The 115,343-nt window shown below is 40.5% G+C and carries 88 protein-coding genes and 2 tRNA genes (1 of these 90 running past the window's edge); 49 read left to right on the top strand and 41 right to left on the bottom strand.

The window, feature by feature from the left end; genetic code table 11:
- Positions 1-329: the end of a cobaltochelatase subunit CobN gene (locus tag MSMAS_RS16330; protein WP_048046830.1), read on the top strand. 4,021 nt of this gene lie to the left of the window's left edge; the window shows 329 of its 4,350 coding nt (coding positions 4,022-4,350); the start codon falls outside the window, past its left edge; it ends in the stop codon at positions 327-329.
- 359 nt (positions 330-688) lie between these two features.
- Here MSMAS_RS16330 and MSMAS_RS19085 read toward each other — a convergent pair whose 3' ends face one another.
- Complete coding sequence (locus MSMAS_RS19085) at positions 689-835, bottom strand: hypothetical protein (protein ID WP_015411945.1); 147 nt, start codon at positions 833-835, stop codon at positions 689-691.
- A gap of 16 nt (positions 836-851) precedes the next feature.
- Between MSMAS_RS19085 and cobN the strand changes: the two genes are divergently transcribed.
- Positions 852-5,405 carry a cobaltochelatase subunit CobN gene (cobN, locus tag MSMAS_RS16325; protein ID WP_048046827.1) on the top strand — a complete coding sequence of 1,518 codons (4,554 nt, stop codon included), beginning with the start codon at positions 852-854 and terminating at the stop codon, positions 5,403-5,405.
- Positions 5,406-5,504: 99 nt separating this feature from the next.
- Here the strand turns inward: cobN and tsaA are convergent, their stop codons facing one another.
- Together tsaA and MSMAS_RS16315 are read right to left on the bottom strand one after the other, a co-directional pair.
- Positions 5,505-5,942: a tRNA (N6-threonylcarbamoyladenosine(37)-N6)-methyltransferase TrmO gene (gene tsaA / locus MSMAS_RS16320; RefSeq protein WP_048046825.1), complete on the bottom strand. Its 438-nt coding sequence runs from the start codon at positions 5,940-5,942 to the stop codon at positions 5,505-5,507.
- The gene (locus MSMAS_RS16315; RefSeq protein ID WP_048046822.1) at positions 5,935-6,534 is read right to left on the bottom strand and encodes an FmdE family protein; all 600 of its coding nucleotides are present in this window, start codon (positions 6,532-6,534) and stop codon (positions 5,935-5,937) included. The genes tsaA and MSMAS_RS16315 overlap by 8 nt, the downstream gene beginning before the upstream one ends.
- Before the next feature lie 1,476 nt (positions 6,535-8,010).
- Between MSMAS_RS16315 and MSMAS_RS16310 the strand changes: the two genes are divergently transcribed.
- The 3 genes from MSMAS_RS16310 to MSMAS_RS16300 all read left to right on the top strand — a co-directional run bounded on the left by MSMAS_RS16310 (position 8,011) and on the right by MSMAS_RS16300 (position 10,344).
- Entirely contained in the window at positions 8,011-8,799 is a 789-nt protein-coding gene (locus MSMAS_RS16310) for a helix-turn-helix transcriptional regulator (RefSeq protein ID WP_011033550.1), read from the top strand.
- Between the two features lie 97 nt (positions 8,800-8,896).
- Positions 8,897-9,820, top strand: coding sequence for a ribose 1,5-bisphosphate isomerase (locus MSMAS_RS16305; protein WP_048041184.1), 924 nt, complete (start codon positions 8,897-8,899; stop codon positions 9,818-9,820).
- Positions 9,821-9,879: 59 nt separating this feature from the next.
- A complete protein-coding gene (locus tag MSMAS_RS16300; protein WP_048046820.1) occupies positions 9,880-10,344 on the top strand; it encodes a GNAT family N-acetyltransferase in 465 nt (154 codons plus the stop codon).
- Positions 10,345-10,412: 68 nt separating this feature from the next.
- Here MSMAS_RS16300 and MSMAS_RS16295 read toward each other — a convergent pair whose 3' ends face one another.
- From MSMAS_RS16295 to pyrH, 4 genes are all read right to left on the bottom strand, one after another.
- Positions 10,413-11,123, bottom strand: a complete 711-nt coding sequence (locus tag MSMAS_RS16295) for an ABC transporter ATP-binding protein (protein ID WP_011033553.1) — start codon at positions 11,121-11,123, stop codon at positions 10,413-10,415.
- Positions 11,116-12,231: an ABC transporter permease gene (locus tag MSMAS_RS16290; protein ID WP_011033554.1), complete on the bottom strand. Its 1,116-nt coding sequence runs from the start codon at positions 12,229-12,231 to the stop codon at positions 11,116-11,118. Before MSMAS_RS16290 ends, MSMAS_RS16295 begins: the two co-directional genes overlap by 8 nt.
- 55 nt (positions 12,232-12,286) lie before the next feature.
- Positions 12,287-13,474, bottom strand: a complete 1,188-nt coding sequence (locus MSMAS_RS16285; protein WP_011033555.1) for a hypothetical protein — start codon at positions 13,472-13,474, stop codon at positions 12,287-12,289.
- A gap of 173 nt (positions 13,475-13,647) precedes the next feature.
- Positions 13,648-14,349 carry a UMP kinase gene (gene pyrH / locus MSMAS_RS16280; RefSeq protein ID WP_011033556.1) on the bottom strand — a complete coding sequence of 234 codons (702 nt, stop codon included), beginning with the start codon at positions 14,347-14,349 and terminating at the stop codon, positions 13,648-13,650.
- Between the two features lie 300 nt (positions 14,350-14,649).
- On the opposite strand from pyrH, the gene MSMAS_RS16275 reads away from it, so the two are divergent.
- From MSMAS_RS16275 to larC, 6 genes are all read left to right on the top strand, one after another.
- Positions 14,650-16,440, top strand: a complete 1,791-nt coding sequence (locus MSMAS_RS16275) for a hypothetical protein (protein WP_011033557.1) — start codon at positions 14,650-14,652, stop codon at positions 16,438-16,440.
- 155 nt (positions 16,441-16,595) lie between these two features.
- A complete protein-coding gene (larC2, locus tag MSMAS_RS16270; protein WP_226987745.1) occupies positions 16,596-17,177 on the top strand; it encodes a nickel pincer cofactor biosynthesis protein LarC2 in 582 nt (193 codons plus the stop codon).
- 303 nt (positions 17,178-17,480) lie between these two features.
- Positions 17,481-18,023, top strand: a complete 543-nt coding sequence (locus tag MSMAS_RS16265) for a TetR/AcrR family transcriptional regulator (RefSeq protein ID WP_230633301.1) — start codon at positions 17,481-17,483, stop codon at positions 18,021-18,023.
- Between the two features lie 76 nt (positions 18,024-18,099).
- On the top strand, positions 18,100-19,296 hold the full coding sequence (locus MSMAS_RS16260; RefSeq protein WP_011033560.1) for an aldo/keto reductase: 1,197 nt from the start codon (positions 18,100-18,102) through the stop codon (positions 19,294-19,296).
- A gap of 326 nt (positions 19,297-19,622) precedes the next feature.
- Complete coding sequence (larB, locus tag MSMAS_RS16255; protein WP_011033561.1) at positions 19,623-20,435, top strand: nickel pincer cofactor biosynthesis protein LarB; 813 nt, start codon at positions 19,623-19,625, stop codon at positions 20,433-20,435.
- 60 nt (positions 20,436-20,495) lie between these two features.
- The gene (gene larC / locus MSMAS_RS16250; protein WP_011033562.1) at positions 20,496-21,686 is read left to right on the top strand and encodes a nickel pincer cofactor biosynthesis protein LarC; all 1,191 of its coding nucleotides are present in this window, start codon (positions 20,496-20,498) and stop codon (positions 21,684-21,686) included.
- A 214-nt stretch (positions 21,687-21,900) separates the two neighbouring features.
- Here larC and asd read toward each other — a convergent pair whose 3' ends face one another.
- Both asd and MSMAS_RS16240 read right to left on the bottom strand, forming a co-directional pair.
- Complete coding sequence (asd, locus tag MSMAS_RS16245) at positions 21,901-22,929, bottom strand: aspartate-semialdehyde dehydrogenase (RefSeq protein ID WP_011033563.1); 1,029 nt, start codon at positions 22,927-22,929, stop codon at positions 21,901-21,903.
- Positions 22,930-23,025: 96 nt separating this feature from the next.
- A complete protein-coding gene (locus MSMAS_RS16240; RefSeq protein ID WP_015411957.1) occupies positions 23,026-23,208 on the bottom strand; it encodes an indolepyruvate ferredoxin oxidoreductase subunit alpha in 183 nt (60 codons plus the stop codon).
- Positions 23,209-23,563: 355 nt separating this feature from the next.
- Here MSMAS_RS16240 and MSMAS_RS16235 point away from each other — a divergent pair, with 355 nt between their 5' ends.
- Positions 23,564-23,755: a hypothetical protein gene (locus tag MSMAS_RS16235; protein WP_048046818.1), complete on the top strand. Its 192-nt coding sequence runs from the start codon at positions 23,564-23,566 to the stop codon at positions 23,753-23,755.
- Between the two features lie 489 nt (positions 23,756-24,244).
- Here MSMAS_RS16235 and MSMAS_RS16230 read toward each other — a convergent pair whose 3' ends face one another.
- The 4 genes from MSMAS_RS16230 to MSMAS_RS16215 form a co-directional block, all read right to left on the bottom strand.
- Complete coding sequence (locus MSMAS_RS16230; protein WP_011033565.1) at positions 24,245-24,553, bottom strand: hypothetical protein; 309 nt, start codon at positions 24,551-24,553, stop codon at positions 24,245-24,247.
- Between the two features lie 140 nt (positions 24,554-24,693).
- The gene (locus tag MSMAS_RS16225; protein ID WP_048041181.1) at positions 24,694-25,761 is read right to left on the bottom strand and encodes a CobW family GTP-binding protein; all 1,068 of its coding nucleotides are present in this window, start codon (positions 25,759-25,761) and stop codon (positions 24,694-24,696) included.
- A 257-nt stretch (positions 25,762-26,018) separates the two neighbouring features.
- Entirely contained in the window at positions 26,019-26,324 is a 306-nt protein-coding gene (locus MSMAS_RS16220; protein WP_011033567.1) for a hypothetical protein, read from the bottom strand.
- A 1,000-nt stretch (positions 26,325-27,324) separates the two neighbouring features.
- On the bottom strand, positions 27,325-27,783 hold the full coding sequence (locus MSMAS_RS16215) for a hypothetical protein (protein WP_048041180.1): 459 nt from the start codon (positions 27,781-27,783) through the stop codon (positions 27,325-27,327).
- A 298-nt stretch (positions 27,784-28,081) separates the two neighbouring features.
- On the opposite strand from MSMAS_RS16215, the gene MSMAS_RS16210 reads away from it, so the two are divergent.
- Entirely contained in the window at positions 28,082-29,077 is a 996-nt protein-coding gene (locus tag MSMAS_RS16210; RefSeq protein ID WP_048046816.1) for a radical SAM protein, read from the top strand.
- 1,057 nt (positions 29,078-30,134) lie between these two features.
- Here MSMAS_RS16210 and MSMAS_RS16205 read toward each other — a convergent pair.
- Both MSMAS_RS16205 and MSMAS_RS16200 read right to left on the bottom strand, forming a co-directional pair.
- Complete coding sequence (locus tag MSMAS_RS16205; protein WP_048046813.1) at positions 30,135-30,938, bottom strand: 2-amino-3,7-dideoxy-D-threo-hept-6-ulosonate synthase; 804 nt, start codon at positions 30,936-30,938, stop codon at positions 30,135-30,137.
- Between the two features lie 377 nt (positions 30,939-31,315).
- The gene (locus MSMAS_RS16200; protein ID WP_011033571.1) at positions 31,316-31,831 is read right to left on the bottom strand and encodes a deoxyuridine 5'-triphosphate nucleotidohydrolase; all 516 of its coding nucleotides are present in this window, start codon (positions 31,829-31,831) and stop codon (positions 31,316-31,318) included.
- A 395-nt stretch (positions 31,832-32,226) separates the two neighbouring features.
- On the opposite strand from MSMAS_RS16200, the gene MSMAS_RS16195 reads away from it, so the two are divergent.
- Positions 32,227-34,341: a DUF2341 domain-containing protein gene (locus MSMAS_RS16195; protein ID WP_048045880.1), complete on the top strand. Its 2,115-nt coding sequence runs from the start codon at positions 32,227-32,229 to the stop codon at positions 34,339-34,341.
- Positions 34,342-34,384: 43 nt separating this feature from the next.
- Here MSMAS_RS16195 and MSMAS_RS19640 read toward each other — a convergent pair whose 3' ends face one another.
- Entirely contained in the window at positions 34,385-34,564 is a 180-nt protein-coding gene (locus tag MSMAS_RS19640; protein WP_054869790.1) for a hypothetical protein, read from the bottom strand.
- Between the two features lie 483 nt (positions 34,565-35,047).
- Here MSMAS_RS19640 and MSMAS_RS16185 point away from each other — a divergent pair, with 483 nt between their 5' ends.
- The 7 genes from MSMAS_RS16185 (at position 35,048) to MSMAS_RS16150 (ending at position 40,585) form a co-directional block, all read left to right on the top strand.
- On the top strand, positions 35,048-35,779 hold the full coding sequence (locus MSMAS_RS16185; protein WP_011033573.1) for a hypothetical protein: 732 nt from the start codon (positions 35,048-35,050) through the stop codon (positions 35,777-35,779).
- Positions 35,780-35,975: 196 nt separating this feature from the next.
- Positions 35,976-36,599: a flavodoxin family protein gene (locus tag MSMAS_RS16180; protein WP_011033574.1), complete on the top strand. Its 624-nt coding sequence runs from the start codon at positions 35,976-35,978 to the stop codon at positions 36,597-36,599.
- 138 nt (positions 36,600-36,737) lie between these two features.
- A complete protein-coding gene (locus MSMAS_RS16175; protein WP_011033575.1) occupies positions 36,738-37,304 on the top strand; it encodes a flavodoxin family protein in 567 nt (188 codons plus the stop codon).
- Positions 37,305-37,758: 454 nt separating this feature from the next.
- Positions 37,759-38,970, top strand: coding sequence for an ABC transporter permease (locus MSMAS_RS16165; RefSeq protein WP_048046811.1), 1,212 nt, complete (start codon positions 37,759-37,761; stop codon positions 38,968-38,970).
- A gap of 165 nt (positions 38,971-39,135) precedes the next feature.
- The gene (msrB, locus tag MSMAS_RS16160; protein ID WP_011033577.1) at positions 39,136-39,558 is read left to right on the top strand and encodes a peptide-methionine (R)-S-oxide reductase MsrB; all 423 of its coding nucleotides are present in this window, start codon (positions 39,136-39,138) and stop codon (positions 39,556-39,558) included.
- Between the two features lie 87 nt (positions 39,559-39,645).
- Positions 39,646-39,834, top strand: a complete 189-nt coding sequence (locus tag MSMAS_RS16155) for a hypothetical protein (RefSeq protein ID WP_015411972.1) — start codon at positions 39,646-39,648, stop codon at positions 39,832-39,834.
- Positions 39,835-39,928: 94 nt separating this feature from the next.
- Positions 39,929-40,585, top strand: coding sequence for an HAD family hydrolase (locus MSMAS_RS16150; protein ID WP_011033578.1), 657 nt, complete (start codon positions 39,929-39,931; stop codon positions 40,583-40,585).
- Positions 40,586-40,675: 90 nt separating this feature from the next.
- On the opposite strand, the gene MSMAS_RS16145 is transcribed toward MSMAS_RS16150, so the two are convergent.
- Complete coding sequence (locus tag MSMAS_RS16145) at positions 40,676-41,815, bottom strand: UDP-N-acetylglucosamine--N-acetylmuramyl-(pentapeptide) pyrophosphoryl-undecaprenol N-acetylglucosamine transferase (protein ID WP_011033579.1); 1,140 nt, start codon at positions 41,813-41,815, stop codon at positions 40,676-40,678.
- Between the two features lie 512 nt (positions 41,816-42,327).
- Positions 42,328-42,912, bottom strand: coding sequence for a metal-dependent hydrolase (locus MSMAS_RS16140; protein WP_011033580.1), 585 nt, complete (start codon positions 42,910-42,912; stop codon positions 42,328-42,330).
- A 763-nt stretch (positions 42,913-43,675) separates the two neighbouring features.
- Here MSMAS_RS16140 and MSMAS_RS16135 point away from each other — a divergent pair.
- The 10 genes from MSMAS_RS16135 to MSMAS_RS16095 all read left to right on the top strand — a co-directional run bounded on the left by MSMAS_RS16135 (position 43,676) and on the right by MSMAS_RS16095 (position 55,655).
- The gene (locus tag MSMAS_RS16135) at positions 43,676-44,590 is read left to right on the top strand and encodes a glycosyltransferase family 2 protein (RefSeq protein ID WP_048036846.1); all 915 of its coding nucleotides are present in this window, start codon (positions 43,676-43,678) and stop codon (positions 44,588-44,590) included.
- A 99-nt stretch (positions 44,591-44,689) separates the two neighbouring features.
- Positions 44,690-45,241: an acyltransferase gene (locus MSMAS_RS16130; protein ID WP_052716892.1), complete on the top strand. Its 552-nt coding sequence runs from the start codon at positions 44,690-44,692 to the stop codon at positions 45,239-45,241.
- 39 nt (positions 45,242-45,280) lie between these two features.
- Positions 45,281-45,817 carry a polysaccharide deacetylase family protein gene (locus tag MSMAS_RS19635; RefSeq protein WP_230633298.1) on the top strand — a complete coding sequence of 179 codons (537 nt, stop codon included), beginning with the start codon at positions 45,281-45,283 and terminating at the stop codon, positions 45,815-45,817.
- Positions 45,818-45,832: 15 nt separating this feature from the next.
- A complete protein-coding gene (locus MSMAS_RS19630; RefSeq protein ID WP_268988873.1) occupies positions 45,833-46,108 on the top strand; it encodes a DUF3473 domain-containing protein in 276 nt (91 codons plus the stop codon).
- Between the two features lie 237 nt (positions 46,109-46,345).
- Positions 46,346-47,413 carry a glycosyltransferase family 4 protein gene (locus tag MSMAS_RS16120; RefSeq protein ID WP_048046810.1) on the top strand — a complete coding sequence of 356 codons (1,068 nt, stop codon included), beginning with the start codon at positions 46,346-46,348 and terminating at the stop codon, positions 47,411-47,413.
- A 96-nt stretch (positions 47,414-47,509) separates the two neighbouring features.
- On the top strand, positions 47,510-49,735 hold the full coding sequence (locus tag MSMAS_RS16115; RefSeq protein ID WP_011033585.1) for a DUF2206 domain-containing protein: 2,226 nt from the start codon (positions 47,510-47,512) through the stop codon (positions 49,733-49,735).
- Between the two features lie 76 nt (positions 49,736-49,811).
- Positions 49,812-51,083 (top strand): oligosaccharide flippase family protein, encoded by a 1,272-nt coding sequence (locus MSMAS_RS16110; RefSeq protein WP_011033586.1) that lies wholly within the window; start codon positions 49,812-49,814, stop codon positions 51,081-51,083.
- An 806-nt stretch (positions 51,084-51,889) separates the two neighbouring features.
- A complete protein-coding gene (locus tag MSMAS_RS16105) occupies positions 51,890-52,906 on the top strand; it encodes a class I SAM-dependent methyltransferase (protein ID WP_048040678.1) in 1,017 nt (338 codons plus the stop codon).
- Between the two features lie 455 nt (positions 52,907-53,361).
- The gene (locus tag MSMAS_RS16100; protein WP_080503042.1) at positions 53,362-54,921 is read left to right on the top strand and encodes a DUF362 domain-containing protein; all 1,560 of its coding nucleotides are present in this window, start codon (positions 53,362-53,364) and stop codon (positions 54,919-54,921) included.
- A gap of 503 nt (positions 54,922-55,424) precedes the next feature.
- Positions 55,425-55,655: a hypothetical protein gene (locus MSMAS_RS16095; RefSeq protein WP_226987722.1), complete on the top strand. Its 231-nt coding sequence runs from the start codon at positions 55,425-55,427 to the stop codon at positions 55,653-55,655.
- 677 nt (positions 55,656-56,332) lie between these two features.
- Here MSMAS_RS16095 and mtaB read toward each other — a convergent pair.
- Both mtaB and mtaC read right to left on the bottom strand, forming a co-directional pair.
- The gene (gene mtaB, locus MSMAS_RS16090; protein WP_011033590.1) at positions 56,333-57,718 is read right to left on the bottom strand and encodes a methanol--corrinoid protein co-methyltransferase MtaB; all 1,386 of its coding nucleotides are present in this window, start codon (positions 57,716-57,718) and stop codon (positions 56,333-56,335) included.
- Between the two features lie 10 nt (positions 57,719-57,728).
- Positions 57,729-58,505: a methanol--corrinoid protein MtaC gene (gene mtaC, locus MSMAS_RS16085; RefSeq protein WP_015411985.1), complete on the bottom strand. Its 777-nt coding sequence runs from the start codon at positions 58,503-58,505 to the stop codon at positions 57,729-57,731.
- A gap of 891 nt (positions 58,506-59,396) precedes the next feature.
- Here mtaC and MSMAS_RS16075 point away from each other — a divergent pair.
- The 3 genes from MSMAS_RS16075 (at position 59,397) to MSMAS_RS16065 (ending at position 61,950) form a co-directional block, all read left to right on the top strand.
- Positions 59,397-60,251, top strand: a complete 855-nt coding sequence (locus MSMAS_RS16075) for a helix-turn-helix transcriptional regulator (RefSeq protein WP_445928350.1) — start codon at positions 59,397-59,399, stop codon at positions 60,249-60,251.
- Between the two features lie 283 nt (positions 60,252-60,534).
- Positions 60,535-61,326, top strand: a complete 792-nt coding sequence (locus tag MSMAS_RS16070; RefSeq protein ID WP_011033593.1) for a helix-turn-helix transcriptional regulator — start codon at positions 60,535-60,537, stop codon at positions 61,324-61,326.
- A gap of 147 nt (positions 61,327-61,473) precedes the next feature.
- Positions 61,474-61,950, top strand: a complete 477-nt coding sequence (locus MSMAS_RS16065; RefSeq protein ID WP_011033594.1) for a DNA-deoxyinosine glycosylase — start codon at positions 61,474-61,476, stop codon at positions 61,948-61,950.
- A 91-nt stretch (positions 61,951-62,041) separates the two neighbouring features.
- Here the strand turns inward: MSMAS_RS16065 and MSMAS_RS16060 are convergent, their stop codons facing one another.
- The 6 genes from MSMAS_RS16060 to MSMAS_RS16040 form a co-directional block, all read right to left on the bottom strand.
- Positions 62,042-62,221, bottom strand: a complete 180-nt coding sequence (locus MSMAS_RS16060; RefSeq protein ID WP_011033595.1) for an indolepyruvate ferredoxin oxidoreductase subunit alpha — start codon at positions 62,219-62,221, stop codon at positions 62,042-62,044.
- Between the two features lie 243 nt (positions 62,222-62,464).
- Positions 62,465-63,253 (bottom strand): hypothetical protein, encoded by a 789-nt coding sequence (locus MSMAS_RS16055; protein WP_080925798.1) that lies wholly within the window; start codon positions 63,251-63,253, stop codon positions 62,465-62,467.
- Entirely contained in the window at positions 63,253-63,918 is a 666-nt protein-coding gene (locus MSMAS_RS19625; protein WP_230626446.1) for a glycosyltransferase, read from the bottom strand. Before MSMAS_RS19625 ends, MSMAS_RS16055 begins: the two co-directional genes overlap by 1 nt.
- Positions 63,915-65,342 (bottom strand): glycosyltransferase, encoded by a 1,428-nt coding sequence (locus MSMAS_RS16050; RefSeq protein ID WP_230626445.1) that lies wholly within the window; start codon positions 65,340-65,342, stop codon positions 63,915-63,917. Before MSMAS_RS16050 ends, MSMAS_RS19625 begins: the two co-directional genes overlap by 4 nt.
- Positions 65,343-66,421: 1,079 nt before the next feature.
- Positions 66,422-68,344, bottom strand: a complete 1,923-nt coding sequence (locus tag MSMAS_RS16045) for an SWIM zinc finger family protein (protein ID WP_011033598.1) — start codon at positions 68,342-68,344, stop codon at positions 66,422-66,424.
- Positions 68,345-68,395: 51 nt separating this feature from the next.
- Positions 68,396-69,964 (bottom strand): FAD-dependent oxidoreductase, encoded by a 1,569-nt coding sequence (locus tag MSMAS_RS16040; protein WP_048046808.1) that lies wholly within the window; start codon positions 69,962-69,964, stop codon positions 68,396-68,398.
- Between the two features lie 352 nt (positions 69,965-70,316).
- Here MSMAS_RS16040 and MSMAS_RS16035 point away from each other — a divergent pair, with 352 nt between their 5' ends.
- Together MSMAS_RS16035 and MSMAS_RS16030 are read left to right on the top strand one after the other, a co-directional pair.
- Entirely contained in the window at positions 70,317-71,516 is a 1,200-nt protein-coding gene (locus tag MSMAS_RS16035) for an AAA family ATPase (protein WP_048046806.1), read from the top strand.
- Between the two features lie 271 nt (positions 71,517-71,787).
- The gene (locus MSMAS_RS16030) at positions 71,788-73,785 is read left to right on the top strand and encodes a methyl-accepting chemotaxis protein (RefSeq protein WP_048040684.1); all 1,998 of its coding nucleotides are present in this window, start codon (positions 71,788-71,790) and stop codon (positions 73,783-73,785) included.
- A 441-nt stretch (positions 73,786-74,226) separates the two neighbouring features.
- Here the strand turns inward: MSMAS_RS16030 and mgtE are convergent, their stop codons facing one another.
- On the bottom strand, positions 74,227-75,558 hold the full coding sequence (gene mgtE, locus MSMAS_RS16025; RefSeq protein WP_011033603.1) for a magnesium transporter: 1,332 nt from the start codon (positions 75,556-75,558) through the stop codon (positions 74,227-74,229).
- A 506-nt stretch (positions 75,559-76,064) separates the two neighbouring features.
- Between mgtE and MSMAS_RS16020 the strand changes: the two genes are divergently transcribed.
- Together MSMAS_RS16020 and MSMAS_RS16015 are read left to right on the top strand one after the other, a co-directional pair.
- Positions 76,065-78,818 carry a type I restriction endonuclease subunit R gene (locus MSMAS_RS16020; RefSeq protein WP_048046804.1) on the top strand — a complete coding sequence of 918 codons (2,754 nt, stop codon included), beginning with the start codon at positions 76,065-76,067 and terminating at the stop codon, positions 78,816-78,818.
- A 1,053-nt stretch (positions 78,819-79,871) separates the two neighbouring features.
- Entirely contained in the window at positions 79,872-80,183 is a 312-nt protein-coding gene (locus MSMAS_RS16015) for a winged helix-turn-helix transcriptional regulator (protein ID WP_052716891.1), read from the top strand.
- 72 nt (positions 80,184-80,255) lie between these two features.
- Here MSMAS_RS16015 and MSMAS_RS16010 read toward each other — a convergent pair whose 3' ends face one another.
- From MSMAS_RS16010 to MSMAS_RS16000, 3 genes are read right to left on the bottom strand one after another with little or no spacing between them, the layout of a single operon-like run.
- The gene (locus tag MSMAS_RS16010; protein ID WP_155395390.1) at positions 80,256-81,467 is read right to left on the bottom strand and encodes a hypothetical protein; all 1,212 of its coding nucleotides are present in this window, start codon (positions 81,465-81,467) and stop codon (positions 80,256-80,258) included.
- Positions 81,416-81,913 carry a hypothetical protein gene (locus MSMAS_RS16005; RefSeq protein ID WP_011033607.1) on the bottom strand — a complete coding sequence of 166 codons (498 nt, stop codon included), beginning with the start codon at positions 81,911-81,913 and terminating at the stop codon, positions 81,416-81,418. Before MSMAS_RS16005 ends, MSMAS_RS16010 begins: the two co-directional genes overlap by 52 nt.
- Positions 81,914-81,918: 5 nt before the next feature.
- Positions 81,919-82,491, bottom strand: coding sequence for a hypothetical protein (locus MSMAS_RS16000; RefSeq protein WP_011033608.1), 573 nt, complete (start codon positions 82,489-82,491; stop codon positions 81,919-81,921).
- 266 nt (positions 82,492-82,757) lie between these two features.
- On the opposite strand from MSMAS_RS16000, the gene MSMAS_RS15995 reads away from it, so the two are divergent.
- The 4 genes from MSMAS_RS15995 (at position 82,758) to MSMAS_RS15980 (ending at position 90,216) form a co-directional block, all read left to right on the top strand.
- Positions 82,758-85,562: a TrlF family AAA-like ATPase gene (locus MSMAS_RS15995; RefSeq protein ID WP_011033609.1), complete on the top strand. Its 2,805-nt coding sequence runs from the start codon at positions 82,758-82,760 to the stop codon at positions 85,560-85,562.
- 47 nt (positions 85,563-85,609) lie between these two features.
- Positions 85,610-87,034, top strand: a complete 1,425-nt coding sequence (locus tag MSMAS_RS15990; protein WP_080503043.1) for a restriction endonuclease subunit S — start codon at positions 85,610-85,612, stop codon at positions 87,032-87,034.
- A 5-nt stretch (positions 87,035-87,039) separates the two neighbouring features.
- The gene (locus MSMAS_RS15985) at positions 87,040-88,518 is read left to right on the top strand and encodes an RNA-binding domain-containing protein (protein ID WP_048046802.1); all 1,479 of its coding nucleotides are present in this window, start codon (positions 87,040-87,042) and stop codon (positions 88,516-88,518) included.
- 201 nt (positions 88,519-88,719) lie between these two features.
- Positions 88,720-90,216 (top strand): type I restriction-modification system subunit M, encoded by a 1,497-nt coding sequence (locus MSMAS_RS15980; protein ID WP_011033612.1) that lies wholly within the window; start codon positions 88,720-88,722, stop codon positions 90,214-90,216.
- Between the two features lie 183 nt (positions 90,217-90,399).
- Here the strand turns inward: MSMAS_RS15980 and MSMAS_RS15975 are convergent, their stop codons facing one another.
- Positions 90,400-91,410, bottom strand: coding sequence for a hypothetical protein (locus tag MSMAS_RS15975; RefSeq protein WP_011033613.1), 1,011 nt, complete (start codon positions 91,408-91,410; stop codon positions 90,400-90,402).
- Between the two features lie 675 nt (positions 91,411-92,085).
- Here MSMAS_RS15975 and MSMAS_RS15970 point away from each other — a divergent pair.
- Positions 92,086-94,632 (top strand): PocR ligand-binding domain-containing protein, encoded by a 2,547-nt coding sequence (locus MSMAS_RS15970; RefSeq protein WP_048046800.1) that lies wholly within the window; start codon positions 92,086-92,088, stop codon positions 94,630-94,632.
- Between the two features lie 405 nt (positions 94,633-95,037).
- Entirely contained in the window at positions 95,038-95,820 is a 783-nt protein-coding gene (locus tag MSMAS_RS15965) for a class I SAM-dependent methyltransferase (protein WP_155395389.1), read from the top strand.
- A 240-nt stretch (positions 95,821-96,060) separates the two neighbouring features.
- Here the strand turns inward: MSMAS_RS15965 and MSMAS_RS15960 are convergent, their stop codons facing one another.
- Both MSMAS_RS15960 and MSMAS_RS15955 read right to left on the bottom strand, forming a co-directional pair.
- Positions 96,061-96,645 carry a sugar O-acetyltransferase gene (locus MSMAS_RS15960; RefSeq protein WP_214023877.1) on the bottom strand — a complete coding sequence of 195 codons (585 nt, stop codon included), beginning with the start codon at positions 96,643-96,645 and terminating at the stop codon, positions 96,061-96,063.
- A 605-nt stretch (positions 96,646-97,250) separates the two neighbouring features.
- Positions 97,251-97,457, bottom strand: coding sequence for a hypothetical protein (locus tag MSMAS_RS15955; RefSeq protein ID WP_015412002.1), 207 nt, complete (start codon positions 97,455-97,457; stop codon positions 97,251-97,253).
- 837 nt (positions 97,458-98,294) lie between these two features.
- Between MSMAS_RS15955 and MSMAS_RS15945 the strand changes: the two genes are divergently transcribed.
- The 3 genes from MSMAS_RS15945 to MSMAS_RS15935 all read left to right on the top strand — a co-directional run bounded on the left by MSMAS_RS15945 (position 98,295) and on the right by MSMAS_RS15935 (position 100,704).
- Positions 98,295-98,945, top strand: a complete 651-nt coding sequence (locus MSMAS_RS15945) for a YggS family pyridoxal phosphate-dependent enzyme (protein ID WP_050035164.1) — start codon at positions 98,295-98,297, stop codon at positions 98,943-98,945.
- 664 nt (positions 98,946-99,609) lie between these two features.
- Positions 99,610-100,116 (top strand): matrixin family metalloprotease, encoded by a 507-nt coding sequence (locus MSMAS_RS17940; protein ID WP_050035172.1) that lies wholly within the window; start codon positions 99,610-99,612, stop codon positions 100,114-100,116.
- Positions 100,117-100,131: 15 nt separating this feature from the next.
- Entirely contained in the window at positions 100,132-100,704 is a 573-nt protein-coding gene (locus MSMAS_RS15935) for a hypothetical protein (RefSeq protein ID WP_048036781.1), read from the top strand.
- Between the two features lie 752 nt (positions 100,705-101,456).
- Here MSMAS_RS15935 and MSMAS_RS15930 read toward each other — a convergent pair.
- A tRNA-Val gene (locus MSMAS_RS15930) sits at positions 101,457-101,530 on the bottom strand.
- 260 nt (positions 101,531-101,790) lie between these two features.
- Here MSMAS_RS15930 and MSMAS_RS15925 point away from each other — a divergent pair.
- A complete protein-coding gene (locus MSMAS_RS15925) occupies positions 101,791-102,555 on the top strand; it encodes an A24 family peptidase C-terminal domain-containing protein (RefSeq protein ID WP_048036783.1) in 765 nt (254 codons plus the stop codon).
- 107 nt (positions 102,556-102,662) lie between these two features.
- Here MSMAS_RS15925 and MSMAS_RS15920 read toward each other — a convergent pair whose 3' ends face one another.
- From MSMAS_RS15920 to MSMAS_RS15885, 7 genes are all read right to left on the bottom strand, one after another.
- The gene (locus MSMAS_RS15920) at positions 102,663-103,250 is read right to left on the bottom strand and encodes a cobalt-precorrin-7 (C(5))-methyltransferase (RefSeq protein ID WP_011033622.1); all 588 of its coding nucleotides are present in this window, start codon (positions 103,248-103,250) and stop codon (positions 102,663-102,665) included.
- A gap of 42 nt (positions 103,251-103,292) precedes the next feature.
- On the bottom strand, positions 103,293-104,312 hold the full coding sequence (locus tag MSMAS_RS15915) for a cobalt-precorrin-5B (C(1))-methyltransferase (RefSeq protein ID WP_011033623.1): 1,020 nt from the start codon (positions 104,310-104,312) through the stop codon (positions 103,293-103,295).
- Positions 104,313-104,987: 675 nt separating this feature from the next.
- Positions 104,988-107,057: a DNA mismatch repair endonuclease MutL gene (gene mutL / locus MSMAS_RS15910; protein ID WP_048047029.1), complete on the bottom strand. Its 2,070-nt coding sequence runs from the start codon at positions 107,055-107,057 to the stop codon at positions 104,988-104,990.
- Positions 107,058-107,276: 219 nt separating this feature from the next.
- Complete coding sequence (gene mutS, locus MSMAS_RS15905; protein ID WP_048046799.1) at positions 107,277-109,979, bottom strand: DNA mismatch repair protein MutS; 2,703 nt, start codon at positions 109,977-109,979, stop codon at positions 107,277-107,279.
- Between the two features lie 758 nt (positions 109,980-110,737).
- On the bottom strand, positions 110,738-111,910 hold the full coding sequence (locus MSMAS_RS15895) for an acyltransferase family protein (protein WP_011033626.1): 1,173 nt from the start codon (positions 111,908-111,910) through the stop codon (positions 110,738-110,740).
- Positions 111,911-112,269: 359 nt separating this feature from the next.
- Positions 112,270-112,347: transfer RNA gene (locus tag MSMAS_RS15890), tRNA-Pro, on the bottom strand.
- Positions 112,348-112,525: 178 nt separating this feature from the next.
- Positions 112,526-113,086: a CDP-alcohol phosphatidyltransferase family protein gene (locus MSMAS_RS15885; RefSeq protein ID WP_080503045.1), complete on the bottom strand. Its 561-nt coding sequence runs from the start codon at positions 113,084-113,086 to the stop codon at positions 112,526-112,528.
- Positions 113,087-113,375: 289 nt separating this feature from the next.
- Here MSMAS_RS15885 and MSMAS_RS15880 point away from each other — a divergent pair, with 289 nt between their 5' ends.
- Positions 113,376-114,524, top strand: coding sequence for a (Fe-S)-binding protein (locus tag MSMAS_RS15880; protein ID WP_011033628.1), 1,149 nt, complete (start codon positions 113,376-113,378; stop codon positions 114,522-114,524).
- Positions 114,525-115,343: the final 819 nt, after the last annotated feature.

Here is a 115,343-nt window from a genome sequence, read left to right as displayed (position 1 = left end):
GCAGCAGCAGTAGCAGCAAAGGGCATCAGACAAGTGTTGCTGAAAAACTTAACCAGACATCCAGATCAGGTTCGGAATCACAGGAAAGCAACCAGACTGTTCAGGACTCCAGCACGGGTTATGGAATGGATTCTCCAGAACCTGCTCCTGAAGTCCGCCAGAATTCGGAATCCGATTACGTGGAAGGCTATGAGATGCAGAAAGAAACTCCTGTAACGGAAGAAGAAAGTGGAGGTCCGTCTTTCTCCGGCTCTGACATATTCGGAATTCTTTTCGTCCTGGCAGCAGTTGGAGGAATTTATCTGGGATTCCGTAAAAAGAAGGTTTAAATGCTTTTTGGAAGAAAAGGGCTTTTTTATGCTCTTTTCTCTTCATTTTCCTCTCTCTAATTCTCTCCTTTTTTTAGCCCTGACTTAAATTTTTCCTGATATTTTTTTCTTATCTTCCGTATCCTTTTCTGTTCTTTTTATCGCTTTTCCGTTCTTGTTATCTTCAAGGCTAATAATTGTTACCAATAATCGCAGGTTTTTATGCAAATAAAGTAAAATTGCGTTCAAATTATCCGGTATTATTTATGTTTTGAGGTGAGGTACTGATATTTTATTGGGCTATATCTATCAAAAACAGCTTTTGACAACCAATATTTGAGTGATGTTTTTCCCTGAATGACAGGTAAAGTTTACTTTTGTTATTTCTTTGCTGTGTAGTCCGGGTTTTCTACCAGAATGTACTGGTATCTCTGGCGGCGATATCCTGTAAATAAAATTATAAAGTATTTTGCAGGCATCCGAACAATTCCGCGATAAGTGGCTCTCACAGCGATAAGCTTAATCATATTCTGGAGCAGGATTATGAAAGAACAGGTTAATGTTGATAAAAATACTTTTAACAAAAAAATTAAGGCTTCCGGATTGACAATTTTAATCCTTTTAATGCTATTTTCTTCTTCTCCGGCGGCGGGCAGTACAGGCACGGAATACGAACTTGTTGCTAACACTACAAGTGACGCTGAGGGAAACTATCTGCTTTCCGGTATTCCCAATGGAAACTATACTCTTGTTGCTATTTCCAGTGAGGACAAATGGCGTCGTGCCGATGAACAGATCCAGGTTCAGGGTACAGATCTTTCTGTAAACCTCGATACTTCAAGCAGGGATATTGATGAAACCGAATCCCAGGCAATTCTTGACCTGAAGGGCAGTGGAGTTCCCCTGGAAGGAGCCTCTTCAATCCGCGGGCTCACCCGACAAAAACAGATGGGAGGAGACCCTATTTCTCTGGGGTTCACAGAAGTTCTTCTGCTGAGAGAGCAGGTAAAGGAAACCCCTGTAGACTCAAGCCCCGGTCAGCACCTTGATATTGCTATTGTTACCGGGTACCGGAGCCATGAACTTCCCCTCAAAAACCTGATGGAGGAGATCAACGGCAACAGCAGCCTGAACCTTTCCCTTAGCTGTTTTATGGCTGATTATGTTATGGAAAACGATGTTGACCTGAGCGGTATGGATATCATCTACATCAACATGCTCAGCCCTTCAACTGCCCGGAAGCTTACACCCACAGTAGACAGCGCAATTTCTAACGGGTGTGTGGTTATCGACGACGATACCCTGCTGAACGAGAGCATCCCTCTTCCTGCAGACCTGATAGAGAGCTACAGGGAAAAACTCAACAATTACTGGCTCAACGGGGCTTACGACCAGAGTAACCTGAAAAATCTTTTATTCTGCATAGCCAGTGACTGCTGCGGCAGAACTGACCTCCTGTACGAGGACCCACACACACTTCCTGAAAGGGCTATCTACCATACAAACATGACAGGTTACTTCACCGATTCCCTTGATACATACCTTACCTGGTACTCTAACAGGAGTGACGGAGGACATGTTTACGATCCGGCAAAGCCCACGGTTGCTATTACCATGTACCAGAGTTATTTCCCCTTCCAGATTGAGCCCATTGACGCTCTGATTTCGGAACTGGAAGCCAGAGAATACAATGTTATTGCTACTTACGGGTCTGATAACCTTTCCTCGGGAGATTTCTTCAAGCAGGGTGACGAGGTACTTGTAGACGCTATCATCTCTTTTACGTACTTTGGAAACAAGTTTGATGCCGAGGGGCTTGATGTGCCTGTAATCAACGGCATAGTTAACAATTACATGAACAGGACCGGGTATGAAGCTAGCAGCAGGCCGCTTCCCGCGGATAAAATGATGAAACTCGATTTGCAGGAACTTTGGGGAGCTATTGACCCGGTAATAATGGCTGCCACTGAAATAGATCCCGAAACCGGGACCGAGACTTCGGTTTCTATAGACTACCAGGTAGACTGGCTCATTGACCGGGTTGAAAGCTGGGTAAACCTTGGGGAAATTCCTGACTCCGACAAGAAAGTTGCTATCATTTATTATAACCACGGAGGAGGAAAGGACAACATAGGGGCTTCTTACCTCGATGTCGTCCCAAGTTTGTCAAGCCTGCTTGATGCTATGGCTGCCGGAGGATATGCCATTAATGAAAACCAGTCCCTGAATGAAACCGAGCTACTTAATCTGATGCTTACCCAGGGCATCAATATAGGTACCTGGGCTCCCGGAGAACTCGAGAAGATGGTTGCTACAGGCAAGGTAGTTCTCGTCCCTGAAAGCACATATGAAGTATGGTTCTCTGAACTTCCTGAAGAGAAACAGCAGGAGGTTATTGAACAGTGGGGCCCTGCTCCTGGAGAGATCATGGTCTGGGAAAACGAGAGTGGAAGATATCTTGTAATCCCCAGAATTGAGGTAGGGGATAACGTGCTTCTGGCTCCTCAGCCTTCGAGAGGCTGGCTTGATGACAGTGAAGCCCTTTATCACGATTCTGAACTTCCTCCTCACCACCAGTACATTGCGTTCTATCTCTGGCTCCAGCACTCCGAAGAAGAAGGCGGGTTTGGCAGTGATGCCCTTGTGCACTTTGGCAGGCACGGGACTCAGGAATGGCTTCCCGGAAAAGAGTTCGGGCTTTCGAGGTACGACTGGCCTTCCTTGATGATCGGGGACGTACCCGTTATTTATCCTTACGTCATGGACGGGCTTGGGGAAGGAAATGAGGCAAAACGCAGAGGAGGGGCAGTAATAGTCGACCATCTTGTTCCTCCGATTGTTTCTGCGGGAAGCTATGGGGATTATGCAAACCTGAGCGAAGCTATCCATAACTATGGACAGGCAGAGGCAGATGCTTCCCTTAAAACAGCTCACAGGTCTGAAGTTTTAAACCTGACCTTATCCCTCTCCCTGGATGAAGAATTCAATATGACAGAGGCGGAAAATAACGAGACTTACTTTAATGCCGTTTTCCTTGAAGGGCTTGAAGAGCTGCTGGATGAATATAAGAGCCAGTCCATGCCTTATGGGCTGCACATCCTTGGGACCAGTCCGAAAGGGGAACAGCTTGTGGGTATGGTGAATTCCATGCTTGGGACTGACTTTGCCGATTCTGTCAGTGAATTTAACGAGACCGAAAGTGCCCAGCTCTACCTTCTTGACCTTGTCCTTAACCAGGGAGTCAATTCCACTGAGGCTCAGGTCCAGGTACTTGGGACAGGCAATGAAACTGTCAGCACCTTCCTTGCCAGTGCCGAAGAATATGCTGCAAACCTGGCTCTCGGGGAAGAGGAAATCCAGCAGGTCCTAAATGCCCTTGACGGCAGGTTCATCCCCGGAAACCAGGGAGGAGACCCTGTTAGAAACCCTGAAGCACTGCCTTCGGGAAGAAACTTTTATGCTTTTGACCAGAGGATAGTGCCGACGGAAGCCGCCTGGACTCTCGGGCAGGAGATGGCTGACCAGATGCTTGAAGCATATCTCGCCGAGCACGGGAATTACCCGAGAAAAGTGGCTTATGTCCTATGGGCAGGAGAGACTACCAGGCACGAAGGGGTCATGGAAGCAGAGATCCTCTACCTGCTCGGCGTCAAACCTGTATGGAACAGCGGCAGGGTGGTTGATGTGGAAGCTATTCCCATGGAGACTCTGGGAAGGCCCAGGATTGATGTGGTAATCCAGATCTCAGGGCTTTACAGGGATATGTATCCTGACAAGGTGCGCCTGCTGGATAAAGCTGTAAAACTTGCTTATGCCCAGGAGGATTCCCCTAACTATGTCAGGGAAAATGCTGATGCTCTGAAGACCTCTTTGATGAGTAAGGGTTCACTTAATGAAAGTGAGGCACTGGACCTTTCCCTGCTCAGGATTTTCGGGTCTGAGGACGGCGCCTACGGCACAGGGCTTCCGAACGCTGTTTCAGCAAGTGATACCTGGGAGAGCAATGATGCTCTTGCAGATCTTTACATCAACAGGATGTGCAATGCTTACGGAGAAAACGTCTGGGGCGAAAACCTTAAGGACCTTTTCAAAAAGAGCCTTGAAGGGGTTGAAGCCACAGTTCACAGCCGGAGCACAAACCTTTACGGGACCCTTGACAACGATGACTTTTTCCAGTATCTGGGAGGGCTGAATCTTGCTGTCAGTTCCGTTTCCGGAGGGGAGTATCCTGATTCATTTATTACGAATATGCTGACCGGAGGGGATGAGAAAACCGAAACCCTGGAAGAATTCCTCAAAAGGGAAACTTATTCCCGATATTTCAATCCCAGATGGATTGACGGCATGCAGGGAAACGGCTATGCAGGAGCAAGGGAAATGTCGGATTTCGTTGAAAACCTCTGGGGCTGGGAAGCCACAAACCCGGATTTGATCAGCGATGATATGTGGAATAAGGTATACCAGACCTATATGGCAGACCAGGAACTCAGCGACTGGGTAAAGCAGAACAACCCCTACGCATACCAGTCCATGACTGCCCGGATGCTGGAGACTGCCCGCAAGGGGAGCTGGGACGCATCGGATGATGTCCTCAAAAGCCTGGCTGAGGAATATGCAGAGTCCGTGGTCAAAGACGGGGTTACCTGCTGCCACCACACCTGCGGGAATTCTCTCCTCAACAACTACGTATCGGGCCTTGTATCAGTACCCGGTTTTGTCGAAGCGATTGAAGAGGCTACGCAGGAATCTCTTAAGCAGGAAAGGACTGAAGAGCATAGGAGCAGCAATGGGCACCAGACGAGTGTTGCCGAAAAACTTAACCAGACTGCCAAATCAAACACCGAAGAACCGGTCAGCAACCAGACCGTTCAGAATTCTGATGCAGGATATGGTGTGGATTCCCCTGAACCTGCCCCTGAGGTCAGACAATCTGCAGATCCTGACTACGTGGAAGGTTATGAGATGCAGAAAGAAGAATCGTCTGAAGAAGCGGAAAGTGGTGGTATGTCCTTCTCAGGAGCTGATATCATTGGAACTCTCTTTGTGGTAGCAGTGGTGGGTGGAATTTATCTGGGATTCCGGAAAAAGAAAATGTAAATGAAACTTAGAAAAGGGTAATTCCCCTTTTCTTTTTTATTTGAAAAAAGGCTTTATTTTTTGATTTATCGGTTTTAGATACTGTTTTTTTGCGATTTTTCACTTCGCTTTTTCTTTCGCTTTTTCTTCAAGGTCTTTCATGTATGGCTTAATGTCCAGTACAGGCGTCCCGTTGATGGCATCAATGCCTTTTACATAGAGCACGTTGCCCTCTACTTTCAAGAGCTCCACAAGGGTAAGACCTATCCCATTGGGCCGGTATGGGCTCCTGCTTGCGAAGACTCCTGACATCTCTCCGTCATAACGGCGGCGGTGGATCAGCTTATAACCTTCCGATTTGCTGAAATAAAAGAGGATATAGAGTTTTTCAAGCTCTTCTACCCTGTAAAGGCCGTCTACCAGATCTTCTCTCAGGACAATTTTTGAAACCTTCTCGTAGACCTCTTCTTTATACTCCGGTTTAAAGTAGTCATTTTCCACGTAGCCTATGGGGGTAAACTCAACTTTTTCGGGAGCATTTTCTGAATTTTCACTCATTTTTTGCCTCAAAACAGGAGATGCAGACAATTTCTCCATTTTTAACCCTTCCCAGGGGTTCCATAAATCCTTCTCCGCATTTGCTGCATATGACTGTGGGGTAGATTATGGCTTTCTCCGGGGGCTCAATATTCACTTCACTGACACGGAAAAGCTCCTCTTCCGGCATTTCCAGGATTCTCTGGCTTTTCGCATCATGTGAAGCCTGAAACTCTTTTTCTTCTTCCGGGCTTGCAGTGCCTGCCCTCAGTTTTGCGAAAAGAGCAGTATGTCTACTATCCTGGGGTAAGGCATCGGGTTTAAGGGAAATTCTCAGGGCTTTTTCGCTTCCTCTTTTGTAAAATGTATATACGTGCTTTCCATGTTCTTTGAAGATGAGGTTTCCTTTCCCGCAGGTACAGCCGTTGATTGCCTGAATCGCATCTACTGCACAGGACCTGTTTTCCACAACTGCAACGAGTTCTTCATCTTCGCTCCTGTCTTTAAAACGCTCGGTAGCCAGCATAGCCACTCTGTATCCTATCGATATGCCAGGGCAGACATGTCCGTGGAACTTTACAGCGGTATCGAAATTAGCATCATTGAAATCCAGGTTCTCAACTCCTACTTCAATTACTTTTCATTATCTGTCGGGTTAATTTAATTAACCTGTTTCATATTCTCTGAATACTATTTATAAATTCTGTATTTAATTGATAATACAAAAAAAATCCAGAGTATTAATCCGCTCTCGATTTTTATCGGTCTCTTTAAAGATGTGTAGCTTCGATGAACAGATTAACTAATAACAAAAAATCACAGTTTCAGTTGATTATCCTGATAATCAATTTGATCAATCTTCATTTATAAAGAGGTAAATTCATTTATAAAGAGGTAAATTCATTTATAAAGAGGTAAATTCATTTATAAAGAGGTAAATTCATTTATAAAGAGGTAAATTCATTTATAAAGAGGTAAATTCATTTATAAAGAGGTAAATTCATTTATAAAGAGGTAAATTCATTTATAAAGAGGTAAATTCATTCATAAAGAAGTAAATTCATTCATAAAGAGGTAAATTCATTAGCAAAATATAAATTAATTTAAAAATCAGGTCCTCAGGAAGAATTTGCTCTGGAAAAAAGTTTGATTTTATTTCTGTAAGAAGGAAATAGGGACCGAATTTTCCTTTCCTAGGTCCCTACTGATGATCCAACCCCATTGGACTGAGAGGAAACCCATTAACTCTCAATCTCTATCAAATTCTTATGATTTCTAGTTATATAACATAAACGTCATAAAATATTTGCTAATACTCAAATTATAGATGACTGTATTTTTTTATCTGAGTTTAAAATATCTTATTTTATTAAATTATTTGTTAGCATTAAAAATTTCAAGCCAGTCAAAATTACCTCTTAATTTATTTCTTTTCTCTTATGAAATAAATCTTAAAAAATCCAAAATGAACAGTTTTTCTTTTTTTAAACAATATGTCCTGAACACTTTTTATTTATCTCCTACTATATTCAAAAAAATTCTTAGTCCGTAAATTCTCATAAGTTCTATAATCTTTACTGAACTATGTAAATATATTGGGCTATATTTTCACCATTTCTTATATTTTTTATGATTGGATGATAGAAAAATGATGAATACTGGAAGATAAAAGTTCTCCAAGATCGGTGGTGTTATAATTGGGAGCCGCTTGCCACCTCTGATATGGCTCCCAATTGTGTGATTCAACCCCTACGATTAAGAGAAAAACCCCTTAACTCTTAACCGTCAACTTCCTCTTTATGTTATAGAGGTATATAACCTATACGACCTTAAAATTTACTTCCCATTGAATTATTTCACTGCCTCAAAATCCACTTACTCTGGCTCAAATAACTTCTTGCATTTTCAGTTTTGGTTAATTTTTGCTCTGCAATATCTCTCATTCTTTATTCTTTTCTGTCCTGATAGTCTACCACTTTTTTACCTTCACATCCCAAAAAAATTTTCATATCTGGTTTCACGCTTTTGAATAAAAATAGTTGAATAATACGAAAGATACTTATCAAGTCTTTACTTATCTCTTATAGACATGAGTAACTCGCTTCTAGAATTGATTTTCCTCTCCGAAAAAAGGAAAAATCTTCTTTTATTTTTAAAAGAGGGGCCAAAAAATATAGAAGAAATAAAAACAAATCTGGATACGAGCGCTGTAGCCATTCTTCCCCAGATTAAAAAATTAAGGGATGATTCTCTGGTATTCAGGACAGAAGACTCTTACTTTCTGTCTCCTCTTGGCATAGCGGTAGCTGAGAGAATGCACGCGATGATGCGTGTATTAAATGTCTTTTCCAGGAACTACGATTACTGGGCAGACCATGCAGTTGAGTGTTTGCCTTCTCCTTTAAAGAGCAGGATTGGAGATCTGGAGAACTGTATCTTTTCCGAACCTCCTGACTGGACACACCTCTTTGAACCTCACAGGGAATTCGTGGAAAAACTTACAGTATCGAGAAAGATAAAAGGAATTTCCGCCATCTTTTTTCCTCTTTACCCTTCCCTTTTCCTTTCTTTTGCGAAAAATGGAGCAGATGTAACTCTTCTTGTGACCCTTCCGGTTTATGAGAGAATAAAAGGAGAATACAGGTCTGAATTAAGGGAATTTCTCAGCCTCGATAACACCTGTTTATATGTATGCGAGGAAAAAATAGAATTTTCTCATGTTGTCACTGATAAATTTCTCTCTTTGAGTCTTCCTTTTTCTAACGGCGCTTTTGACCATACGCGCGATGTCCTGTGTTTTGACCCTGTTGCACTTAAATGGGGAGAAGACCTTTTTGCTTACTACAGGGATAGATCAGAAAAAATAAAGAAAGTATAACCAGATCAATTCCGGTCTTTGTCCTCCTCCGGTCTTTCAATGAGAGAAGGAGAGCTGAAAGATAGCTATAAATCAGGCGCTGACTATCCCTTATATTATGAAAGAAGTTCAGGAAACCGCAGAAAAGATCCGGACAATGGAAATCCGGGGTGCAGGCAGGATTGCAAAAGCTGCAGCTGAAGTAATCAGGGACTATGCTGCAGGGCTCGAGGCTGCTTCTATTGAGGAATTTGCAGCCGGGATCACGGAAGTCTCCAATTACCTTATCAGCACACGCCCTACAGCCGTATCCCTCCCTAACGCCGTAAAGCTCTCTTCCAGATATTCTTCTGATAATGTAGAGAACGCCAGGAAGGAGGTCATCAATAACGCCAACCTCTTTATCGAGAGGGCAGATAAAGCTCTTGGAAGAATTGGAAAAATTGGAGCAGGGAGAGTTCAGGACGGGGACGTAATAATGACTCACTGCAATTCCCATGCCGCCCTTTCCATAATTACAACGGCTTTTGAAGACGGAAAAAATATTTCAGTTATCGCAACTGAAAGCCGCCCCAGGCGCCAGGGGTTGCTGACAGTCAGGCACCTTAACGGCTTTGGAATCCCCACAACCCTTATTGTGGACTCTGCTGTGCGCTACTATATGAAAGATGTGGATAAAGTGATAGTCGGAGCTGATGCGATTGCAGCAAACGGAGCCCTTGTAAACAAAATAGGGACTTCCCAGCTCGCCCTTGCTGCCCACGAAGCCAGAAAAAGTTTCATGGTAGCTGCCGAGACCTTCAAATTCAGCCCGAGCACTATCCTGGGAATACCTATAGAAATCGAAGAAAGGTCCACAGATGAAGTTGTCGACCCTTCGGTTCTGGCAGAACTCCCTCATGTGCAGGTGAAAAATCCGGCTTTTGACTTTACTCCCTCTGAATACATCGATATGATAGTAACTGATATAGGAATTATTCCGCCTGCAATGGCGTATATAGTAATAAAAGAACACCTTGGATGGGAGTTTGAAGAGATCTAGGGTGTATAAAGAGATTATAAGCATATAGAGACTTCACTAAATAACAGGAAGGAAAAAACATGATTAATGTTGAGTATACCGATGGTGCTCAGGAATCACTATATTTAATAGAATCTTTATGGCAGGGTTCCAGAACCCATCATAAAAATAAATCAAAATATTTTGCAGATACTTATGCGAATAAAAGATTTCAAGATAGAGTTAACGAATTAACAGATGATTCAAAAGCGGCTATGAGAGTCAACTTAGTAAAAGATAAAGATACAGGACAATATATTGGATATTGCATTAGCACAATTGATAAAGAAATGATAGGGGAAATAGATTCACTGTATGTGGAAAAAGAATATCGCAAACATGGGATTGGAAGCCAATTAATGGAAAAAGCCCTGGAATGGCTGGATAAAAATAAGGTAAAATCAAAAATAGTTGCTGTAGGGGATGGAAATGAAAAAGTAATTGATTTTTATAATCATTATGGTTTCTATATACGAAAAATAATTCTGGAACAGGTTTCAAATTGAGTTATTTTGAACCCTGATCAACCCTTAGGGACGAACTCTTTACTATAACTGTTTTAATTCCCTGTAGCCTAATGATCTTTAATCATCCCATCCGTAATCCTGAGCACCCTCGAACACTCCTTTGCAACCTCGGGGTCGTGAGTTACAACAAGAATTGTCTGTCCCTTCTGGCTCAATTCCTTAAAAATCTGCACAACGGAGTCCCTTGTTTTGCTATCGACCTCACCTGTAGGCTCGTCAGCCAGAATCAGGGCAGGTTTATTTGCCAGAGCCCTTGCAATAGAAACCCTTTGCTGTTCTCCACCTGAGAGCTCCGTAGGTTTATGATTGAGCCGGTCTTCCAGCCCCAGGTCTTCAAGAAGGGATTTTGCCCTTTCTTTTCTCTCTTTTTTTTGCATTCTTGAAAAGCGCATGGCAAGTTCAACGTTTTCAAGGGCTGAAAGTGTAGGAATCAGGTTGTAGTGCTGAAAAATAAAGCCTATTTTTTCTCTTCTCACGCCCGGGAGCAGCTTTTCAGGTACTGATGTAAGGTCTGTCCCGTCAAGAATTATTTTTCCGTCAGTGGCTTTTTCAAGTGTGCCTATGAGAGCCAGAAGGGTTGATTTCCCTGAACCCGAAGGTCCCATTATAGCGAGGAGCTCTCCTTTTCTTACGGTTATGCAGGCACAGCGGAGGGCATGGACAGGAATTTTACCCTGCATATAGGTCTTGGAGAGGTTTTCTATCTGCATGATAACTTTTCTTCCGGCACCAGTTTCTCCCTCTTTTTCTTCACGCATGCTTCAAAGCCTCCATAGGGCTCATCTTCGAAGCCCTGTAAGCCGGATAAAGCCCTGAAAGAGCACCTATCAGTAAAGCAAAAAGCATTGCAATTATAAGGAGCCTCGGGGTTATCAGGAAAAGGACAATCCTGGTTGTTGCGAGCCATGCGTTCATAATCTGGACAGCCCCGATACCAACAATAATCCCAAGGATTCCTCCTAAAAGACCCATCAAGGAGGCTTCTCCAAGTGTCAGGAGCAGGATATCTTTAGTTTCTGCGCCAATGGCTTTCAAAATTCCAAACTCTCTTGTCCTTTCTGCAACTGACATGAGCATCGTATTCATTACACAGAGCCCGCCTATGATTGCTGCAAGGAGACCGGAACTGATGGTTATTACGCTGAAAATCATGAAGGACTGTCTTGCCTGCACCTCAAGTTCTCCCGGAGAAAGGGTGCTTGTGCCTTTTACACTTAACTCGATCCTTTTGGAGAGCATCTCTGCATCCACCCTATCATCAGGCACGGCAAAGATATAGGATACTGAATTTCCCACGCTGTAAAGGTCCTGGGCAGTTTCAAGAGGAATAATCACAGCATTGTCAAAAATAGAGCCGGTATAATCAAGGATCCCAACAACGGTAAAATATTTGTCGTGGATCTCGAACTTGCTGCCGATCTCAAGGTTGTACTCTCTCTTGATATTGTTTCCTACGACCACGCTGTAAGAATCTCCCGGGTCCAGAAAGCGGCCTGCTTTTAGTTGCACAGGGTTAAGGGCAACACTGGATTTTTCAGGAGGGACACCAAGTATCTGTTTTCCTGTCATGCCCATTTTATCTTCGTCAAAAGTGGTCATTAAAAGCCCGTAGGCATCTTCTACGCCGGCCACGCGGAGGACATCGCTGACCTTATCTTCCGTGAGTCCCCCTCCAAAGACTCCGCTTTCGGCAAAGACCCGGATTTTGTCACTGGTCACACTCATGGAACGCTCAAAAGTCTGATGGAAATTCTCAGACATGGCACCCATAACTATGACTGCAAAAATCCCCAGGGCTATCCCGCAGATAGTCAGTGCGCTCCGGATTTTCCGGTTCGTTATGTTTCGGATGATCAGGTCAAGCATAGTGATCCCGCATACAGATTCGTTTTAACTCCAGATAATTCAAAAGTTACCTGGTTCAGTCCTTTTTTCCTCTCTTTTTTCTTCCCAGAAAAACAGCAACACAGAGTAAAATTCCAGTTGCTGCCTGAGAGCTAAGTGCTGGAGTCTCTTCAGGAGGATTTAGTTCAGCTACGGGCTCAAAAACACGCAAAACCGTTTCATGGCTGTCAAGTATTTCACCGTCGAGGTTTACCACATCTATTTTTACATTGTAGTCTCCTCTGGGAACCCCCTGCCAGATGATTCCTACTGTATCTTCTTTTCCCGCAGTAAGGATATCCGCAGTTTCTTCAAACACCCGGACATCTCCTTCTTCAGGAGTTAGAACAACCCTGACAATTCCATTAAAAGGAACCTGTGACCTTCCTGTTACAGTCACGCTTGCCCCGTACTCGTCCACGTTGATGTCAGAATCAAGGATTTCTACCTTTTCTTCCGCCCAGAATTCTGACATATATGCGGTGGTAAGCTCGGGGGAATGTGAATGGACTTTCAGGAGAGCGGTGTAGCTCCTGTCTTTTTCCAGCAGCAAGGGCCAGTTAATTGTTTTATAATAAGCATCAGTTACAGGGACATTTTTCAGGCTTTCGCTGTATATTATGTCCTTGCCGGAAAGGAGTTTAAGGTCAAAATCTACAATGCCGGGCTCAGGCATCTGCACGAGTCTGAGGTTTGCGGAACTTACAAGATCTATCAGGAATGAAGCTTTTTCGGAATCTGCAGAAAAATCCACAACTTTCAGGTTTGAAAGATGAGGGTTACGGTAAGAAAATGAGGTTTTCTGGGTTTCAAGGATTTGATTGCCTTCTTTTACAAAAAGCTGTGCTGTATAAGAGTCCCTATCCTTCCCAAAGTCTTCTTCAAGCTCCCAGAAAAAGACTTTTGAAATCTCCTGGTCTTTCTTTACGGAAACCAGGTGGAAAGTTTCTGATTTCAGAGTTTCTTTTCCCGAACTCAGGGTAAAAACAAGAGAAACGTTTTCATGGGGTTCTTCAAACCTGACTGTTGCATCACTGAGGTCATGGTCTGAAAAAAAGCCAATAATAATTCTGTTTTCATTCTCTTCTTCAATAGCTGCCCCGTTTACAGCTCCGTAAACAGGATTTATCTGTGTGCAGAAGAAAATCAGGAATAGGGTTAGAGAAAATAAACTTAAAGTAAACTCTCTCAGTTTCAAACAGTTCTTTTTTTCTGGCAGGCTCAAGCCCGGGTCCTCCTTCTTTCCAAAAGCTGCAGAGAAGCAGAGCCATCAGCCCAATCAGGATCTCTGCAATATGGATGTATGTCGGAACCTCTATGTTTAAGTTTTTGATTTTTTTCTTTTCCGGTTTTAATATGCCAGAAAAGAACTGTTTTTACTTCTATTGTTTCGATTTTTTATTTTTTTGCTGTAATCCAGGTTCCGCAGGAGACCGGGGATTTTTTGGCAGCCTCTCCGCATATGACTTCTACAAGAAGATCAGGGTTTCTGGCGTCCATTACAAGAGCGTCGAGCTTGCAGCGCTCTATAATCTTTGCAGCTACAGGGTCAACAGGGGATTTTGAGCCTGCTTTCATCTCGATAGCCATAACAATGTTTATGAGTTTTTCAGGGGAGATTTTCTCGTATTTGACTGCACAGGGGTCGCAGTTAGGGTCTGAGGAATAAACCCCGTCAATTGACGTTGCAATTGTCAGCAGGTCTGCCCTCAGGTATTCTGCGAGGATTGAAGCAACAGCGTCAGTTGTCTGACCAGGTGTAACTCCCCCCATTACCACGACTTTTCCTGAAGTCATGGCTTTTGAAGCTTCAGGGTAGTTTGAAGGGATTTCAGGATAAGCATCGTGTCCGAGAGCTGAAATAAGCAGCCTTGCGTTCAGGCGAGTGATTTCTATGCCTATGTAGTCGCAGGTTACTTCATCTGCCCCCATAGCCCGTGCAGCACCTATATAGTCCCTTGCTGCTTCTCCTCCTCCAGTTACTACAAGCAGTGTATGTTTTTTGGATATGTCGCGCAGAGCATTTGCATATTTTAAAAAACGATCCGGATCAAGGTTTTTTGCGAGAATTGAACCGCCTAATGAGAGTACTATGAGCATGATGATCTCTACACATTAACAATGCGGATTTTTAAATTTATCGCTGGTATTTTTTATTCAGAGTTTTTACACTTCTCTATTTTGCAGGCTGCTGCATGGATCAAGAAGGCTTTTTTCTTTTTAATTTTTCTGTATTAATAATAACGCTAAACTCCATTTAACTTGACTTGTAACTTTTCGATTTGACTTTTTCTTTTTTTAATATAGTCACAGTGTTAATGAATAACTATTTACATGACGAATTTTAAACTATTGAGAAAAAATCATCTCGAATTATTTTTTTAAAGGAGGCAAATTTTTTTGAATAACGAAGTTTATGCTGCAGTAATGGCTTCAATTTCAGGTATCCAGAATCTTACAAATGACAGGATTGAAGCTCTTACCAAAGGTCATGGAATGACAAACATCGGCGCGATGTGTGCTGCAAATGCTATTGCTACAGAGCTTTTCCGGGGTGCCAATATCACGCTTACAGATGAAGACAGCGGCAGCCTGGAAATTGATCATGTACTCAAAAAAGGCATTGAAGCCGCAGAAGAAGCCGGAGCAAGCCCGGCAAACGCAGCCCTTTTTGCAGCTACAATCTGCTACTTTGCAGGTTCAAATGCCCAGGCCGGAGTCCCTGCAGGGAACCGGAAAATAGGAGCTCTTGCTCGCATGATCGCAGGAGCCGACAGGACAGGGGTTATAGCCATTCCCACTCCAAAGTCAAATAACAAGGTCTCAGGCTTTGCAGCCGTACAGGCTATTTACAGTGCCATGGCAGAAGGCAAACTCACAAAAATTGACGGGCGGAAACTTCCTCTTGGGGTTGCAGGCGGCCCCCTTTATGGGCACAACACCCTTGGTGAAGACATAGGATTTCCGGAAGTATCCATGAACGCTGCAAAGATAGGGACAGAAGCTATGATGCAGGCTTACTGGGGAGCAGGCATTTCCGCAAGTCCTATTATTTCTGCAGTACTCGGAGCTGCAGCAGCTCTTGAAATCGTGCACCCTGATGCTTTTGTTGGTGAGGAGTACGGCGGCTTTTTTGATGTGAACAGTGCCTATCTTGCAGGAAAAGCTGCCTGTCAGGCTGCAGGCATTCCGGAAAAACTCCATATGCGCGGTACAGACGAAGAGTACGATTCTTTCAGGCTCGTAGGAGACCTTGGAGTTATCCTGAAAGATATAGGTGCTCCCACTGTAGTGGGGATGATGTCTTTTGGCGAGATGCTGTGCGCATTTAAGGAATCGGTTGAAATCGGAGCCGGATTTTCCGGAGGACCTATAATGCCTCCTCTCGGACATATGACTGCGGACACAATAATTACCCTCAGGTCCCTGATAAAGTTTGAAGGCGATATTGAGCAGGCTGCAGATGTCATTGCAGAGGTGAAAAAGAATGAATGGCTTGACCCGGAAATTGCCGCGGTTGCCCTTAATACAATTGCCCGAAAAACCGAACAGGTCAGGAGAGGCCCCATTACGCGTACCATGATACTTGGGACTGACGGGGTCCGCTCAGCTGCTATCGTCAGAAGGGCAAAAAAGGCATATGAGGATATAAAATCCGGAAAGTCCGTTGAGGATGTCGTGAAAGAACTCGACCTGGAAAGGAAGAAAACTGTCGAAACAAGGGCTGCTGCGATGCTTGGAGCCATGACAGGACACGAAGTCAGGATTGAGATTACGAAAATGGTTGGAGGTGCCCGCCGTAGCCATCCCTTTACTACTTCATATTACGGGTTTGATACAGATGCCGATGTTAAACTGACTGTAGACGGCAGGACTTTTGAACTTCTGGGGCTTGGGCAGAATGTGATCCCTGATGCTATTTTCAACGATCGAAAGGAGCTTCTGGAAATTATCCCCCTGGCAGCCATACCGGTCTGTGAACTCCAGCTTTCTGGGCACTCGATTATTAACATTACGGTGCCTGCAGCCGTTGCAGCTGCGATGAAAGTTGCCGATCCAAAAGAAGCTGCAAAACTTGCGGAAAAAGGAGGAAAGTCCTGTTCAGCTGCAATTCCGGGAGCCCGGGAAAAAGCAACGGATGTTGCAAAACTGGCTGTCAGGATAATGAAATCCATGGAATGCATTGAGTAAATCCCGATGAACACACACCAATCCAAAAAATCCACCAAACCACAAAAACGGCCTGAATTCCGGGCAAAGGTAAAAGGGTCCGACTTACAGGTTTAACCTTTTTACCTTTGCCTTATTTTTTTCTGTAAAACGCCGGAGGTCTACTTTTGCTTTTGATGACAAATGTTGACAATATCACATGTGAGCAGGTCCCCTATCTGATTGAAGAATTGATGAAGCTCGGAGCTAAAAATGTACATGTAGTGCCAGCCATTACTAAAAAGGGAAGACCTGAGCACATCTTCCTGATTGACAGTGAGGAAGAAACTCTTGATTCCCTTGCAGAGTTCATGGCACTGGAGACCGGTGCTCTTGGTGTCAGGGTTCTAACTACAGAGCATTATCCATTCGATTATGAAATAAAAAAGCTTTTTATATCTTTTCTTGATGGGTCTGAAACGCCGTTATGGGAAGGGAACATAAGCCTGAAAATTGTTAAAGGGAAAAACCAGAAGCCGCTTTCTGCCAGGGTGGAGTACGAAGAACTTAAGGAACTGTCAGGCAGGGTAAAAGAAGCTGGCCTGAAGCTTTCCATGTACGAAATTAAGGAATTGATTGAAGAAAGAGCTCTGAAAGGCATAAAGGACTTTACTATCAATTTCAACGGCTGCGGTTCGGAACCGGACAGCGAGTCTCTGTTCCCTGTTTCAAAAAAACTGTGCTGTAAAGATGAGACGAAAATCTGTTTCGGCAATTGAATCTCGCTTTTACTTTTTTAGGTTTAAGGCGTCTTTTTTCAAAGATCTTTATTATCCTGAAATTTTTTTCCGTGAAAGGTATTTTTACCGTGAAGATATTTTTACTGTAAAGATATTTCTACTGTAATGATATTTTTTATTGAGTGTCATTCTCTCATAGTTTTCAAATATATAAAGAACAAAATTAAGAGTAAGTTCCATTAATTATTTATATTGTGATATAACTCAGTTCTATAACTGACTAATCAGTCAATTTAGAGATAGTATATGAAAGAACATGTCAAAGACAAAAAAACAGCAATTATGGGAGCTGCCCTGAAGCTCTTCACTGAAAGAGGCTTCCACGGTACGTCCACTGCTCAAATTTCAAAAAACGCAGGTGTAGCCACAGGCACCCTTTTCAATTACTTTCCCACAAAGGAAGATCTTATAAACAGCCTTTATTTTGAGGTTAAAGGAAACTTGGGCCACTCTATGGGGGTAGGTCTCGAAGCTGAGACTACCTTTCAGGATAAATTAAAAAGAATATGGTCAAATTTAGTCAATTGGGGTGTAAACAATCAGGAAGAATTCCTTTTTGTTGGACAATTCTGCTCTTCTCCTTACATAACAAAATTTACGCGTGATGAAGTGATGAAAGAATATGTCTTCCTCCATAATTTTGTGGATGAAGGGATAAAAACGGGAGAGGTTAGAGATTTTCCTGCGGAGCTGGTTATTGCAATGTTTTATCAGGGCAGCAGGGAGGTAGTAAACCTTATTCTTGATTCAGATTCTTCACTGGATAAAAACAAAATCATAGCAGATGGATTCCAGATTCTCTGGAGAGGTCTGGCTAAAGTGTAATTTTTTTCATTTCATGTGTGAGTGATCAGTCAATCAAAAACGGGCAAAACAATTTAAAAATTCAGGAGAACTAAAAATGCTTTACAGAAAAATGCCCAAGAACGGAGATGAACTTTCTATACTTGGATTCGGGTGCATGCGCCTTCCGATGAAAGAAGACGGTAGTATAGATGAAGACAGAGCCACCAGGCAGGTACGTTATGCAATCGACCACGGAGTAAACTATGTCGATACGGCCTGGCCCTATCATATGGAACAGAGCGAGCCTTTCCTGGGCCGTGCTCTTGCTGACGGATATCGAGAAAAGGTTAAACTTGCCACAAAGCTTCCTTCCTGGCTTATAAAGAGCCGGGAGGATATGGATAAGTTTCTGGACGCTCAGCTGAAGAAACTTAATATTGACCACATCGACTATTACCTCATCCACGCTCTCGTTGGTGACCTGTGGGATTATATTGAAAAACTGGGTATAGCCGATTTTCTTGACAAAGCTAGAGCTGACGGCCGTATAATTAACGCAGGTTTTTCCTTCCACGGCTCGGGAGATGAGTTCAAAAGGATAGTGGATGCCTATGACTGGGACTTTTGTCAGATCCAGTACAACTTCCTGGATGAAAAGAACCAGGCAGGCACTGAAGGTCTGGAATATGCAGCTTCAAAAGGCCTTGGAGTAATCATTATGGAACCCCTCCGTGGAGGGTACCTTGCAAACCCTGTCCCTCCTGCTGTCCAGGAGATCTGGGATGAAGCTTCTACAAAAAGGACCGCTGCAGAATGGGCTCTTCTCTGGGTATGGAACCACCCAGAGGTCACGGTTGTTCTCTCCGGGATGAATGAAGAAACACATATTGAAGAGAATCTCGCAGTAGCAGACAAAGCATACCCGAATTCTCTTACTGAAGCTGAAATACAGCTCGTAAAGAAAGTAGAGCGGAAATATCGTGAACTTATGAAAGCAGGATGTACAGGGTGCAGATATTGTATGCCCTGTCCGGAAGGGGTGAATATTCCATTATGTTTCGAAACGTACAATACTCTATATATGTCCGGCAATGCAGACGAGACTAAGTTCATGTATGCTGCAAGGTTGGGCGGGGTACTATCCGGTGGAGAGCCTGAATTTGCATCCCTGTGCGTACAATGTGGAGAATGTCTTGAGAAATGCCCCCAGCACCTTGATATCCCAACGATTCTTGAATCCGTTGTAGAAGAGCTTGAAGGGTCCGACCTGGAGGAGAGAGTTGCCATAGCAAAACAGATATTCAAGAAGTAGACTTAAAGTAGAAGCAATCCGAAGTGCTGAAAAGAGAAAATGAAGGTATTGTTTAAGCTGACTTTTATCAAACAATTAAACAATATCCCCATTTTTCCGCTGCTTATACCCAGATTCAGTTAATTACACTCATACACTCATTCAGTTTTAGAATGTTTAATTTTATCTCAAATTACAAAGCAATAACCCAGATAATTATAAAAATAATCTAGACGAGTATAGCACGAAACTCTAAAAAGCCTCCAAACCAATAATTATTGCCTGATAATTTGATATTTAAGCTGTTTATTGTTAGAGCATTCAATTCTTCTGATTAAGGGTGGTGCATGGATCTTAATGATATATTGAAGGCTGTTAAAGAAGGGAAAATCGACCTCGAAACTGCGGAACAGCATGTCCGGAGTCTGGGTTTTGTCAGTTATTCTAACATAGCTAAAGTGGATACTCACAGGAAAACAAGGACCGGTGTAATAGAGGCGATTCTTGCTGACTGTAAGGAGCCTGAGGATGTTGTCGAGATTGCCAGGGTTATGGTAGAAAAAAGTAAAAGAGCCCTGGTTACCCGCGCGTCTACATCACATGTGGAAGCCTTAATGAAAGCTTTTGGTGATGATAAACTCGAATGGAACAGCCGGGCACGTACGGTGGTTGTTCACGACGGGACTCCTGCTCCACGCACAGGAGGAGTTGTTGGAGTCATATCCGCAGGTACGGCAGACATCCCTGCTGCAGAAGAGGCAAGGACTATTGCTTCCGAAATGGGCTGCGAAACCATTGCTGTGTATGATGTAGGCGTTGCCGGGATCCACAGGCTGATCCCTGAACTCCAGAAGCTCAAGCTCCGGAACCCCGGCGCGATTGTTGTTGCAGCCGGAAGAGAAGGAACACTTCCTACCATAGTCTCAGGGCTTGTTGATGTACCGGTAATAGGGCTTCCGGTATCCACAGGTTACGGGGCAGGCGGCGGTGGAAAAGCGGCTCTTCTGTCAATGCTTCAGTCCTGCTCGACCCTTGCAGTGGTAAATATCGATGCTGGATTCGTTGCAGGGGCTTATGCGGCAAGGATTGCCAATATGATTGCTGCTGCCGGAGAAGGGAAAATAACTGAAGAAACGGAACAGGAAGAAACCGGAGAGTAATAATATCTTGAAAACGACGAACGAGGACGGGTTCAAAAGTAAAATTCAGGGAGGTAATTTATGAAATCACTGGTCTTTAACCCTTTTTCAGGTGCAGCCGGAGATATGATTCTGGGGTGTGCCCTCGACCTCGGAGCCGACAGGGGAGAAGTAAAGGAATTAATCGAATCCTCGGCACCTGTATCTATGGATATCAGGGAGGTTGTGAAAAAAGGGATCAAAGCCCTGGACGTACGCATAAATGTGCCTGAAAAAGAGTACTTCCGGACATACCCTGAAATTGTAGACCTTGTAAAGGCGTCAAAACTGCCTTCAAAAGTAGAGGCAAGTGCCCTTGACATCTTTTTGAAAATGGCAGAAGCAGAGGCTGCGGTTCATGGGCAGCCTGACCTTGAAAAGCTTCATTTCCACGAGGTGGGGCAGAGCGATGCCCTTGCCGATGTTATAGGCTCTTCTGCGGCCATTCATTCCCTTAACTGTGATTCGGTTTACTGCACCCCTATCAATGTGGGCAGTGGAACAATAGAATGTGCGCATGGGACCCTGCCTGTGCCGGCTCCTGCTACCCTTGAGATTCTCAGGAGAGGAAAGCTCTATTTCAGGGGAGGAAATGTGAATAAGGAACTGCTTACTCCAACAGGGGCTGCAATTCTTGCGCATTTTGCAAAGCCTGTTGACAATTTCCCTCAGGGCAGGGCAGTTGCCATAGGATACGGCGCAGGGGATGCCGAGCTCCAGGGGCCCAATGTGCTCCAGGGAGTGCTGATAGAGCCTGATTCTCATCTGGTTCCTGATATAATCGAAGTCCTTGAGACCAATGCTGACGATGTGAGTGGAGAAGTCCTGGGCAACCTCTTTGAGGAACTGCTTTCAATGGGAGCCAGGGATGTTGCGATTATGCCCGCAACCATGAAAAAAGGCAGGCCTGCCCATATTATCAAGGTTATTGCAAAGCCCGAAGACAGCGCAAAACTTGCCCGGAAAATAATAGTTGAAACAGGGTCTCTTGGAGTAAGAGTCATGCCTGCCAGGCACAGGTTAACAGCTTCCCGAAATATTGAAAGGATAAAAATTGATCTTGAAGGTCAGGAATTTGAAACTGCGGTCAAAATCGCCAGGGACTCGGAAGGGGTTCTTCTCAATATCTCTGCGGAATTTGAAGACTGCAAAAAAATTGCAAAAACCAGCGGAGTTCCTGTAAGAGAGGTTATGCGCAGGGCAGAAGAGGCTGCAAGGAAGCTGTTTTCCTGAATACTGCCGGAAACCGGGAAATTTGGAAAATTACTCCAGGAGAAATAAAAATCAATCTCTGACTTTATAAAAATAAATTTAAAACAGAGATTTTTGAAGAAAAGTAAAAGTCCCGGTTTTCGGGCTTTTTACTTCTCATTCTTATTCTTTGCTATTTCTTTCGATTTATGCGATTATAATTTGCTTTTTATCGCTCTTTAAAAGTTTTATCAACTCAGAGCTTGCCCATCGAATGAAGAAGCTCGGCATTCAGGACACTCGCGCCCGCAGCTCCGCGGATCGTGTTGTGCCCCATTGCGATGTATCGGATACCTTCTCTGATCCTCCCCACTGAGACACTCATGCCTTTTCCCATGTTGCGGTCAAGGCGCGGCTGAGGTCTATCTACTTCGTCCCGCACTATGAGAGCTTTTTTCGGCTCTGAGGGGAGTTCTCCAAGTTTTGGGTCGAATTTCAGGAAGGCTTCCCTTACTTCTTCAGGCGTGGGGTTTTCTCTCATGCCTGCCCAGATGGCTTCCGTGTGCCCGTCAACTACAGGCACCCTGTGGCAGGAAGCGCTGACCTTCATATCTGCAGGCACGATTTCTGAGCCGTTGAATTCTCCCAGGAGCTTTAAGGTTTCAGTTTCCATCTTTTTTTCTTCGCTTCCTATATAGGGGATTACATTGTCATAGATTGCCATGGCTGCAACTCCGGAGAAACCTGCTCCGGAAATCGCCTGCATTGTGGCGACCTGTACGGTTTCGAGCCCAAACTGCATCAGGGGCTTCAGGGTAACTGTCATGACAATTGTGGAGCAGTTAGGGTTAGTGATAATGTATCCGTCCCAGCCCCTTGTATCCTGCTGGACTTCAAGGAGCCCCAGGTGTTCGGGGTTTACTTCAGGGATTACAAGAGGGATGTCTTTTTCCATCCTGTAGGAAGATGCATTGCTTGCAACTGCAAACCCGGCTTTTGCAAACTCGGATTCCACTGTAAGGGCAAGGTCTGCAGGAAGAGCTGAAAAGACCACATCTGCATCAACTGTTTTTGGGTCTACAGGAACAACCTCTATGTTTTCGACACTTTCCGGCATGGCTGTGTCAAGCCTCCAGCCTGCCGCTTCTCTATACGTTTTGCCGGCGCTCCTTTCGGATGCTGCAAGGGCTGTGATCTCAAACCATGGATGGTTTGCAAGTGCTTCTACAAATCTCTGCCCTACAGCGCCAGTGGCGCCTAAAATACCCGCTTTAACTGCTGCCATCTAAAAAGCTACCTCCGGAGAGATAAGAAATGATTTGATAAAAGAGAAAAAGAAAAGAATGGAATAAAAAGTTATTCCATCTCAATCTCTGTTTTTTTATTCCGTTACTTTAATTGCCTGGTTCGGGCATGCTTCTTCACATGCACCGCACTCTACACATTCATCCTGGTCAACAACTGCAATTCCCTTTTCTTCATCGAGGGTGATTGCTTCAGAGGGACATTCGTCGACACAGGTTCCGCATCCAGAACATTCATCTGCGTTTACTAATGCTGGCATATTTTTTCACTCCTTTTTGTTTGCTCGATATGTACCAGGAAATTATATCGGGGCGTTTTTGAAACTTCCATAGAATATCGAAAAAATGATCATAACGCCATTATTCAGATAACCATAAAAACTTATCGCTTTTTAGCAAAAAGCAATTTTTCAAGAATCGTAAAGAGCTAAGGCTTACGCTTCCAAAATTTTGTTTTGTATTTGTGTAGATGTATAAGAAAGGCTCTGTTTTTAGTAAATGTTAATGTTTGATTCCGTTATGGCATTATGCTATAATTTATGCACTGAACAGGCAGGGGCAAAGGTTTGCCTTATGCCAGGCATAACTAATAAAGTTAAATGAAAAGAAGTAATCATGGAAAGAAAATGTACAAATTGTAATGTAGAAATGAAAAACGCTTCATTAAGTGCAAATGATGGCTATGCTTTAGTAGAAGAAATAAAGAAAGGCTTTAATCGTAAAGTTTATGGCGTAAACACCTATGTTTGTCCAAAATGCGGGCATATCGAATTAGTTGCAGATAAACCAGAAATATTTGATAAATAACCCTGGTTTATAGGAAGAAGCGTAAAACCTCGAAGTCTTTAGCTTCGTGAGATCTAAGCGTCAACTTCCAAACTGTTATCCGTTATAGATTCTGTAAGTTATTAAGTATCTTCAAAACGTTTTTAATATTAGATTTTGCTGTCACCACAACCTCACAGTTCCTAAGAACGTTGCCGAATTTCAAAGCGAAAACCAAGCGAGGTAACGTTTGAACATCGGGGAGTTGGATAACAGGGCAAGAATCATCCTGAAGGGATCGGGATTAAGCCGTGGAAAGACGGTAGCTATAAGCATCTCAAGTACAACCTCACGCTCATATCTATTTCACCTTCGGAACGAGGGGCTAGAGCCTGCACGACTTGCCTCCAATGGGAGAAAGGATGACTCAGGAAGCCACTCAGTCTTTAGCTGGGTGGTAGTTCACTTGTTTCATTATTATCAACATTCGTTTAAACAAAAACATAAGAAATAATATGGGAAAATATGCTTTCAGCATACGGAATCGTGCAATGAGATTCCCATCTCCGTCAGACGGTAAATCTCATCATCAAGCTTGAGGAGCCCTTCTTTAAGCAGAAAATCCATGTGAAACTTAAAGAAGAAATCTGTCAGACCTGACTCTTCCTTTAGCTGTTTTTCAGTTTTCCCGAATACCCCAACTGTCCTAAGTAATTTCCTTCTTTCCGGGTTTATGGAAACTTTTTCCATCATAATATGTTCCATTTTGACAGCTTCGCCTTCTGTAATTTCTCCTCTGGAAGCAAAATATGTATCAATTTCGTCAATTTCATCGTGCATAATTGAGACTCCTCTCCTTTTTCAGTATCAGCTTCTCTAACTCCGCTTTTTTTCAGTATATCAGTTTCTCTAACCTTTTGTTTCCTTCACTGATTAAAACTTTACTTCTACTGGTATTCGTCTTTCCTTTTCGGGCTTTTTTATTCCACTCTAACTTCTTTTTTTGTGATCTCGCTTATCTTCGTAAGCGTGCCGTGCTGCTGTTCCTTTTTCTCAAACGAGATGCCTGATTCCCTTAATTTCTCTTCAAGAGAGCTTTCTACTATTTCTATAAGCCTGACTTTCGGGACCTTTGTAATTGCGGAGAGCAGCCTGAGTTCAAGATTTTCATTTTTGCGGGGAATAAACTCCACCTGCGGGGCTTCTCCGGAAGAAGTAACGCTGCCCTTAATTATGGAGTCAGGGAGTTTCATGGAAAGTTTTACATGCCCTATAAAATCAGGGTTAATTTCCTTAACTCTGTCCCTTATCGACTGAAGGCTCCCTTCTATAAACTGCCTGCCTTCCTCAGGATTCTGCACGCCGGATTTAAGAGTATAGAGAACCGAATGGGCCGAGACTTCAGAAATCTCAATGGAGTTTTTCTTTTCCTGAGAAGGTTTCTCAATCCCTGGCAATGCAAGATGGATTAACAGATCTTCAAATTGTTCGTCTCCAAGCTTTGCTGAAAACTTCAGGACTCTGGCTTCAGGGTTCAGTTCCGCAAGCATCTTTTCTGTTGCCCTGACGATTTCTGCAGGAGCGATGTCCATTTTATTTATGCCCAGGATTTCAGCTTCCTTTACCTGGGTCTCGATAAACTTTGGAATTTCTTTTGCCTCGGTGCCGAAACGACCCGGGTCCACAAGGGTCACAACAGGGGAAAAGGATAACTCGGAAAGCCCCATTACCTCGATTTCTTCCCTTATCTGCCCGGGAAAAGCAATTCCTGTTGGCTCGATAATTACAATATCAGGCCTGAACTCCTCTTCAAGGGTCTGAAGTGTATACTGCATACTTATTTTCAATGTACAGCAAATGCAGCCGCTTGTCAGTTCCCGAGTCGTGATTCCGGGGCTATTAAGCGTATCTCCATCAAGCCCTATTTCTCCTATTTCGTTTACGATAATCGCTGTCCGTTTTCCGGCATCACTGAGCTGCCTGCTAATTCTCTGAATTGCAGTTGTTTTCCCGCTTCCGAGAAAACCTCCTATGATCATGACTTTCATGTTTTTCCTGTCCTCATTGCCTGAAAATAGATTGTGTCTGGCTGACAAATACAATATATTTGCTTATATATATAAAATTGGTAAGCCCTTCCTCCGCGGAGATATCTCATAAACGATTAATATAGAGGCTTTTTCCTTTTATTGCGCACGAATTTGATATGCTTGAGAAGAGATGTGTCTGAAGAAAATAAATTCTGGTTTGCGGATAAGTTTTTCAAAATGAAAGGGGTTCCGGTAAACCATGCCGGAAGAAATTTTCAAAGCTTTGGAAGCACTTTAAGTCCGAGTTCCGTTAGCCTGTAAATACCTTTTTCGTCCTTAAAAAGAAAATCACTATTTATCAGAATTTCTATATGGAACCTTAAAGCAGCCTCATCAAGACCGGTTTCTTTAAGAAGTTCTTCTTTCTTTTTTCCCAGAAAACAAACCGTCCTCATTATGTCTCTCCTGGTCTGGTTGGATGCTGCATTATAAGTTTTCTCACATTTTTCCTGCAGTATTTCTTTCTCGGTTTTTACCTGGGAATCCAGAAAAAGGTCAATTTCGTCTTTCTCTTCCATCATTCGCGATCTCCTGTTCTGTAAAACTATCTTTTGAAAATCAGAATGGTTAATATATAATTATTTTGATTTTGTTTAAGGAGTTTTATTTTTCTGTATGCAGGAAAGAAGAGGTTGAGTGGGCAGGAAGAACTGCAAAATTAAAGTAAGCGTCATTTTAAAACAGGTTGTTAACCCGGGGCTATCAATTAAAAAAGGTTGTTAATAAGAGGCTATCAATAAAAGGTGCCAATTAAAAAAAGTTGTTAACTCGAAGCTGTCAATAGGACTGACAATTAATATTATTAATTGGAGATTGTTAATTCAATATTGCAAATCCTGAAAAAGTGTGTGAAGACTTCTCCGGTAAAAGAGCGCCTTTCTGTAAACATTTTTAAAAATTGGTTTGCGTTCCCATCCAAAAACCTGGAAGTTCCGAACGGCATTAAGAGATGCTTTTGTTTTATCTGGGAAGAGATATTGAGGTACTGAACTCACGGGTTGCGAGTTTAACTAGTTTCTTTATTTCTTTTATCCCTTTCTTGTGTGGAGTAGATCTTGTGCTATTTGTGGGGTGTTGAAGGGATGAGAACGCAAGCTATACTACGTATTCTTTGTATATAACACTTTTGTAATTTTATGTAACACATAATGTTATTTGATCTGTATATCATTAATACATCATTGTAATCCTTATCCATTTGACTCATATTATCGGATTCATATAACGCTTAAGAATAATACTCTGAAAATCCTATAATAACAAAAACATCTGCCCTACTCAAACAAAATTCTTATTAAATTTTAAAATAACGGGTATGAATATAATTGCTTGTGAGAAGAGAAATTCAACTCAATTCTTCCTAAACTATGAAGATGATATCTTAAAAACGAATCACTAAAAAAGAATCACTAAAAATATAATAAATCAAAAAATTTAATTAAATAAAAAGTGCTGGTAATCTAGCACAATTTTCAGTTCTTTATCGCAATCTCTATATTTTATTGTTTTTTCTTTATCGTTTTATTGTCCCTGTGAATACTCCATTACATTGCCTTCTTCATCAACTATTTTCATTTTGCCGTCTTTCATGCTCATTTCGGAAACTACCTCTCCTGATTTATCATAAGCAGTCCAGAAATAAGTTTCCCCGTTTTCTGACCACATATATTCGATTTTGGAGAAATCTTCATCGTCGATGTTTGTCTCATAAACTGCTTTACACATAGGAATTCCGTCAACGGTTTCCATTCCTGTGATTTTCATTTCAACTTCTTCACCTGTCTGGGGGTTTGTTGATTTCCAGGAAGATCCCACAGCACACCAGTTACTGGAATCTCCGGTAGATTCCATCTCAACTTTTACTTCTTCATCCTCATCAGGAGACTCTTCTTCGCTGTCTTCGGCTGACTCTTCAGGCACATTCATATCTTCTTCGGTGTTTTCACTGCACCCCGAAGAAGCGGCAAAAATGGCACACATTAGTATTATAAGTACTGAAAACCACTTCTTTAAAATAACACCTATTCCTCCTTGATTTCTTTTAAAAATTTAAGTGATTTTCTTTTTATTTATATGTGCTTATTCTCTATTTTGCGAGAAAAAAAGCTTTTTTTCTATTCTTCAATATTAAATTAATGTATAATGAAAAAATGCTCTTTATTTCATTTGTTGCTTCTTGCTGATAAAATTATATTTTCAGAATAATTTATATACTATCTCGTGAAGATCAAAAAAGACTGGAACTAAGGGAAAAAAATCTCTTCCTGAGGGACATTTAATGCAATGCACACAAATTACACCTGAATTAAAAGCTTTTCTTATCTCAACAGGCTCCGTTTCCGTGGACCCTTCACTTATTGCCAGGGACCGGGGCTCTACTGCAGGCCCGGGAGCAGGCACAAGCTCAGTATTTTTCAGGGCGGGAGATAAACGGGTCAGGCTCAGTGTGAATAAAAATTTTCCCCTTTCCATTAAAGCGGCAGGGGATGATGGAACAGTCACGATTCTGTACGAAGGAAAAGAACTTGTCAGGGGAAAACTTGAACCTGCCCCTGCACACTGTCCGGATCAGGCTTTTATAACTCTCTGCGAGAGGTGCATCTTTGACTGCAAATACTGCCCTGTGCCCAAACTCCAGGGACATGTCAAAACTGATGAAGAAGTCCTGGGCATAGTGGATGACGTCATGAAGGCGGGAAGTCTAAAAGCCATCTCCCTTACTTCAGGCGTTGAAACCTCAATTGAAGATGAAGTGGAACGTGTGCTCAAACTTATGCCCGCCCTCAAAAAATACAATGTCCCCATAGGGGTTTCAGTATATCCTACAGAGGGGTGTTCCCGGAAATTCTATGATTCCGGGGTTGCCGAGGTTAAATACAATGTTGAAACCATGGACAGAGAGATCTTCCAGAAGGTCTGTGGGGACCTTTCTCTTGATTACATCCTGGGCCGGCTTAAAGAAGCTGTGGAAGTTTTCGGAAAAAACAGGGTCTTCAGCAATTTTATTATAGGGCTTGGGGAAAGTGATGACTCTGTAAGGGAAGGAGTCGAAACTCTTGCAAAGATAGGCGTAATTCCTGTCCTGCGCCCGGTAAATCCGCATCCCCTCAGGTCAGGAGACTGTTTTACAGAACGTCCTTCTCCTGAACGCCTTTTGAGACTTGCGAAAATGGAAGCTGAAATCCTGAAGAAGTACGGGCTTGATCCCTCACTTGCAATGACGATGTGCCTTAAATGCACGGGCTGTGATCTTGTGCCCTTCGTGGATTTCTGATTCAGGCAAGTTCTGTATAAAAAATGTATGTCCGGTTTGGAGAACAGTCTTTTTTGAGTTCCATTGTCTGACTTTTAATTTTCAATTTTTCGCTTATTCTTTTACTTTTATAATTTCAAAAATTATTTTTAATTTTTTCTATTTTATTGTTTTCTTCTGAGAGAAACCCCTTTATTTCCACTGGAATCTTTCGTAAATTTATTTTTTTCAATATTCCTATTTCTTCCTTATCTATAACTTTTCGTTTTTCACTATGTATTTTTTCAGTTGTTTTCCGGACTTTCTTTTCTTCAAACAGGGTTTTCCCTTTCTTTTCTCATTACTTTTCGCCAGCAGAAGCCTTTCTTCGCAGTCTTATTCTTAAAGAGTCTTCTGATTTTCTCAAATCACTCTTCCTGTCAGGTCTTTATTCATGTTATTTTATCCCGAGTCTCACTTATTTTTTCACTGATTTCCTTATTTTAACTTCTTTAATAATATCTGTTTCATACCTGCTTTCCGATAGAATCCAAAAAAGCCCCAGATTTCCACTGGAATCTACATGTAAATTCAATATTCTTTAAATGGCATATACAGAAACATAGTTTGGATCTGACAATCTTCCAATACAGACCCCGGGTCTTTTTAGAAAGGAATTCTCATTGTCAGGAAACCGGCATCTAATCATTTTTATTAAAGTCAGTTAGATGATATTCTGTATATTCTCAGTAGCTATCAAGTTTAAAGGAACAGAAAAAAGAGAGGTTGGCGAAAATTGCCGGAGGGTTGGGAATGGCCGAGAGAATACGGAATTTTAAATTAAAATTTTTATTCTGTTATTTCTAATTTTTCTGAAATTTAATTGTAATCATAAAGTGAACTCTTTAATTATGTTCTTTGTGTATCAAAAATAACAATCTTCTAAACTGTAACCTCTCCTCTATTTCCACTCGAATGGTTAACAGGAAATTTTCTGAGATGTAAATTTCCCGTTCCTGAGATTCACTATATGAATCTTAATCAAGTCTCGAACTTTAAGAATTAGTTGATTCCCTGGTTGCTTTAATTTTTTCATTTTTCAGGCATTTTTACCCATTTTTATTATTTCTTCCGCAGTCATGCCTTCATGGACTATTTTTGAAATTCTGCGTACAAGACCTGTCGGGTCTTCTGCCTGGAATACGTTTCTTCCTATGGCAACACCACGCCCGCCCGCTTCAAGAGATCCTTCGATCATTTCCAGAAGTTCCTTTTCCGAGCCCATTTTAGGACCTCCTGCAATAATTACAGGTACGGGGCATCCATTGACAACTTCTTTGAAAGTTTCCGGGTTTCCCGTATAGTTTGTTTTGACGATGTCTGCTCCAAGCTCAGCGCCTATCCTTGCTGCATGCTTTACTACATCAACATCGTATTCGGAACGGACCTTTTTCCCTCGCGGATACATCATTGCAAGGAGAGGAATACCCCATTCGTCGCACTTTCCAGCTACATAGCCAAGGCCCTGCAGCATCTCAAACTCGTCTTCAGCTCCTATATTTATATGAACGGAAACCGCATCTGCTCCCACTTTTATGGCTTCTTCAACGGTTGTTACAAGAACTTTATGGTTCGGGTCAAGAGCAAGTGAGGTTGAAGCTGAAAGGTGGATTATCAGGCCTACATCGTGACCATAGCCCCTGTGCCCGTGCTTTGAAAGCCCCATGTGTCCTAAAACAGCATTTGCTCTCCCTTCTGCAACCCTGTTTACAGCCTCCTGAAGGTTTGTGAGTCCTGATATGGGCCCTGCACCAACTCCATGGTCCATGGGTATGATAATGGCATTACCTGTATTCCTGTTGAAAATACGCTCCATCCTTACGGATTTTCCTATAGTACTCATAGGCTGTGATATACAAATCAGGTAATATATACTTTATCTATATATTTTCGAAAGATTCCCGCTCAGGACCTCAAAATACTGTTATTTTACTGTATGCTTTTTCATAATTTCGGCCATTTTACTGCATATTTTTTCATAATTTTAGTCATTTTACTGCATGTTTTTCATAATTTTAGTCTTCTACGGCAGTGTCGCGAATTTGCTGTAAATTTGAAGTCAAGTTTTTGTGTATTATCGGGAAATTGATCTTCTGATGTGGAATTTTCTACTCAATAACTTCTTGAGATTTGTGATTTTACAGAACTTATGTTACACTGTCCATTCTACCTCAAATTCTTTTACAATTTTAGTTATTTTATTCCATATTTTTTATAAATTCAGTTTGTATTTTCGTTCTGGTAAACTCCAGAATAGCCTTCCTCTACTTCGGTATTAAGGGTATAGAAAAGGAGCTGCATTATCCTGGCGTTTTTCTTCAACTTAAAGCCTGCAGGGTTATAAACTACAAGCATGGATTCGCTTCGTCCCCTGTAACCTGCATCCCATACTGCAGTTTCAAGAGTTGCCCCGCACCGAATAAGGCTTGATCTTGGTTTTGCGATTGCAGCAAGGTTCATTGGAATATTGACGATTTCGTTAAATATAACTTTATAAATCCCCTCCGGAAGGTGGATCCATCCGTCTTTTCCAAATTCCAGGGGTTTTGCGTCCGGAACTTTTCTTTCGGAATTGTCAAAATCAACAGCTCCCGCACCTTCTATTGTTTTTATCTCTTTCAGGGTGAGCTCAAGCCCATTTGGCTGTATCTGGGTTTCGGTGTCTACTGCGTTTTCAAGTAAAGGGGGATTTGCTTTTATTAATTTTCTCAGTTCATTGCTGGATAAAAGAGCCATGAAAAACTGTAATTGTGTGTATTCTTTATTACTATTTCGGGCTTTTCAAACTTTATTCTTTTCTTATATTTGTTTCTCTTTTTGTTTTATTTTCTTCTTATCTCCTTTTTCCCTTCTTTTCCTCCCTTTCCCTTCTTTTTCTCTTCTCTTCTTTTCTTTTTCTTCTTATCTCCTTTTCTTTTTCTCTTCTCTTCTTTTCTTTTTCTCTTTATTTTTCTAAATTTTTATATAACTTATTATTATTATTTCCAATATTATTCTGTGTAAGTATTTATGAAAAGGTTTATTGTTTGTGGGTTAATACCTCTAGGTAAAATAGATGATATCATTTATATTCCTTAGAACGTCCTGATGACATTTTTTGTTTATTAAAGGGTTAAAAGAGGATGCTAAAAATGAAAAAGAGATTGATCACATGTGGGATTATTTTTATTTTCTTCTTTGTTTTGATAACAGGCATTTCCCTGGCTGGTTCGAATGATCTTTTTGGCCTATCCACAGTAAATAATACGGAAGGTTATTCCCAGAAGATCATAATTACTGAAAATTCCGGAAAAGATCTAACAAGTTATCAGGTTCCTATTTTCCTGAATTCTTCTAACTTCAATTTCTCACAGGCAAAACCGGATGGTTCTGACCTGCGTTTTTCTTCCAGAGGAAAATCACTCAATTACTGGATCGAATCCTGGGACCCGGAAGCCGAAAAAGCTCTTGTCTGGGTTAAAATACCTTCTCTACCTGCGAACAGGGATACAGCACTCCTTCTGGAATGCGGAAATCCTGACGCTGAGGCAGTGAGTGATGGAGGCAGGACCTTTGAATTCTTTGACGGCTTTGAGGGGGAAAAGCTCAAAGGTCTTGTATGGGACTCCAAAAAATCAGGTGGAGGATTTGTTGAAGTCGGTAACGGCACATGTAAAGTAACAGTTCCCAAGCCTCACGCTTATGATACTTCTCTTATCTATTCCAAAAAAAGTTTTGATATTAATTCCATGTTTGTCGTCAAAAGAATGAAAGTTACCACAGGAAAAGATGAAAGAGGCCCTCTCCTGAAGCAGGGTTTCATAGACCAGATAAGCAGCAGAAAAAATGAAATCACGCATAAGACCGAATTTGCCGGTGAAAGCCGGGTGGGCTGGGAGACAGCTTACAGAAAAGAGAGGTACAATTCCTTTGACAAAACTGACGTCCGTGTCTCTGAAGGACAGTGGTACACCTCGGGAATTGCCTGGTACGAAGAAAACGACACGCGCAGTGTAGCCTGGTATAATAATGGAATCCGCGATTCAAAGATGGATTATTCTTCCAGTGATTACATTACAAACTTCCCTATGCGCGTTTATCTTTATGCCGAATCTTATTCCGATGCCTCGAAGAACACAGGATATATGGCTGTAGACTACGCTTTTGTCCGCAAATTTGTTGAATCCGAGCCAGCTGTCAGTTTCGCCTCAGGTCAGATAGAAACTGAAAGCTCTGACAAAGATAATACTTCTGAAACTGATAATGTTTCCGAATCCGAAAACACATCTTCGGAATCAGGCATTACTCCTGAAAATGAAACTGTTTTACCTGAGGTTTCAGATACTGAAGAAGCCCAGGAAAAAGCAGTAAAGGTTCAGGAAAGCCGGAGCGGAAATAATACTGAAACCCTGGAAACTCGTTTCCCGAAATACAATGTTAATGTTTCAGGAATCAAACTTTCTTCCCCATACAGTGTTGATTTCCACGCACTTGTAAAAGAACTTGAAGCTTCGGGAATTGATACTATTTTCCTGAGTATGAACGGTCCTGATGTCTGGCAGTATGAGCGTTTTGTAAAAATGGCTCATGAGGAAGGAATATCTGTGCACGCAGTTCTCCTTGAAGAGCTCAACTGTACATCAGAAACAGCTCCGAGCATTTCCCGTGCTTCTCTTAATGCGATTCTCGATTATAATGAGAAGTCACTTGCGCCTTTCGACGGCATCAATATCTGCGTGAAAACTTCTCCTTATTCAGGTTCCGAAAACAGCTGTATGGACTATAAGCCTATTTTTGATCTTGCCCATGAAAAAGCCGGAGAAAACGTATCCGTATCAGCAAGCCTGCCACCCGGTCATACTGCATCTGAGGTTGAGACTATTTCTCCTCTGGTAGACTTCTTCATTGTCAGGGCTTACGACCGTGGAAATAAAGACCTTACCTCCATGTCGGATATTGTGGATAATATTGCACCCGATATGGGAGAGGTAAGAGGTGCGAATTCAAAAGGAATAATCGAGATTTCCGTAGAAGAAGGATTTGCAGACAGGCTCGAAATACAGAACCTTTTTACCAGTTTTGTGAAATATTATGGAGAAGATCCGGCTTTTACAGGGGTTTCGATTTCCAACTATGTTACATATACAGACCTGCCTGTAGATGCTGAATCTGAAGAAAATAAGCTGTCACTGCCCGGGTTCGGAGCTATTTCCGTACTCTTAACAGGGTTAGCAGCTTTTGCTTTTCTTAGAGCTAAGAAGCAATGAACCCAAAACATGAGAGTGAACCAAAACAAATTAGGGCGACGGATCAAAAACCAGCTAGTAACCAAAAACCAGATAGTAAACCAGAATCAGGAAATAGATCTCTGGTAGGGAAATACAGTAAAGTGAAGAAGAATACAAAACGAGGAAAAAGAGTAAAAAAGTTTTCTCTTTTTTCTTTTCTTTCTCTTTTTAGCTTAATTTTTTTTCTCTTTTTATTTTCCATTTTTTCCTTTCATTTTTTACTTCCATTTTTTCCTTTCCTTTTTTTATTTTCTGTTTTCTTCAGTTCTATCGTTATATGTAACGTTACATGTAACTTCATCATTCGATTGATTTATATTTTCCAATTAAATATTGAATCTGAAAACGGGGTTTTAGAGTTAATTTTGCCTGATATAAATACGGGGTTCGCCTGATTATTATTAAATAATTAATATTTTTTAATATATTGCTATATATATTATCTAATAATATTATTACTCGATAATTCTTGCCTTCTTGAATTGCCAGGAAGGAAGTGTTTTCAAATCAGATATTTATGGGTATTGTCAGGAGATAAATCCTGCCTGAAAGTAGAAACCTGCTATGAAAGGTCATTTTTTAAGAGAAACTGTGGTGTCTTCACTGTTTGAACAAAAAGGGGTCAGGCCAGAGTAGTGGTTTCATAAGCTATACATTTAGCTAAGTGAAGTAGGGGGAAATAATTTTGGTTAAGTGCCGAAAGTTCGGATTGCTTATTTTAAGCCTGATTATGCTGTTTATATTTGCAGCTGTAAATGCGACCGCTTTATCTGAAGATAATGATTCTATCGGAGATGCTCCCGATCTGCCTCTCATCCTGCAGGGCGAGATGGATTTAAACGGACAACCTGCTTCAGCAGGCTGTGAAATTACGGCATATTATGAGGGTGAGCTGATTGCAAAAAGTACCGTAGGGGAGGGGGGCAGGTACAGCCTGTACCTGAATATGACTCCTGAAAACTACACCAACATAGGGGATGTGGAGCTCTATGTCGATGGAAATAAAGCCAGTTCCGGGATTCCCGTTTCTAATATCGAAAATATTGAAAGTAAAGAACCGGGCTCGATCATTGAAGTTGACATAAACAATTCCGCCTCTTCCAGTGTCAGCGGAACGGAATCAAGAGGCAGCAGCGGTTCAACAGGTGAAGCCAGAGTCGTGAATAAGAACGAGACTGCTGATTCTAAAACCTCTGATAAAGCCGGAGGACGTTCAGAAGCAAGCCTGGCTGGTGAGGATGATGGGGATATTGTTAGCTCAGAAGAGCCTGTTTCTCAGTCAGATGATGCGGAAGACCTTGAAGACGAGGATGCTGAAGGTGCTGAAAACACTGAGGATGCAGGTTACTCGACAGTCTTCACGGCACTGGTCTTTATTGCGGCTCTTTTCAGTGCTGTTATGGTCATTAAGAGGTAACCGTCAGGAATGATAGTAAACTGGATATGCAAGCCCGGAAAAGCAGGATTTTTTCCTCTTCCCTTTTCCTCTTTATTGTTTTTTTAAATATGTGTTCATACATACTGGCTTATTTTTTTAAATAAGAGAAACGTTTTTATCCTGATTCATCGTTTATACTTTTGTGTAAAAATGTTTAGTATCAGATATTTAAAATTTGAATGGGGGTTCTAGCATTAAAGTTCTTGGATTGGTGGGTAGTCCTAAAGTCGATGGAAACACCGCGAAAATGGTTGATGCAATTCTGGAAGGAGCTGCAGAAAATGGGGCAGAAACCGTAATTTATAATCTTGCTTCTCTTGACATCAAAGGGTGTGATGCCTGCCACAGGTGCCAGGAGACTGGCTGCTGTGCTATAGATGATGATATGCAGGAGCTTTACCGGCAAATAGAGGAAGCAGACGCCGTTGTACTCGGCTCTCCTGTATATATGTGGCAGATGACAGCCCAGACAAAACTCCTTATTGACCGCATGACAGCGTTTTTAAAGCCGAATTTCTCCAGCAGGCTCGACCATAAAAAATTAATTCTGGTTTTTACTCAGGGAATTCCGGACAGGGATGCCTTCAATTCGTATTTCGAATATACAGCAGGTGTACTTTATTATCTGGGATTTGATGTTCTGGAGACAATTGTAGCAGCAGGCACTGATAACCTTGAAGTAGCTTTCAGGCCCAGGCTGCTGGAAAAATCCCGAGAACTCGGAAAACTGATCTCGGCTTCAAACCCTGTAAGCCCGAGGTACAGAAGAGCCGAACCGCGCCCTACACCATCTATCTGATTTTTCCATTTCTTCATCTCTTTCTTTTTTTATATTAACGGCTGGTAGAAAAAAGATCTTCTGGGGAAACATTTTATACCTCTGTCCTTCCATCTTCTTATTACTCTTTATTTTCCTTTTTCGGAGGAATGCACTCAGATGAAAGTTTTAGGATTGATCGGAAGCCCCAGAAAGGATGGAAACACTGAAAAGCTCGTGAATGCTATTCTTGACGGTGCCGCCGAAAAAGGTGCTGAGATAAAAATCTACCATCTTGCCAGAATGGATCTAAAACCCTGTAAAGGCTGCATGTCCTGCAAGCTCGAGGGGAAATGCATTATTGATGACGATATGCAGGAGCTCTATAAAGAAATTCTATCCGCGGATGCCATTGTACTCGGTTCTCCTATCTATATGTGGGAAATCACAGCCCTTACAAAAACAATTGTTGACCGCCTGATAGCTTTAACCTGCTGGCAGCCCTGTGCAAAGCCTGAATATCCAAACCTGCTGAGAATAAAGACCAGGCTGGTCCTTGCTTATACATATGGGAACCCGGACCCCAACAACTTCAACCAGTATTTCAAATATATGGAAGGGCTTTTCAGCTTTTTAGGCTTTGATGTCCAGGGAAGCATCTGGGTTTCGGGCACAATAGGCCCCGATGATATCCTGCACCAGAGTGAAATATTCGAAGAAGCAAGAGCTCTCGGGAAAAAACTCTAAATTTATCGGAAAAAAGACATAACCTGCAACTTTTCCCCGAATTCGACTACCGGAGATAGTTCAGGGACAAATTTCAAGTTTTTTCTGAATTTTTCAATCAGTTCTGCTTATTGGGCTGCCCGAAGACAGGGTTGTTTGCTCTGGTTATAGCGGGATAATCTGAAGGGGATTTGGGGCAGATTTTAAGAGGCGTATCAGATTTTTTGCTCTTTCTATATCTGGACTTTTTTAATATTTTAAACTTTTTAGTATAGTATTGGATGTTCAACCTCAGAACCATGTTAGTTCTGATTTTTCAACAACCTGTCTTTTTCCTTTTACTCGTGATTGAATGCTCCTGTATTCAGCAGGATTTATATGCCTGATATCTTCATTTAAAGAAAGTAAAGGAAAATTATTTCTGACTTTTAATGCTTAACTTTTCTTCCCAAAAACTAAAACGGAGCACTCATTCATGATCCCTCTTTTAAGTGCAGGAAAAATAGCTCTTGGAAGCATTACAAATGCAAAGATGCGCTCAACCCTTACAGTACTTGGTATAGTTATAGGAGTTGCGGCTGTAATTGCAAACGTGTCCCTGGGGGCAAGTTTCAACCAGCACTTTACAAATGAAGTAACAAATATAGGTTCGAATTTTATTTATGTTCAGGGGATGCAGCCGAAGCTCTTCTATGACAACCAGCTCCAGATAATTGAAAATACTCCCGGGATTTTGGGAGTTTCACCTCTGAAGTCGCAGACTGCTGAAGTCACTTATATGTCTGAGACCAAAAACATAATGGTAAGCGGAGTAGGGGAGGACTACGATGAGGTTGCAAAAACCCAGCTAAGTGAAGGCTCTTTTATTAATGACAATGACAGGTATGTTGCAATTATAGGATATGATATTGCAAACGAGAAGTTCGGCAGAAACCTTTCTGTCCGGAGCTCAATAGACATAACTTTCAGGATAGGGGAAAATGATAAGGTCACACAAACCTTCAAGGTCAAAGGAATAATCCAGAACCCTCAAAACACAATGGTTCAGGGTTTCAACGATAATGAGGCAGTTCTTATCCCTATTGCGGTAATGAACGAGATGCTTGGCGAAACTGACTATGGAGGAGCCTTTGCAATGGCTGAAGACCCTGCAACGATTCAGAATACCTCGGATGAGGTGGACAGGCGCCTTGCCAGGAGTTTCGGGATCTCTGAAAGGGATCTTGAGGATAAAGATTCAAGGCCCCACATGACCATAAATCAGGCTGAGATTCTTGAGCAGACCGACATGATGGCAGCAGCCCTCAGCTCTTTCCTGACAGCCGTTGCCCTGATTTCCCTTCTTGTTGGCTCCATAGGAATCATGAACATCATGCTCGTAAGCGTTACTGAGAGGACAAGAGAGATAGGCGTGCTCAAATCTCTCGGCTTTACAGGTTCTGACATCCTTTTCCTTTTCATGATCGAATCAATCCTTCTTGGAGTTTTCGGAGGGATTATAGGAGGCATAGTTGGAATTACAGGCGCATATGGCGTGGAAAGCTTCCTTTCCCTTCCGGTGGTATTTCCCTTAAGCCTGATAGTTGCCGGATTTTTTGTTGCGGTTGCTGTTGGTTTTATCTCCGGAGTCTATCCTGCAAGAAAAGCTGCAAAAATGAAACCCGTGGATTCTCTAAGGTACGAATAAAATGGAATAAATTATTACAGGGCAAAAAAGGAACTGATGTGTGAAAATCCAAATCTTTCTCAGGGCTTTCACTTTCCTGTAATTAAAACTTTCCGGATAGATCTGCCTTGACTTCCGATATAATTAAGTCAAATCAGGTTTACATAACATAAAGGGGGTTTACGATTGGCACAGAACAAAATCGAGAAATCCGAAGAAGACTGGAAGAGTGTTCTAACACCCGAACAATACCATGTTTTGAGGCAGAAAGGCACAGAAAGACCATTTTCTGGCAACCTGTACTACAACAAAGAAAAAGGAATCTATACCTGTGCTGCATGTGGGCAGGAGCTCTTTTCCTCTGATACCAAGTTTGAATCCGGGACTGGCTGGCCGAGTTTCTATGATGTGATTTCCAGCGACAGGGTCCGGCTTCATGAAGATAACAGCTATTTCATGAAAAGGATAGAGGTTGTCTGCTCTCGCTGCGGAAGCCACCTCGGGCATGTATTTGAAGACGGGCCTGAACCTACTGGGCAACGCTACTGCATCAACTCTGTCTCTCTTGGTTTCACAAAGGAAGAAGATACAGGGAAAGAAAAAGAATAAAACATGACTCATCTGGCATAAGAACACCAGAGCCCCGTAATTGCGATCTTCAGGGAATCTGGGTAAGGAAAAGGAGGGCCTGATAATTTGAACCTCACTAAAAAGTATGCCGAAATTGGCGGATTTTTGATTTTTCTGGTTCTCTACCTGGTTTTTTTCAACATATTTTTCCGGTTTGAAGGAACAGGATATCCTTTTTATGCGCCGGGAACTCTTATATTTGCTTTTTTCGGGTACTGGCTCGGTGGACATCTTTATGACAGATATCTCAGATGAGGACTGTGATAATTTTTAAATTTCAGGGCAGAGATTTTAATAAGTTCCTTTTTTTCATAAAATATATCACAAATAATAACAATCTATCCTATGGATGTTAAAAGCAATCATTTTCGATATGGATGGGGTTCTTGTGGACTCCATGCGTTTCCAGGCTGACGCATGGGCAAAAGCTTTCCAGGATGCTGGTATCAATATTGTGCGGGAAGATATTTACGAGCTCGAAGGTTCAAACGATAAAAGGCTGATAAAATCTATCTTCAAAGAAGCCAGAAAAGAGCCTGAACCTGAGCATTTCGAGCGCTTGCCTGAAAAGAAACGCGATCTTCTGGAATTTGACAGAATAAAACCTTTTGAAGGCATTCCTGAATGCCTTGATGAATTGAAGAGGCACTTCAGGCTTGCCATGGTTTCCGGATCGAACCGGAATACAGTAGGAAAAATTGTAGATAAGTTTTTTTCAGGCTACTTTGATGTTGTTATAAATGGGAGTGACCTGGAACGCGGGAAACCCGATCCTGACCCTTATCTCAAAGCGCTTGAAATGCTTGGTCTGACGAAAAACGAATGTATGGTAATTGAAAATGCACCTCTTGGAATTACTGCTGCCAAGAGAGCGGGGCTCTACTGTGTCGCGGTTGCAAGTATGCTTGAGCCTGAAAAGGTACAGCATGCTGACCTGGTACTCGAAGACCATGCTTCTCTGTTCGATTATCTCAAAAGTCTCATACCTGGAAAACCGCAAACATAAAGAACCCGTTTTTTTCCTGATAACCCTCACTCAGGCCTGTTTAACCGGCTAAGGCTTTATGCAGGCATCGAGAGAGGGGTAAAGGATTTTTCAGGAGACTTTTTTCCCGGCTTCTTTTTCCAGCAGTTCCCTGACTGCTTTTGGGCCGTCAAGTTCGGATGCAAGCCGCTGCAATCTTTTTACTTTATCTCTGTATTTCTTGTCTTCAAGAACTTCCCTTATACATTCCAGAATGACTTCAGGCGGGGTAGAATAACTGAGCATTCTTCCATAACCTTCCTCTTCAATCACTGCAGCGTTGTTCTCCTGTTCGCTGTGTCCCTCATCAGGAAAAGAAAGAATTGGAGTTCCAAAACTTAAAGCTTCCATCATTGTACTGTGTCCGCCTGGAGCTATTACGGCATCTGAACTCCTGATATATGGAAAAGTATCTCCTACAAACCTGAGGATCTGAACGTTTTTGGGGATTTCTTTGAACTTTGAGGGGTCGAGGCTTGGGCCAGAAATTAGCGTATAATTTATTCCGGAGTCGAGTGCAGCAGTTGTGAGCACTTTTCTGAAAATCGGTTCCCTGTATCCGAAACCTCCTATCAGGGAAACAATATGAGGCTTTTTCAGAGGGATCTGTTCCACTTCTTCATACTTTTCCTTTACAAGAGGGCCGCTGTAATACAGCTTTTCCCAAAGTCCGGGGGAAAAATTCAGATTTTTTCTGCAAACCGTATATGGAAGGGGATAATCAGGAATAATTATTTTATCGGTTTTTTCAAAGACTTCCCGGTAGAATTTTTTTGTCAGATCTCCGAGAAGTCTTATAGGAACGCCCCTGTTTTTGAAAAAGTCCTCCATATTTGACTGGTTAATAATAAGATACACAGGGATATTAAGAAGCATAGCTGCAAGAGTTCCCAGGTAATAGCTGTCCGAAACCACAACATCCGGTTTGAAGTCTTTTATAAGTTTCAGGACCTTTGGACCACCAAGTATCCGGGCATTTTTGAGGGTCGCTTCTATTGAGCCCGAAAGGTCAAATCCTCCAGCTTTTCCAACCAGTTTTATCTCCGATGGTATTTCATGTATCCGATAACCTGTCTTTTCAACCAGATCTCTGGAGTAACCGTAAGCCCCGAATTCGATCTCGTGCCCTGCAGCAAGAAGCTCCTTTCCCAGCGCAAGACAGCGGCTGGTGTGGCCAAGCCCTTCTCCGCATATGAATATCATTATTTTCACCCTGGCTCCCTCCATTTCTCGAATATACTTCCCTGGTTCTCTTTTTTCTGAATTTTACCCTGTAATATACATAATATGTATTATATGCATTTTTTATCAAAGTTATTTTCTATTATAGTGTAAGATAAACTTTTTTAAACATAACTTAAATGGGAGTACAAATTTAAATGGAATTCTCCAGAATACCGGTCGCGACCTGTAGAGAATAAGTTTCAGAATTCTTTATAAATCCAAGGGAATAAAACTCAGATGTAAATACAAAAAACGCTCATGATATTCTTGGAATAACATGCCCAAAAAATGAAAGTATCTGGAAGTACTTTCATGCCAAGAAGAGGTTCAAAGATAAGATCAAATTGAAAATAAGTACATTAGCGAATTAATAACTCCTTGCTTATGGAATAACTCTTATTGATTGCATGCCCTTTAGCCTATTAGTGTGGTTATTTTAACTGCTATTTGATAATATTTCTTTTTCTGCAAAATAAGCATAGCAAACACTTCAGACTTATTTATCCTTTAAACTCATATTTGAACTCAAAGCCAAAATGATGCAAGGAATACAATGCCATCATTATTAAGAGGCAAAGAAAAGAAACGGATACAAAAGATATTATCAGATAATTTAAAACTCCGGTCTCCAGGAAGCTTATGTTCATAAATGGGAATATGCTAATTCTTTCGCTGTATACTGGGTAGAAGTAGTAACAACTGGCTCCGCAGGCATCATCAAGCAAGAGATGAGTAGAGAACGCGACCTCGCCAAAAAGGCCTAGATATATTGCTTTAGCAACTTTCTGGTATACAACATATCCTGCAAATGTTCCCAATACGATAGCAGAAAAACTGAATAGAAGTGAGTGTGTCGGGATAGATCCAATCCAGCAATATTCAATGGTGCCGTTTACGAACAAATTATAAATGATCATGACGTCTGGAAGTAGCGTACATACACTGCCCACCAGTAATAACAGGAGTAAATTCAATGAACTCCCAAAAGTAGCCTGCCTTTGAGAAATTGATCTGAAAGTAGCATAAACAGCTACTGCACTGACACAGAATACAAAGAACAAAATGTGCACAACTGGATAGGGCATGAAAAGCTACTCCTTTAAATCTAACTTGTTTTTGGTTGACAACCCGTTTTTTACTTTATGTTCTGATTATTTTTTCATCTGTTCAATATGCCGTGCTTAATTAAAAGTAGTGATTTCTATAAAACTACTAGAGAAAATGTAATTAGAAATCTTTATTAAGATTTCATATACTGATTTGATTGGCAAATCTTAAAATGTGAGTATTCTTGATGATAACCTGATTGGCAAATCTTAAAACGTAAATATTTTTGATGATGATCTGATCGGCAAATCCTAAATGTGAATACTCTTGCTGTTGATGTTTTTGACACTTATTCTATTATCTCAGGTGCACAATTCTCCGCTCTATCTAAAAATTTAACTCTTAAGCAGAGAATCTTTTTCTTTTAAAATTAGATTTAAAATTTGAGATATAATTATAAAAATTAAGAAAGTACTTTTCACAGAATTTGATGATATTTCATTTTATGGAGCCTCATTTAAAATATATGGAATATTATTCTCATATTTCATCCTTTATATAAATTTTTTAGGAACTCTCTTTTGAATACATTTTGTTAATATCTGTTTAATGGAAATTTATAAATCTTCTTCTTATCGACTAATCTTCATATCACTATCTAATTTAAGAAATATTTCTTCTTCTACGCTTTTTTATTTCATTGTTATCTAAATGAATAATAAAAAAAAAATTTGAAAACCAGGCTAATTCTATTAGCTTTAAAACTGGGATAATTATCCTCCAGAATGGGAGTTTTTGTATTTGACTCTTACAATTGCAGCAATGCCTGCGTACAATGAAGCACATGTGATCGCAGAAGTGATTTTGGGATGTAAAAAATATGTAGACAACGTCATTGTGGTAGACGACGGCAGTTCTGATAATACTGCAGAGGTTGCAAGATCTGCGGGAGGGTATGTAGTAAAACATGAGGTGAATAAGGGATACGGTGCGGCTCTCAAATCCTGCTTCAAACTGGCTCGTGAATTTAATGCAGATGTAATGATAATAATGGACTCTGATGGGCAACATAACCCGGATGAGATTCCTCGGCTGCTAGAACCTTTAAAACATGGTGCAGACCTTGTAATTGGCTCCCGATTTATAAATGGTAATGGGAAAAATGTGCCAGCCTACAGAAAGGTTGGTATGAAAATTCTCGATATTGCCACATACCTTGCGGGAGGGATTCTCGTTACAGACTCCCAGAGCGGTTTTCGAGCTTATGGAAAAAAGGCTATTGAAAATGTTCGTTTCGACGGGAATAACATGTCTGCAGGTTCTGAAATTTTACTATATATTAAGGATCACAATCTTAAGTTTACAGAAGTTGAAATTCACTGCAGGTATGATCTTGATCAGTGTTCAAGCCAGAATCCTTTTTTGCATGGTATGGAGGTGGCATTTCAAATTTTAAAGAATATGGGATTTAGAAGACCTCTGTATTATTTTACGGTTCCAGGAATATTGCTGATTGCCGCTGGATTGCTTATAGAAATAGCATTTTTACATTTAGTAGGGAGTTTCGGTTTTGGAGTGATTTCATTAATTTTTTTGATGATTTTAACTGGGATTTTTATGGTGTTTACGGGGGTTATACTTCATTTAGTCTCTAAGATGATTTCTCAAATAGTACCAGGTCAAAAAGGAACTGAATCTCTTAATGATGGTTTTTAAACGCAGGCATGAACAAATCCAATGAGTCATTTTCAAAGTGAATAATAACTTTTCATTGTCTTATCAAATTTACTTATTAAATATGGTGTGGGGGTCTGAATGGAACGCTTTGAGGAAGCTAGCATACGTATGGAATGCCCTGAAAAAATTAACGAAAGAGAACTTATGGAGTATTATGGTTACACCGGTTCATTCGGGGTGATAAAATTCTATTTCCGTTACGCATTTAACTGGATATTACAAACAATGGCTAAAATTAGTCCTCATTACGGAATATCTGTAAAACTCCAGCGGATGAGAGGTGTAAATATCGGGAAACACGTATTTCTGGGGCCTGGTGTCAATCTCGATGATCTATACCCTGAATTAATTACAATTGAAGATTACGTCGGTATCGGAATGGGAACAATGATATTTGCGCATTCTAATCCCACCTGTTCCCCGTATCTTAAAACAAAGTACTATCCGAGGGAAGTAAAACCTGTAACTATAAAAAGTGGGGCCTGGATTGCGCCCGGGAGCATAATTCTTGCAGGTATTACAATTGGGGAACATAGTGTTGTTGGCGCCGGGAGTGTGGTTATGAAAAACGTAGAACCTTATACAGTTGTAATTGGGTGTCCTGCTAAGGTTCTAAAGAAACTTGAATAATTAGTGCAATTTACTTTGGGGCTTTCTGGGGGGTTAAGAATGATTAATGCACTAAGTTTTGATCTGGAGTACTGGTATACAGCAGAACTTGTTTGCAGATGTGTACCTGACGAAAAAGAAGATCAAGTAATAGAAGCTGTATATCCCTTACTTGACCTGTTAGACGAATACAATACCAAAGCTACGTTTTTTGTTTTGGGGAAATTAGCAGAAAAATACCCTGAGTTAATAAGGGAAATCTCTGAAAATGGTCACGAAATTGGTTCTCACTCATATTCTCATAAAACTCTTCATGAACTTGGGATAAAAAACTTTGAATATGAGATTGAAAAGACTAACGAAATTTTGAGATCAATTACTGGAAGGTACCCTCTTGGATTCAGGGCTCCGACATTCTCAATTGATAATACGAATAAATGGGCTTTAGATATACTGGTTAAAAATGGTTACAGATATGATTCCAGCATTTTTCCTGTGAAGACAAACTTATATGGAGTTCCGGGCGCTCCAGTTGTTTCTTACAACCCTTCCCTAAATGATATTACTGTACACGATCCAGATGGCCCGATAATATAATATCCTTTAAGTGTTATAAAGTTTGGAATTAATATTCCGATTTCAGGAGGATTTTATCTCAGGCTTTTTCCAATATCTTTTTTGAAATATGCTATAAATAGAGTCAATATGGAAAGATCTGTTGTTATATACATGCACCCGTGGGAAATGTATTCACATACACGGAAGGTTCAACTTCCTTTAGTTTCTCATTTCATTACCTATTACGGGGTTAATTCTGCCTTTAATAAATTAGATCATTTACTTGCAAATTTCAAATTTTCTCCAATAAAAGAGGTATTAGGTTTATGATATTTGATTTACGCATTTATTCCAGGCATTCTCGTAAATTTTCTCCTCAAACTTAAAACTCTCTCTAAATTCGCAAAAAAGAAAGCACTTTGTAAGATTGCATTACTGATAATAATTCATTTAAAGGTGATTTTGAACATTTTGAATTATGAGGTTTCAAACAATCATTGAAATATAAACTGACTTGGGGGCGGTTTTATTAGAATATGTTTCATTTTATTGATAAATAAAGGTGGGATGGTACACTATGTCTCGCAGCTTTGTAATTCTTTAGCTGATTTTAGTGCTGAATGTGATGTTTATCTAATTGCTCCAGAAGGTATTAATGAAAATCTCTTTAATAGTCGTGTAATTTTGAGAAAAATTCCTTCTATTGATCGACATGGGTATCGAATAGATCTGATGGTTAAGTATCTTTTGGATATTGGTCCCGATATCATACACACCAGTATGGTGCATCCATTCATAGTTCCTTTACTACCGGTCTTAAAAAAAATAGCTCCTGTTGCTGCTACAGTGCATGACGTTCAGTTACATTCTGACCAAAAGAATCTCATCTGCGACATGAGTACATTAATTACTTCCAAACTTGCGGATTTGGATTTTGTCCATGGGGAAAAACTCAAATTAGAGTTGATTAAGAGAGGTGTTTTGAATTCAAAAATATCTATCATACCTCATGGGGATTACTCCTTTTTTAGCTCTATAATTCATAAAAAAATTAATGAAGAAGAAAATACAATTCTATTTTTTGGCAGAATACTTGAGTATAAAGGAATAGATTATCTAATAAAAGCAGAGCCTCTGATATCCGAAAAAATACCCAATATTAAGATAATTATTGTTGGTAGTGGTGATTTCTCTAAATATGAAAGCATGATAAATCATAAAAATCACTTTGAAATAATCAACGAATATATCCCGGATGAGAAAGTTTCTGAATTATTTCAAAAGAGTTCAGTTGTCGTTCTTCCTTACGTTGAAGCGTCACAAACCGGGATAATTCCAATAGCTTACGCTTTTAAAAAACCTGTAGTTGCAACAGATGTGGGAAGCCTCTCGGAAGTTATTGTAGACGGTGTTACAGGCTTTATCGTACCACCTAGAGATTCTAAACTTCTAGCCGATTCTTTATTAAATATCTTACTTAATAAAAATCTAAAGAATAGTATGGGTAGTGCAGCATATGAATTTATGAAAGAGAATATGTCATGGAAAGGGATTGCTCAAAAAACCATAGTAGAGTATCAAAAACTTCTGGGGAATTTCGAAAAACCCCGGTATTTAATAGGTAGCTTGCAGTAATTATCTACCTGTTTATACAAACAACACTCTTAAATAAAAAAAATTAAATTTCTCTTATTTGAGGATTAATTATCTTACCAGAAGAGGGACCATCTGATGATAATACCTGACTTATTTAGATTAAACGATTGGAGTACAAGAAGGTTTAATCTATTTATATGGTCTATTCTGGTAGCTTATGATTTTTCTTTTATCTCAAATGTGCCTTTATATAGCATAGAAATATTGTCGAAAATACTCGGATTTGTTATTCTTACCTTCATTCCCGGATACATTATCTTAAGAATTTTTAAAGTACATGATATTGATAGAGTGGTAACCCTTCTATTAGCTATTGGTTTGAGTCTTTCTTTTATTATGATCTTTGGATTTACTGTGAATATGTTTCTTCCATATATTGGGGTTTCGAAGCCAATTTCAACTTTTCCTCTTTTCTATTCTTTAAATATTTCAATTTTAGTCTTGATGATTATCTATTATTTCAGGGATAAAAAATTCAATTCATCTCAAAATCAGTTACGTATTACATTTTCTCCTATGTTATTTTATTTTATTCTTCTGCCCTTATTCAGTATACTTGGAACAGAATCTGTGAATCATTATAATTTCAATATGCCTGTTCTGATATTACTTTTTGTAATATCATTATCCCCCATATTAATCGCTTTAGATAGGATCTCAAGGGACCTTTATCCTTTTATGATTTTATCCATTTCACTCGCAATACTGTATAATATGAACTTAATTTCAACTCATTTATGGTCTTATGATATATTTTATGAAGCACATACTTCAAAATACGTCCTAGAAAACGGCATATGGAATCCAGGTAATAAAACCATGGTACCTCTCCTTTTATTCACTATTTTAAGTCCAGTTTATTCTTTAATTTGTGATTTAAACGTTATATGGGTTTTCAAGATAATATTCCCATTTTTTTTCTCGTTAACCCCTCTTGCCTTATATTATGTCTATAAAGAACTGGATTTTGGAAATTACAAAATAGACTCTGAAATAGCAATGCTATCAGTATTCGTATTCATATTTTTCTATGGATTTTATAAAGATATGCCCGATAAACAGCATATTGCAGAGTTGTTTCTAGCGCTTATTTTGATTCTAAGTATTTTTAATACTCAAAAAAGAATTCTTCTTTTTATATTTTCTTTTTCCTTAGTGGTATCCCATTATGGTATAAGTTATTTTTTTGTGTTTTCTCTTATTTTTGTATCCATGATGAGCAGATTTAGAGTTAATGCGGATACCTCCTTTTTAACACCAACCTATACTCTTTTGTTTTCTGTACTCACATTCAGCTGGTATATCTATATCTCAGCTGGAGATGTATTTGAGGTTATCACTCAGGTTGGGTATCACTTTCTAAGTGGCATAAAGGATATATTTCAAGCAAATAATGATGGTAGATCAGCTTCAGCTTATTTGTCATATCTCTCTAATGGAATATTATGGGTTATTTATATGTTGATACATTTAATTCTCCAGTTTTTCATATTTATTGGGGTCTTGAATCTATTGTTATCTATTATGCATAACAAAACTAAATCCTTTGAGATTGCTCTACTTACAATTATTTTTTATGCGTTTCTCTTTGTACAATTCTTCAAAACTTATGGAATGGGGCTCGATAGAATTTTGCAAATAACTTTAATTTTATTATCTCCTTTATCAATTTGGGGGTATAGTTTCTGTGTAAAAAATCTAAATAGTGTGTATGCGCGTATTATTTCTAAAAGGATTTATCGTAATAAAGAAAATGGAAATCTAAATTTAATTTTTGAATCCACATTAACCAGAAACGAAGCTATTAATAAAAATCACATAACTAATCTCTCTAAAAAAGCAAGACTCTGTTTTTCTATATTTTTAATGATCTTTTTTGTATTTAATTCCGGATTTATATTTTGGATGACTGGATACCCACTTCCGGGCTACTGTATAAATATAAATCCAAATTCCGGTTGGCCTGTTTATTCTGAAAGTGAGATTTGTGGAGTTGACTGGCTCAAATCTCACGAGAATGAGCATAATAGAATAGCTGTATTCAACCAGTGGGATACTATAAAGAGCAGAGATGGTTTATTAGTCGCAGAAAATTTCTACTCAAAGGATTTAATCCCAATACAAACAAACACAACAACACTATATAATTCATATTTATTTCTCGGGAAATATTCCGTGGATAAAGTAGAAGATGGTGAAGAAGACGTGGATTTACAAGACACATTATTTTATAATTCCACATTAAAAAATTCTAATAAAATATATAATAGTGAAAAATCCCATTTATATCTGGCGGAGTAAAAAACAATTTTGCACAGGGATCGTAATAAGCAGGCAAGAAAACTATTAAACTAATGACAAATGAAGGAGTTCGACAATGATTTCATACATTCAAACAAAAATACATCACATTAACTTCCTTCATGACTCTTTATTTAAAAATGCTTTTTTTCTCATGCTCTCAAGCATATCTACTGCAGGTTTTGGCTTTATTTTCTGGTTTCTGGCTGCAAAATTTTATTCCGCAAGCGATGTGGGAATTGCAACTGGAATTATGTCCTCAATGACATTAATTGTTAATTTATCAAGATTTGGCCTTGATTATTCAATTATCCGTTTTTTTCCCACGCATGATAAATGTAAGGTTTTCAGCACATCTACAGTTATTTCAACATTAATTGCATTAATCTTTGGCTTAATATTTATATCAGGGATAAATTCTTTTTCACCAGAACTCTCTTTTTTAAGATCACCACTATATACTCTTTTTTACTTCATATCACTTACTTCGAGCTCAGTAATATTCATGGCAGGTATCTTTTTTGTCGCAATTAGAGAAGCAGAATTTCAACTGTATTTGAACCTGATTGTGGGTTCCAGAGTGCTGTTTGTGATACTATTTATCTCTCTGGGAGCTATTGGAATTTTCTATGCAGTGGGTGCCTCATTCTTTATTGCATTTTTAATTTCTTTAGTTCTAATTTTGAAGTCCGGGACTGATCTAAAACTGAAAATAGACCGTAAATTTTTGACTGATAGTTTTAATTTTTCTGCCGGAAACTTCCTTACAGGTTTGTTTATGACTGTTCCGAATACATTATTGCCAATTATGATCCTGAATATGCATCTGGTTGAACAGGCAGCTTATTACTACATTGTCTTTGGGATTGTGTCTTTATTATTTATGATTCCAGAATCTATCAGTACATCTTTGTTTGTTGAAGGGAGTAATGGTCAATCACTGAAAAAAACCGTTATTCAATCACTTGTCATTATATTTTTGCTTCTAACTCCAATTGCGTTATTTTTCTACTTATATGGCAGCCTGATACTCGGATTCATTGGGCAGGATTATGTTGCAGGGGGTTCAGGTGTTTTCAGGCTAATGATCTTTGCCAGTTTTTTTGTGGTGGTGAATAATGTCTACTTTGCAATAAAAAGGATTCAGAAAGATACTAAGGAAATTACATTACTTAGCGGAATAATTTTTATTTTGTTAATCGGATTGGCTTTTCTGCTTATACCTGTTCTTGGGATTGAAGGGATCGGATATGCCTGGATAATCAGTTACGGAACTGGAGCGTTGATAATTCTAATTCAGGTTTTCAGGAAGGCCAGGTTCCAGAATTTATTGATAAAAGCGATGTAACAGTATTACATAAATTACACAAATGTAGGACTTACAATTTTTGCAATAATGTTATGGCACAATATGATAGCAATAAATGAACTCTCAGAAAACTATGGTTCGTAATGGTTACAGTTAAGAATACTACAGTTTTTGGTAAGACCTGAAGACTTTATTTTTGAGCTCATCCCAAAACCCAGTTTTGATCCCAATTATCAGAATTATTCATGAATGCTTTCACAATCAGGAGATTGATTGGTCACTCAAAATACGAGACCCAAAAGAGCAAATTTCGAGTTTTGGGATAGGCTCTTTGATTAATTCCATAATTTTTGGCAGTGTACCAAAAGTCCTGTACTGCTAGTAATTCATGCAGGCTCCTTCCGTTCTCAAGGGTAAATTGGATATCCGGGCATGAAACTGCACTTGAGATGCTTTATATATTTTGGTTTTCTCCGTCTTAATGATCCCGGCTCTTTCAGGTATAGGAGATTCCCCGTTATACAGTTCTCTTTACAGTCTTCTTGCCTGGTTTTCTCTATGGGTTGTGGTGATAGCAATTACTATCACAGATTCTTAATACGAAAAATAATTTAGCAGAAGCAATAACAGTTGAATGTTTTGAAGCTAAATCTTATATACTCTCAGATATACAGTCAGGGGTTTACATTTTCTCCTGTAAAAAATAACAAAAATTTTATTCAAAAGAGTCGTGATATAAAAAGGAAATATTCTTCTAAATAATGGCTAGTATAACTATTTTTCTTATTTCATATTCTTTAATATTAATATAGTTAATCACGTTTAGTAATAAAAGGGGGTTTATTGTGTATAAAAGTTTTTTGAATACTTTATCCTGTCCACGTTGTCTGGGAAATCTTAAATTAAATGAAATTCAAAATGAGATGGATAATGTTACTAAAGGAAGCCTTCATTGCATAAATTGTCATTTTAATTTTGATATCGAAGAAGGAGTTTCTATTTTTGGTCTAAAGCTTGATCACAAGGAAGAAAGAATAAAAGAGATCAAAGCTGAAAATGAATGGACTTCTACTGCTAATGATCTACAATCTCATATAAATTTTGCAATGTCTAGTTCTAAAAAAGGTAAACAGATTATCGATTACATAGAAGCTTTTGATGAGAACTCTATGAATAGAAGAAAGGTGTTAGATATCGGGTCCGGTTGGGGGTGTTTTCAGGCCTGGCAGTTTGCGAGTAGGGGTTATGATGTAACCGCCACAGAGATATGCCCGGAATTTATCTTTGCATCAGATAAGGTGGTAAAAGAATGTTATTTTGAAAGAGTAATTACTGACTGTACAGTGCTACCTTTTAAGGATCAATCATTCGATATAGTATTTTGCAAGGAGACCCTTCATCACATCAATGACCCTAAATCTCTTTTAGACGAAATCTGGAGAGTTTGTTCTCCAAATGGACTAATTATCATCAAAGAACCCTGTGTGTCATCATTGCTAAAATTATTTATCACAAAGATTAATAGAGCAGCAAGAATTGGAATTACACATCATTTTCGCACATCTAAAGAATATATGGAAACAATAACTGATATTACATCTAATCCTGTAATTAGCCGTGAAAGCTTCACAAAGGATTTTCGTTTTATTAGATACATACCATTTTCAGATTTTATAAATAATCTCTCGATAATTATCTTAGGATCCGACTTTGAAGTGTTTGGTATTAAACGAACAGACTATAAACCTGAGGTTCAGGTAAATAGAGAAATAATTCCAATAAATATAAATGAATTGAACCTTGCTCAAATTAAATATTATAGAGATGATCTAATTCCTGAAGTGTTAAAGCTTTTCTATTAATTTTTAAATACTTAGTTTCCCGTTTGGGTATTGTTTATTTAACTGGAATTCCCTGCAGCTTCCGGGAATGGGCAGATTTCCCGGAGTCTGTTGTTATATCTTCGATTTATATTCTTAATTACATTTTTACTGTAATGAGGATAAGGCGTCAAACTATTGTGTGTCTCATCCAAAAAACGGTTTTATTCTCAGATCAATAAGATTTTTTTAATTCAATTTCATGATTTGAATATTTATTTTTTAAATTCTAATATTCAAAGAAATAGATTTGTTTACTGGGTGACGCTACAAACTGTAAGGAATATTTCTTCTATTAAGTTTATTTACTTTCCAGTTTCTAAAACTATATACTTTTAAATCTGTAATTTGATGCAAAAAAATGACAATATATAATTAATATCATCTGAAAGTTTGCTCTATATGCGTAATTATAATGAATAACATCCGGAGATCATATGAAAGATTTTATAAGTGATCATTGTAATAATTCCCATGATAAAGTCCATTCCCATAATTATAGCCATTCTGGAAAAATTCCTTTGAAATACAGGATAAAACATTTGTGGCACAAAATTGAATCCAGTTTTTTCTTCGTAGCTCTTGCAAGCTTGTTTTGGTTAATATATAAGTCAGGAACCAAACCCTCAAGAATTGTTTATCCCTGCCAGAGAGTTGCTGCTACAAACCTGAGTACATTTGTAATAGTTGCAGTAGCTTCTCCACTTTATTTGTTTCTAACAAAAATTAGAGGTTTTTTCACTCAGGATTTTAAATTTAGTAGATTATCTCTGTTTACATTAATCCTGGCTTCTATATTTGGATTTGGAGTATTTTTAACTACGAATTACTTTAATGGGCCAGTAGCCTCTCCTGTAGAATCTGGACCTGGAATAAATTCTTCCATTGAATCTGAATCTGGTCAAATTGAATTTGCAACAATTCCGGCTGCATATGATTTACCTTCTCCTCATAGAGTTGTAACAGTTCATAATTCAAATGCTTCTACCTGGGAAGGAGAGGGAAATCCTAATAACTACATGAATCAAACTGAAATTGATAAAATGGTAGATGCTGGAATTATGGAATTGACTGGAACAACATCTCCTCAAGAAGGATGGAGAAAGATAATTCCATATACTGCCGGGCAGTCAGTTGTAATTAAAGTGAATTTTAATAATAACTGGCATTTTTCCTCTAATGGGTTCTATTATAATGATGATTCCAATACAAATATGCTTAATTATGCTGCAGTTGTAAATTCCGTAATAAGTGGATTGAAGTCTGCTGGTGTCCCCTCGGAAAAAATATGGATAACTGACCCATCAAGGCCTATACATGATAAATTTAGGGAAAGAATTGAAGACAAGGGAGTGCAGTACTATATAAATCAAAATTGTGAGGCATACATTGAAGGAAGACCAAACGTTTCAGTGACCGGTTACGTTCCAGATGACTCCGTATATGCATCTACAAGCACAGCATATGATGAAAAAATAAGGCCTGCTCAAGTGTTTGCTGATGCAACTTATATAATTAATATGCCTCAGTTAAAAGGACATGGAATGAAGAGTGTTGGGAGAGTAACTTTCAGTTTGAAAAATAATTTTGGAAGTGTATATTATACTGCCGATGCTCTGGGTGATGACCCTGCACATAATGCCCAGCCGTTTGCAAAACTTTTGGCAGACATCAATAATAATCCAGTTTTTAGAGAAAAAACAAGATTAGTTGTAGGTGACGGTATAATGGGTAATCCCGATATTAATTATGGTCCACCTACGTTATGGAAGTCATTTGGAAACAAGCCTCCAGAAACACTTTTCTTTGGAGTTGACCCCGTAGCAACAGACTCGGTCATGGTAGATTATGTTAGAAGAGAAGTAGGTTCACAGGCGACAGGTCTTGTCCAATCTTATGCCGCTGAGCTGGGATTGGGAGTTTCAGAGTCCTGGAGTGATCAAGAAAATTATACTTACATAGACTATCACCCAATAGACCTCGATAATCAAATATGAACCACTTCTGAGGGAAGACTCGATGTCTTCCGTTCACTAAATTTTTTTATGTGCACTCAGCTATTCCAGGAGTTCTACCGGTTTCAGGTCACGATCAGGTTTTAATCTATTAGAGTAAATTTCCCGTATTTAATAGCAGAAAAAGGGAAAAAGTACTTCTATATTATATATGGAATCACACATTTCTAATTTATAGTTATAGAATAATACATCTTCATATTACAATTACTGAATATTTCAAAAAATATTTTTTAATCTTTCAAATAGTCAATATCTTATGTAACTATTAAACCTCAGAATAGTTTTTTCTATTGAATTTATTTACTTATTCTGCTTAATAAATCAGAACGTGGGGGATAGTTTCACACAGAGTTATTAAATTCAATTCCAATATTCGAATTCTACGGACGTTGAAATTAACTCTCAATGCTTTAATTCATCGACATAATGGGATTGAAGATTTTCAAAGGTTTCATAGAATAAACTCATTCGAAGGCGTTTAAATGCTAGTAAGTGTGATATACAGTGCTGTCTCAATGGTAAACACAACCGGAATTCCTGTATTTGAATACGCAATTGTATTCGGATTGGTTTTATTTCTCCTGCTCAAGGATATCCTCTCAGTATCGGAAGTGCAAAGAAAAACTATAATAAGTTCTTTAAACATGGTGATCGGACCACTGCTGGTACTTTTTATTGCAACTGTTGTCTATAAAATTATAGAAATTTTGTAACTTGATGGCGTTTTCAGGTTTTTTCTTCATATTGGATGGAGTGAAGAGCCTGCATGTGGAGGTAAAAAAGTTAGCATGGATCAACCTGAAATCCGAAGCCTGATGTTGTTGTAATCATATCCAAGGGGAATGTTTCTTCTTTGATTTACAGGAAATCCGGTCACGAGTCGTTTACTGTTTTCTCCTGTCTTGAGGCCATAAGTATAATTTTGCTAATCCGTATAATTTGGCTAACAGGAAGTAGGTTGCTATGCCGAAAATAACTATCGTGACCAGTATCAATTTGATTATTGTATTTTCTGGCAATATCATATTATTGAATATGCATTCCAACTTTATTAAATTTATCAGTCTGTTTCTCCCCGAATAATCCATGTTTTCAGACCGGAACGTCTTCATGTCTGTTTGTTAATATGCTGTAAATGTGGTCTCACCGTTTTACAGGAAGTCTGAAAACTCAACATCCAGCCTGTTAAGTTTTTGTCGCTGTTTTTTGCGAAGCAGCCTTTTCCTGACTTCATGTATGGCGGAAAACGGGAGTCGATTTATAGATAATAGAAAAGCATGTGGGGATGATGCAGGAGCTATAGAGGCTACACTATATTTTTCATTTCAAAAAATGAGGATAAAAGTGCAGTAAGTAAATTTAAAGAAAAAAGAAAAAGAGAACTGGAGGCTTAGAAGCCGTAGTTCTCAGGGAGGAAGACTTTAACTTCGCTCTTGTATTTTGTGAGGCAGTCGTCCATGAACTTGTCCATGTCGTCTGTGAGGGAGTCCAGGGATGCCTTTGCGTCTGCGAGTGCTTTGGTCTCGAACCTGGAGAGCTCGAGCTTGCCTGCAGCACCTTCGCTGACGATGTCGCAGCATGCGATTGCAGCGTTCTTTGCTCTGAGGTAGATGTTGTCTCCGTCTTTGACGATTGCCTGACCGATCCTGTATGCGTTGTCGTATGCAAGCACGTAGGCCTGTGGGTCTCTGTACCTGTCGGAGAGCATGAGGAGGTCCCTGAGTACTTTGTCGTTCTTGGTTTCAAGAGCGGTGTTCATGAGTGCGCAGTCATATGCAAGGGACTCGCCCCAGCACTGAACGGTTGTACCGCCGAATTCACCGTGGTATTCAACAGACTCGTTGGACCAGCAGTCACAGCACTGCATAATGAGGTTACCCATTACGTCAGAGTGAGCGCAGGTGGAGGTCTTACCTTCCTGGGTCATTGGCATACCGGTAATGGCTTTAATGACAACGTTCTCGTATCCGCAGTCCTTTCCTGGACCAACAGCGCCACACTCGTATGCAACGAGGGACCTGGGTGCGGAAATTGCCCTTGCGAGGATTGCGAGGGTGTGGGCGAGGTTCTTGTCGAGCAGTCCACCGCCGATGAACATTGCGGTGTTTGCCTGGGCACAGTCTGTGTCACCAGCAGAAACAGTTCCGGTCTTCTTTGCGATTGCGGAGATGTCAGACCAGATGAGTTCCATGTCAATGGACCCGAGACAGCCGATTGCGTAGAGCATACCAGCGATGTCGTTCCTGAGAACTGCGTAGTCGAATACTTCCTTACCACCCATTGATTCAACAGACAGGAGGTCTGCGCCAGCCTTTGCGCATTCTTCGAATGCTTCGAGGAAGACGGAGTACTTGTCGCCTCTGAGCTGGAGGAAGTCCCTGTTCTCACGGATGTCACCAATTGTGTGGCGGAGTGCGCACTTTATGCCGTATTCATCGTGGTATTCTTCCATGATGGTCTTCTGGGCGTGTGCAACTTCTGCTCCCCAGGAGGGGTTGTTGGACATCTGCTGAACGTGTTCTGTTTCGAGGATAACTGCCGGGAAACCGACCTGGACCATTCTGGCCATGATGTCAGTGGTGATCCTCTCGTATTCTTTTATGAGTTTTTCCTTGGATGCGCCGGCTTCTGGTCTTGGGGCGTAGTTAACTTCAGGAATTGTGTAACCTGCACCGATTTCAAGGCCTAGTCCTGCTTTTACAGGGTACTTGGATACGCCGAAGGTCATTTCGTCTGCGCTTGCGTATGCCATCTTAGTGAATCTTGTTGCTGCCATTTCACTCACCTCAGTGCTTGTGGAATTTGTCTCTTAATGCTGCAATATCTGTGGTACCTGCAACGATTGCGTCAGCAATCTTGGGGGCGTCAGCGGCCTCTTCACCATATACACCGAGTGCATACTGGGATACGAAGTCCTGGTTAACTGCTCCGCCACCGCATGCGAATGGAATCTTGTATCCTTTCTCGAGAAGTTTGTCGTTAACTTCCTTGAATGCATACATGGTGGTGGTCATGAGTGCAGTACCTGTGACCAGGATTGGGTTGTTTTCAGCAACTGCATTGAGAACTTCATCGACAGGAACGTCCCTTCCGAGGTCAACTACATTGTAGCCGTTTGCTCTGAGGAGGGCTGTAACGATGTTCTTCCCGATGTCGTGAACGTCACCTTCTGCGACGTGGCAGACAACAGTTCCCTTTGTTACAGGAGCAGTTTCGGAGTTTTCCTTACAGAATTCAATACCATCAAGCATGGCGTCAGCGGACATCATGACATTGGGGAGGAAAATGATACCTTCATCGTAGAGTCTTGTGACAACGCCCATGCCGACCATTAGTGCGTCATCGATAAGAGCAATTGGGTCCTTGCCTGCTTTAATTGCTGCTTCGAGACCCTCGATTACGTCGTCTTCTTCTCCTTCGAAGATAGCTTTTGCAATCGGGTAAATAAGTTCGTCCTTAGGATAGAGCTCTTCGGCGGCGTCTTCTGGCGTCATTGCCTTTTCCAGAGCTACATTGTATCTGGTTAATACCTTTTTCAGACTTGCCTCTGTAAAGTCCAACATATTTCTAAACCTCCATTTAGATTTTAACAAAAAGGTCCTTGCCTCTCCGAATCTGCAGTTTCCGGGTTCATAAGGCGCTGGAGGTTCCGGTTTTGCCTCTGTAAAGCTATTTTTCCGTGGTAATACTCTTATCTGGAGTTTTTCTTCTTTGAAGGGCTAAATTCCAGATCTCTACGGTATGTACCGGTGAAAAAATCTTCTTTCTCCTGTTTTCCGGAACTTTTCCTTTTTTAATGTATTGCATGTCAGTACACTGGCATGTGTTTACATCATAATTAGGGGAAATCATCACATATACCATAACCGACGGAAATTTTTTCCTGATTTTTACGAAAAAACACAGGGTCTAAAATTTTGAGGCTACCTTGAGACTTTTTGCCTCCATATTTTCTGGACTTTTATTTTTTGATAAAAGAGCTCTAAATTTTTGAAGTGAATTCCGGGTAACAGCTTCAATGACTTGACTATGTATGTGAATTAAAACAATTTAATTTTTTTTAAACAATGTCATTATTCAGATAAAGCGATTCAAAAATTTCAATGTTCTTATTTACTATATCTCTGTAAATTATAAAATTAATTTATAAACTTCTAGTGTTATTTTCCTTTTAAATTCTGGCTTATGGTGCTGTTTTTTCTTTAATTTCTCCTTTTCCGTCTAACTTTTTTAATTCCTCTGTTTAACTTCCCTCAGGTTTGTAAATTATTAATCCAAACGCTTTTATATATCTCTGCTTATCGGTTACCTCCAACTATGGCACAAACTTTTCCTTCTGTTCAGCCCGCAGAGAAAGCGAAAGGGTCTCAAATTTTTCTTCGCTGCGGCAAATTTTCTGTGCCGCAAGATCATATATCCTACATTGACAAAAAAACAAGATAGAGGTGGTTTGAATTCAACCTGAGTTAATAGATGTAGTATTTCGTTCCCAGAAAAGAAGGGATCTACTCCTGCTCCTGGGAGAAGAACCCAGAACAATGGAAGAAATTAAAGTTATCCTCGATGTTTCTCCCACAGCTATCTTGCCTCAGATCAAAAGGCTTACAGACAGCGACCTGGTTATCCAGAAAAATGGCAGCTATGAATTAACAGATATGGGAGAGCAGGTATTCAAAAAAGTCAGGTCCCTTGTAGATGTACTTTGCCTCGTTGAAAAAGACAACTACTGGATGGAACACGACCTGGATGGAATCCCTCAGTACCTTCTTGACAGGATAGGAGACATCAAGGACTGCAACCCCATCAAAGCGGATCCCAGCCAGATATTCGAACCAAATACAGAACTTCTGGACTTCTTTTCTTCTTCCCGCTATCTTATGGTATTTTCCTCTTTTTACAGGCCTGAATTCCTTCCTCTCTTTTTGAAGCTTGCAAGACTTGAGTCCGATGTTTCACTTATTTTTACGGAATCTGTGCTCGAAAAGTTTCTCCATAACTATGAACGGAAAATACGTAAATTCACCACAATGGACAATACCGAACTTTCTGTCTGTAAGGATGGAGTGAAGATTGCCGAACTCATCGTCTCCGACCGTGGGATGATGATCTCTCTCTTTGACGACCAGGGCAGGTTCTATCATGAGTATATGCACTGTACCGAGCCTCAGGCAATTTCCTGGGCAAAAGAGCTCTTTGATTTCTACAAATCAAGGGCTTTAAAGGTTGTAAGCGAGAAAATCATTGACAGTTTTATATGCACGTCAGAAAACGAGACATTTGTCGAATCCCAGCTTGTAAGCTTTCACTAAATAATGACGATCTCAATAATGACGATCTCAATAATGAGTCTGGATAATGATGATCTCGAATAATTATGATCTCAATAATGAGCTCGGATAATAATGGTCTCAATAACGAGCTCGGATAATAATGGTCTCAATAACGAGCTCGAATAATGACGGGCTCGAAATACTGGGATGCCTGAAATACTGGCGTGTCAACAGCTTTAATACATGTTTGGAGATTTAAATCCCGAATTAATCATCTTATTACATTGATATCAAACTCCTTTCCGGAGGGAGGCTAAATAGAATGAGTATGGAACTGCAGTTAATAGATACCATTTTTTTTTCGGACAAAAGGAAAAATTTGCTTCTGCTCCTGAAGAACGGGCCAAAAACGATTGAAGAGATAAAGACCGAGCTTGAAGTCAGTTCCAGCCCTATTATGGCTCAGATCCGTATACTTCTTAAAGATGGGCTGCTGGTGCAGAACGAAGATAGTTACGAACTCTCTGTAAAAGGGAAACTTATAGTCCCCAAAATGGAGCCGCTTCTCTCTACTTTCCAGGTATTTGATGAGAACCACGATTACTGGGCAAGGCAGAACCTGCGTACTCTTCCTGCTCACCTGCTGGACAGAATCGGGGAACTGGGCACCTGTAGAGAACTTATACCCGAAAGGACGCATATCTTCGATTACCCTCCGGAAATTATGGACCCACTTTACAAGTCCAGAATAGTAATGGAAATATCTTCGTTTTTCCGTCCGGGATATCCAGGCCTTTATCTGGATCTCGCGCAAAAAGGGATTGAGGTATCTCTTGTCCTTGAAAGGCCAATATACAGGAAGCTGGTCCGTGACTACAGGAAAGGTGTAGAAGAGTTCCTGAATATGGAGAACACTTCCCTTTTTGTTTGTGACGACAGGATTGATCTTGCTTCCAGCATTATTACCGACCGGTTCATTTCTTTATCCATGATCTCAAAAGACGGGAGATATTATAACCACGAGATGGTAAGCTTTGAAAAAAGCGCTCTTGAATGGGGCAGGGAACTTTTCGACTACTATAAGGACATGTCTGAGCAGGTTATAAAGATTTGATCCGGTATTGGATTTTTAAAATCCAATACTTATTCAATAAGAATTCAAAATGGGTTTTACACTAATTTAATAAGGAAGGATTCTACACTAATTCACTTTTTTTAGGTTCTAAAAATTAAAGTATTTCCGAATCAAGTTTTCTTTACCATGATAAAAAGAGGGTTTCCTCCAGTTTTCGATAATAATACTGAGATTCTTATTCTGGGGTCACTTCCCGGCGACGAGTCATTGAGGAGGCGGCAGTATTACGGGCATCCGGGCAATGATTTCTGGAGGCTGGTCGGTAATGCAATAGGAGAGAATCTCCAGGATATGGATTATGAAACAAGGCTTACAACTCTCAAACGCCACAGAATAGGGCTCTGGGACGTTTTTAAAGCCGGAAAAAGGAAAGGAAGCCAGGACTCAAACATAAGGGAAGAAGAGGTAAATCAGTTTTCTGAATTAAAAGAGATGGCACCGGAACTGAAGAAGGTATTTTTTAATGGCAAGGCATCAGGAAGATATGAGCCGGTCCTCAGTGCAATGGGCTATGAGACAAAGGTTCTGCCTTCTTCAAGTGGAATAAACCGGCGAAATGTAAAAAAGAGGGAGTCTGAATGGGAAAATGCTCTGAAGAGCTGAAAAATATGCTTTTTAGCTTTCCTATTCTTTTTCCTTAATTCAATTGGTGAGGTTTCTTTTTCAGAGTGTATCTTTAACTGTAAATCCTGTATTATTCGACCTTTATGGCTCCTATGGGACAGACATCTTCACAGGCCCCGCAGTCTACACATTCATCCTCATCCACTACCGCACAGCCTTCATCTTCGTCAATAATGATTGCTTCTACAGGACATTCATCTACGCAGGTCCCGCATCCGGTGCATTCTTCTTTGTTGACTTTTGCTACCATTAATTTCCACTCCTTATTCAAATAGCATTCTTTATTGTATTCGGACTGTTTTTTTGAATCAAAACCAGAAATCAGAATCCAGGTTAACTCACCAAACTCAATTTTTATTGAGCGTTTTTTATATATAAAAATTTGCTTTACTTCCACTTCGTTTCCTGATGATCCGTCCTTTATTCATTCTCTGAAGGCATTATGGTCCGTATTTAAGTTTCAAAGTAGAGATATTTTGATATCCAATATTTATCAGACTATATGCAAGATATACTGCGTATTCGGAGCTGCAGCCATGATACTATCATGAGATGCTGTTGGCGGGGTGCTGGAGGAATAACCTGTATATATTCCTGCTGATGTATAATGGCTCGCAAGATTTCCATATTCTCTCATGAGTGTTGTTTGAGTAGCTTTCTCTCCATCATATAGGATGACAACATCTTCTGCATCATCTGGGAAATAGGTGTAATCTTTAAAATAAGTCAGAAACAGTTTAAATTCCGGATTGTATTTTTGGACCCTGTTTAACCAGAGGTTACGCTCTTCATTGCTGACATGACACGGGTTCCCGGTCAATTTCCATTCCATATCAATATTTACACCTATTATGCTTTCATGATGACCATACCTTGTAAGTATAATGTCAATCAAATCTGCTACATCAGCATTATTAGGCTGAATTGAAAGGATCACCTTCAAGCCATCTTCATCGAATTTTTTAAGGTATGGCTCTACCTGATCAGTCTGACTGTAGCTGTAAACATTTTCACTTTTTTCAAAAGGATATGGCAGGTATGTAAGCTCATTTGCATGAGCCTGGGCAACGACCAGATCAATCACTGCATTTTCTCCCCCAAACCTCTTAGCAGCCGCAGACCACTCTTCAGCAGGTTTTGTAAAATTACAATTATTCCATATTCCTTCCGAATATTCTGATCGCGGAGGACCTTCGTTAACCGGGTGTAAATAAAATAGAATTATAACTAAAATTAAGGGTATTGGCCCTGCTAAAAAATATTTTTTGTAGTCTTTTTTCATTACCTCACCACAAAGCTCTTTGCACCGAATTTAACTTTTACTCCTTTACCTGTCAGGTAGCACAGGAAAAGGCTGCTGATTACTACTACTTTTATTGTTGCATAGATCAATACATAAGGTATCAACATTAGTAATAATCTTTTGTCTGTGGCAAATAATGGGCCAATGTATATAATGTACAGCATTATAGAGAATGCAAGGCACAGGATTCCACTCATCAGTATCATTGGAATGTTGTCATACTGAAGGATTAAGTATGGTATTGACATGATCAGGATGATTGAACAAATCCCTGTTATATATCCTGAATAATTGAATATCATCCACGGATTCTTCATTGCCCATTTTTTGTGGAGTCTCCATAACTGGAGATTTCCATACCACCATCTCTTCCTCTGTTTATACCACCCTTTAACAGTCTCAGGTGCGTCAGTGTAGACTATTGCTTCTGGTTCTTGAATAATTTTAATTGAGTTTTTAAGAGCCTTAATCGTAAAGTCAGCATCTTCAACTATGGTCTCGTTACTGAAGCTAATTACATCACACACTTTGCGCCTGACAGCAGTGAGAGGGCCAGGGCATACAAGGATGCTGCCTGACAAGCCCTGAAGGTGGCGGATAATCTCCTGTTCGGTACGATATTCAATCATCTGGAAATACTTCATGATTCCTTTTTTCCCCGGTTATCATGAATAAACACGTTTCCTGCCACCATCTGGGCTTCTTCATTCTCATTGAGACATTTCACCAGAGAACTCACAGCATTCGGTGCCATATAAGAATCTGAATCCGTAAAGATCAGAATGTCTCCTTTTGCAATCTCAATAGCTTTATTAAGAGCGTTTGCTTTTCCTCCGTTAACTTTAAGGTCGAGAAGTTTTACAGGATACTTTGAAATAATCTCTGCAGTTCGATCGCTGGAGCCGTCATTAACAGCGATCACTTCCATTTTTCCCTTATAGTCTTGATTAAGAATAGATTGAAGGCATTTCCCTATTGATTTCTCTTCATTATAAGCCGGGGAAATAACGGAGACTAATATTGGACCTTTCGTGTTTGGATCTTTTGGATCTCGGCCATCCTCAAGTAAATACCTGTTTTGTTTCCTATTTTTGTGCCACTTCGATAACAATTTCCATGTTGCAAAAAATGAAAGTGGCAACAATGAGGTTATGATAAAGAACCAGAAGTAAACCCCCATAATCCTGTTTATATTTATGTTCCCGATAGCAGGGTTGTCTCCTTTTCCTGCTCCCGCAGGAATTACTGCAAATGCAACCTGTCCAACTGATTCGTATTGGGTCAACTGGGCCATGTCAGAGACCATTTCTGGTCTGGTATTCACCTCGACATCATCTACCCTGATGGTGACATTTCTCTCATTGGTCGATGATAAGTAATCAGTGATAAACTGCTTCGTATAAGGATTCCAGTCCTGTGCATGGAGCAGAATCGTTGTCGGATTATCCTCCCTTATTTGCTCAGAAGCCTCCTGGTATCGGGAATCTTCTAAACTTTCCATTTCACGCCAGTTCCATGTATATTCGTTCCTGTAGGTTCCATCGGTTTCGAGCACAGGTAACTCTGTTGGGATCCCGTTGCTCTCTATTTCCCGTTTTAGTGATGCATCTATTGTTCCATGAATAGGTTCTTCTGGAAGGATGAATGCCACAGGAACAATCCCGGCTTTTTCAAAGACGTATTTTCCTTTTTCTATATTTTCTTTTATCTGCAATGGCGTTAGAGTTGAATAATCTTCATGTGCCCATCCATGCATTGCAAGAAGAACTCCTCTATCCTGCGCATTCCTCAGTGCGTCAAGAAGCTCTGGTTCTTCCAGGATAGTAACACTGCCGGGAGTACCATTATTTAAGTGGTTAATTCCCTCGTAAAGAAATAATCCGATTGAAAGAGTGATTAATACAGCCAGAATTAATGAGGCAACAGGTATCAATTTATTTACGCTATTGCCGGAAGAATCAGAGAATTTTTTATCGCTCTTCTCTTTTCTTCCAAATATAGTCTCCGGTCGATTTATTACTTCTGTTTTTTGAAATTTTACAAAATCTCCGATACGTTCTTTAACCATCTCGAACCCCACCAAGCATCTTACTGAGCTGACTGCTCAATTGGTAACAGATTTTAAAGGGAAATTTTAACGCAAACCTATGATAGCAGGCATCTGTTTTATTCTGGAAATCTCAATTTTTATGCACTGATCTGACGGATCTCTTCATTGTGGTTCACAACCGGCAAAAGATCATAATCACAGCTATGCGAGATATCTTCAGATAAAACAGCACATTTATTTGGAGGCAGAAATCGCATTGGTAAACGTGGATTTATCCCTCTTAAAGATCCAGACCATCTCTACAGTACTCACTATGTACTGATCTGTCTCCATAAAAGCACCCTTCTCACTCAGGTAAAAAACTGCAGAGCATTATCTCTATATTTTTCCCGGTAAACAGGGTAATATACTCGTTAATCCACAGTTACAGGATGCTGCAACTCCGCTAAATGTGATCAGGCAGGTTTCCAGTACCCGGATTTAGTTAAAATCCTCAAATTCCCCACTCCTCTTCCCTATTTATAATCTGATATATTTGCCTGAGATCAAATAGGGAAGTATAATCTCTAATACTTCTACCTCTTCCCAAAGCTTCCTATATGATCTCAACATTGTCTAAATTTGCTGATAATTAGTATGAATCTTAATTATTTAATAGTTTTCTGTATAAACTTAATGCTCCAGTTTTACCTGCACAAGCGCGATAATTTATACAGTTGCCATGTATGAATTATTTTTTCTCTTCTTTGAAACGGCGTAACGTAGTGTTTTTTTGAGGCAAAAAATAGAAATGACTCGGAAATAGCTACAAAGGCTTTTGGCTTTTCTCTCAAATGCTGATAAAAATTAATTCTGAAATACATAAATCATGTAAAAAAATGTATATAGAATGATTCAAGTTAAGTATAAAACCGGTTGAAGAATAAAAATATCTCCGGTTATTTAAATACTCATTTTCTTCCTATTTTTAATGAAAATGAGAATGCAGAAGGCTTGGATTTTAGATTTTCATTGGTGCTGCTTACCTGTTTATGGTGCTGCTTACCTGTGTATTCCTGACTTTAAAGAGGAGATGCTGATGCTTCTCCTCTTATTATTTATACCTTTATGATCCTGTCTTCTCCAAGTGTATCCAGAATCCCAAGAAGCTTCTTTTTACGGCTGTTTGCCTCCTTTATCTCAGAGAGATAATTCTCCCATTCTTCTTTTTTTCCGCTGGCTTCGAATGTTTCTTTTATTTTTCTAATGTATGCGGACGCCTCTTCATACGAGCCCACTTTTGCTTCCGAAATCAGCTTTTCTGCAAGGCTTTTCCATATTTCAAGCGCAACTTCAGGATACTTTTCCTTCACCGAATTTGCAATTTCGCTTTCGGAGATTGAATGCCAGTATCCCTGGGATTCTTCTCCGCTTTTTTTAAGCTCCTCATACCAGTGGATAACTTCCTGTGGGTCCTCTTCCTGAATTGCTATCTTTATCAGCAGGTCAAATACAGGAGTTTTGATCTTTTTTAATAACTCCTTCTCCAGAAGCCCTGTTTTCGGGAGAACCCCGGGAAGGATCGAAGCTTTTTCTTTATTTTTACCCTTACTGGCTGGGAGTTTTCCATTTTTCAGGTACCTGATGGCAGCCTCCCGGACTTCTTCCCATTTTCCCGCCTTCTTTGCTCCTTCCTGCATGCTAGAATAGCTGGATATATCTGGATGCCTGAAAAACTCTTCTGTTTCAAGGGCAGACACAAAAAGCCAGTCTCCTTCCCCTTCTTTAATCTCAAGAAGGATCTGCAAGAGCTGATGGGCAGTCTCAGTTTCATGTTCTCTGGTCTCTTTAATCCCCCTGTAGATCCATTCTTCTGCTTTCTCTCTCTTCCCTGAGTCAAGCAGCACCCTTACCAGCCGGATGTAATTTCCTGTTTTTTTGGCTTCTTTTTCACATAACGGGATTACCTCCTCAAAGAGCCCGGATTTTTCAAGAGCATAAACCAGCCTGTCAACAGCATAGTCTCTCTGCCAGAGGGAGTCATAAAGGGGATTTTCTGTCTTTTCAGCTTCTTTTAGCTTGATCTTAAGGGATTCTGAAAAACGCCTCCATTCTTCGGGAGTAAAGTCTTTTTCCCAGAAACCGTGTTCATTAAGAATATTGTAATTGTCTCTGAGTTCAATTTCAAGCATATAAAGCATTTTTTCGTGAGCAGGAATTGAAGAACGGGTCAGAGCTTTAAAAACCACGTCCATGCAAAATGATATTTTTGTTCCTATCTCCCCTTCTTCATCATAATCCGCAATTTTTTCGTATCTGTCCATCAGCTCTTTTCCGATATCAAGAAGTTCATCAGGGTGTCCCGAATCGAGCAGGCTTTCCAGCCCTACCTGCACGTCTAAAAAATCAGGGACATCCATTTCATAATCCGCATACTCAAAATCTCCGGCTTCTTCCAGAAGCTCGTCAAGTTCGGAGTAGACTTCCCCTACAATTTCTTCCACGTTTTCTGCTGAGAGAGTTTGCCTTTCTTTGAGATACTTTCCAAGCCCGGTATCCTTTTCTGCAAATGTCACCAGTATTTCGATCAATTCCGTCCTGGTCAGACGCTGCAGGTACTCACGGAGAGCCCTGGCTGATGACTCTTCTTCTCCGAGGGCAGAGATTTCATCTCCGGTATATTCCTGTCTGGCTCTTGCAACGAAAGGGTCTTCTTCGGAAGCAATCAGAACCTCTTCTCCCTGCTCTGCAAGTTCAAGGTATTCAAGTACCGCTGCAACCCCATGTTTGCAGTCGTGCCCCACAGGACAGGTACAGACCGAACTCAATTTCCCGTCTTTCAGGAAAATTTCCGTAAAATAATCAGATGTCCCTTCTACCAGGGCTACAAGGCTGCCTTCAGGGGTTCGCTTTATCTCTTTAACCCTCTCTTCTTCCTGGTACTTTATCCCCTTTGCAGTTGCCTTCCCTCCTGCCCAGTCCTGCAGGTCACTCCACTTTAATTCCTCAAAGGGATCGGAATTTTTATTTTCTGGTGGCATAAACTATTATTTCGGCATATTCATATAAAAATAGGAATTACGAATTGTTTCTTATGTATGAATATTATTTTTGTCCTGTCCCCTGATTTTCTTTTCCGAAAGCCCGTAAACAGCAGGGCTGTGAATTACCTCGCCAGTTGCTTTATATCGAGAACCATGACAGGGACAGTCCCATGTCTTTTCCGCATCGTTCCAGGAAACGATACATCCCAGGTGTCTGCAGGAGGGATTGAGTGTATAAAGTACCCCGTTTCTGTCTCTGTACGCTGCCACTCTTTCCCCCTCTATTTTGACGATTGCACCTTCCTCCGGGCCAATCTGAGACGCTTCTTTATGAGTGGGCAGTATCCTGTCGCCCACAAAGCCCTTGGTGGCTTCCACAGCCTGAGAGAGCAGGGTTTTCGCCGACTCCACAGGCTTGAACCGTGAAGGGTCATACACCTCTTCCCAGGGGTTGTACTTCCCGCGGATCATGTCCGTAATGATCATTGCTGCAACCGTGCCCGTGGTCATGCCCCATTTTTTGAACCCTGTTGCAAGAAATATGCTGTCATTACCTGAGGTTTGCCTGCCAATATAGGGAATATGGTCAATGCTTATGGCATCCTGGCTGGACCAGCGGTAATCAATGGAATCTACGGAATATACGGACCTTACCCATTTCTCAAGGTTCTGGTAGCGGGAAATTTCGTGTTCTTCTTCACCTGTCCTGTGCCCCTCTCCGCTCACGAGAATAAGTTCTCCTTTATCCGTACTCTGCGAGCGCAGGGAACGGACTGGCTCTTCGGCGTTTATGAACATCCCATCAGGAAAAGGATCTCTAATCCTGACTCCAAGAACATATGAGCGGGACTGGTAAAGGCGCTGGAAAAACAGCCCTGGCCTGTCGTGGATCGGATAATGCGTTGCCTGAACAACTTTACGTGCGCGTATGGTCCCCTTATCCGTTGTTATTGTTACAGGCTCCTCTCCTTCTATTTTCAATGCTCTTGTATTCTCAAAGATGTGGCATCCGTCCTCATGAATTTCCTCTGCCAGCGCGTTGAGGTATTTTACAGGGTGGAACTGTGCCTGATTATTAAAGCGGACTGCTCCATACGTTTTAAAAGTCAAGGGCAGGTTTTCTTCAAATGAAGCAGGAAGCCCAAGGTTCCGGGCCGTCTGAGCTTCATTCTGGATTTTATTGGTAGAGTCTTCGGACCCTGCATAGACATATGAAGGCTTGCGGACAAAATCGCAGTCTATCTTTTTTGAAGCCACTATCGAAGCTATCTTCTCCAGGGCTGCCTGATTGGACTCTGCATACTGCTGCGCCTGCCTTTTTCCAAATTTTGAGAGCAGGCGGTCATAGATCAGGCTGTGCTGGGATGTAACTTTGGCTGTGGTGTGTCCTGTAACTCCTTTCAGGATGCGGCCCGCTTCAATCACTGCAATGGATGAAAAACCTGCTTCTTTTAACAGGTAAGCCGTTGTGAGCCCTGCTATTCCTCCTCCGATTATTGCAATATCAACTCTGATGTCCCCTTTAAGCGCAGGATAGCTGGGCTCGGGTACAGTTGCCAGCCAGTATGATTCTGCCCTGCCGGGCAGGATATAATCGTATTCCCTCTTGCTTTCCATATTTTTCACCAGTATAATTTTTCCCGGGTTTCTACTCCTCTGAACGCTCTTACCGGTCGGATTTAAATTCAGCCAGGTCTAAAAGCAGGCTTCGTCAATGTTTTTTCAGGTCAGTGCAGTCCACCCACTCCCATTTTTCCCTGCACTTCTTCCAGAATATATGGTATAAAATTATCTAATTAAATATTATAAAAATCAATAGTAATATTAACTCAGGTATTTTTCGTTTAAGCAAAATTGATTAAAATAAATAGAACCGGTTAAAACAGGAAGAGCTGGTCAACACAAAAATACTGGTCAAAATACAGAATTGATCAAATAAGCAGAATTTAAGAAAAGTAAGGGATGTCATATGAGGTACCTTGTATTTTTGAGGGGGATACCCGGATCCGGCAAATCGACTTTTGTTAAGGAAGAAGGGCTTGAACCTTATACTATTTCCTCGGACGCAGTCCGGCTTCTTATAAAACCCCCGGTACTTTCTGTCACCGGACAACCAGTTACTTCCCAGAAAATCAACCGCAGGGTATGGGGGCTTATTTATTCGCTTATTAAATGCCGCATGGAAGAGGGTGAATTTACAGTCCTTGATGCAACCAATGCAGGAAATGCTGACATAGCAAAGTACAGGTCTCCTGTTAAAGCTTACAGGTATGAAGCTTTTTGCGTTGATTTTTCTGATGTGTCTCCTGAACTTGCAAAGGAAAGAAACACGGGAAGGCCTGCATATGAGATCGTACCTGAGACTGTAATAGAAGAGATGTATGCTATAATCAAAAGGCAGAGCGTACCTTCATTTGTTACGGTAATAAAGCCTCATGAATTCCGCAAAAGGCTGCAGTATAATACTCCTGATTTCTCTAACTATAAAAAAATTCACCACATCGGGGATATAAACGGCAGTTATACAGCCCTGATGAAATACCTTTCATGCGGACTGGACGACAATGACCTGTATATCTTTCTTGGAGATTATGCAGGCAGGGGAAATGAAAATTCCAGAGTCGTTAAGTTCCTTGTCTCAATCATGTGCAGGGATAATGTGGTTCTGCTTGAAGGAGATAATGAAAAACGCCTTTGCCGCCCTGCAGCCGGTGAGAAGCAGACACGGATAGAAGATTTTTCTGATACCACAGGTATTCTGAAAGAACTTGAAAGAGAAGGGGCTTTGCAGGATGCCCTTAAACTATGCGGGAAAACAGTGCCCTGCGTTTACTATAAGTTCCATGACAAATCCGTGCTTGTAACTCACGGAGGCCTGAGCAGCCTTCCTGAAAACCTGATTTTTATGGGTGCTGAACAGATGATTAACGGCGTGGGAGAGCCTGAAGACGTTTTCCTGGTCGCTGAAAATTTCAACAAAAATACGAATGAGAATACCTATCAGGTGCATGGTCACAGGAACCCTGAAAATCTCCCGGTAAAAAACGGCAGAACGTTTAATTTATCCGATGAAAGCAGAAAAGGAAGTTTTCTCAGAACTCTGACGCTCGACAGAGAAGGGTTTGACTGGCAGTGTATCCGGAAAAAAAATAGTTTTATACAATTATAATTTTTATGTAGTAATTCTAAATTAACTGTCTAATGATAAAACAGGGATCAGTTTACATAATATATAGATGATGAGTATGAGTACGCAGATCCCCAGTAGCTTCGATTCGATATCAGGCTGAACCATACTAAGAATAGGCACTCTTTGTATAAATATTTACTCAGTTTTTCCTGCTGAAATCCGGAATCTTTTTATAATTTCCTATACACTTAAATACTCCCTTGATTTATATTATCTGTTAATATATATCTCATAAGGGGCTAGATTGGTCATGGCTTTACAGAATAGCGATTTAAAACTGAATGAGTCGGCAGACTCTTCAAATAAATTTACTGAAGATGCAGATACTGAAACCATAGAGACAGGCTGGCTGATAGATAACCTGCCAGTAACTGTTTTCAGAGTCTCAAATGAATCTTCATGGCCTATTTGTTATATCAGTAAAAGTGTGGAAGTACTCACCGGCTACCCGGCAGCGGAATTTCTTTCCAGGAGACTTTCATGGTCAGATATTGTTTTTCCGGAGGACGTTTCCAGAATCGATGCTGCTATTGAGAACTCAATGAAAACCAGGAGTCCTTATCAGGTCGAATACAGGATCCAGAAATCCTGTGGCGATACGGTATTTGTTCAGGAGCAGGCCCGTCTGGTGAATGATGAACATGGCAATATAGCTTATATTGACGGCGTGTTTCTGGACGTTACCCCCCAGATAAAACGAAGAGAAGAGTCACAGAGGGCGATTGTCAGCAGCATACCCAGGCCGTCACTTGCGCTTTATGTGGACGCTTCCGGGAAAATAAAGTACATTAATGAGTATTTTTTGGAAATCTGCAGGTTTAAGAGTGCTGACGAAGCCACTGGCAGGTCCCCTTCCGAATTACTGGACACCAGTTCCAGAAGGACACTTGCTGAGAAGGTGATGGAAACCGGAGAAGGTATCTATAATGTGGAGAAATCCATCAAATTCAAAGCTCTGGATAAACCTCTATTTACCGTGCTTTCAGCAGTGCCTGTAAAAGATGAAACCGGAACTATTGCTGGAAGCCTTATGGTAATAACAGATATGACCGAGATGAAAGACCGGGAAACAGAGGTCAAGGAAATTTTAAACTACACCAGCAGTTGCCTGAAAAACCTTGGAGACGGAATCCGAAAAATAAGTGAAGGAGATCTCGACATTCATCTTGAGAAAATCAAAGACGATGACTTCGGTGATACTTTTGATGAATTTAACAGGCTTGTCAATAATTTGAAATCTGTTATTGAGAATGTCCTCGAAGATATGCTTACTACTCTTGAAGAAGCCCGCCAGTCAGAAGAAGCTGTTAACCAGATGAACATGGGGATGCAGCAGATCTCAACTGCTGCAGAGCAGATCGCAACCGGTTCCGAAAACCTTTCCAGGCATGCAGGCACAGCAGCTTCTGATATAAAAGCTTCTCAGGAGATCTTTAAAAAGCTGAGCGAATCCTCCACGCAGTCTTCCAGTTATGCTTCCCATGCTGGTAAAACCAGCGATGAAGCCCAGGGGCTCAGTAATACGGCGCTCGAAGAAGTGGAACAGCTTGTTGCGGGAATTTCCCAGCTGGGAGACATCGTCCACTCTCTTGATGACGCTGTTAATAACATCGGAGCCGTCACAGGAAAAATCAAGTCCATTGCCGACCAGACCAACCTTTTGGCTTTAAATGCAGCTATCGAAGCAGCACGAGCCGGAGAATACGGCAGAGGTTTTGCCGTTGTTGCTGACGAGGTCAGGAAACTTGCAGCAGATTCGAGAAAGAGCACTGACGAAATAAATGAGATCGTTACAAACGTCCAGAAAGAGACCAGAAAAGTTACAGACGCCATCAACACCGCAGACAGCCAGGCGAAAAATGGGAGTAAGAACATTAAACAGGCCCTGAATAAGAGCCATGAGATTGTCGATGCGGTTGCCACTATAAACTCCATGCTTGCTGAGCTTGACAGGCTTGCGGAAGAAGGACTCATCAAGATCGAAAATATTGAGAAAAGCATAAGTGAGACCGCCTCCACAGCAGAAGAAAATGCTGCAAGCAGTGAAGAGACCTCAGCTGCAATTGAAGAGCAGACAGCTGCAATGCAGCAGGTCAGTACCTCTGTACAGAATGTCAGCGGGCTTGCCCGGAGAACGGTTGATACCCTTTTTGAGAACTTTAAAGTCTCAGGAGAACAGAAGAAAAGTCAGCCTTCTTTTGATAAAACACACACTTTTAATGAAAAAAGAAATCCAAAATTATATTGAAATAGAGCCCTTCAATACTAAGAATACCAGGATATGATACTTTCTCTGTCGTATCCTGGAAATTCTTTTCTGACATCTCCACTAAGTTTTCTGATCTCTCCACTAATTTTCCCTATCCTTCTGCTAAATCCTGAGTATTTATTTTTATAAAAACTCCAGAGCTCAATTAAATTAGATGTCAAAGTTGAGAAAGAAACTAAAATTGGAAAAAGAGTATGAAAATTTATACCTATTTATGATAAACTCTACAGCTTACATTGGTTTCTGCTTATCCTCTGATGTTTACAGAAATGGTTTAAGCGGATTAATGAAAAATGTTTACAGGTATTAGCTTATGTCGTTTTAGCTAGTACCCTCCTTAAAATTTTCAGTTAAATCTTCAGCTATATTTGCAGTTAAACAGCTGGTGAGGTGATATAAAATTAACAAAATAAACCGGAATTATGCAATGCCATAGTACCACGTCGCAATTCTGAAGTATATAACTACGCCAACAATATCTGCTATAGAGGTAATTAAAGGAGCACTGGCTGTTGCGGGGTCCATTTTTAATGCTGTAAGCAGGAAAGGAAGGGTGGTGCCTATCAGACAGCCGGCAAAAATCACAATGATCATGGTCACAGCTACAACTACACCCAGTTCCAGCCCCCCTCTATAAATTCCGAGACCCGCTGCGGCTGCACCCATTGTAATACCTATTGTGGCTGCAACCAGCATCTCCCTGCCAATAAGGTAAAACCAATCCTTGTTTTTGACATCACCTGTTGCAAGGGAACGGACTACGAGAGTTGCGGATTGGGACCCTGCATTTCCTCCGCTGTCTATTAGCAGTGGCAGAAAAATTACAAGAGCGACAACAGCCTGGATTGTGTCCTCAAAGGATGCAATAGCAGCGCCTGAGAATATATTTATGAAAACAAGCGTCAATAGCCATGGGACCCTTTTTGCATACAATAGCCGGACGTTTGCATCTTTCAGACCCGTTCTCATAAGTCCGACTGTTCCCATTTTATGGAAGTCGTCTGTTGCCTCCTCTTCTGCAACATCCATCACGTCATCAAAAGTAACCGCTCCTACAAGACGCTTTTCGGCATCGAGGACAGCCAGTGACGGGATATCGTATTCGCTGATAATCTCTACCGCTCTATTTTTTGGATCAGTAGTATATATGAAAATGTCCTCTCCTTTAACAATACTTTCCAGAGGTGTTAAAGGTTCGGTTTTTATGAGGTCGCCCAGCATTACATACCCGCTGTACTTTCGCTCCCTATCTATTATAAAAATCATTGGCATTTCATCGGCTCTCAGGGGAGAGGCATGTAGACCCGTCAAAACCTCGCCTGCATTCTGATACTTATGCGCTGAAACGTACCTGGGAGTCATGTATCTGCCTGCACTTCCTTCAGGATAACCAAGGAGCAGGTTCACATATTTGCGCCTCTCAGGGCTCAGCCCGTTAAGCAGGCGTTTTGTTATCTTTGCAGGCAGTTCTTCAAATATCCTTGCACAGTCATCAGGGTCAAGGGGCTCAAGCAGATCTATTGTATCCGCTTCTTCCATTAATTTTATTATCTCAACCTGATGTTCCACACTAAAGCTTTCAAAGATTTCAAGTGCCAGATCTTTCTCAAGAAGCCGGAAAAGTATCACAAAATCTCTGCCATCTAACTCAAAATACAGATCCTCAATCTCGGAAGGTTTCATCTCCCTGATTAAAACCCTTAAGCCTTCCCAGTCCCTTTTATCCAGCAGCTCTTTGAATTCAGAATGCATTAATACCCCCCGTATTTTTTGCGTTTATCCGAATAAGAGAACCTTTTATAGAGAGAAAAAGGATAGTGTTGATTTTATACGCTGCCCACAAAGAAAAACAGCCTCTTTCCTAGTTAAGTTTTAGCATGGTCAAATGTAAATAGAAATCCTTCTATTCCTCCGAACCAGGTAAAACCTTAGCTGATAATACCTGCTTTACTACTGGCAACCCTATACTTTTGAACGGCAGGCTGTGTTTCAAATCTACCCTCACCCAACAGGAAGTTCTGAAACAGGAAGTTTTGATATCCATCTTCTATAAAGGAATTATTAATATCCCGTTTGTTAACTCTAGAAAGTTATGATACTGAAATTCAGGATTTAACGAATTTAGAAAAATATTTGTATTAATTTGAATCTCTAATTTTGGTTATAGTGAAAGAGTTCCAGCCCGGCATTCCAATCGAGTACCAGGATGAATAGACTACTGGTAAAGAAACGAATCGCAATCAAAGACAGGTAAAGATATGAGCAATAACCAGACCCCGGAGCAGAAAGCCAGAAATGAAATCGATAAAAAATTAAATGATGCTGGCTGGATTGTGCAGGAAAAGAGCATGATAGACTGGAGTGCTTCCAGGGGCATTGCAGTTAAGGAGTATCTTTCCGATGTGGGGCCTGCTGACTATGTGCTGTTTGTTGATAAAAAGCCGGCAGGAATTATTGAAGCAAAAAGGGACGAAGAAGGCCACAGATTAACCGCTGTCGAGGAACAGTCCGCCGAATATGCATCAAGCAAGCTAAAGTACCTTAACAATGACCCTCTTCCTTTTGTATACGAGAGTACCGGGGAACTCACACGTTTCACGGATTTCCGAGACCCGAAGCCGCGGTCAAGGCCTGTTTTTTCTTTTTTCCGCCCCGAGACCTTTGAAGAACACTTAAAAAAGAAACCACTTAGGGAAAGGCTTCTTGAGATTCCTGAACTGCGCACCGAAGGTCTTCGAGACTGCCAGGTTATGGCAATTTCAAACCTTGAAAAGTCCTTTAAGGATTACCGCCCGCGGGCTCTGATTCAGATGGCAACAGGATCCGGAAAGACCTATACTGCCATAACCTTCATCTACAGGTTACTGAAATTTGCGGATGCCAGAAAAGTGCTTTTCCTTGTTGACACTAAAAATCTGGGTGAGCAGGCGGAACAGGAGTTCATGGCTTATGTGCCCAATGACGATAACCGCAAATTTACTGAGCTGTATAATGTTCAGCGCCTGCGTTCAAGCTATATTTCTTCGGACAGCCAGGTATGTATTTCCACAATTCAGCGGCTTTACTCCATCCTGAAAGGCGAGGATCTGGACGAAAAAACCGAAGAGGAAAACCCTGCCGAGAGGGGCTGGCAGCCAAAGGAACCGCTTCCTGTTGTGTATAATGAAAAGGTCCCTATTGAAGAGTTCGATTTTATTGTCATAGACGAGTGCCACCGTTCAATATACAATGTGTGGCAGCAGGTTCTGGATTATTTTGATGCTTTTTTAATAGGTCTGACAGCCACACCGGATAAACGCACCTTTGGCTTTTTCAATGAAAATGTGGTGAGCGAGTACAGCCATGAAGAAGCAGTTGCGGACGGCGTGAATGTGGGCTATGATGTGTATCTAATTGAGACTGACATTGGAAGGAACGGAGCAAACATACCAGCCCGGGAGTTTGTGGACAGACGTGAGAAGCTTACCCGCAAAAAACGCTGGGAACAGCTGGACGAAGATTTGGCCTATACTTCCAGGCAGCTTGACAGGGAAGTGGTCAATCCCAGCCAGATACGGCGCGTGATACGGACATTTAAGGAGAAGCTGCCTGAAATCTTTCCCGGAAGAAAGGAAGTTCCCAAGACTCTTATTTTTGCCAAAAACGACAGCCATGCTGATGATATTATCAATATTGTGCGGGAAGAGTTTGGAGAAGGTAATGCCTTTTGCAAGAAAGTAACCTACAAAGCTGAAGAAGACCCAAAATCGATATTGTCGGCTTTTCGCAACGAATACAATCCAAGAATAGCGGTTACTGTGGACATGATTGCAACAGGCACGGATGTTAAGCCTCTGGAATGCCTGCTCTTTATGAGGGATGTCAAAAGCCTCAATTATTTTGAGCAGATGAAAGGCAGAGGGACACGAACCCTGGGCTTTGACGACCTGCATAAAGTGACTCCATCGGCTGTTTCAGCCAAAACTCATTTTGTAATCGTGGACGCTATAGGTGTTACAAAAACTATGAAGACCGACAGCCGGCCTCTTGAACGTAAGAAAAATACCTCACTGAAAGACCTGCTGGCAGCAGTTACTTTCGGCGCTCAGGACGAAGACCTTTACGTTTCACTGGCTAACCGGCTTGCGAGGCTGAACAGGCAGATAAATGAGAACGAAAAAGCCACTTTTACTGAAAAAGCGAATGGGAAAACTATCAATCAAACTGTAAAGGACCTGCTTAATGCATATAATCCCGATATGATCGACCTTAAAGCTGATGAGATCAAACTGCGCGAGCCGGAAATTCAGGACACCGATGTAAAGGAAAAGGCGCAGGAGATCCTTATTGATATTGCCAGGTCCACTTTTTCCGGCGAGCTGAACGAATATATCGAAAACGTGCGCAGGGTCCATGAGCAGATAATTGATACAGTGAACCTTGATACCCTTAAAAAAGCCGGATGGGATATGGATATACTGGCAAGGGATGAGAAGCTGATCAACGATTTTAAAGCATATCTGGAAGCCAATAAAGACGAGATCACAGCCCTGAGAATTTTCTACAACCAGCCCTACCAGCGCAGGGAAGTAACTTTTGCGATGATAAAGGACGTGCTGGAAAAAATGAAACTGGAAAAGCCTTACCTTGCCCCTCTCGATGTATGGCAGGCTTATGAGCGGCTGGATAAGGTAAAAGGAAATTCCCCTAAAAACGAACTCACTGCCCTTGTCTCCTTAATCCGCAGGGTAACTGAGATTGACCCTGTGCTGACCTCGTACGACCATACCGTGAACCGCAACTTCCAGGACTGGGTGTTCAAAAAGCAGGCTGGAACCCTGAAATTCAATGAAGACCAGATGAACTGGCTCAGAATGATAAAAGATTATGTTGCAACCAGCTTCCATCTGGAAATCGATGACCTTGACTACCATCCCTTTGATATCCTTGGCGGGCGCGGCAGGATGTACCAGCTTTTCGGGGACGAGATGAATACGGTTATCATTGAATTGAATGAAGCGCTGGCGGTGTGATTTCTATAGAAAGGCCGGGCGATGCCAGTTTGTGACCGTCAAACACTTTACACCTATTTCCCATTGTTTGTTTTTATTTCCCATTGACTGATCGGCAGAGTACGTGACTGATGATTTGCAGGCGAACTTTACAAAAAATTAAACTAATAATATTACCCTCAGTAATTATACCGTCAGTGTTATATACAGGAACTTACATAGTATATATTGTTCACAAGGAACTGAGCTGTAAAGTGAAGCAAATTCAGGACAGAGTAAAACCCTGATCCCGCAATGAACTTCATTGACACGCAGGCTTAAAATGAAGCAAGTTCAGGACAGCCTGAAAACTGATTCCGAATATACTTCGTTGACGCGTAAGCTATAAGGTGAAGCAAATTAAGGACGGCTTGAAAACCTATCCATAGATATACTTCATTAATGCTTTTACTGCGAGGTGGAGCAAATTCAGGACAGAGTAAAATCTGATCCCGTAATATACTTCATTGACGCGTAAGCATCAGGTGGAGCAATTTCAGGACGGTTTGAAATCCCATCCCGTAGTATCCCTTCATTTATAGCGTAAACTGCGAGATGAGGTAAATTCAGGGCAGTCTGAAGGCGATCCCAAAATCTACTTCATTGACATGTAAGCTTAAAATGAAGCAAATTCAGGACGGCTTGAAAACCGGTCTCGAAACCTACTTCATTGGCGTGTAAGCTGTAGAATGAGGCAAATTCAGGACAGAGTAGAGCCTGTTCCCGAAATAAACTTCATTGTTGCAGACCAAACCTTGTGAACTCCTTATTCACTCTTTTAACCAAAGTTAAAACGTATAGAATTGTTCTCTTCTTTTACTGTTTTCCTCCTCCCTTTTCCTTTATCTGCGACCCCAGCACATGGATATATGTTTTTCATACAGCTCGATTTTTTAATGCAAGCTCTGAACTGCAGAAGTAGACAATTATTTAATTAACTGACATCTTAAAAGTACTCCTAAATTAATAATGAGATATTCGGAGAAAACTGTGGTGAAAACTGTGGTGAAAACTGTGGTGAAGAGTGGGTGAAAAGTGGGTGAAAAGTTGGGTGAAAAGTTGGGTGAAAAGTTGGGTGAAAAGTTGGGTGAAAAGTTGGGTGAAAAGTTGGGTGAAAAGTTGGGTGAAAAGTTGGGTGAAAACCAGCTGGAGATAATCGAGAAAATAATAAATGATCCTCAAATCTCAATTGTAGAACTAAGTCAAAGAATTGGAATTAGTACTACTGCAATTGAAAACAACATCGCAAAATTCAAAGAAAAGGGAATTTTGAAGCGTGTAGGTCCTGCAAAAGGCGGTCACTGGGAAGTTGACCTGGAACTTGCCGACACTTTTAATAAAACTTAATTTCTGAGATTGAGTTCGGAGAAAAGTTTGGAGAAAACTGTGGTGAAACTGTGGTGAAAGGTGTGGTGAAAATTAGTTACTTGATTTGGAAAGATATTTCAAATCATTCTTCAGCACATTTTTCTTTGATTTAAAGTATTCCAATGACTTATTCGGTTCTTCAGTTGTGACTTGTGCGAGTTTATCAGCTTCAATGCATTGCTGCTGCAAATTAACAATTTTTAGATATTTTTCTAACCTGCTCTCTGTACTGGTATTAAGTTCATCCATCGAGATTAAAGCATCAGATGGATAAACGCTGTCCAAATTATCCTTTACTGAATCAAAACGATAGTATCCGTAGTCTTTCACATTCAGTAATCTCTTTGTGTTTCTTGAAATATTCTTCATGGTTTTGAGTTTTTCATAAAACTCTGGATTTCTCTTGGGACCAGAATGGATTCCTCCAAGACTGTCCAGACCATAACCAAATCCTAAAATATCCCTTGCAGACAGCACTTTCTGGTCGTTAATCGATTTGCCGTAACTAGCATTTACAAAGTGAAACAAGTGATTCTCTTCATATCCTCTTTTGGCAAGCTCCCTTTTCATTGCATTTAGCATATCTATATAATTTGTAATCATCCTGCCGTCAAAATCAACATAATAAGCATTGATTCCTTTATCAAGGTAATAATTTATGAGTTCCCTGCCGAACAGACTGACTGTTGCAGGTATATATCCCATAATATTTTTCTTGTTTCGGATTTCGATACTTTCATAGCATGAATCCAGATATTTTACGAAGGCATCAAAGTTTTCAACGTTCAAATTTCTGGCTGCTTTAGGGATTGAAGGAATCGGTGTTATATCTGAGTGTGAATATGCAACGTTAGTCAGGATTTCAATTTCTTTCTCTGTAGGGTATCTCCAATTCTCTCCCTTATTCTTAAATTCCAGCAGGCAAAAATACGGACAGGAATTAGCTTTTTCTTTTTCTCTTTTTAGTTGCCTGTTTTTTTCAGATGAGAATTTTATATCCTGATCCTTTTTTACAAGAGACTCTTCATCAAATTTCAGAAAAAGCTCCTGCAAGTCACAGAGTTCTTTTGGGAAAGAAGTATCTTTATAGAAACTGTTTGTTGCAATTGCTTTTGTTGGTGTTTTCAGGTCTTTGTCCCCTATCCGCACCTGTAAACTTCTTAAATCAGTATCATCAGCAATTGAACTCAGATGGATTTTCGTTTCTTTAGTCATCTTAACAGTTCCTTGAGGACATCTTCTTTTATCCAGAAAGAAGAACATTTTATGCTATTGTATATCTCATTACAATCGGTATTTGTAAGTTCATTAAGTTTTTCTTTTTGCCATAAGAGTAAGCCTATAGTCCCATTTACTTTTATTCCATACTTCGACTTTAACTGTCTCGCTCTTTCATCAATGATACAGCGATAACTGTCTCCTGATTGTTCTTTATCTATACCGGCACAGAGAACGCTGATTTCTCCTGCATGCAACCAGGGATACCGTTTAGAAATTTTCGACAAACATTGTTCATCAACATCATCTATAACCGAAAAACCTTTGCAAGCCTTGAATAACTTGAACGTCTCAGGGTTTTTTTCAAGCTCTTCATATACCTGTTTTGTGACGAATAAATCATAGCCGTGTTTTTTGCAGATTTCAAAAGCTTTCGGAAAGTTAGCTTCCCTAAGCAAGCAGACAATTGAGGAGGCATCAAATATTTTCACGCTTTTTACCTCCTCTGCAAATCAAGAAAAGTCTCTATGTTTACACCTGCTAGAGAAGCAGCTTTTTCTAAACTGACGATACCTTTTTTGTAGATGGAAATCGAGTTTTTAACTCTTGATTTCATTATTCTGCGATATTCAGTTGATTCGATGGTGTATTCAGGATATGAAGCATAAATAAAAAGAAGAATTTCATCATTGGTGAGATTACTGATAAACTCTTTAAAGTCAGCAATTGATTCTTTTTCTTCTGAAGAAAAGGTATCCTGCTTCAGCCCCAACACTTTGATACCCGAAGGAGTAATTTTGTAAGTATTCCCCTCTTTTTTTTCAACAAGACCCATTGATACTAGGTTATCTATACTAACTTCAGAAGCTTCACTATAAGGACCGAGGAAATGAGGAATGAATTCTGCTCGTTCATTCACCTTATTAATGTAATTCGCTATCAGAAACATCTCTTTTTGAAAAGCAACGTTTCCTTTTACTGGTTTCTTATCTTTTTCGTTCAGTAATTCAAGTATAGCAACGCTTAAAGGAGAAAGGTCCTCTGCAATAGTATCTAATGAAAATCTCAATCTTCTTCCCCCTTAACCTTTAATTCGGTAATTGTTGCTATGTGGAATAATATTCATACTTCAAACGATATGGCAACTATGTTGTATAATACTTCTCATTAAAATTTTTGATTAAATCGCTGAATGACACAAGTAGACAATTATTTAATCAACTGACATCTTAAAAGTACTCCAAAATTGATAATGAAAGGTTTGGAGAAAAGTTCGGAGAATTCTCGAATACAGAATTAGATTGATTATGACTGCGTGAGAATGGTGAGAGACTTATGATAGAATATCCAAGAGGTTCAGAATGGGCAAAATGGGATTTACACATCCATACACCTGAATCAATTATTAATGGTTACGGAAATTCAGCAGATGTTTGGGAAGAATTCCTAACAGATCTCGAATCATTACCAGAAGATTTCAAAGTTCTAGGGATCAATGATTATCTATTTCTTGATGGTTATGAAAGGATTAAACATGAAAAAGAAATTAATGGTCGATTACCCAATATAAAACTAATATTACCTGTCGTTGAGTTTAGAATCCAAAAATTTGCTGGAGTTGAATTTCGTAACACCAAAAGAATTAACATGCACGTTATATTTTCAGATGAACTTAACGTAGAGACAATTAAAAGTCAGTTTCTAAACGCTCTAGAGCAATCTTACACATTAACTCCCGGCCTTGACCCTGAATTATGGAATGGGAGTATTACTAGAAAGAGTTTAGAAGATCTCGGAAGCAAAATAAAAGCCACTGTTCCTAAAGATCAATTATCCAGTTATGGATCAGACTTAATTGAAGGATTTAATAACCTTAATCTTAACGAGAAAGAAATATTAAAAGTATTGAAAAAGCGGCATTATTTTAAAGATAAATATTTAATAGCAATTGGCAAAACAGAATGGGATCTACTCCAATGGTCGGAAGGTTCAATCTCAGAAAAAAAGAATACCATCAATGATGCTCATCTAGTATTTACATCTGCAGAATCTGTTGAACATTATATTAAAGCAAAAGAAAAACTAAAGGAACAAGGAGTGAATTATTTGCTCCTTGACTGTAGTGACGCTCATACTTTTTCTCATAATACTCGAAAAAAGGATAGGATCGGGAACTGTTTCAATTGGATTAAAGCTAATCCTACGTTTGAAGGATTACGGCAGGTAGTTTTTGAAAAGTTTGAACGTATTTGGATTGACGAAGAGAACCCAAAAAAGAGGTATGAAAAGCCTTTTTTTTCGGAGATCAGGATTAAAACTACTAATGTTTTCATTAATAGTAGTGTTAAATTTAGTGGAACTGTACTACCGCTAAACTCTAATCTTGTTACAATTGTTGGTGGTAGAGGTACAGGCAAAAGTGTGCTTCTAGATGCTATTGCCAAAACTTTCAACAAAACAAATATGAACGAACGCTCTAAAGATATTTTAATTAACAAAGATAATTTCATAGTTACATATCAGAAACCAGATGGAGAGAATATTGAATACCATATTGATGATAAAAATAACCTAGACTATTTACATATTTACCAAGGAGAGGTTAAGGAAATAGTTGATCCAAAGAATCCTGCGATATTGGATAACGAGATAAAAAAACTTCTCAATTTGCCCATAGAAGAGGATCCATTAAATCTAACAGAACCTGAGGTTGAGCGATTAATCAACGAAATTTTTGTTATAAAAGATTGGTTGAACTATGTAGACAATGAGGGTAATCTGCTTAACTCGATTGAATTTAATCAAAGAAAGAAAAAAGAGAAGGTAGATTTAATTGAAACTATTACTACTAATGAAAATCGTCAATTGATTAATCAATACATTGAGAATCTCAATGAAATTAACAACATTACAGGAAACGTTAAAAAAGTACAACAGATTTTATCTGAAATGGAATATTTCCAGAATAGAATGGATATTGAAATTGAAAAGTTAAATGAAGATATTGATATCCAAGAAGATAAAATTCCATTTTTGAATATTTCTATTCAAATTTATCGTTTTAGGAATTATATACAAGAGAAAGATAAAAAAGTTGAAGAGCTATATCAAAAAAATTTAAAAATTGATACTAAATTTAAAAATGCCGGAATTAAAATAGATGTCACATCATTGTTAGAACAAATAGAAATTTATCAAAGTGAAATTAATAATTATAAAAATAAAATTAATGAGATACATTTTAAAATTGAAGAAATTAATAACAAATTTTCAAAACTAAGCAAGCTAGCTGATTTAATCCTACAATCTCATCATAAACGCATTACATATATTGATGATAGATGGACGCAGTTAAAAAATGGAAAAAAATATTGGAATTCTGAACAAAAAAACATAACTGAGGAGCTGTTGAATGATATTCAGGTAAAAGCTCTCGAAATATTTGACTCAAAAGAGTTTTTCGCTCAAATATACGGACATCATTGCCTAAATCTTCGCAAGTTTCGAGGAACACAGTCTCAAACACAGAATGAAAGACTTGAGGAGACTTTCCAAATTAGAGAGCAAAACGATCTATTAAAATTATTGAAAGGTGAAAAAGTTGTCAATGTGGATAATGTTCTTCTAAATTTGGCAGAGTTATTAGATTCTGATTTATTTAGCAAAGACGGTAAAAGAGAATTCTTAAGGATACTTCTTTTAGAGAAAAATAGAAGGAAATATTGGAATGTACAAACAAACTCTACTTATAAAGGAAAAGAGATAAGCCATCTTTCAGTGGGGATGAGAGGCACTTTCTATGTATGTTTAAAGCTTGCTACAGATCCTTTTATAAAACCTTTTGTTTTCGATCAACCAGAAGATGATCTGGATAATGATTTTATCATGAATTCTTTAGTGCCAATTTTCAAAAAAATTAAAAAATATAGACAAGTGATTATTGTAACACATAACGCCAATTTAGTTGTGAACGCTGACGCTGAACAAGTAATTGTGGCAAAAAATGAAGATGAAGTTTTAAGTTATGAATCGGGAGCAATTGAAAATCCAGCCATAAAAGAGCAGATATGTAAAATTCTTGAGGGTGGCAAGCCTGCATTTACGATGAGAGAGAAAAAATACGGATTTGTGAACATATAATGACTGAAAGCGAAAGAATGTTACCTTCTCATTGGATCTGTTCCTAGCTGGGTGAGGTTTGCCAAACTACCAGTGGTGGTACTCCAAGTAGAAAGAACCCTTCGTTTTACGAGGGAAATATTCCATGGGTAAAGTCGGGTGAACTCAATTATAATACAATTTTTGAAACTGAGGAATATATTTCAGAAGAGGCGATTAAAAAATCAAGTGCAAAAATCATTCCCAAAGATACATTGCTGGTTGCTTTATATGGTGCTACAATTGGAAAACTTGCGTTTTTGGGTGTTGATGCTGCAACAAATCAAGCTGTATGTGCAATTTTTAAAAATGGAATTTTTGAATCAAAGTTTTTGTATTATTTGTTTTTCCATAGAAAGCAGGACTTGATTAAAGAAGCAATTGGTGGGGCACAACCTAACATTAGCCAGACAATTCTTAAAAACTTGGAAGTAACAATTTGCCCTCTTCCCGAACAACGCGCCATAGTCTCAAAAATCGAGCAGCTCTTCAGCGAACTGGAAAACGGCATTGCCAACCTCAAACTGGCAAAGGAACAGCTTAAAGTATATAGGCAGGCAGTGCTGAAAAAAGCATTTGAAGGGGAGCTTACGAAAAAATGGCGGGAGCAGCAGACGGATTTGCCGGATGCAGGGGGGTTGCTGGAGCAAATCAGAAAGGAAAAAGAGAAAGCTGCAAAAAAAGCCGGCAAAAAATTGAAACAGGTTAAACCTTTCACTGAGGATGAATTGGAAGATTTGAACAGGTTGCCAAAAGAGTGGAATTGGGTAAAAATTGGAAATCTTACACTTGGCGTAGAATATGGAACATCTGCGAAATCAAAAGAATCAGGTGATGTTGCTGTATTGCGCATGGGAAATATTCAAAACGGAAGGTTTGATTGGAGTGATCTAGTTTATACAAGTGATAAGACCGAAATTGAAAAATATTTATTAAGTAAAGATGATGTTCTTTTCAATCGTACTAATAGTCCCGAATTAGTTGGTAAAACAGCTATATATAAAGGTGAAAAACCTGCTATTTTTGCTGGCTATCTAATAAGAATAAATCAACTTTCAGAATTAGCAGTGGCAGATTATTTGAACTACTTTTTGAATTGTCATATCGCAAAAGTTCATGGTAATTCCGTAAAAACTGATGGTGTTAATCAATCAAATATAAACGGTGAAAAGCTTGGGAATTATCCATTTCCTCTCTGTTCTCTTCCCGAACAGCAAACCATTGTTCAGGAAATCGAAACCCGCCTTTCAATCTGCGATAAGATAGAGCAGGATATTGAAACAAATCTGGAAAAAGCCGAAGCACTCAGGCAGAGTATTTTGAAAAAAGCGTTTGAGGGGAAGCTGCTTAATGAAAGGGAACTGGCAGAGGTTCGCGGGGCAGAGGATTGGGAGCCGGCTGAGGTTTTGCTGGAAAGAATAAAAGCTGAAAAGGCGCAGAATGGAAAGAAGTGAGGAATATGGGTCTGGAAAGGTTGAAAAGGCTGCTTAAAGAGAAGGAAGGTATCCGTCTTGAATTCAAAGAGGCACGGACAGCTTTACCCGGAAATTTATTTGAGACAATCTGTTCCATGCTCAACCATGACGGGGGAGACATAGTTTTGGGAGTTAGTGACGATGGCACTGTAGCCGGAGTTGAACATGCAAAGATGGAAACGATGATCAGCAATCTGGTCAACCTTTCAAATAATCCGCAGAAACTGGATCCTCCATTCATATTATTTCCGCAAACGTATGAAATTGATGGCAAATGGCTCATCCACATTCAGGTTCCTTCCAGCTCACAGGTACACAAAACCTCCGGCATAGTGTTTAACCGCAGCAATGACGGGGATTTCAGAGTTACACAACCGCAACAAATAGCAGAGATATATAACCGTAAAAGAATGCATTACACCGAAGGTATTATTTATCCCGGACTGCGCTTTGAAGATTTCAAAGTCGACCTGTTCCCAAAAGTCAGAAACCTTATAAGAAGTAACAATCCCAACCATCCCTGGCTGGCTCTTACCGATCAACAAATGTTAGAAAAAGCAGGGCTGTGGAAACGGGATATAAACAGTACACAGGAAGGTTATACCCTTGCAGCAGCTTTGTTGCTGGGAAAGGATGAAGTTATCCAGCAGTTGCTTCCATTTTTTAAAATTGATGCTCTTGTCCGTATCGAAGATATTTATCGTTACGATGACAGAGAATATATCCAGACAAACCTGATCGAAGCCTATGAACAATTAATGACTTTTGTTGGCAAACACTTGCCCGATAAATTTTACATGGAAGGAGATCAGCGAGTAAGTCTTCGGAATAAAATATTTCGAGAAATTGCTGCAAATTTGATAGTCCATAGAGAATATATGAATGCTTACCCCTGCACATTCATAATCTATTCGGACAGGGTTGAAACTGAAAACGCCAATAATCCACATGGAGAAGGCCCTATAGATCCAGAACGTTTTGCTCCGTTCCCAAAAAATCCCACTATTATCAAATTCTTCATGCAACTTGGGAGAGTAGATGAACTCGGTTCCGGGATTTTAAATGTAAATCGATTTATCAAAGAATATGCTGACGGTGGCAGCCCTCAGTTTATTGAAGGAAATGTTTTCAAGATGATCATTCCTGTTGCTGGAGAGAAAATTGAGGGAGCAATTGAGGGAGCAATTGAGGGAGCAATTGAGGGAGCAATTGAGGGAGCAATTGAGGGAGCAACTAAAAAAGTCAAAGATAAACTTGCCATTCTTTTAAAAGCGATAGCTGAAAATGAAGGTAAAAAAGTTCCTGATTATGTTGTCATTACTAAAATACCTAGAAGTAGCATTGAAAGATATATAAAACAATTAAGGGAAGCAAACTTAATAGATTTTCGTGATAAAGCAACACTGATTGGCGGTTATTACTTGACTAGTAAAATGAAACAAAAATTGAAGGAGAAGTCATAATAAAACATTATCTTGGATGGTAAAGGGCTACCCAGCAGGCTACCCAGCAAGCTACCGCGCAAGCTACCCCGCAAGTCACCGAGCAAGCTACCCCGCAAGTCACCGAGCAAGTTACCGCGCAAGATGGCAATAGATATTGAAAATAAATTTTCTTAAGGAAGCAAAAACAAAAATATTACTCTCATCTCAAGGATCCAAATCATGTCTGAAAACACCTCATCCATCGTTTCCAAAGTCTGGAGCTTCTGCAACGTCCTCAGGGACGGGGGCGTGAGCTACGGAGATTATCTGGAACAGTTGACCTACCTCATATTCCTTAAAATGGCGGAAGAATACAGGAAGCCGCCCTACAACAGAAATATCGGCATCCCCGAAGAATACACGTGGGACAGATTGAAACAGCAGCGAGGGGCAGAACTCGATACCCATTACAGGGAGCTTCTCGAAGAGCTTGGGCAAAAGCCCGGGATGCTCGGGCAGATCTTCCTCAAATCCCAGAACAAGGTCAGCGACCCTGCCATGCTCTACAAGATCATTGATATGATCGACAAGGAAAGCTGGGTCATGATGGGTGTGGACACAAAAGGGGAAATCTACGAAGGGCTCCTGCAAAAGAATGCCGAAGACACGAAAAGCGGAGCCGGGCAGTACTTCACTCCCAGGCCTCTTATTAAGGTTATGGTGCAGTGCCTCCAGCCCGAACCCATGAAAACAATCGGAGACCCCTGCTGCGGCACAGGCGGGTTTTTTCTGGCAGCTTACGACTTCCTTACCTCGCACCACCGGCTGGACAGGGACCAGAGCCGCTTCCTGAAAAACAAAACTTTCGGGGGCAATGAAATCGTCGCAGGGACAAGACGGCTTGCCCTGATGAACATGTTCCTGCACAACATCGGGGAAATAGACGGGGAACCAATGATTTCCAATTCCGATGCTCTCATAGCAGATCCAGGTTACCGTTACGATTACATCCTCACAAACCCGCCTTTCGGAAAAAAGAGCAGCATGACCTTCACAAACGAAGAAGGCGAGCAGGAAAAAGAAGAACTCACTTACAACCGCCAGGACTTCTGGACAACCACAAGCAACAAGCAGCTCAACTTTTTGCAGCACATCCACACGATCCTCAAGACCGGTGGGCAGGCAGCAGTCGTTCTTCCTGACAACGTTCTCTTTGAAGGCGGAGCAGGAGAGACCATTCGCAAGAAGCTTCTCGAAACCACAGACCTGCACACAATCCTGCGCCTGCCGACAGGCATCTTCTATGCAAACGGCGTAAAAGCAAATGTGCTTTTCTTTGAAGCAAAACCCGCATCAAAAGAGCCCTGGACAAAAGAAGTGTGGATCTACGACTACCGCACAAATGTGCACCACACATTGAAAAAGAACCCTCTGAAGTATTCCGACCTCGAAGATTTTATCAGATGCTACAACCCGGAAAACCGCTTCAATCGGAAAGAGACCTGGAGTGAAGAATCTCCCGAGGGCAGGTTCAGGAAGTTCAGCTATGACGAAATAATAGCAAGGGACAAAACAAATCTGGACATTTTCTGGCTCAAGGACAAAAGCCTTGCTGACCTCGACAATCTCCCTGACCCGGATATTCTTGCAAACGAGATAATTGAGAATATGGAAGCTTCACTGGCAAGTTTCAAGGAGATTATGGCCACGATCAACGGAGAAAGTGAAGAGAATTAAAATAAATTCCTCATCTGCCTGAAGGAAAAGATCAATATGTCTGAAGATTAAAAATGCTCTGATATTCTTTTTATCATCGCCAGATCCGGAATTCATTTTTCAATAAAATGTTGTGGTTTTCAACAAAATGTTGTGATTTTCAATAAAATGTTGTGGTGGATATCCACCACCTGCCGTCACCACTTATGTTTGTGAGATTTCCGGTCCGGCTGCGAGGTCGCATAAATAGATATCATTGCCAGACGTACCATCAACATAGTTCCTGTCCAGTCCCCATACAATAGTATTATTGTACACTTCCGGTGTTGTATAAACTTCTTCAGGATAACCGTATATCAGTGTGCTTTGTCCTGCAGATATGTTATACAGGTACACCCCGGGTTTGCCTTCATAATCATCAACACATTTATTGTATACAATTTTATCATCCTGTATGGAAACATGTGTCCCTGTGCTGGCGCCGTATTCATTTCCATCCGGGTCGGTGTCAAGTGGGTGTGTAACGTCTGTGATATTCTCTGTTAATATATCATACATCGCAATATATCCCTGATGATTATATACGTCAGACCAGATGACCCTCGTGTCCCATATGCGCGGTATGTTTGGGTCTCCGTATGAAACGACAGTTTTTCTTTCCCCGGTGTCAATGTCATACATCCTGATAGTTATATCCGCTTCCGGGTCTTCTGAATATGAGTAATACACTACCTTGGTGCCATATATGTCGGGATTGGTGCCATTTCCTATTTTTTCCTGTGTGGAATTGGATATGTCCCTCAGATACACGCTATCGTTTGCGCTCCAGACAATTCTGTTGTCATAAATAGCAGGTCTGCTGTACTGGTCTACTTCCTGCGTGATGTAACTTTTCGTGGCTGTCGGAATATCGTAAACAGCAATCCTTGGAGTTCCAATACTTTCATCATGCCACACTATTTTGTTTTCATAAATATCCGGACTGGATGCCCCGGAAGAGCTAAACCTGATGCCTGTTCTGTTTGTCAGGTCGTATAGATGAATAACGACCCCGTTTGTCCACACCACCTTATCACCATAAACAGCAGGGTCGTATCCGGTTCCGATTTTCGTAATTTGAGCCGCGGAAGCTGCGGCTGAGATCAAAACCAAAAAAACAAAAACCAGGACTGATGAAGCTAAAGCTATTGAACATAGCTTCCCCTTATTTCCCATTTATTTTCCCCCAGTTATCTTTCTTTTTCAAATTAATATACAGTTTATATACTCTGGATATTTTTCGGGTTCTATAATATTCTGTATTTTTCGGGTCCTACATTATTCTGTATTTTTCGGGTCCTACATTATTCTGTAATATCAGGTTCTGTAATATTCTGTAATTACATCTGAATCATCTATTACTAAAGTCACATTAATCCAGATCCGGGCTCTTTGGCCGGCTAATTATGTGATAAATTAATAAAGAGGCTAAGCAATTATATAATTTTGCGAATAAAATATTTTCCAACCTTTAATTATATACTAATTTTATTATGAGTTCTAATTGCAGGCCTCAATTCAATATTAAAAATTGCTTTAAGAATGAGAGGCGGTTAAGGCAATAATAACCCTGTTACAAAAATTAAAGCCTATTTATTCTTTTTTCCTGTTTTTTTAAACTTTATAAATGATTCTGTTTTTATTGCGGTTCTAAAAGCATACACAACTTACTGGACAACTTCTAAATTGGCAGCTGTTGAATAAAATCAAATGTTATTTTTATATAAAAACTTATAAATTATATAGGTGATAACCGCAAACAGATACTATCTACCTGGAAAATAGATAACCGGGTTCTGTTGCTGGCTGCGATAGACAGGGTGAACCCTTCAAGATCGGGGAAGATATGAAATGAAAGAGAACCTGAAAAATTCTGGCATAGATATAAAACGTGTTGAGGAAACTCCGGACCAGAGTGAACAGTATTTCAGGCAGAAGCTGGAGGACAGTCTTTCACCTTCTCAGAAGGTAGAGGACCTTGAGCTGACTGAAATTATCAATGTCCATGCTATTGAGCCTTTAATGGACAATTTCTACAAACTCACTAACATTCCCATAGGCTTAAACGATCTTAAAGGAAATGTTCTGATAGGCGTTGGCTGGCAGGATATCTGCACCAGGTTTCACAGGGTTCACCCTGAGACATGCAAGCACTGCATAGCAAGTGACATCATGCTATCTTCGGGAGTTTCTCCAGGGAAGTTTAAGATGTACAGGTGCAGGAACAATATGTGGGACATAGTGACCCCGATTATGGTAGGCGGTCATCATATAGGCAATATCTTTTCAGGGCAGTTCTTTTTTGAGGATGAACCTCTGGACTACGGACTTTTCCGGTCTCAAGCCAGAAAATATGGCTTTAATGAAGAGGAATATATAGCAGCTCTTGATAAAGTGCCGCGCCTGAGCAGAGAGGCTGTGAATACAGGCATGGCTTTCCTTATGGGGTTTGCCAACATGCTTTCCGAGCTGAGTTACAGCAACATCAGGCTTTCCATGGCGTTGATGGAACGCAATAACCTGGTAAATGAACTGCAGAAAAACAGGGAAGACCTGGACCGCGCCCAGGCAGTTGGAAATATCGGAAGCTGGCGTCTTGATGTGCGTAAAAATGAATTGATATGGTCTGACGAAACCCACCGTATTTTCGACATACCAAAAGGAACTCCTCTGACATATGAGTTTTTTCTTTCAACTGTCTATTCGGACGACAGGGAATATGTCGATAGGAAATGGAAGGAGGGGCTGGGAGGGAAACCATATGACATCGAACACAGAATTGTAGTAGGTAATAAAATTAAGTGGGTACGTGAAAAAGCATATCTTGAGTTTGACAGAAACGGAGGGGTAACCGGCGGTTTCGGTATCACACAGGACATCACCGAACGCAAAAAAGTTGAAGAAGCTCTTAGGATCTCAAATATTTATAACCGGAGTTTGATTGAAGCCAGTCCTGATCCGCTTGTCACTATCGGCCAGGACGGGAAGATAACTGATGTTAATAATTCCACTGAAACTGTTACCGGCTATTCAAGGGACGAACTCATAGGCACGGACTTCTCAGACTATTTTACTGAGCCTGAAAGAGCCAAAAAAGGTTATCAGCATGTATTTTTGAAAGGGTTTGTAAAGGATTATCCTCTTGAGATCCAGCATAAAGACGGACGTGTAACCCAGGTTCTGTATAATGCTTCAGTTTACAGGGACGAGTCCGGAGAGGTTATAGGGGTCTTTGCTGCTGCGCGTGATGTTACGGAACTTAAAAAAGCAGAGGATGCCCTGAAGAAAGCACATGATAATTTAGAAAAACTGGTTGAAGAGAGGACTGTCCAGCTTGAGAGTGCTTATGAATCATTGAAGGAAAATGAGATAAGTCTCTCTGAAGCTCAAAAAATGGCACATATTGGAAACTGGGACTGGGACCTTGTAACCGGCAAAGTGCACTGGTCTGATGAACTTTTCAACATTTTCGGGCGTGACCCTCAAAAAAGCGCTGCAAATTATGAAGAGCTTTTGAATTACATTCACCCGGATGACCGGGATTTTGTGGATGGCATTATCCGGAATAGTTTTACCGGGAAACGCTATGGAATTGATTACAGGATCATAAGGGATAACGGGGAAGAACGCACAGTCCATGCAGAAAAAGAACTCATTTTTGACCGGAATAATACCCCTGTTAGGTCCAAGGGAATCATCCAGGATATCACGGAGAGAAAGAAAGCTGAAGAAGCCCTGGAAAAAATACAGGAAACCCATATAAAAGAAATCCATCACAGAATCAAGAATAACCTGCAGGTAATCTCTTCCCTCTTAAGTCTTGAATCTGAAAAATTCAGTGATGCAAAAATCCTTGAATCTTTCCGGGAAAGCCAGAACCGGGTAGCTTCAATGGCTCTGATTCACGAAGAGCTCTATAAAGGAAACGAACTGGACACCCTCGACTTTGCAGATTATATCCAGAATCTGACTTCAGACCTGTTTGACTTATATAGCCTCAGGAACAGCGGTGTCAGCCTGAAGCTTGACCTTGAGAAGATCCATCTTGATATTGATACGGCAATTCCTCTTGGCATTATCGTTAACGAACTGGTATCAAATTCATTAAAACACGCTTTCCCTTCCGGAGAAGCAGGTGAAATTCACATAAGTTTCTGCAAAAAAGAGAGATTTTCAAACTATGATATTTCATCGGGTCCCTGCTTTTATGAAAAAGACAGCTTCCATTACATACTTGCCGTAGAAGATAACGGAAGAGGTATTCCCGAAGAGATAGATTTTACAAATTCAGATTCTCTCGGGCTCCAGCTTGTAAATATTCTTGTTGAACAGGTAGGCGGCTGTATAGATCTCAAAAGGGTTCACGGGACAAAATTCACTATCTGGTTCAGGAAATAAAGAACTAACGAAAAAAGGAAATTTGATTTGCTGAGATTTTAATTTCGGAATCCTGTTGAATTCCCAAATCTAGCAATAAATTCTTCCAGATCCGTTTATACCGAGTTTTATATTACCTTTTTATTATGTTTGTGATGAACTACAATACAGTAACGGACTACAATATAGTAACGAGTTACAAATATAGTGACGAGTTACAATATATGACGAGCTACAACATCTTTTCTTATTGCGCCTGTGACGAGCTGGAGTTTGATCCAGTGCAAACTCTTTATATAATTCAAGCATGTTATCTACAAGTTACTGAATTATAAGTGACTGGATTACATCACAGGTCGGAATTTCATGAAGAACTTTAATAAGATTTGTTCGACGGCAGACTGGAACGATCCGGAATTATTAGAGATGATGCGGGACATTCTTCATCCCGGAACTGGAGAGGATGTCAAGCTCAAAAACCGCCATCGGAAACATTGGGAATGGGCTATTGGAATGCTCTCACTGAAAAAGACAGGCAAGCTGGATAGTGGCTCAGTTATCCTGGGGATAGGTAGCGGCAGCGAAGCACCTGTTTTTTATCTGACAAACCATGCAAAATATGTTTTCTGCACTGATCTGTATACGATAACTTCAGGGAGGTGGAAGGAAGCAGATTCGAGCATGTTAACGGGTCCTGAGCATTTTTCTCCAGGTAAGTTTAACCGCAGAAGGCTCGGGGTACAGGTTATGAGCGGCACTGACATTAATTTTGAAGACAATACTTTCGATGCCGTATTCAGCTACTCTTCGATTGAACACTTCGGAGGAAAAGAGGCAGCTGTGAAGTGTATGAAAGAGATTGAAAGAGTGTTAAAACCCGGCGGAATCGCCAGTATTGCAACTGAAATTTACGCAGGAAATGAACTGGAAAAACTTTACAGGTCTCGCGAAAAGTATGGCAGGTTTCCCAATCATCTCCTTCGACGTTACAAAATATTTTCCGAAATGTTCACCTGTGAAGAACTGGAAAAATATCTCCTGACATCTACGAATATGAAGCCTTTGTTTCCTGTCAATTTCAGCACAGATACGGATGATCTGAAAGGTGCTATAAAATATCCTGTGACCAGAGATCATAACACACATATTTTTCTCGACATGAAGGGCATACTCTGGGGGTCCATACATATCGCTCTGATTAAACGGTAAGCATAAATTACAAAGAATAATAATCTGTTATTACAAGGAATAATAATATCATTAATAATAACAATAATAATACTCTGTTTGCTTAATCATTATTCTCTGACCTGTTATCTATGTAAGCTAATAAAATTGTAAGAATATAAGTTCTAAAAGCCAGAAGCGTATTATAAACTCTAAAAGCCTCTCTGAATTCCGTTTTCCTTATTATTTGGATAGAACTTAAACGCTCAAGCAAAAAAAGGATTAAAATTTTTTATCTTCATCACTAATCTCACGAATAACCCTGCAGGGATTCCCAAAAGCAACAACGTCGGAAGGAATATCTTTTGTCACAATACTCCCGGCGCCTATGACAGCATTATCCCCTATAGTTACTCCGGGAAGTACAGAAACATTGCCGCCTATCCATACATTGCTGCCGACTTTTACTGGATAAGCGTATTCCAGTCCTGCATTGCGACGTTCTACATCAAGCGGATGCCCGGCTGTGTAGAAGCTGCAGTTTGGAGCGATCATCACATTATCCCCAAAAACAACCTTTGCTCCGTCGAGGATGATGCAGTTGTGATTTGCATAGAAATTGCTGCCTATTTCGATGTTGTAACCGTAGTCGCATATAAATGGCGGCTCAATAAGAAAAGAACCTCCGGTCTTGCCAAAGAGTTTCTGAATTAAAGCTGTCCTTTCCTCAATTTTTGCTGGATGAAGCTGATTATACTCGTAGCAAATTGCTTTGCAATAAGCCCGTTGAGAGATCAGCTCTTCATCATAGTATGCATTGTATAATAAGCCCTGAGCTGCTTTTTCTTTTTCAGTCATTTCAACCATAGTTGTTCCCTCCTTTGTAAAATGATAATCCTGTTTATTTAATTCTTCTTTAAGAAGATCTTCGTTAAGAAGAGTAAGAGTTATACTGTGGAATACTGTGGACTTAAAACTACACATCCCTTAGAAAAATCCTGCCTCAAAGCAAGATAGAAACATTGGAAAAGAAGCTCAGTACATTCTTTGAGTCCGAAAATAAGGGGAATCAAAACAAAACCGAAAAATGGCCTCGCTGAGATTAGAACTCAGGAACTCCGCCGTGTGAGGGCGGGGAGTAAGCGGTAAAAGCGGTAAAAGCGGTAAAAGCGGTAAAGCACTGTGTCTTACGAGCCGGATATGCAGTCCTTTCTTTCTCTGTGGATGAGGAAGCAAACCATAAGAACTCTGACGAACAACGGGTAATGCTCTTCACGATATCCGGGGTGAACATAAAGACAAATTCAAAGAATGGCTGCTCAATAAAAAAGACGTAAAAGCTGCTCAATAAAAAAGCCATAAAAGAATGTTAAGCTGGAGATCGGATAAAGGTGATGTGTAATCGATGAGCTGTGCAACCCAATCTCCAGTATAGCCTCAAGGATCGTACCTTTTTATCTGGAAATAAATATTTACATTATTTTTCCAAAGATCATTGAGGATATTTTTATCAGTACGTAAGCTATTGGCAATGATGCCAGGAACACGTACAGGAAAAATCCAAGCGAGCTCAGACATCTCATTATCCGAACTTCAACGCTGTTTCCCCCGTGAATTACAGCACCATCATAACCTATTGCGCTGTCAAACTGCCTGAAATATACCTCATTCTGTTTCATATATTCCACCTACTGTTTTTCTCCCCACTGTAAAGTTCTTTTTGATTGCACTTTGTTTGATAGTAAGTACAAACACTTTCTATAAATAGTTATCTCATTGAGCTAATATTAGTTAAATAGTATTTCAGAGATATTGATGGTATCATATTAGTCAGATAGAGTGAAAAGCCGGAAAAACAGGTGATATTGGCTCATTTGTGTATTATTTTCTGGTCTTTTCCATAACATCTGACGAGAAATTTTTCAAAAATTATTTTTAATGTTTTAATTAATAACCTTTGTCAGTTTCTTCTTTAATCTTCAGCTTTTATTGAGTCATTCCTTCAGGTTTAAGAGAAAATGTATACCTGTCTATGTAATTGCTCTTGAAGAAGAAGCTTAAATTCTAACTTAAAGTTTCACAACCGGACGCAAAATCCTTCCCCTAAAATCCTTCCTCGAAAATCCTTCCTCGAAAATCCTTCCTTGAAAATCTTTCCTCGGAAATCCTTCCTTGAAAATCCTTCCTTGAAAATCTTTCCTCGAAGCAATAGCCAAATCATTAGAAAATGAAGTCTTTAAAATCCCGGCTCTTTGAATCTTGAATATAGAATAATCAATCGAGCTACAGATGATGAAAATAGTTCTGAAACTTTTACCGATGTAGGAAAAATAGGTTCTGGAATAAGCTCTCAAATAATATTTCTGAAAAATGTTTGCTTTTTTATAGGAATTGCGTATTTGAAATGATTTCAATTTATTGTCATTATTAATATGATTATATTCCCGCTTCATAAAGCCATAATTGGAATCATTTAAATACAACTACTTTTGATAAAAACAGATTTAGGGACAGCGATGCCAGTCTATGAAAATACAAAGTTAATCCTTGAAAAGATTGGAAGCACAACACTGGTTTGTGTTACCAAGACGATTGAACCTGAAAGGATAAACGAAGCCATTCGAGCCGGAGCCACTATCATTGGAGAGAACCGGGTTCAGGAGTACGAGGATAAACGTGATGATATACTGCCCTGTGAGACACACCTTATAGGCCATCTGCAGGCAAATAAAGTCAAAAAAGCCGTACATCTATTTGATGTTATCCAATCAGTTGACTCTCTGAAGTTGATAAAGAATATCGACATGAGAGCCAGGGATGTTGACAAAGTACAGAGAGTCTATCTTCAGGTTAACATCGGCAACGAGCCACAAAAATACGGATTCCACCCTGATGAGATAAAAAACGCAATAAAAGAGATCCGCTTTTTAAGGAATGTCCGTGTGGAAGGCCTCATGTGCATCCCTCCTTTTGTACCCCCAGAACAAACCCGTTCCTATTTCAGGAAGATGAAGGCCCTTTTTGATGAAATGAAAAAGGAGAACCGGGACAATATCGATATCAGGACACTATCCATGGGCATGTCAAGTGACTACAGGATTGCCATCGAGGAAGGAGCCACGATGGTACGTGTGGGTTCTGCCATATTCGGGAAGAGGAAGTACTGAAAGTGCTGGTTTGTGGAAAAAACCCATCACTCAAAAAAGGCGAAGAAGAGTGAAATGTATGATGGGCTCGCTGAGATTCAAACTCAGGAGCTTCGCCGTGTGAAGGCTGGAGAATAAACAACGCAAGCACCGTGTTTTACGAGCCAAATTCGACAAATCTAGTTTTCATAAGAGTTCTCATATTCATTTTCATTCTCACAAGTATATATTCTCTATTACTGGTTTCTTAAAAAAGTGTGCGTTTATTTACCAATATACTATGACTATCGGATCTATGCCAAAATTTAGTATACTACACCTAAATATCTATTTTTATGACTCTGAAGTTGTATAGTTCTTCTTCTATATACATGTTTGAATGCGTTAAGGTAACATACTCCTATATATGTTCTCTCTCCAAATCATCAAACAATCAAAGGATTAAGAGTAATATAGGCATGAAATAAGTAAAAAAAATCATATATTTTCACACTTTCCTGAAATAATTTATATAGGATTAATAATAAGTTTATGGAGTTCAGAAGTACTTTCCAGGTCACCTGAACTCCATAACAGACGCCTAAGAGGCATGGTTATGTTAGCTTTGCGTGTATTTAACGCTTAGCTTGGCTTACCTGATTCTGCCTCTTGGGAAATAAAATAAATAGGTAACAAGAGGTAAAGAATGAAGATCCAGATCAAAGGAATTAGGATTGCTTCGCTGTTTATGGCGATGTTGCTGGCAGGCATGTTAATTATGCCGGTTGCAAGTGCACACTTCCTGGGCTATAGTGCCGTAGATGGGATGGAAATTCGCTATGGCAGAAGTACGCAATATACCACAGCTCAAAGCCATTCATTTAGTAAATGGAATGACCTTGGTAAAGTCAACATTGCACCAGATACTACCTGGACGGTTGAAGATCTCACTTATGGTGATTATTATAATTCGGGTGATATGGCGGCTGGGTGGTACAATCATTATCCACTTGTCAGAGATACAATTAGATTTAACGAATATATAATGAGCCAGTACACAGCTAACCAAAAGAAACACGTTGCTTTACATGAACTGGGCCATGCATTAGGCCTTGATCATAGTTATTCTCCTAATGTGATGTATGCGGATTATTCTGGCAGAACAGAATTAGGAACACATGACATACAGGATTACAATACACTATATCCTTAACGAAGGTGGTAACATATGTTGAGCAAAATTAAAATGGTTTTTGCGTTTTTTGTATTGGCGGGTTTGGTTGGTGCTGGTTTTTGGCTCACTCAAACAAATGAACATGAAGGTGGGACTGAATTCGCATACAGTGAGGCTTTATATTCATTTAATGTTACCGACGACAGGGAATTAGTTGGTATTGCGCATAATGTGTTCGTTGGTAAGGTTATTGCCCAAACAGGTACTACAACAGATCCATATCTACAAACACAGTTCAGCGTTGAGGTTTTGGAAAACATAAAAGGAAATCTTACTGGGACAGTTACGGTGAATCAAAAGGGAGGATACGAAAATATAGAGGGAAAGCAATATTTAATTATTACAAAAGACGACAAACTACTAGAGCCAGATGAAACTTATTTGTTTGTCACGAGGGTTAGTGATTTCGGAGGGCACCTTCTTGTACCTGTTTATGGAGATCTTTTAATTAAAGATCAAACTGATCGTCAAGCTAAGATGGAAAGGTTTAAAAGAGCGTTCGCACAAGAAATCCCTTCCCGTTATGATAAAACAATACAAAATGAGGCATCACAAGAACAATCATAATTTACTTTTAAAGCAACGAATGTGCACTGCACTTCTCGTTGCTTTTTATGATAATCTCATCCATCCTACTTTCCGCCGATGGTTGACTGATGCCATCTTTGAGCTGACTTACAAATAATGAAATCATTTGAAGATAAAACTGGGTGGCATATTTTATGCTTTTTTGATATCACAATAATAGGAGGCACTGGTGCCATAGGGACAGCCTTTAAACTGTCCTTTTAGAAATTCTTATTCCATATATATTATAAAATTTATATATATGTCACAGGGCCTTTCTTAAATTATCCTTTAAACATTTTACGCAGATGCCGTCCACATGTCCATGTAAAAGTTGAATTATATTCTTTTTGTCGTCGGTTAACAAATTTTTATGCACAATCTCGAATACTGCGTGTAGCGATTTTCCAACAGAATCCTCTTAGATATTGCATAAAATATAGCATTTTTTTAACGTTTTGTTCCTTAGTGGATCCAAATGAGATATGATTATATTTGCAAACTTTAAAAGAAATGCAATTTTACATGAAGCACGATTATAAGTGCTCCATTTATATTTAGTTAGTCTTATGTTCTAGAAGAGATATAATATTCGATAATGGAAAAAAAGAGGGGCAAAGCCAAAGTTCGCTGATGTTTCTTGTCCTAACAATGATTGTAAACTTTATGGTGTTACTGGAAAAGAAAACATCATAGGTAATGGCACCTATCAAATCAAGAATAAGCGAGTTCGAAAATAGAAACAAAAAATGTGGGCCCGCTGAGATTCGAACTCAGGACCTCCGCCGTGTGAAGGCGACGTCATAACCGTCTAGACCACGAGCCCATGAAATTAAATCGAAAACTAATATGGGTTAAGCAACCATAAAATAGAACTTCTTATGTATAAGCTTATCGCTTGCAGACTTATTTTGGGCTTGGCCGGACCTGTTCTGCAGTTCTTTTTGTATTTTTCCGGCAGGCGTTTTTCGGTTTGTGCCTGGAATTCCCAGACCTGTTCCGGGAAATTTCATTCAGGCGATAAAGTAAAAAACTAATAAAGTAATAGTGATTATAACTATAGAAATAATTTAATTGTTGGATTATATGATAGAAATCCTTAAAATCCTGTTCACCATGCCGTTTTTACTCTACGGATGCTACACCGACCTGAAGGAGCGCAGAGTTTCAAATAAAGTATGGAAATACATGCTTGCATCGGGTTCTGTATTTGTAATCTATGAAGTTTTTACCGGGGGGCTCCCTTACGTTAAATCTCTGATTCTTTCAAGCGTTATTGTTTTTATTTCAATTTACATCCTTTTTCAGCTTGGAGCCTTCGGGGGAGGGGACGCAAAAGGGCTGATAGTGCTTTCCATTCTGTTTCCTCTCTATCCGGTATTTCTGTTCTCGGGGAAAGTCTATCCCCTGCTCGGGCTGCCTCCTATAGGGCTTTTTACCTTCACGGTGCTGGAAAACGCTCTTCTTATAACTGTCCTTGTGCCACTCGGGATGTTTTTTTACAACCTTCTGCACTTCTCGCCTCAAATGCTCAAAAATCCCCTTTACATGTTCATAGGGTACAGGACTGAAGTTTTCTCTCTGAAAAATAAGGAGCATCTGGGCCTGCTTGAAAAATTCGAGCTTGATGAAAACGGGGCTGTCACCAGGAAATTTGCACGGTCCGGACTTGATTTTGATGCAAACCGGAAGCCTGAACTTGAGGAATACGTAAAAAAAGGTCTGATTGAAAAAGATATCTGGGTTACTCCGGGACTGCCTTTCATGCTCTCAATCACGGCAGGCTTCATAACCGCAGTCATTTTCGGAGATTTAATCTTTTATGCTGTCTTTAATCTCATCGGAAGCTAACCGGAAATCTTCTCCATTTCCTTATTTCTTATTTATTTCCTTATTTCTATCCATTTCCTTTTATTTAATCCACTTCCTTATATCCTATCCCATTCCCTTTACATTTTTTATCTTTTCTGCACGACGAGCAGCCCGTAGAGAATGGTTTCTGCGATCGGGGGGTTGTCAGGAGATCCCTTTGCAATCCTTTCTTCAGGATAGCCGAGGTTTTCGCAAGTATAAAGCTCGGCTTCTATCCCGAGCTCTTTAAGGATTTTTGCAACCTCAAGGGAGCCGAAATTCTCTTCCGGCAGCAGGAAGATGTTTCTTCCGTTCCTTAATTCCTGGATCAATTCTGCTTTTGCAGGTTCAAAATCCCTTCCGTGGGCTGTTATTGCACAGAGGTTAGTAAGGTTCACTTTCGTGCGGGCACAGGCTGCCTGCATTGAAGAAATTCCCGGAATTACAGTATCGTTTTCTCCTGCGAATTTCCCTAAACCGGAAAACATGGGGTCTCCAGTAGACAGGATGACTGCATCTGCGGGCAGGAGGTGGAGAGACTTGTAATCTTTAATCGTTTTTGCTTCGCAGGTGATGTATTCCTGTGCAAGTTCAATCGCCCTTTTTGCACCGTAAACCGCCGAAGCCTTTTTTATTGCCCTTATTCCTTCTTCCGTAAGCATGCCGGGTCCGACCCCAACTCCTACTACTATCATGGCTTTTTCTCCTTTACCTGCCTTGTATTTTAACATTTAGCATTAACTTTCACTTTTACTGTCCATAAGGACGGACCCGTCCCTGTCAATTACAACGATTCTTGCACCTTTTCCTTTCTCGACTGCCATTTCAAAAGCTTCTTTCAGGCGCTCGTGTTGCGGAGCCTTTTCAAGCATCTCAACAACGGTCGCATACCCGCTGCCCTCAAGCATCTCAGGGTTTCCCCATTTAAGGACAAGGCCTGGCAGCCCGCAAATAATGATGTCGCCTGATGCATAATCGAGACCTTCCGAGATCCTGCTCCCTACCATAACAACCGTATATTCAGGGAAAAGCATGTGAGAATACCGCATTCCTATCCTGCCTGTGGTCAGAACAACTTTGTCCGTGCAGCGTATCAGGTCTCCTCTCGTTTCTCCTAGGTGGTCATTCCAGGGTTCAACAAAACCTGTGCTTCCGAGGACAGAAATTCCGCCTTCGACTCCTATCCTGCTGTTCAGGGTTTCTTTTCCTATCCGTTCTCCCTCAGGAATTGAAATCGTAACTTCGGCTCCCTGCAGGCCCAGTTCCTCTACAGCTTCTTTTACTGCTGCTCTTATCTGTTCCATGGGTTTCGGATTTATAGCTGGCTTTCCTTTCGGGACCTGGAGGCCGTCTCTTCTTACGACTCCTATGCCTTTTCCTCCGAGGACGTGAATCCCCTCGGCTTCCCTGGCTTCTCCAACAAATTCAAGCCCACGTGTAATATCGGATTCATGGTCGTTAAGGATCTTCTTTACAACTGCTCGCCCGGGGGAAGACTCACTGACTTCAAGGTGGGCTCTCAGTCCGACAGGGGTGGGAACGGATACGCTGTCAATCTTTTTCTTAAGGGAAAGGACAGCTGCTTTTGCAGCAGCGCTGGCAGTGGTTCCTGTGGTGTATCCTCTTTTAAGTACTGAACCGTCGCTCAGGACCACGACCATACCGGATGCCACGTTTTTTTCAAGCTCTTCCCTGGGCAGCCCTGTAAGGGCAATCCATTCTTCAGGGATCTTGAAATTGTTAACAGGATCTATCATGGAAGAATACTCGGAGGTTTTTTATTATAAATGTATTGACCTGAAAAACCGGATAAGAATTAGAAGAAAGAAGTTCGACTGAGACAACTTATTCCCGAAAATGCATGTATTGTGCAAAATAACACAAAAATAATACATAAATAATACGACAATTAGAATAATTTAAAGTATCTTTTAAAATAATATGGGGACCTATAAAATAATTATAATATCTCATAACATATTTACAGAGTGTTATAAACTCATCACATAATGATTGCAGAAAAATCACAGAAACTGATGGAAAAACACACATAATAGAAAAGAGCGGCATCATTCCAGGAATGGAGTTTTTCGTTTTTTCTGGAAGTTGGGGTATTCTCTTGGGGGTTTGAATGGGGGTGACCATTCTTTGTTGGGTTTGGGGGTTGGGGTGTGAAAAATAGCCTTATGGAATGATGCCTGTGGTGTCAGTACTGGTCTGACACTTACCTACATCTCAGTTATATTATATAAAACTATAGGAAATAAAGATATATTTTAAGTGGAAACTCTTTCGATTTCGTCTTAAACCATATCTGATATCCTTTCTATATATTTCATCGAAAAGTTACGTTTTTCATATCATAATTTCTTTGCTGAGCTATCAGCTTTTTCCGGATTTTCTCAAGATCTTCTTTATTCAGTTAACGCTGTTTAAAGAGTTCTGGCAAACATCCTGTCAAGTTGACTTTTCGTAATGGTTATGACAGTTGGTCTCCCATGCGGGCAGGAGTACGGGGCTTCAGCCGTTTTGAGCTGCTCTATCAAATCTTCCATTTGCTCTGGGGTGCAGGCTGCCCCACCTTTAATTGCTGCCCTGCAGGCAAATGTCTTGCTCACTTTTTCCGATATTCCTGTTTCTTTTTTGACCTTTCCTTCAGCCAGCAGGTCAGCTATAACATCATGAATTACATCGGTATTCTCGAGACGTCCGAAAACCTCGGGTACAAAGGTAACCACATAGGTATTATCCCCGAATTCCGAAATTCCAAACCCGTATTCCTCAAGGTAGGGTATGTATTCCTCCATGAGAACCTTTTCTTTCGGGGTAAGTTCTATCATCACCGGCGTAATCAGCTCCTGCACCCTTGATTTTTTACTTCTCAGGACCTGCTCGTAAAGGATGCGCTCGTGGGCTGCGTGCTGGTCAATAATCACAAGGTCTTCACCTTTTTCAGCAAGAATATACATCCTGGAAACCTGGCCTATAACCCGCAGATCTTCAAGAAGGTCAGTATTTGCTTTTTGCTTCGGCTTCCGGGTTTGACTTTTTTCTTCTATTTTTTCTTCTATTTTTTCTTCTATTTTTTCTTCTATTTTTTCTTCTGCTTTTTTACTTTCCGGCTGTATCTCTGATGGTAGCTTTTTTTCTTCCGTTTTCCCTTCTTTATTCTCTACAGCCTTCTTCTCCTCACCCTCTCCTGAAAACTCAAGGAGGCGCTCGGATTTCTTCAGCCTCCTCTCCGTATCCTTTACAGGATAGGTATAAGCACCGGGCTTATCTCTCAGGACTCTATTCCCGCCTTCCAGAACCTTTTTTTCCTCTGAAACCGTTAAAACGCCAGGCTCGCTTTCTATTTCTTTTCCGGCTGTTTTTCCGGTTACCTCTGCGTTTTCTCTCTCAGGAACTACTTTGCTGGTATCCGGTATCTGAATTTTTGGTGATTCCGGGGAATCAAAGGTTTTCTGTAACCTTTTTGCTTCTTTTCCCCTTATCTCAGGGGCCAGGCCATGTTCCGAAAGTACCTTTTCAACCGCACTGATTACAGCGTCCCCTACCTCCTTTTCGCGGCTGAAACGGACTTCAGCTTTGCGCGGATGGACGTTTACATCCACTTCTCCCGGATCGAGGGTAAGGGCGAGCACAGCTACAGGATAACGGCCTTTGGGCATTTTTGTGTAATACCCTTCGCGGACAGCTTTATTGATCGTGCTTGAGGTTACAGGGCGGGTATTTACAAAAAGAAAGAGCTGGTCGCTATCTCCCCTGTTAAGTTCGGGCTTTGAGACATAGCCCCTGATATCAAATTCTTCTGTCCCGTAATTAAGAGGAAGCATCGAGCGTGCGGTATCGGGTCCCAGAAGGTTTACCATACTGTTAAAAAGGTCACTTGACCCCGTATTCCTAAGAACTGGCTTTCCTTCGTTAAGCAGGGTAAAGGAAATCCCCGGATTTGCCAGCGCAAGTCTCATGACGGTATCAGTGATATGGGCAAGTTCCGTACGGTCGGTTTTCAGGTACTTGCGCCTTGCAGGTGTATTATAGAAGAGGTCTTTTACATGTACTGACGTCCCCGGAGCCGTGCCCGCATCAGAAATTTCCTCTACATTTCCTCCATGGATTACAACTTTTGTGCCTGCAATCTCTTCCGGAGGGCGTGTAAGGATTTCCACCTTTGCAATGGCGGTTATGGAGGCAAGAGCTTCTCCCCTGAAACCCATTGTAGAAATTTTATCCAGGTCTTCTATCTTTGTGAGTTTGCTTGTTGCATGTTTTTTATATGCAAGGAGGGCATCGGCTCTGCTCATGCCACAGCCATTGTCCCTGATAAGGATGGAACGTTTTCCTCCCTTCTCGACTTCGATTCGGATTTCTGTTGCTCCGGCATCTATTGAGTTATCCACAAGTTCCTTTACAACGGATGCCGGTCGTTCTATTACTTCTCCGGCTGCAATCTTATTTATCGTGTCCTTATCAAGAATCCGGATTTTATTTCCCTGCATATCCATCTTCTTTTCCATCTCTTCTTCAAGCTTTTTTTCAGCTTGCTTTCCTGTTTTCTCTTCCGGTATATCTTCAACCTGCTCTTTCATCTGTCCTTCCAAATTTTATTCTATCTAATTTTTTATTTCATCCTAATTTTTTATACCTATTTCTCTTATTTCAACCGGTTTTTTCTATCTATTTCTTTTATTTCAACCGTTTTTCTCTATCTATTTCTTTCAACCAAGCAGCTTTTTCAGCTCATGAAGTTTATTCATGGCTTCTATCGGGGTCATTTCATCCACATTCATCTTTTTCAGGGCTGCTTCTACAGGGCTTAATCCTCTTTTTACTTCCGAATTCCCGCTTCTGCTCCCGGGGTCAAAAAGGAGCATCTGAGTATAACGGGTGGTCGCTTTGCCTTTTCTTTTTTTCCCGTTTTCACAGTCTTCGGATTCTTCGAGTACGCTTTCCCTTTCGAGTTCCCTGAGGATCTCATTTGCCCTTTCGATTACCCTTTCCGGGACTCCGGCAAGCCTTGCAACATGTATCCCGTAACTCCTGTCGGTTGCCCCCGGCACGATTTTCCTCAGAAAAACCAGCTCGTGTCCTTCTTCTTTTACTGCAATATGATAATTTTTTACCCTTTTTAATTTCTCTTCAAGTGATGTGAGCTGATGGTAATGGGTCGCAAAAAGAGCCCTTATGCCTACCTTTCCCCTGTTGTGCAGGAACTCAACAACCGCTTTTGCAATGCTGTACCCGTCATAGGTGCTCGTTCCCCTGCCTATTTCGTCAAGCAGCACAAGGCTTTTCGGGCTTGCATTGTTCAGGATATTTGCCAGTTCCACCATCTCAACCATAAAAGTGCTCTGTCCGCTTGCAAGGTCGTCAAAAGCCCCTATCCTTGTAAAAACCTGGTCGATGACACCTATGGAAGCATAGGAAGCCGGGACAAAAGAGCCTGCCTGAGCCATAATTGCAATAAGGGCTGTCTGGCGCATATAGGTTGATTTCCCTGCCATATTGGGGCCTGTAACCAGCAAAAACTGGTTCTCCTTGCAGTCCATTTCCGTATCATTCGGGACAAAACCTCCGGATACCGTACTTTCGACTACTGGATGCCTGCCGTCCCGGATAAGAATCTTGCAGTCTTCTGTGAGCTGAGGGCGTGTATAATTATTATTTTCCGCAACTTCGGCAAGGTCTGCAAGGACATCAAGTACGCCTATCCTTTCTGCTGTTTCCTGAAGCTCCTTTGAATGGGCTGAAAGGGTCTCTGTGATTTCTGTGAAAATTTCGTACTCAAGAGCCACGGCTTTATCGTTTGCTGTCAGGATCAGGCTTTCTTTTTCTTTAAGCTCAGGCGTAAAGAAACGCTCGGCATTTGCCATTGTCTGCTTTCTTATATAGTCATCAGGTACCTGGCTGCTGTTTGCATTGGTAACCTCGATATAATACCCGAAGACCTTATTGTATCCGATTTTCAGGGACTTGATCCCTGTCCTGTCCTTTTCTTTCTGCTGGAAGGCTGCAATCCACTGCTTGCTGTTACTTGAAATGTCTCTTAGCTCGTCAAGTTCCTCGCTGAACCCGGATTTTATCATCCCGCCTTCGCGGACGCTTACGGGAGGCTCTTCAACAATTGCATTTCCAATCATTTTGGCCAGTTCTTCAATTTCTGAAAATGATGCGAGACCTTCAGCAATCCCTTTTAACATCTCTGCTCCGGCTTTTTCCAGAAGGCAGTCCCGGATAGAGGGTACGGCATCAAGGGACTTTTTCAGGGCTACGAGGTCCCTTGCATTGGCGTTTCCGTACACTATTCTGCCTACGAGGCGTTCAATATCCCTTACCTCCGAAAGCCAGTCCCGAATATCATAGCGGAGCAGAGGGTTTCCTGCCAGCTCTTCTACTGCGTCCAGCCTGTGGTTTATCTGTTCTACGGAAAGGAGCGGCTTTAAGAGCCATTTTTTCAGAATTCTGCTCCCCATTGGCGTCTTTGTAAAGCTCAAAGTCCTGTAAAGGGAGTTATGGTCCCCTTCATCCCGCACGTTTTTCACGATTTCGAGGTTGCGGAGGGTGACAGAGTCGAGGACCATGAATTCGGTGTTTGAATAGGTCCTGAGGGTATTGATATGAGCAAGGTCTCTCATCTGGGTCGTTTTTGCATATTCAAGGGCAGACCATGCGGAATAGACTCCGAATTCCAGTTTTTCACAGCCCATGCCCTCGAGGGTTGAAACCCTGAAATGAATTTTCAGTTTTTCCCCGGCTTCTTCTATCCCAGAGATTTCCGGGGCAAATTCCTGGACTATTGTCTGTTCCCTTAACCTGTTAACAAGTACCGAATTCCCGTACAGGGTCGGGGGCAGGATGCATTCCGCAGGCTTCATTCGGGCAAGTTCGCTGAGTAATTTATCAAAGCTTCCGGAATCCATAAACTGGGTTGTAAGGAACTCCCCTGTTGAAATGTCGAGGAATGAGAGCCCGAATTCCATTTCCTTTTCTCCGCTTTTTCCGGACTTTCCGACTTCTTTCCCTGCAACTGCCATAAGGTAGTTATTTGACGCATCCGGGAACATGGATGAGTCTATTGCTGTCCCCGGGGTTACCACCCTGACAACGCCTCTCTTTACAACTCCTTTTGCCTGCTTCGGGTCTTCGAGCTGTTCACAGATGGCTACCTTGTATCCTTTGTTTATCAGCCTTGGAAGGTATGTATCAATGGCATGGTAAGGAATGCCTGCAAGAGGCATCCTCTCCCCTGACCTGTCCTTGCCCCTGGCTGTTAACGTGATTTCGAGCTCTTTTGCAATGGTTTTTGCGTCTTCTCCAAAGGATTCGTAAAAGTCTCCCATCCGGAAGAAGATAAGGGTGTCAGGGTATGCCTGCTTGGCTTCATAGTACTGGCGCATTGCAGGGGTCATCATTTCAGTCATTTTTTACTCACTGTAAACCTTGAATCTATAACTCTTGAATAACAGGCTTTGAATTCAAATCTTGAATAACAGGCTTTGAATAATATGCCTTTAATAACAAATGCTGAATTTCAGCATTTGAATCTGGAAAGCATTTACGTATCTGGAACGGGAGTGAACGGGAGTGAATGGGCAGATATCTATCCATACCAACCGACCTGGTTTTTCCGCATGTAAGTTTGAATAGAATTTGATGATATAAGTTGAGTTTCAGTTTGAATATTAGTTTGAATATTAGTTTGAATATTAAATGGGTATCTGTTTTAATATCAGTTAGAAATACTATGCCTTTATCTTGAATCATGCTTCTTATATATAATTTAACAATTCGGTATTGTAAGCCTTATCAAAGGAGGAAATTGCCCTGGACCACGAAAAGTTAGTTGAGGTCTGTCCTGTCTGTGGGAGTTCGGATATATACTATGAGGTTGGAGGGTATGCAGGTGCGGTCTACCACTGCAAGGAGTGTGGATATGTTGGAGCTTTTGTTATTGAGGCTAATGAGGAAATGATTGAGAAGATCAAAGAGAAGTATAAAAGGGAAAGAGAGAAAGAGGAAAATTGACTTTAATATATATTTTCTCTTATATATTGCTCTAATCCTTTAAAATCTTTAAGGAAACCCTGTCCTGGCTTCAGCTAACATATTCTCAACTATTCAATCCATTCAATCATATTTTTTAGTCTTCTCTTCCAGACTGCTTAAAAACGTAACTTTTTTAATTTGCAGGCTCCCTGAAGCAAATCTTTAATTTCCCAGGTAGCGCAGAAACCTTCTTTCTCCCGATCAGGAAAGGGAAATAATTATTGATAAGGAAAATAACAGGTATCAGGAAGATAAGGTTCAGTACTGTCAGACTTAGAGCAAAGGCGGTATTGTAATAGAAATACTCAAGCTCGACTCCGAAACCGAGAATTGCCAGTTTAGTCAGGATATCCTTTACAGGGAAGTGAAGGGCGAGTACGATCAGGCTGTTTCTCCCGTAATATTCCAGTAATCCGGAACTATTAATTTTTTTGAAAAGATAAACAAAGGCAAAGATACCTGAGAAAGCAAGCAGGTAATAAGAATAAAAGTTCCCGTATTTCAGTACATTCATATTTACCTTGTCTGAGGTGGGGAACTCCAGCAGGTAAGCTAAATAAAGCAGATTCAAAAAGATAAAGATCCCAGGTAAAAATTTCTCCACCCTGATGAAGCTGTTCCTTATTTTCAAATCCAACTCTCTGGCTGAACCTGAGTCCATTTCCTTACCTGATTTTGGCTCTGTTGCCGGTTCTGCAAGTTTTTCAGGTCCGGTATATTTTCTGAATAGATTTCCGGCTCCGTAAAATACAACTGCAGAGAGGGCAACATCAGCATTCCAGGGAAGCCTGAAAGGCACGTGAACTGAATAAAGATACCCCAGCACCCCGGCGGCAGTAAGCCAGAATACAATCTTTCCCGGCTTTCCGTAATAGTTTTTTGCAAGCCCGTAAAAGAGGATCTCTGTCACGAAAAGGCAGGTCAGAAACCAGAGAGGCGGATTATAGGACACAAGGGGACCCAGTGCATATACGATGGAATAGATCCCATAAAGAGCGCTGTTCCGGAAAAACTCAATGTTTGTGACTCCTGGCTGGAATGCAGTATCCAGCAAAAAGTAAAACAGACAGGTCAGTACAGCAAAAGAAAAGTAAGGCACAATAAGAGATCTGAACCTCCATTTGACAAAATTTCCAGCCGATTCAGCATATTTTCCGAAATTAAACAGAAACCCGGAAATGAAAAAGAAAAGCGGCATGTGAAATGAAAATATATAGGTATCAAGCGCTATCGGCAAACTGTGATGCGCAAACACCACAAGCATAATCCCGATTCCTTTCAATGCATCAATCCAGTGAAGTCTCATACTAACCCGACATGTAAACAGCGTTTACATTATAAAAATGGTTTGCTATCTTTTCTCAGGTTGTGGTGCCTCTGTATATTAAGAGGGATTTTTATCATGAAATGAAAATATGTAGGTGTCAAACGTAGAGGAATCTGAGAGTTCTGAACCTGGATTTTTCATTTTTTTCTTTCCTTTTTTGGAAAAAAAGGTGATTGAAGCCTTAAAAAATCTAAAACGATTAAATAAGCTGAAAAACAGAATTTCTTCATAAAAAAGGCAATTGTAAAAACGCTGAATATAAAATCACTGAAATCATGTAAAAACACTGATCATGAAAGCACCGGGTCATATAAAAAAGCCTGATCAAAATGTGATTCTGGTGGGGCCGTTGAGATTCGAACTCAAGTCGCAAGACCCCCAGTCTTGCAGGATGGACCAAGCTACCCTACGGCCCCGCAGAGCAGATCTATTTCTTCGATGGCAAAGGGTTTTCCTTGCTCGCCATCAACCAACTATTGTAATTAAACATGTAGTATAAATGCGTATCGGTAGAGAATAGCCAGCATCTTTTCTTTATTCTTTTTCGATTGCAGTCCCTGTTTCTTTTTCGTACGGCTTTTACGGGATTTCCGGTTACGGTTTCTGGATGCCGGGCTCAGACGGATTGTTCAGTATGCTTTTTGCTCTCAGGACCCTCTGGATCATGGTGATATGTGAAAATACCGCTATCAGGACAAGCGCCCAGCCGAGGAATCCTGTAAGGGCTCCGAAAGCCAGGATAAGCATCCTTTCCGTGCGTTCGGCAATTCCTACAGATAACTTCCTGCAGCCTGCGGACTCTGCGCGGGCGCGTGTGTAGCTTACGAGAAAAGAACCGATAAGGGCATAGCCTGACCAGAGCCAGCCTTCAATCCCCATGATAGGGAGAACCGTAAGCTTCCCGTTTATTGCTCCTGCCATTATCCCGAGAAACATGAGCCCGTCTGAGTAACGGTCGCATACCGAGTCAAGCACGCCTCCGAAAGGGGTGATCCTTCCTTTTGCTCTTGCGACTCCTCCGTCAAGGACATCGAAAACTCCGCTGAGGAGGATAAGGAGACCACCCTCAAAGGGTTTGCCAAGGACAAATGCAGCTCCGGCAGCCACACTTACCGCAAAGCCGAGCAGGGTAAGGGTGTTCGGGGAGAGAGGTATTGAACGGGCTAATGGAATTACCAGTTTTCTCGCACTGTTTTTTAAATCATCAAATATTTCAATCCCTTCCTTTATCTGGATATTGATACTGCATCTATGGATATAGTCTTATCTTCTTTTGAAAGATCTCCGATTTCAGGTTTCCAGCTTTCATAGAGAGCCCCCCATACTTTTTAAAGGAGGCTTTTCCGGTTCAATGACCTGCAGGGGTAGAATTCTTCAGAAAGAGGTTTTAAGGATCGATATGAGAATAAAGTCGCATGAGTTTAAAATGATATGGAGTTAAAATATGAATATAGTAGAAGAACACAGGGAAAAATGTACGAGATGCGGGCAGTGTCTCGAGGTCTGCTCCCGGTATGAAGACCTTGGTGTGCTTGACCGGCTTTACGGGTATCTTGATGGATCATCAAATATCGATTCCGAGTCCCTGCTGCGCTGCCTTACATGCGGGCTCTGCATTTCTGCCTGCCCTGAAAACCTCGGGATCAAGCCTCTGATATCTCCTTCCCGACAGAAATGGATAAATGAAAACGGCCTTTCTGAGAGGCAGACCATGGTGGATCCCGAGTCTGAGAATAACCTATTCAAAAAAATTTCTGAAATGGATGAGATCCCGGAGTATATAGACAGGCCCGGATCGGTGGTATATTTTCCGGGCTGCGCTGGCACCTATATCAACAAAGTAATGGCTCAGGCTTCTGTGGCTCTTCTGGAAAAAGCCGGGGTTGATTATACTGTCCTGAGCGGTCTTGAATACTGCTGCGGGGCTGTATCCGCAGGTGCAGGAGACCAGGGCCCTATCTGCAAGCATGGGCAGAAAAATATTGACGAAATCAGGAAAAGAGGGGCAAAAGTCCTTATCACTGCCTGCCCCGGGTGTTTCAAAGCTTTTAAAGATATTTATCCACGCATGTTTGGAAAACTGGACTTTGAAGTTCTGCAGGTCTCTCAGTACCTTGACCGGCTTTTAAAAGAAGGCAGGCTTACTCCGGAAAACGCTCTTAAATTCCGGGTTTTTTACCATGACCCATGCCACCTGACAAGAGGGATGGGAGTCTACACGGAAGCAAGGGATGTGCTTGAAAAGATTCCGGGGACAGGGCTGGCAAATAAAACTCCGGAAGGTTCGGCTTGCTGTGGCTTCGGGGGAGGAGTAAGGGTAAATTATCCTTCAGAATCTATTTCCGTAGCTTCTGACAGGTTCCGGGCTGCTGAAAAACTGGGCTGCGACGCGATTATAACAAACTGCGGCGGCTGTATGCAGAACCTTGCCGAAGCCGGAAAAAATGAGAAAATAAAGATCTTTGATCTTGCTGAGTATCTTGCCCTTGCTTGCGGAATAAAAATAGAAAGAGAAGACCGGAGAATGATAGAGCTTGTAAACAGGGCTTACAATTTATGTGTTCCGGGATACAAAGAACCGGACCTTTCATAAATATGGGGTCCTAACCTCTTTTTGCCCTTACATGAAATCTTTATCCTTTTTTACCTTTCTTTTGTTTTTTGCATTCCGCTCCACGAATTTCAAATTATCGTATTCTATTTATCGTATTCTATTAACTATTTACTGGATTTTCTTTAATATAATTTTAATGTTGTTTGCTTTCCTTGATTTCCTGTTTTTTAGATTGCTTTTTTTCTTTCCCCTGTAGAGATCCTGCTTAATGTCTTTCCCGGTAAAAAATCTCATATATAATATTTTCGTTTTTTTCCTGTTTTTTATCCGGAATTTGTTCAGGCTCAGGAATGTATAAAAAATTGTGCCCATAAAAATTAATTATTGATCCTCAATATAATCCCCGGTTTGAAGTTTGAATAATAAACAGCTTCATGCGACTTAATTTATTCTCTTGCCTATTATGTGCCAAAAATTATATCTATTTCAGTCTCTTTAATCTCTTGAAATGATGTGGTTATTTTTTCTCTCACCATGTGCCTGTAAAAGGACATCTTTAGTATTTAGTATTTATATTTTTTCGTTTACCCTCTTCTTTTCTTCTCCATTTACTCTATTCAAAATATTTAAACCAAAAACTATTTATAGAACCCTCTGTTTTCTGTCGTCTTTTTTAACAAAATATTTATACCAGTAAAGCGCAGTTTAATCTGGAGACATCTGTGAAGATGAGTTAACAGACGGGATTTAAAATGGCACCAAAATGTTCCCTCTGCTAAATTCTCATGAACCCCAGTAAGCAATCATGAAGAATTCATGATTTTGCAGTTTTGCTTGTGGTGATCCTGGCTTCCCACC

It is taken from the genome of Methanosarcina mazei S-6 (assembly GCF_000970205.1).
Classification (GTDB): domain Archaea; phylum Halobacteriota; class Methanosarcinia; order Methanosarcinales; family Methanosarcinaceae; genus Methanosarcina; species Methanosarcina mazei.
This window is presented reverse-complemented; position numbering and strand designations above follow the sequence as displayed.

Bases quoted from the DNA above. Each gene is read 5' to 3' on its own strand.
- MSMAS_RS19085 (WP_015411945.1), bottom strand. From the start codon at position 835: ATGATTAAGCTTATCGCTGTGAGAGCCACTTATCGCGGAATTGTTCGG.
- cobN (WP_048046827.1), top strand. From the start codon at position 852: ATGAAAGAACAGGTTAATGTTGATAAAAATACTTTTAACAAAAAAATT.
- tsaA (WP_048046825.1), bottom strand. From the start codon at position 5,942: ATGAGTGAAAATTCAGAAAATGCTCCCGAAAAAGTTGAGTTTACCCCC.
- MSMAS_RS16310 (WP_011033550.1), top strand. From the start codon at position 8,011: ATGAGTAACTCGCTTCTAGAATTGATTTTCCTCTCCGAAAAAAGGAAA.
- MSMAS_RS16305 (WP_048041184.1), top strand. From the start codon at position 8,897: ATGAAAGAAGTTCAGGAAACCGCAGAAAAGATCCGGACAATGGAAATC.
- MSMAS_RS16300 (WP_048046820.1), top strand. From the start codon at position 9,880: ATGATTAATGTTGAGTATACCGATGGTGCTCAGGAATCACTATATTTA.
- MSMAS_RS16295 (WP_011033553.1), bottom strand. From the start codon at position 11,123: ATGCGTGAAGAAAAAGAGGGAGAAACTGGTGCCGGAAGAAAAGTTATC.
- MSMAS_RS16290 (WP_011033554.1), bottom strand. From the start codon at position 12,231: ATGCTTGACCTGATCATCCGAAACATAACGAACCGGAAAATCCGGAGC.
- pyrH (WP_011033556.1), bottom strand. From the start codon at position 14,349: ATGCTCATAGTACTCTCATTAGGCGGTTCAATTCTCGCAAAAAACCTT.
- larC2 (WP_226987745.1), top strand. From the start codon at position 16,596: ATGACAAATGTTGACAATATCACATGTGAGCAGGTCCCCTATCTGATT.
- MSMAS_RS16265 (WP_230633301.1), top strand. From the start codon at position 17,481: ATGGGAGCTGCCCTGAAGCTCTTCACTGAAAGAGGCTTCCACGGTACG.
- MSMAS_RS16260 (WP_011033560.1), top strand. From the start codon at position 18,100: ATGCTTTACAGAAAAATGCCCAAGAACGGAGATGAACTTTCTATACTT.
- larB (WP_011033561.1), top strand. From the start codon at position 19,623: ATGGATCTTAATGATATATTGAAGGCTGTTAAAGAAGGGAAAATCGAC.
- larC (WP_011033562.1), top strand. From the start codon at position 20,496: ATGAAATCACTGGTCTTTAACCCTTTTTCAGGTGCAGCCGGAGATATG.
- asd (WP_011033563.1), bottom strand. From the start codon at position 22,929: ATGGCAGCAGTTAAAGCGGGTATTTTAGGCGCCACTGGCGCTGTAGGG.
- MSMAS_RS16240 (WP_015411957.1), bottom strand. From the start codon at position 23,208: ATGCCAGCATTAGTAAACGCAGATGAATGTTCTGGATGCGGAACCTGT.
- MSMAS_RS16235 (WP_048046818.1), top strand. From the start codon at position 23,564: ATGGAAAGAAAATGTACAAATTGTAATGTAGAAATGAAAAACGCTTCA.
- MSMAS_RS16230 (WP_011033565.1), bottom strand. From the start codon at position 24,553: ATGCACGATGAAATTGACGAAATTGATACATATTTTGCTTCCAGAGGA.
- MSMAS_RS16225 (WP_048041181.1), bottom strand. From the start codon at position 25,761: ATGAAAGTCATGATCATAGGAGGTTTTCTCGGAAGCGGGAAAACAACT.
- MSMAS_RS16220 (WP_011033567.1), bottom strand. From the start codon at position 26,324: ATGATGGAAGAGAAAGACGAAATTGACCTTTTTCTGGATTCCCAGGTA.
- MSMAS_RS16215 (WP_048041180.1), bottom strand. From the start codon at position 27,783: ATGTGTGCCATTTTTGCCGCTTCTTCGGGGTGCAGTGAAAACACCGAA.
- MSMAS_RS16210 (WP_048046816.1), top strand. From the start codon at position 28,082: ATGCAATGCACACAAATTACACCTGAATTAAAAGCTTTTCTTATCTCA.
- MSMAS_RS16205 (WP_048046813.1), bottom strand. From the start codon at position 30,938: ATGAGTACTATAGGAAAATCCGTAAGGATGGAGCGTATTTTCAACAGG.
- MSMAS_RS16200 (WP_011033571.1), bottom strand. From the start codon at position 31,831: ATGGCTCTTTTATCCAGCAATGAACTGAGAAAATTAATAAAAGCAAAT.
- MSMAS_RS16195 (WP_048045880.1), top strand. From the start codon at position 32,227: ATGAAAAAGAGATTGATCACATGTGGGATTATTTTTATTTTCTTCTTT.
- MSMAS_RS19640 (WP_054869790.1), bottom strand. From the start codon at position 34,564: ATGGAAAATAAAAAGAGAAAAAAAATTAAGCTAAAAAGAGAAAGAAAA.
- MSMAS_RS16175 (WP_011033575.1), top strand. From the start codon at position 36,738: ATGAAAGTTTTAGGATTGATCGGAAGCCCCAGAAAGGATGGAAACACT.
- MSMAS_RS16165 (WP_048046811.1), top strand. From the start codon at position 37,759: ATGATCCCTCTTTTAAGTGCAGGAAAAATAGCTCTTGGAAGCATTACA.
- MSMAS_RS16150 (WP_011033578.1), top strand. From the start codon at position 39,929: ATGTTAAAAGCAATCATTTTCGATATGGATGGGGTTCTTGTGGACTCC.
- MSMAS_RS16140 (WP_011033580.1), bottom strand. From the start codon at position 42,912: ATGCCCTATCCAGTTGTGCACATTTTGTTCTTTGTATTCTGTGTCAGT.
- MSMAS_RS16130 (WP_052716892.1), top strand. From the start codon at position 44,690: ATGGAACGCTTTGAGGAAGCTAGCATACGTATGGAATGCCCTGAAAAA.
- MSMAS_RS19635 (WP_230633298.1), top strand. From the start codon at position 45,281: ATGATTAATGCACTAAGTTTTGATCTGGAGTACTGGTATACAGCAGAA.
- MSMAS_RS16120 (WP_048046810.1), top strand. From the start codon at position 46,346: ATGGTACACTATGTCTCGCAGCTTTGTAATTCTTTAGCTGATTTTAGT.
- MSMAS_RS16115 (WP_011033585.1), top strand. From the start codon at position 47,510: ATGATAATACCTGACTTATTTAGATTAAACGATTGGAGTACAAGAAGG.
- MSMAS_RS16110 (WP_011033586.1), top strand. From the start codon at position 49,812: ATGATTTCATACATTCAAACAAAAATACATCACATTAACTTCCTTCAT.
- MSMAS_RS16100 (WP_080503042.1), top strand. From the start codon at position 53,362: ATGAAAGATTTTATAAGTGATCATTGTAATAATTCCCATGATAAAGTC.
- MSMAS_RS16095 (WP_226987722.1), top strand. From the start codon at position 55,425: ATGCTAGTAAGTGTGATATACAGTGCTGTCTCAATGGTAAACACAACC.
- mtaB (WP_011033590.1), bottom strand. From the start codon at position 57,718: ATGGCAGCAACAAGATTCACTAAGATGGCATACGCAAGCGCAGACGAA.
- mtaC (WP_015411985.1), bottom strand. From the start codon at position 58,505: ATGTTGGACTTTACAGAGGCAAGTCTGAAAAAGGTATTAACCAGATAC.
- MSMAS_RS16070 (WP_011033593.1), top strand. From the start codon at position 60,535: ATGAGTATGGAACTGCAGTTAATAGATACCATTTTTTTTTCGGACAAA.
- MSMAS_RS16065 (WP_011033594.1), top strand. From the start codon at position 61,474: ATGATAAAAAGAGGGTTTCCTCCAGTTTTCGATAATAATACTGAGATT.
- MSMAS_RS16060 (WP_011033595.1), bottom strand. From the start codon at position 62,221: ATGGTAGCAAAAGTCAACAAAGAAGAATGCACCGGATGCGGGACCTGC.
- MSMAS_RS16055 (WP_080925798.1), bottom strand. From the start codon at position 63,253: ATGAAAAAAGACTACAAAAAATATTTTTTAGCAGGGCCAATACCCTTA.
- MSMAS_RS19625 (WP_230626446.1), bottom strand. From the start codon at position 63,918: ATGAAGTATTTCCAGATGATTGAATATCGTACCGAACAGGAGATTATC.
- MSMAS_RS16050 (WP_230626445.1), bottom strand. From the start codon at position 65,342: ATGGTTAAAGAACGTATCGGAGATTTTGTAAAATTTCAAAAAACAGAA.
- MSMAS_RS16045 (WP_011033598.1), bottom strand. From the start codon at position 68,344: ATGCCACCAGAAAATAAAAATTCCGATCCCTTTGAGGAATTAAAGTGG.
- MSMAS_RS16040 (WP_048046808.1), bottom strand. From the start codon at position 69,964: ATGGAAAGCAAGAGGGAATACGATTATATCCTGCCCGGCAGGGCAGAA.
- MSMAS_RS16035 (WP_048046806.1), top strand. From the start codon at position 70,317: ATGAGGTACCTTGTATTTTTGAGGGGGATACCCGGATCCGGCAAATCG.
- MSMAS_RS16030 (WP_048040684.1), top strand. From the start codon at position 71,788: ATGGCTTTACAGAATAGCGATTTAAAACTGAATGAGTCGGCAGACTCT.
- mgtE (WP_011033603.1), bottom strand. From the start codon at position 75,558: ATGCATTCTGAATTCAAAGAGCTGCTGGATAAAAGGGACTGGGAAGGC.
- MSMAS_RS16020 (WP_048046804.1), top strand. From the start codon at position 76,065: ATGAGCAATAACCAGACCCCGGAGCAGAAAGCCAGAAATGAAATCGAT.
- MSMAS_RS16010 (WP_155395390.1), bottom strand. From the start codon at position 81,467: ATGTTCTTCTTTCTGGATAAAAGAAGATGTCCTCAAGGAACTGTTAAG.
- MSMAS_RS15995 (WP_011033609.1), top strand. From the start codon at position 82,758: ATGATAGAATATCCAAGAGGTTCAGAATGGGCAAAATGGGATTTACAC.
- MSMAS_RS15985 (WP_048046802.1), top strand. From the start codon at position 87,040: ATGGGTCTGGAAAGGTTGAAAAGGCTGCTTAAAGAGAAGGAAGGTATC.
- MSMAS_RS15980 (WP_011033612.1), top strand. From the start codon at position 88,720: ATGTCTGAAAACACCTCATCCATCGTTTCCAAAGTCTGGAGCTTCTGC.
- MSMAS_RS15975 (WP_011033613.1), bottom strand. From the start codon at position 91,410: ATGGGAAATAAGGGGAAGCTATGTTCAATAGCTTTAGCTTCATCAGTC.
- MSMAS_RS15970 (WP_048046800.1), top strand. From the start codon at position 92,086: ATGAAAGAGAACCTGAAAAATTCTGGCATAGATATAAAACGTGTTGAG.
- MSMAS_RS15965 (WP_155395389.1), top strand. From the start codon at position 95,038: ATGATGCGGGACATTCTTCATCCCGGAACTGGAGAGGATGTCAAGCTC.
- MSMAS_RS15960 (WP_214023877.1), bottom strand. From the start codon at position 96,645: ATGGTTGAAATGACTGAAAAAGAAAAAGCAGCTCAGGGCTTATTATAC.
- MSMAS_RS15955 (WP_015412002.1), bottom strand. From the start codon at position 97,457: ATGAAACAGAATGAGGTATATTTCAGGCAGTTTGACAGCGCAATAGGT.
- MSMAS_RS15945 (WP_050035164.1), top strand. From the start codon at position 98,295: ATGCCAGTCTATGAAAATACAAAGTTAATCCTTGAAAAGATTGGAAGC.
- MSMAS_RS17940 (WP_050035172.1), top strand. From the start codon at position 99,610: ATGAAGATCCAGATCAAAGGAATTAGGATTGCTTCGCTGTTTATGGCG.
- MSMAS_RS15935 (WP_048036781.1), top strand. From the start codon at position 100,132: ATGTTGAGCAAAATTAAAATGGTTTTTGCGTTTTTTGTATTGGCGGGT.
- MSMAS_RS15925 (WP_048036783.1), top strand. From the start codon at position 101,791: ATGATAGAAATCCTTAAAATCCTGTTCACCATGCCGTTTTTACTCTAC.
- MSMAS_RS15920 (WP_011033622.1), bottom strand. From the start codon at position 103,250: ATGATAGTAGTAGGAGTTGGGGTCGGACCCGGCATGCTTACGGAAGAA.
- MSMAS_RS15915 (WP_011033623.1), bottom strand. From the start codon at position 104,312: ATGATAGATCCTGTTAACAATTTCAAGATCCCTGAAGAATGGATTGCC.
- mutL (WP_048047029.1), bottom strand. From the start codon at position 107,057: ATGCAGGGAAATAAAATCCGGATTCTTGATAAGGACACGATAAATAAG.
- mutS (WP_048046799.1), bottom strand. From the start codon at position 109,979: ATGACTGAAATGATGACCCCTGCAATGCGCCAGTACTATGAAGCCAAG.
- MSMAS_RS15895 (WP_011033626.1), bottom strand. From the start codon at position 111,910: ATGAGACTTCACTGGATTGATGCATTGAAAGGAATCGGGATTATGCTT.
- MSMAS_RS15880 (WP_011033628.1), top strand. From the start codon at position 113,376: ATGAATATAGTAGAAGAACACAGGGAAAAATGTACGAGATGCGGGCAG.